At 67.0% G+C, this 115343-nt stretch carries 112 protein-coding genes, 1 tRNA gene and 3 pseudogenes (2 of these 116 only partly in view); 70 read left to right on the top strand and 46 right to left on the bottom strand.

Translation table 11 applies throughout. The features are described from left to right. The 10 genes from ftsH to lysS all read left to right on the top strand — a co-directional run. Positions 1–667, top strand: the final stretch of a protein-coding gene (gene ftsH / locus LL236_RS03925) for an ATP-dependent zinc metalloprotease FtsH (RefSeq protein WP_228177482.1). The gene continues 1340 nt to the left of window position 1, outside the view; only the last 667 of its 2007 coding nucleotides appear in the window; its start codon lies off the left edge, out of view; it ends in the stop codon at positions 665–667. Positions 668–676: 9 nt separating this feature from the next. Next, complete coding sequence (folE, locus tag LL236_RS03920; RefSeq protein ID WP_228177481.1) at positions 677–1261, top strand: GTP cyclohydrolase I; 585 nt, start codon at positions 677–679, stop codon at positions 1259–1261. A 1-nt stretch (position 1262) separates the two neighbouring features. Then, positions 1263–2168: a dihydropteroate synthase gene (folP, locus tag LL236_RS03915; protein WP_228177480.1), complete on the top strand. Its 906-nt coding sequence runs from the start codon at positions 1263–1265 to the stop codon at positions 2166–2168. Further along, positions 2152–2532: a dihydroneopterin aldolase gene (gene folB, locus LL236_RS03910; RefSeq protein ID WP_228177479.1), complete on the top strand. Its 381-nt coding sequence runs from the start codon at positions 2152–2154 to the stop codon at positions 2530–2532. Before folP ends, folB begins: the two co-directional genes overlap by 17 nt. Beyond that, positions 2529–3062: a 2-amino-4-hydroxy-6-hydroxymethyldihydropteridine diphosphokinase gene (gene folK / locus LL236_RS03905; RefSeq protein WP_228177478.1), complete on the top strand. Its 534-nt coding sequence runs from the start codon at positions 2529–2531 to the stop codon at positions 3060–3062. The genes folB and folK overlap by 4 nt, the downstream gene beginning before the upstream one ends. Then, positions 3059–3550: a DUF3180 domain-containing protein gene (locus tag LL236_RS03900; RefSeq protein WP_228177477.1), complete on the top strand. Its 492-nt coding sequence runs from the start codon at positions 3059–3061 to the stop codon at positions 3548–3550. Before folK ends, LL236_RS03900 begins: the two co-directional genes overlap by 4 nt. 205 nt (positions 3551–3755) lie before the next feature. Continuing rightward, a complete protein-coding gene (locus LL236_RS03895; protein WP_374198002.1) occupies positions 3756–4256 on the top strand; it encodes a PH domain-containing protein in 501 nt (166 codons plus the stop codon). Next, a complete protein-coding gene (locus LL236_RS03890; protein ID WP_228177476.1) occupies positions 4253–5821 on the top strand; it encodes a PH domain-containing protein in 1569 nt (522 codons plus the stop codon). Before LL236_RS03895 ends, LL236_RS03890 begins: the two co-directional genes overlap by 4 nt. Further along, positions 5818–6513, top strand: coding sequence for a DUF2520 domain-containing protein (locus LL236_RS03885; RefSeq protein ID WP_308017241.1), 696 nt, complete (start codon positions 5818–5820; stop codon positions 6511–6513). The genes LL236_RS03890 and LL236_RS03885 overlap by 4 nt, the downstream gene beginning before the upstream one ends. A 77-nt stretch (positions 6514–6590) precedes the next feature. Next, positions 6591–8150 carry a lysine--tRNA ligase gene (lysS, locus tag LL236_RS03880; protein ID WP_228177475.1) on the top strand — a complete coding sequence of 520 codons (1560 nt, stop codon included), beginning with the start codon at positions 6591–6593 and terminating at the stop codon, positions 8148–8150. A gap of 15 nt (positions 8151–8165) precedes the next feature. Here lysS and LL236_RS03875 read toward each other — a convergent pair whose 3' ends face one another. Then, the gene (locus LL236_RS03875) at positions 8166–9275 is read right to left on the bottom strand and encodes a DUF4192 domain-containing protein (protein ID WP_228177474.1); all 1110 of its coding nucleotides are present in this window, start codon (positions 9273–9275) and stop codon (positions 8166–8168) included. A gap of 109 nt (positions 9276–9384) precedes the next feature. Between LL236_RS03875 and LL236_RS03870 the strand changes: the two genes are divergently transcribed. From LL236_RS03870 to LL236_RS03855, 4 genes are all read left to right on the top strand, one after another. Further along, positions 9385–9573: a hypothetical protein gene (locus LL236_RS03870; RefSeq protein ID WP_228177473.1), complete on the top strand. Its 189-nt coding sequence runs from the start codon at positions 9385–9387 to the stop codon at positions 9571–9573. 53 nt (positions 9574–9626) lie between these two features. Continuing rightward, entirely contained in the window at positions 9627–11144 is a 1518-nt protein-coding gene (gene cls / locus LL236_RS03865) for a cardiolipin synthase (protein WP_228177472.1), read from the top strand. A gap of 22 nt (positions 11145–11166) precedes the next feature. Next, entirely contained in the window at positions 11167–11862 is a 696-nt protein-coding gene (locus tag LL236_RS03860) for a hypothetical protein (protein ID WP_228177471.1), read from the top strand. A gap of 352 nt (positions 11863–12214) precedes the next feature. After that, a complete protein-coding gene (locus LL236_RS03855; protein ID WP_228177470.1) occupies positions 12215–13105 on the top strand; it encodes a hypothetical protein in 891 nt (296 codons plus the stop codon). Between the two features lie 89 nt (positions 13106–13194). On the opposite strand, the gene LL236_RS03850 is transcribed toward LL236_RS03855, so the two are convergent. Next, entirely contained in the window at positions 13195–13440 is a 246-nt protein-coding gene (locus LL236_RS03850) for a helix-turn-helix domain-containing protein (protein ID WP_228177469.1), read from the bottom strand. Positions 13441–13559: 119 nt separating this feature from the next. Next, positions 13560–14180, bottom strand: coding sequence for a hypothetical protein (locus LL236_RS03845; RefSeq protein WP_228177468.1), 621 nt, complete (start codon positions 14178–14180; stop codon positions 13560–13562). A gap of 291 nt (positions 14181–14471) precedes the next feature. Here LL236_RS03845 and LL236_RS03840 point away from each other — a divergent pair, with 291 nt between their 5' ends. After that, the gene (locus LL236_RS03840; protein ID WP_228177467.1) at positions 14472–17000 is read left to right on the top strand and encodes an ATP-dependent Clp protease ATP-binding subunit; all 2529 of its coding nucleotides are present in this window, start codon (positions 14472–14474) and stop codon (positions 16998–17000) included. 60 nt (positions 17001–17060) lie between these two features. On the opposite strand, the gene LL236_RS03835 is transcribed toward LL236_RS03840, so the two are convergent. Further along, positions 17061–17318, bottom strand: coding sequence for a hypothetical protein (locus tag LL236_RS03835; protein ID WP_228177466.1), 258 nt, complete (start codon positions 17316–17318; stop codon positions 17061–17063). A 185-nt stretch (positions 17319–17503) separates the two neighbouring features. Here LL236_RS03835 and LL236_RS03830 point away from each other — a divergent pair, with 185 nt between their 5' ends. The 4 genes from LL236_RS03830 to LL236_RS03815 are packed head-to-tail and all read left to right on the top strand — an operon-like array spanning position 17504 to position 19997. After that, positions 17504–18010, top strand: coding sequence for an amino-acid N-acetyltransferase (locus LL236_RS03830; RefSeq protein ID WP_228177465.1), 507 nt, complete (start codon positions 17504–17506; stop codon positions 18008–18010). A 48-nt stretch (positions 18011–18058) separates the two neighbouring features. Further along, positions 18059–18859, top strand: coding sequence for a hypothetical protein (locus LL236_RS03825; protein WP_228177464.1), 801 nt, complete (start codon positions 18059–18061; stop codon positions 18857–18859). Further along, positions 18856–19539, top strand: coding sequence for a hypothetical protein (locus tag LL236_RS03820; RefSeq protein WP_228177463.1), 684 nt, complete (start codon positions 18856–18858; stop codon positions 19537–19539). The genes LL236_RS03825 and LL236_RS03820 overlap by 4 nt, the downstream gene beginning before the upstream one ends. Positions 19540–19586: 47 nt before the next feature. Beyond that, the gene (locus tag LL236_RS03815) at positions 19587–19997 is read left to right on the top strand and encodes a dehydrogenase (protein ID WP_228177462.1); all 411 of its coding nucleotides are present in this window, start codon (positions 19587–19589) and stop codon (positions 19995–19997) included. A 9-nt stretch (positions 19998–20006) separates the two neighbouring features. Here LL236_RS03815 and radA read toward each other — a convergent pair whose 3' ends face one another. The 8 genes and pseudogenes from radA to LL236_RS03780 form a co-directional block, all read right to left on the bottom strand. Further along, on the bottom strand, positions 20007–21392 hold the full coding sequence (gene radA / locus LL236_RS03810) for a DNA repair protein RadA (RefSeq protein ID WP_228177461.1): 1386 nt from the start codon (positions 21390–21392) through the stop codon (positions 20007–20009). Positions 21393–21694: 302 nt separating this feature from the next. Then, positions 21695–22102 carry an acyl-CoA dehydrogenase family protein gene (locus tag LL236_RS03805; RefSeq protein WP_228177460.1) on the bottom strand — a complete coding sequence of 136 codons (408 nt, stop codon included), beginning with the start codon at positions 22100–22102 and terminating at the stop codon, positions 21695–21697. Positions 22103–22173: 71 nt separating this feature from the next. Further along, positions 22174–22488 (bottom strand): annotated as a pseudogene (locus LL236_RS15120) (acyl-CoA dehydrogenase family protein); the annotation flags it as partial. After that, positions 22472–23149, bottom strand: a complete 678-nt coding sequence (locus LL236_RS03800) for a GntR family transcriptional regulator (RefSeq protein ID WP_228177459.1) — start codon at positions 23147–23149, stop codon at positions 22472–22474. The pseudogene LL236_RS15120 and the gene LL236_RS03800, both read right to left, overlap by 17 nt. 178 nt (positions 23150–23327) lie before the next feature. Further along, positions 23328–24278 (bottom strand): L-lactate dehydrogenase, encoded by a 951-nt coding sequence (locus tag LL236_RS03795; protein ID WP_228177458.1) that lies wholly within the window; start codon positions 24276–24278, stop codon positions 23328–23330. A 24-nt stretch (positions 24279–24302) separates the two neighbouring features. Next, positions 24303–25688: an MFS transporter gene (locus LL236_RS03790; protein WP_228177516.1), complete on the bottom strand. Its 1386-nt coding sequence runs from the start codon at positions 25686–25688 to the stop codon at positions 24303–24305. A 182-nt stretch (positions 25689–25870) separates the two neighbouring features. Next, complete coding sequence (locus LL236_RS03785; RefSeq protein WP_228177457.1) at positions 25871–26395, bottom strand: ferritin; 525 nt, start codon at positions 26393–26395, stop codon at positions 25871–25873. A 50-nt stretch (positions 26396–26445) separates the two neighbouring features. Then, positions 26446–27816 (bottom strand): amidohydrolase, encoded by a 1371-nt coding sequence (locus LL236_RS03780; protein ID WP_228177456.1) that lies wholly within the window; start codon positions 27814–27816, stop codon positions 26446–26448. 156 nt (positions 27817–27972) lie between these two features. Between LL236_RS03780 and LL236_RS03775 the strand changes: the two genes are divergently transcribed. Together LL236_RS03775 and LL236_RS03770 are read left to right on the top strand one after the other, a co-directional pair. After that, a tRNA-Ser gene (locus LL236_RS03775) sits at positions 27973–28063 on the top strand. Between the two features lie 68 nt (positions 28064–28131). Further along, complete coding sequence (locus LL236_RS03770) at positions 28132–28431, top strand: SDR family NAD(P)-dependent oxidoreductase (protein ID WP_228177455.1); 300 nt, start codon at positions 28132–28134, stop codon at positions 28429–28431. Here LL236_RS03770 and LL236_RS03765 read toward each other — a convergent pair. From LL236_RS03765 to LL236_RS03755, 3 genes are read right to left on the bottom strand one after another with little or no spacing between them, the layout of a single operon-like run. Next, positions 28418–29068 carry a TetR/AcrR family transcriptional regulator gene (locus tag LL236_RS03765; RefSeq protein ID WP_228177454.1) on the bottom strand — a complete coding sequence of 217 codons (651 nt, stop codon included), beginning with the start codon at positions 29066–29068 and terminating at the stop codon, positions 28418–28420. The two genes, LL236_RS03770 and LL236_RS03765, sit on opposite strands and share 14 nt — an antisense overlap. Before the next feature lie 58 nt (positions 29069–29126). After that, entirely contained in the window at positions 29127–30605 is a 1479-nt protein-coding gene (locus LL236_RS03760) for a GH39 family glycosyl hydrolase (RefSeq protein ID WP_228177453.1), read from the bottom strand. A 38-nt stretch (positions 30606–30643) separates the two neighbouring features. Beyond that, complete coding sequence (locus LL236_RS03755; protein ID WP_228177452.1) at positions 30644–31807, bottom strand: FAD-dependent monooxygenase; 1164 nt, start codon at positions 31805–31807, stop codon at positions 30644–30646. Positions 31808–32034: 227 nt separating this feature from the next. On the opposite strand from LL236_RS03755, the gene LL236_RS03750 reads away from it, so the two are divergent. Both LL236_RS03750 and LL236_RS03745 read left to right on the top strand, forming a co-directional pair. Next, a complete protein-coding gene (locus LL236_RS03750; protein ID WP_228177451.1) occupies positions 32035–32772 on the top strand; it encodes a sulfite exporter TauE/SafE family protein in 738 nt (245 codons plus the stop codon). Between the two features lie 107 nt (positions 32773–32879). Continuing rightward, positions 32880–34400, top strand: a complete 1521-nt coding sequence (locus LL236_RS03745; protein ID WP_228177450.1) for a CoA-acylating methylmalonate-semialdehyde dehydrogenase — start codon at positions 32880–32882, stop codon at positions 34398–34400. Positions 34401–34414: 14 nt separating this feature from the next. On the opposite strand, the gene LL236_RS03740 is transcribed toward LL236_RS03745, so the two are convergent. Next, on the bottom strand, positions 34415–35971 hold the full coding sequence (locus LL236_RS03740; RefSeq protein ID WP_228177449.1) for a PucR family transcriptional regulator ligand-binding domain-containing protein: 1557 nt from the start codon (positions 35969–35971) through the stop codon (positions 34415–34417). 42 nt (positions 35972–36013) lie between these two features. Here LL236_RS03740 and LL236_RS03735 point away from each other — a divergent pair, with 42 nt between their 5' ends. The 6 genes from LL236_RS03735 (at position 36014) to LL236_RS03710 (ending at position 40638) form a co-directional block, all read left to right on the top strand. Then, positions 36014–37327, top strand: coding sequence for an aspartate aminotransferase family protein (locus tag LL236_RS03735; RefSeq protein WP_228177448.1), 1314 nt, complete (start codon positions 36014–36016; stop codon positions 37325–37327). 10 nt (positions 37328–37337) lie between these two features. Next, entirely contained in the window at positions 37338–37715 is a 378-nt protein-coding gene (locus LL236_RS03730) for a cupin domain-containing protein (RefSeq protein WP_228177447.1), read from the top strand. Positions 37716–37767: 52 nt separating this feature from the next. Then, on the top strand, positions 37768–39195 hold the full coding sequence (locus LL236_RS03725; protein WP_228177446.1) for an NAD(P)/FAD-dependent oxidoreductase: 1428 nt from the start codon (positions 37768–37770) through the stop codon (positions 39193–39195). 145 nt (positions 39196–39340) lie between these two features. Then, positions 39341–40213: a sugar phosphate isomerase/epimerase family protein gene (locus LL236_RS03720; protein WP_228177445.1), complete on the top strand. Its 873-nt coding sequence runs from the start codon at positions 39341–39343 to the stop codon at positions 40211–40213. Beyond that, positions 40210–40347, top strand: a complete 138-nt coding sequence (locus tag LL236_RS03715; protein ID WP_228177444.1) for a hypothetical protein — start codon at positions 40210–40212, stop codon at positions 40345–40347. Before LL236_RS03720 ends, LL236_RS03715 begins: the two co-directional genes overlap by 4 nt. A 36-nt stretch (positions 40348–40383) precedes the next feature. After that, positions 40384–40638, top strand: coding sequence for a hypothetical protein (locus LL236_RS03710; RefSeq protein WP_228177443.1), 255 nt, complete (start codon positions 40384–40386; stop codon positions 40636–40638). Here LL236_RS03710 and LL236_RS03705 read toward each other — a convergent pair whose 3' ends face one another. Continuing rightward, entirely contained in the window at positions 40639–41181 is a 543-nt protein-coding gene (locus tag LL236_RS03705) for a MarR family winged helix-turn-helix transcriptional regulator (RefSeq protein WP_228177442.1), read from the bottom strand. It lies immediately after the preceding gene. Between the two features lie 432 nt (positions 41182–41613). On the opposite strand from LL236_RS03705, the gene LL236_RS03700 reads away from it, so the two are divergent. After that, positions 41614–41901, top strand: a complete 288-nt coding sequence (locus LL236_RS03700) for a helix-turn-helix transcriptional regulator (RefSeq protein ID WP_228177441.1) — start codon at positions 41614–41616, stop codon at positions 41899–41901. Between the two features lie 140 nt (positions 41902–42041). Here the strand turns inward: LL236_RS03700 and LL236_RS03695 are convergent. Next, positions 42042–42785 (bottom strand): annotated as a pseudogene (locus LL236_RS03695) (aldolase/citrate lyase family protein); the annotation flags it as partial. On the opposite strand from LL236_RS03695, the gene LL236_RS03690 reads away from it, so the two are divergent. Next, on the top strand, positions 42751–43170 hold the full coding sequence (locus LL236_RS03690) for a class II aldolase/adducin family protein (protein ID WP_308017242.1): 420 nt from the start codon (positions 42751–42753) through the stop codon (positions 43168–43170). The pseudogene LL236_RS03695 and the gene LL236_RS03690 sit on opposite strands and share 35 nt — an antisense overlap. A 5-nt stretch (positions 43171–43175) precedes the next feature. On the opposite strand, the gene LL236_RS03685 is transcribed toward LL236_RS03690, so the two are convergent. Continuing rightward, the gene (locus tag LL236_RS03685; protein WP_228177439.1) at positions 43176–43898 is read right to left on the bottom strand and encodes a DUF4386 domain-containing protein; all 723 of its coding nucleotides are present in this window, start codon (positions 43896–43898) and stop codon (positions 43176–43178) included. 98 nt (positions 43899–43996) lie between these two features. On the opposite strand from LL236_RS03685, the gene LL236_RS03680 reads away from it, so the two are divergent. Both LL236_RS03680 and LL236_RS03675 read left to right on the top strand, forming a co-directional pair. Next, entirely contained in the window at positions 43997–44665 is a 669-nt protein-coding gene (locus LL236_RS03680) for a TetR/AcrR family transcriptional regulator (RefSeq protein WP_228177438.1), read from the top strand. A 58-nt stretch (positions 44666–44723) separates the two neighbouring features. Then, positions 44724–45461 carry a sulfite exporter TauE/SafE family protein gene (locus LL236_RS03675; protein WP_228177437.1) on the top strand — a complete coding sequence of 246 codons (738 nt, stop codon included), beginning with the start codon at positions 44724–44726 and terminating at the stop codon, positions 45459–45461. Positions 45462–45532: 71 nt separating this feature from the next. Here the strand turns inward: LL236_RS03675 and LL236_RS03670 are convergent, their stop codons facing one another. After that, positions 45533–46306 (bottom strand): IclR family transcriptional regulator, encoded by a 774-nt coding sequence (locus tag LL236_RS03670; RefSeq protein ID WP_228177436.1) that lies wholly within the window; start codon positions 46304–46306, stop codon positions 45533–45535. A gap of 88 nt (positions 46307–46394) precedes the next feature. After that, a pseudogene (locus LL236_RS03665) lies at positions 46395–47747 on the bottom strand (aldehyde dehydrogenase family protein); the annotation flags it as partial. Between the two features lie 277 nt (positions 47748–48024). Here LL236_RS03665 and LL236_RS03660 point away from each other — a divergent pair. Genes LL236_RS03660 through LL236_RS03630 form a run of 7 tightly spaced genes read left to right on the top strand, consistent with a single transcriptional unit; the run spans position 48025 to position 53473 of the window. Continuing rightward, the gene (locus LL236_RS03660) at positions 48025–49467 is read left to right on the top strand and encodes a Rieske 2Fe-2S domain-containing protein (protein ID WP_228177435.1); all 1443 of its coding nucleotides are present in this window, start codon (positions 48025–48027) and stop codon (positions 49465–49467) included. After that, entirely contained in the window at positions 49464–50054 is a 591-nt protein-coding gene (locus tag LL236_RS03655) for a 3-phenylpropionate/cinnamic acid dioxygenase subunit beta (RefSeq protein ID WP_228177434.1), read from the top strand. Before LL236_RS03660 ends, LL236_RS03655 begins: the two co-directional genes overlap by 4 nt. Continuing rightward, positions 50051–50362 carry a hypothetical protein gene (locus LL236_RS03650; RefSeq protein WP_228177433.1) on the top strand — a complete coding sequence of 104 codons (312 nt, stop codon included), beginning with the start codon at positions 50051–50053 and terminating at the stop codon, positions 50360–50362. The genes LL236_RS03655 and LL236_RS03650 overlap by 4 nt, the downstream gene beginning before the upstream one ends. 28 nt (positions 50363–50390) lie before the next feature. After that, positions 50391–50585 (top strand): ferredoxin, encoded by a 195-nt coding sequence (locus LL236_RS03645; RefSeq protein ID WP_228177432.1) that lies wholly within the window; start codon positions 50391–50393, stop codon positions 50583–50585. A gap of 13 nt (positions 50586–50598) precedes the next feature. Then, positions 50599–51822 (top strand): NAD(P)/FAD-dependent oxidoreductase, encoded by a 1224-nt coding sequence (locus LL236_RS03640; protein WP_228177431.1) that lies wholly within the window; start codon positions 50599–50601, stop codon positions 51820–51822. Between the two features lie 41 nt (positions 51823–51863). Next, positions 51864–52706: an aldo/keto reductase gene (locus LL236_RS03635; protein WP_228177430.1), complete on the top strand. Its 843-nt coding sequence runs from the start codon at positions 51864–51866 to the stop codon at positions 52704–52706. Between the two features lie 38 nt (positions 52707–52744). Next, the gene (locus LL236_RS03630; RefSeq protein ID WP_228177429.1) at positions 52745–53473 is read left to right on the top strand and encodes a class II aldolase/adducin family protein; all 729 of its coding nucleotides are present in this window, start codon (positions 52745–52747) and stop codon (positions 53471–53473) included. Between the two features lie 45 nt (positions 53474–53518). On the opposite strand, the gene LL236_RS03625 is transcribed toward LL236_RS03630, so the two are convergent. Then, entirely contained in the window at positions 53519–54505 is a 987-nt protein-coding gene (locus LL236_RS03625; protein WP_228177428.1) for a zinc-dependent alcohol dehydrogenase, read from the bottom strand. Between the two features lie 115 nt (positions 54506–54620). Here LL236_RS03625 and LL236_RS03620 point away from each other — a divergent pair, with 115 nt between their 5' ends. The 11 genes from LL236_RS03620 (at position 54621) to LL236_RS03570 (ending at position 64056) form a co-directional block, all read left to right on the top strand. Continuing rightward, the gene (locus LL236_RS03620) at positions 54621–55454 is read left to right on the top strand and encodes a hypothetical protein (RefSeq protein ID WP_228177427.1); all 834 of its coding nucleotides are present in this window, start codon (positions 54621–54623) and stop codon (positions 55452–55454) included. Beyond that, complete coding sequence (locus tag LL236_RS03615; RefSeq protein WP_228177426.1) at positions 55451–55738, top strand: hypothetical protein; 288 nt, start codon at positions 55451–55453, stop codon at positions 55736–55738. Before LL236_RS03620 ends, LL236_RS03615 begins: the two co-directional genes overlap by 4 nt. Continuing rightward, positions 55735–56412: a thiamine pyrophosphate-binding protein gene (locus LL236_RS03610; RefSeq protein ID WP_228177425.1), complete on the top strand. Its 678-nt coding sequence runs from the start codon at positions 55735–55737 to the stop codon at positions 56410–56412. The genes LL236_RS03615 and LL236_RS03610 overlap by 4 nt, the downstream gene beginning before the upstream one ends. After that, a complete protein-coding gene (locus LL236_RS03605) occupies positions 56331–57506 on the top strand; it encodes a thiamine pyrophosphate-dependent enzyme (RefSeq protein WP_228177514.1) in 1176 nt (391 codons plus the stop codon). The genes LL236_RS03610 and LL236_RS03605 overlap by 82 nt, the downstream gene beginning before the upstream one ends. 54 nt (positions 57507–57560) lie before the next feature. Continuing rightward, a complete protein-coding gene (locus LL236_RS03600; protein WP_228177424.1) occupies positions 57561–58448 on the top strand; it encodes a MarR family winged helix-turn-helix transcriptional regulator in 888 nt (295 codons plus the stop codon). Positions 58449–58642: 194 nt separating this feature from the next. After that, the gene (locus LL236_RS03595) at positions 58643–59800 is read left to right on the top strand and encodes a sugar ABC transporter substrate-binding protein (protein WP_228177423.1); all 1158 of its coding nucleotides are present in this window, start codon (positions 58643–58645) and stop codon (positions 59798–59800) included. Further along, complete coding sequence (locus LL236_RS03590; protein WP_228177422.1) at positions 59797–61350, top strand: sugar ABC transporter ATP-binding protein; 1554 nt, start codon at positions 59797–59799, stop codon at positions 61348–61350. The genes LL236_RS03595 and LL236_RS03590 overlap by 4 nt, the downstream gene beginning before the upstream one ends. 5 nt (positions 61351–61355) lie before the next feature. Beyond that, on the top strand, positions 61356–62393 hold the full coding sequence (locus LL236_RS03585; protein WP_228177421.1) for an ABC transporter permease: 1038 nt from the start codon (positions 61356–61358) through the stop codon (positions 62391–62393). Then, positions 62390–62947: a VOC family protein gene (locus tag LL236_RS03580; RefSeq protein WP_228177420.1), complete on the top strand. Its 558-nt coding sequence runs from the start codon at positions 62390–62392 to the stop codon at positions 62945–62947. Before LL236_RS03585 ends, LL236_RS03580 begins: the two co-directional genes overlap by 4 nt. Further along, on the top strand, positions 62944–63729 hold the full coding sequence (locus LL236_RS03575; RefSeq protein WP_228177419.1) for an SDR family NAD(P)-dependent oxidoreductase: 786 nt from the start codon (positions 62944–62946) through the stop codon (positions 63727–63729). The genes LL236_RS03580 and LL236_RS03575 overlap by 4 nt, the downstream gene beginning before the upstream one ends. A gap of 18 nt (positions 63730–63747) precedes the next feature. Continuing rightward, entirely contained in the window at positions 63748–64056 is a 309-nt protein-coding gene (locus tag LL236_RS03570) for a putative quinol monooxygenase (RefSeq protein WP_228177418.1), read from the top strand. Between the two features lie 99 nt (positions 64057–64155). On the opposite strand, the gene LL236_RS03565 is transcribed toward LL236_RS03570, so the two are convergent. After that, positions 64156–64770, bottom strand: a complete 615-nt coding sequence (locus LL236_RS03565; protein WP_267189483.1) for an IclR family transcriptional regulator — start codon at positions 64768–64770, stop codon at positions 64156–64158. 39 nt (positions 64771–64809) lie between these two features. Between LL236_RS03565 and LL236_RS03560 the strand changes: the two genes are divergently transcribed. Next, positions 64810–65613: an SDR family NAD(P)-dependent oxidoreductase gene (locus LL236_RS03560; RefSeq protein ID WP_228177417.1), complete on the top strand. Its 804-nt coding sequence runs from the start codon at positions 64810–64812 to the stop codon at positions 65611–65613. After that, entirely contained in the window at positions 65603–66406 is an 804-nt protein-coding gene (locus tag LL236_RS03555; RefSeq protein ID WP_228177416.1) for an SDR family NAD(P)-dependent oxidoreductase, read from the top strand. Before LL236_RS03560 ends, LL236_RS03555 begins: the two co-directional genes overlap by 11 nt. A gap of 181 nt (positions 66407–66587) precedes the next feature. Here the strand turns inward: LL236_RS03555 and LL236_RS03550 are convergent, their stop codons facing one another. Then, a complete protein-coding gene (locus LL236_RS03550; protein ID WP_228177512.1) occupies positions 66588–67394 on the bottom strand; it encodes an ABC transporter permease in 807 nt (268 codons plus the stop codon). A gap of 50 nt (positions 67395–67444) precedes the next feature. Further along, positions 67445–68422, bottom strand: a complete 978-nt coding sequence (locus LL236_RS03545) for an ATP-binding cassette domain-containing protein (protein WP_228177415.1) — start codon at positions 68420–68422, stop codon at positions 67445–67447. A gap of 83 nt (positions 68423–68505) precedes the next feature. On the opposite strand from LL236_RS03545, the gene LL236_RS03540 reads away from it, so the two are divergent. Both LL236_RS03540 and LL236_RS03535 read left to right on the top strand, forming a co-directional pair. Next, the gene (locus tag LL236_RS03540) at positions 68506–69378 is read left to right on the top strand and encodes a GTP-binding protein LepA (protein ID WP_228177414.1); all 873 of its coding nucleotides are present in this window, start codon (positions 68506–68508) and stop codon (positions 69376–69378) included. Between the two features lie 205 nt (positions 69379–69583). Then, positions 69584–70435 (top strand): LLM class F420-dependent oxidoreductase, encoded by an 852-nt coding sequence (locus tag LL236_RS03535; RefSeq protein ID WP_228177413.1) that lies wholly within the window; start codon positions 69584–69586, stop codon positions 70433–70435. 276 nt (positions 70436–70711) lie between these two features. On the opposite strand, the gene LL236_RS03530 is transcribed toward LL236_RS03535, so the two are convergent. From LL236_RS03530 to rhaI, 6 genes are all read right to left on the bottom strand, one after another. Beyond that, positions 70712–71737, bottom strand: a complete 1026-nt coding sequence (locus LL236_RS03530; protein WP_228177412.1) for a methionine synthase — start codon at positions 71735–71737, stop codon at positions 70712–70714. Then, positions 71734–72753: a DUF1852 domain-containing protein gene (locus LL236_RS03525; protein ID WP_228177511.1), complete on the bottom strand. Its 1020-nt coding sequence runs from the start codon at positions 72751–72753 to the stop codon at positions 71734–71736. Before LL236_RS03525 ends, LL236_RS03530 begins: the two co-directional genes overlap by 4 nt. A gap of 184 nt (positions 72754–72937) precedes the next feature. Continuing rightward, positions 72938–74200, bottom strand: a complete 1263-nt coding sequence (locus LL236_RS03520) for an alpha-hydroxy acid oxidase (RefSeq protein WP_228177411.1) — start codon at positions 74198–74200, stop codon at positions 72938–72940. Between the two features lie 17 nt (positions 74201–74217). Continuing rightward, positions 74218–75654, bottom strand: coding sequence for a rhamnulokinase (locus tag LL236_RS03515; protein WP_228177410.1), 1437 nt, complete (start codon positions 75652–75654; stop codon positions 74218–74220). Next, positions 75651–77687, bottom strand: coding sequence for a bifunctional aldolase/short-chain dehydrogenase (locus LL236_RS03510; RefSeq protein WP_228177409.1), 2037 nt, complete (start codon positions 77685–77687; stop codon positions 75651–75653). The genes LL236_RS03515 and LL236_RS03510 overlap by 4 nt, the downstream gene beginning before the upstream one ends. A gap of 123 nt (positions 77688–77810) precedes the next feature. After that, positions 77811–78977 (bottom strand): L-rhamnose isomerase, encoded by a 1167-nt coding sequence (gene rhaI, locus LL236_RS03505; protein WP_228177408.1) that lies wholly within the window; start codon positions 78975–78977, stop codon positions 77811–77813. A gap of 65 nt (positions 78978–79042) precedes the next feature. Between rhaI and LL236_RS03500 the strand changes: the two genes are divergently transcribed. The 4 genes from LL236_RS03500 to LL236_RS03485 all read left to right on the top strand — a co-directional run bounded on the left by LL236_RS03500 (position 79043) and on the right by LL236_RS03485 (position 82859). Next, the gene (locus LL236_RS03500) at positions 79043–80077 is read left to right on the top strand and encodes a LacI family DNA-binding transcriptional regulator (protein WP_228177407.1); all 1035 of its coding nucleotides are present in this window, start codon (positions 79043–79045) and stop codon (positions 80075–80077) included. A gap of 90 nt (positions 80078–80167) precedes the next feature. Next, positions 80168–81478, top strand: coding sequence for an APC family permease (locus LL236_RS03495; protein WP_228177406.1), 1311 nt, complete (start codon positions 80168–80170; stop codon positions 81476–81478). A gap of 30 nt (positions 81479–81508) precedes the next feature. Continuing rightward, a complete protein-coding gene (locus LL236_RS03490) occupies positions 81509–82552 on the top strand; it encodes an FUSC family protein (protein ID WP_228177405.1) in 1044 nt (347 codons plus the stop codon). 82 nt (positions 82553–82634) lie between these two features. Continuing rightward, positions 82635–82859, top strand: coding sequence for a three-helix bundle dimerization domain-containing protein (locus tag LL236_RS03485; RefSeq protein ID WP_228177404.1), 225 nt, complete (start codon positions 82635–82637; stop codon positions 82857–82859). Positions 82860–82992: 133 nt separating this feature from the next. Here the strand turns inward: LL236_RS03485 and LL236_RS03480 are convergent, their stop codons facing one another. The 6 genes from LL236_RS03480 to LL236_RS03455 form a co-directional block, all read right to left on the bottom strand. Then, positions 82993–83310, bottom strand: a complete 318-nt coding sequence (locus tag LL236_RS03480) for a YbjQ family protein (RefSeq protein ID WP_228177403.1) — start codon at positions 83308–83310, stop codon at positions 82993–82995. Positions 83311–83356: 46 nt separating this feature from the next. After that, positions 83357–83998: a hypothetical protein gene (locus tag LL236_RS03475; protein ID WP_228177402.1), complete on the bottom strand. Its 642-nt coding sequence runs from the start codon at positions 83996–83998 to the stop codon at positions 83357–83359. Between the two features lie 128 nt (positions 83999–84126). Beyond that, entirely contained in the window at positions 84127–86457 is a 2331-nt protein-coding gene (locus LL236_RS03470) for a beta-xylosidase/alpha-l-arabinosidase (protein ID WP_445241959.1), read from the bottom strand. Between the two features lie 52 nt (positions 86458–86509). Next, the gene (locus LL236_RS03465) at positions 86510–87394 is read right to left on the bottom strand and encodes a carbohydrate ABC transporter permease (RefSeq protein WP_228177401.1); all 885 of its coding nucleotides are present in this window, start codon (positions 87392–87394) and stop codon (positions 86510–86512) included. Continuing rightward, positions 87394–88404 (bottom strand): carbohydrate ABC transporter permease, encoded by a 1011-nt coding sequence (locus LL236_RS03460; RefSeq protein ID WP_228177400.1) that lies wholly within the window; start codon positions 88402–88404, stop codon positions 87394–87396. Before LL236_RS03460 ends, LL236_RS03465 begins: the two co-directional genes overlap by 1 nt. A gap of 9 nt (positions 88405–88413) precedes the next feature. Next, complete coding sequence (locus LL236_RS03455; protein ID WP_228177399.1) at positions 88414–89694, bottom strand: extracellular solute-binding protein; 1281 nt, start codon at positions 89692–89694, stop codon at positions 88414–88416. A 196-nt stretch (positions 89695–89890) separates the two neighbouring features. On the opposite strand from LL236_RS03455, the gene LL236_RS03450 reads away from it, so the two are divergent. After that, positions 89891–90907: a LacI family DNA-binding transcriptional regulator gene (locus LL236_RS03450; protein ID WP_228177398.1), complete on the top strand. Its 1017-nt coding sequence runs from the start codon at positions 89891–89893 to the stop codon at positions 90905–90907. Here the strand turns inward: LL236_RS03450 and LL236_RS03445 are convergent. The 4 genes from LL236_RS03445 to LL236_RS03430 all read right to left on the bottom strand — a co-directional run bounded on the left by LL236_RS03445 (position 90893) and on the right by LL236_RS03430 (position 94233). After that, positions 90893–91237 (bottom strand): DUF202 domain-containing protein, encoded by a 345-nt coding sequence (locus tag LL236_RS03445; protein ID WP_228177397.1) that lies wholly within the window; start codon positions 91235–91237, stop codon positions 90893–90895. The two genes, LL236_RS03450 and LL236_RS03445, sit on opposite strands and share 15 nt — an antisense overlap. A gap of 12 nt (positions 91238–91249) precedes the next feature. Continuing rightward, positions 91250–91609 (bottom strand): YidH family protein, encoded by a 360-nt coding sequence (locus tag LL236_RS03440; RefSeq protein ID WP_228177396.1) that lies wholly within the window; start codon positions 91607–91609, stop codon positions 91250–91252. Positions 91610–91682: 73 nt separating this feature from the next. After that, positions 91683–92084, bottom strand: coding sequence for a DUF4259 domain-containing protein (locus tag LL236_RS03435; protein WP_228177395.1), 402 nt, complete (start codon positions 92082–92084; stop codon positions 91683–91685). Between the two features lie 121 nt (positions 92085–92205). After that, positions 92206–94233: a sensor histidine kinase gene (locus LL236_RS03430; RefSeq protein WP_228177394.1), complete on the bottom strand. Its 2028-nt coding sequence runs from the start codon at positions 94231–94233 to the stop codon at positions 92206–92208. A 99-nt stretch (positions 94234–94332) separates the two neighbouring features. Here LL236_RS03430 and LL236_RS03425 point away from each other — a divergent pair, with 99 nt between their 5' ends. Then, the gene (locus LL236_RS03425) at positions 94333–94722 is read left to right on the top strand and encodes a response regulator transcription factor (RefSeq protein ID WP_228177393.1); all 390 of its coding nucleotides are present in this window, start codon (positions 94333–94335) and stop codon (positions 94720–94722) included. On the opposite strand, the gene LL236_RS03420 is transcribed toward LL236_RS03425, so the two are convergent. Further along, complete coding sequence (locus LL236_RS03420) at positions 94676–95872, bottom strand: ROK family transcriptional regulator (RefSeq protein WP_228177392.1); 1197 nt, start codon at positions 95870–95872, stop codon at positions 94676–94678. The genes LL236_RS03425 and LL236_RS03420 overlap by 47 nt on opposite strands. 91 nt (positions 95873–95963) lie before the next feature. Here LL236_RS03420 and xylA point away from each other — a divergent pair, with 91 nt between their 5' ends. The 8 genes from xylA to LL236_RS03380 all read left to right on the top strand — a co-directional run bounded on the left by xylA (position 95964) and on the right by LL236_RS03380 (position 107917). Beyond that, positions 95964–97151: a xylose isomerase gene (gene xylA / locus LL236_RS03415; protein WP_228177391.1), complete on the top strand. Its 1188-nt coding sequence runs from the start codon at positions 95964–95966 to the stop codon at positions 97149–97151. A gap of 159 nt (positions 97152–97310) precedes the next feature. Beyond that, complete coding sequence (gene xylB / locus LL236_RS03410) at positions 97311–98645, top strand: xylulokinase (protein ID WP_228177390.1); 1335 nt, start codon at positions 97311–97313, stop codon at positions 98643–98645. 121 nt (positions 98646–98766) lie between these two features. After that, on the top strand, positions 98767–99489 hold the full coding sequence (locus LL236_RS03405; RefSeq protein ID WP_228177389.1) for a GTP pyrophosphokinase: 723 nt from the start codon (positions 98767–98769) through the stop codon (positions 99487–99489). A gap of 97 nt (positions 99490–99586) precedes the next feature. Then, positions 99587–101797, top strand: coding sequence for a glycogen debranching protein GlgX (gene glgX / locus LL236_RS03400; protein WP_228177388.1), 2211 nt, complete (start codon positions 99587–99589; stop codon positions 101795–101797). A gap of 2 nt (positions 101798–101799) precedes the next feature. Beyond that, positions 101800–104268, top strand: a complete 2469-nt coding sequence (gene treY / locus LL236_RS03395; protein WP_228177387.1) for a malto-oligosyltrehalose synthase — start codon at positions 101800–101802, stop codon at positions 104266–104268. Then, a complete protein-coding gene (treZ, locus tag LL236_RS03390; protein ID WP_228177386.1) occupies positions 104265–106067 on the top strand; it encodes a malto-oligosyltrehalose trehalohydrolase in 1803 nt (600 codons plus the stop codon). The genes treY and treZ overlap by 4 nt, the downstream gene beginning before the upstream one ends. Before the next feature lie 154 nt (positions 106068–106221). Continuing rightward, positions 106222–107412 carry a cation:proton antiporter gene (locus tag LL236_RS03385; protein ID WP_228177385.1) on the top strand — a complete coding sequence of 397 codons (1191 nt, stop codon included), beginning with the start codon at positions 106222–106224 and terminating at the stop codon, positions 107410–107412. Further along, positions 107399–107917 carry a glutaminase gene (locus LL236_RS03380; RefSeq protein WP_228177384.1) on the top strand — a complete coding sequence of 173 codons (519 nt, stop codon included), beginning with the start codon at positions 107399–107401 and terminating at the stop codon, positions 107915–107917. Before LL236_RS03385 ends, LL236_RS03380 begins: the two co-directional genes overlap by 14 nt. Positions 107918–108037: 120 nt before the next feature. On the opposite strand, the gene LL236_RS03375 is transcribed toward LL236_RS03380, so the two are convergent. Both LL236_RS03375 and LL236_RS03370 read right to left on the bottom strand, forming a co-directional pair. Beyond that, complete coding sequence (locus LL236_RS03375) at positions 108038–108607, bottom strand: LysR family substrate-binding domain-containing protein (RefSeq protein ID WP_374198001.1); 570 nt, start codon at positions 108605–108607, stop codon at positions 108038–108040. A 131-nt stretch (positions 108608–108738) separates the two neighbouring features. After that, complete coding sequence (locus tag LL236_RS03370) at positions 108739–109146, bottom strand: transferase (protein ID WP_374198000.1); 408 nt, start codon at positions 109144–109146, stop codon at positions 108739–108741. 189 nt (positions 109147–109335) lie between these two features. Between LL236_RS03370 and LL236_RS03365 the strand changes: the two genes are divergently transcribed. Then, positions 109336–110037 carry a YitT family protein gene (locus LL236_RS03365; RefSeq protein WP_228177381.1) on the top strand — a complete coding sequence of 234 codons (702 nt, stop codon included), beginning with the start codon at positions 109336–109338 and terminating at the stop codon, positions 110035–110037. A gap of 31 nt (positions 110038–110068) precedes the next feature. On the opposite strand, the gene LL236_RS03360 is transcribed toward LL236_RS03365, so the two are convergent. Together LL236_RS03360 and LL236_RS03355 are read right to left on the bottom strand one after the other, a co-directional pair. After that, positions 110069–110842, bottom strand: coding sequence for a DNA-formamidopyrimidine glycosylase family protein (locus tag LL236_RS03360; RefSeq protein WP_228177380.1), 774 nt, complete (start codon positions 110840–110842; stop codon positions 110069–110071). Continuing rightward, positions 110835–115343, bottom strand: partial view of an Lhr family ATP-dependent helicase gene (locus LL236_RS03355; RefSeq protein ID WP_228177379.1) — the 3' portion only. It continues 249 nt past the right edge of the window; only the last 4509 of its 4758 coding nucleotides appear in the window; its start codon lies off the right edge, out of view; the stop codon is at positions 110835–110837. The genes LL236_RS03360 and LL236_RS03355 overlap by 8 nt, the downstream gene beginning before the upstream one ends.

The following is a 115343-nucleotide window of genomic DNA, read 5'->3' as shown; positions in this document are numbered from 1 at the left end:
GATCCTCCCGCGCGGCCGGGCCCTCGGCTACACGATGGTCATGCCGATCGATGACAAGTACTCGGTCACCCGCAACGAACTGCAAGACCAGCTCGCGTACGCGATGGGCGGCCGCGTGGCCGAAGAGATCGTCTTCCACGACCCCACCACGGGCGCCTCCAACGACATCGAGAAGGCGACCGGCATCGCCCGCAAGATGGTCACCGAGTACGGCATGACCACGGATGTCGGACCCGTCAAGCTCGGTCAGGGCTCGGGTGAGGTCTTCATGGGCCGCGACATGGGTCACGGTCGTGACTACAGCGAGCGGATCGCCGAGCGAGTGGATGCCGAAGTGCGGGCGCTCATCGAGCAAGCCCACAACGAGGCCTACCAGGTCATCAACGACAACCGCGACATCCTCGACAAGCTTGCTCTCGAGCTGCTCGAGAAGGAGACGCTCGACCACCTCGAGATCGAAGAGATCTTCAAGGACGTCAAGAAGCTGCCCGAGCGCCCGCAGTGGCTTTCGAGCGAGCAGCGTCCGGTCTCGGTGCTGCCCCCGGTCGAGGTTCCGCGTCGTCCCGCGCCGGCCGGCGTTGCCGCCTCGACGGAGGCTGACGCGGGGTCTGCCGAGAAGGCGCCGCGACGGCGGCCGACCGGACAGGCGCGTCCCGCAACCGCGTAGGCTCGCCTGGTGGCCGTTGATCGTGAACGCGTCGCCGCACTGGTGCGCGAACTGCTCGAGGCGATCGGGGAAGACCCTGATCGCCCCGGATTGAAGCTGACCCCCGAACGGGTGGCGGATGCCTACTCTGAGTTCTTCAGCGGCATCGGCGAGGACCCGGCTGCGCCGCTTGCCCACACGATCTCGATTTCGCGCGGCCCGGCACCAGAGACGCTGCCCTCGGGTGCGGTGATGCTGCGCGACATCCTGTTCCGCTCCGTCTGCGAACACCACCTGCTCCCCTTCCGCGGGCACGCCCACATCGCGTACCTTCCCGGCGAGAAGGTCGTGGGACTCGGTGCGCTTCCCAAGGTCGTCGACGTGCTCGCGGCCCGGCCGCAGGTGCAGGAGCGCCTTGCCGAGCAGATCGCCGACACCATCTCTGACGCGCTCGATGCGCGTGGGGTGCTCGTCGTGCTGGATGCCACCCACGAGTGCGTCACGATGCGCGGCGGCCGGCAGACCGACGCATCCACCGTGACGATCGCCGCCCGCGGGGCCTACGAAGAGCCGGTCGCTCGCGCCGAGCTGATCGCACTCATCGGAGCGAACTGAGATGTCGACGCTCGTAATGGGGGTCGTGAACGTCACGACCGATTCGTTCAGCGACGGCGGGCGCTACCTCGACACGGGAGCTGCGATCTCGCACGGCCTGGCGCTGTGGGCTGCCGGTGCCGACATCCTCGACGTCGGCGGCGAATCGACCCGCCCGGGTGCCGAACGGGTTGACCCCTCGATCGAACGCGACAGGGTGGTGCCCGTCATCCGTGCCCTCGCGCAGCGCGGCGCTTGGATCAGCATCGACACGATGAACGCATCGACGGCACTTGCCGCTGTCGACTCGGGCGCGCGGATCGTCAACGACGTCTCGGGTGGGCTCGCGGATGCCGCGATGCTCCCTGCCGTCGCCGAGACCGACGCCGAGATCATCCTCGGGCACTGGCGCGGGCCCTCGCGGGAGATGTACGCGCCGGCGCAGTACGCCGACGTGGCAGCCGAGGTGACAGCCGAACTCGCCGAGCGGGTCGCGGCTGCCCGGGATGCCGGCATCGGCGCGGATCGGATCATCGTCGATCCCGGCATCGGGTTTGGCAAGCGCCCGGAGCAGAACTGGGAAGTTCTCCGGGCGCTTCCGCAGCTTGTCGCGGCGGGCCAGCGGGTGCTGCTCGGCACGAGCCGCAAGCGCTTCCTGGCTGAGGCGCTGGCCGAGGCATCCGTCGACGCCGAGCGTCGCTTCACACAGCGGACCGGAGCCGCGGCAACGCGAGCCGGCGGCGAGGACCCGTCAGGCGACACGGTAGGCGCGGTCACCGAAGGCCGGCGCGATGGCGCCACGGCTGTCACGAGTGCCCTCGCCGCGCGCGCCGGCGTATGGGGCGTGCGGGTGCACGACGTGGCCGCCACGCGCGACGCTCTGCGGGTTGTGGAGCTGTGGGGAGGTTCGGATGCCGCAGCTCGATGAGATCCGGCTCGAGGGGCTTCGCGTCTTCGGCCACCATGGCGTCTTCGATCATGAGCGCGAGAACGGCCAGGACTTCGTCATCGACCTCGTCCTGAGCGTGAGCGCCGAGCGGGCCGCCCAGACGGACGACGTCGCCGATACTGTCCACTACGGCGAGGTAGCTGACGCTGTTGCGCAGATCGTCGCCGGCGATCCGGTGAACCTCATCGAGACGCTCGCCGAGCACATCGCCGATCGCGTGCTCGCCTTCCCCGGTGTCTTCGTGGTGCGGGTGACGGTGCACAAGCCGCAGGCTCCGATCCAGCAGCAGTTCACTGACGTCTCGGTGACGATCACCCGCGAACGCGCGGAGGCCGGCGAATGAGTCGACGCCTGGCCGAGGGCATGCAGGGCGGCACACACACGGATGCCGCTCCTGCCGTCGACGCGGTGGTGGCGCTGGGTGCGAACCTCGGTGACCGGCACGAGACGCTGGCAGCTGCAGCAGCCGCACTCGAGCACCTGCCGCTGGTGTCGGCGGTGAGGATGTCGGAGCCGATCGAGTCGGTCGCGGTCACTCTCGACGGGCCCGATCCCGACGCACCCGGATACCTCAACGCCGTCGCCATCGTCACGACGCGCCTCGCACCGACCGTCCTGCTGAGCTACCTGCACACCATCGAGGACTGGCACGGACGGGTGCGCCGCGAACGCTGGGGAGACCGCACCCTGGATCTGGATCTCATCGCCTACGGCGACGTGGTCTGCGACACCCCGACACTGACGCTTCCCCATCCGCGCGCTGCCGAGCGCGACTTCGTGCTCGCACCGTGGCTCAGCATTGATCCGGATGCTTCCCTCGTCGGTGCCGGGCGGGTTGCCGACCTCCTCGAGCGACTCGGGGCTTCGTCGTGAGGCGCACCGGTGCCGGCATCCTGATCGTCACCGCCGCTATCGCGCTCGCCGGCGGGTTCCTTGTGAACCAACTGCTCACGGCAACGGGCCGTGCAACCTTCACGCCGCTGATCACGCTTCCCGTTCTGCTGATCGCGTTGGGGGCCATCGTGGTAGCTTTCGCGATCCCGGTGTGGCGCGCATCCCGCGGGCACACGCGCGCCGCGATCAACCCGTTCCGGGCGCTGCGCATCGCGATGCTTGCGAAGGCATCGAGCCTGCTCGGCGCGGCATCCGTGGGCTTCTCGGGAGGACTGGTGGTTTTCCTCCTGACGCGACCCGTCGTGCCGCCGTTAGGCTCGATGGCGACCCAGTTGGCAACGCTCGTCGCCGGGCTCCTGCTGGTGGCGGCGGGGCTTGTGGCCGAGTATCTGTGCACGATCCGGAAGGATGACGATGACGAACAGCCCGGAGGCGTCGACCCCGGATTCGGAGCCCACAGTCACTGACGGCACAGGCACTGAGGGTCCAGCCACTGAGGGTCCAGCCACTGAGGGTCCAGCCACTGACGGCAGAGGCGCTGACGCCACAGCCACTGAGGACACGAAGACTTCGGCGGTGGCAGATGGTGAGACCGTCGAGTCGGCGATCGCCCACGACCGCTCGGCTCACGTCACGCGCGACGTGATCGACGATGAAGGCACGTTCACGCAGATCCTCGAGCCGCGCTCCGAGAACCGGCTCCCGCTCGGCGACGGAACCTGGCACCAACTCGCCCGGCAGTACGTCTGGGTGCAGCTGATCTCGTCGGGCATCGTGTTTCTCCTCGTGCTCGGCGCAGCGCTCGCGATCTCGTTGATCGTCGGGGCGTGGTGGGTCTGGATTCCGGCCGGCATCCTGCTGGTGATCCTCGCGTTCACGCTCGCGATCACGCCGCGGCAGGCCCGCGCCTACGGCTACCAGTTGCGCGAGGACGACCTGGTCTTTCGCAAGGGCATCCTCTGGCAGCGGGTTGTCGCCGTGCCCTACGGACGGATGCAGCTGGTCGACATCACGCACGGTCCGCTCGATCGGGGGTTCGGAATCGCGCAGCTCAAGCTCGTGACCGCGGCAGCCACCACCGGGGTCGCCATTCCCGGCATCCGTCAAGACGCCGCCGAGCAGCTGCGCGACACCCTCATCGCGGTAGCAGAGACCCGCCGGACCGGCCTGTGACCGACCCCACCCCCGCCTCGCCTGCCACCCCGCCTCCCGCTGCGGAGGTGCGTTCGCCGCTCAGCGACGGCGAGTGGCATCGGATGCACCCCCTCACCCCGCTGTTCCGGGGTGGACTGGTGTTGGTGATCGTCGCGGGCGTGATCATCGCGAACATGCGCGACCGGCTGATCGCGATCTTCCTGCCGTGGCTGGCTCCCGGCTTCGAGGGAGAGCAGATCCCCGGAGACCCCGTCGACTACGTCGTCTCGCACAACCTGATCCTGGTTGCGACCCTCGTGGTGCTCGGAGTCGTGATCGTGCTGGTCGGGCTCTTCTATCTCGGCTGGCGCTTCCACAGCTTCCGCATCACGGATGACGACGTCGAGGTGCGCTCGGGTGTGGTCTTCCGGTCGCACCGGCGCGCACCGCTCGACCGGGTGCAGGGCGTGAACCTGACCCGCCCGACGATCGCGCGCCTGTTCGGCCTGGCCAAACTCGAGGTTGTGGGAGCGGGCCTCGACGCGAACGTCAAGCTGGAGTACCTGTCGACCGCGAATGCCGAGGCGATTCGTGGCGACATCCTGCGGTTGGCGTCGGGCCGCCAGTTGGGCGCGCGCGGTGAGGCCGGGCGGCGCGCGACGGCATCCGAAACCGTGTCGGCAGGAATCACCGGGCTGATCGCGGGAGCGGAGGCGCCCGTTGCCGAACCGGAGTCGGTAGTTTCGATTCCGGTCGGACGACTGGTCGCCTCGCAGACCCTGTCGGGTACGACGATCTTTCTGGTGGCGGCGATCGCCGCGATCGTCACCGGGGCGGTCACGACGACCGGGTGGGTGCTGTTCGGCGTGGTCCCGGCAGTCCTCGGTTTCGGTGCCTACTGGATCCGCTCGATCACCCGCTCGCTCCGATACTCGATCGCCCCGACGCCCAGCGGTGTTCGAATCACCTACGGGCTGCTGACGACGATCACCGAGATCATTCCGCCGGGACGCATCCACGCCGTCGAGGTCACCCAGCCGCTCATGTGGCGCCCGTTCGGCTGGTGGGCGATCCGCATCAACCGGCTGTCGGGCCGCAGCATGAGCGATGGGGCCAACGACCAGTTCGGCACCGTGCTGCCGGTGGGTAACCGCGCCGATGTCGAGCGGGTCCTGCGGCTCATCCTGCCGACGATCGCCGAAGATGACTGGCCGATGATCGTCGACAACGGCGCCCTCGGTCCCGTCGCCGACGACCCCTATACGACCACGCCGAAGCGGGCACGGCTGCTTCGACCCCTCTCGTGGCGCCGCAACGGATTCTGGCTCGGAACTGACGCGCTGTTCCTGCGGCGGGGTCGGATCTGGCGGACCCTCGCGGTCGTGCCGCTGGCTCGGATGCAGAGCCTTGAGGTGAGCCAGGGCCCGGTCGACCGCGCGCTGCGGGTGGCGAACATCCGCGCCCACACGGTCGCCGGTCGCGTGTCGGGGAGCCTCGGCATCCTCGACCGAGACGATGCGCTGCGCCTGTTCGATGACGGTGAGCGAGCCGCTATCGGCGCTGTCGCGACCGACCGCTCGCACCGCTGGGCGGGGGACGAGTGAGCGACCGGCTGCGCGTCGGGATCGTGGGTGCCGGCAGAGTCGGACCCGTGATCGGTGCCGCGCTGGCTGGCGCCGGGCACGCGATCGTCTCGATCACGAGCGGATCGGATGACGACCGTGTCGCCGCGATCCTTCCGGGAGTTCCCATCAGGGACCCGCAGGACGTTGTGCGCGAGAGCCAGCTCGTCGTTATCGCCGTTCCCCACGATCAGATCGACGGACTCGTGACCGGACTCGCGGAGCTCGACGCCTGGCAGGCCGGCCAACTCGTGGTGCACACCGATCCGGCGTTCGGCACCGGAGTGCTCGCACCGGCGATGGCGCGCGGCGCGATTCCGCTGGCGATCCATCCGGCTATCGCGTTCACGGGCACCTCGATAGACCTGCGGACACTGATCGGGGCGTATGCCGCGGTCACGGCCCCCGCCCCCGTGCTGCCGATCGCACAGGCGCTCGCGGTCGAGCTGGGCTGCGAGCCTGTGATCATCGCCGAGGCTGACCGACCCGCCTATGCCGAGGGGATCGCGACCGCTACCGACTTCTCGAGATCCATCATCCGCCAGGCCACCGACCTGCTGCATGCGGCCGGCGTCACCGAGCCGGGCCGCTACCTCGCGGCGCTCATGCACACGACAGTCGACCACGCGCTCGTGGAGGCGGGGGTCGACGACATCCGCCCGCCCGCGGACTGAGTCCAGAGCTTCCGCGCCCGCGGAGTCACGATGGCCTCGCGGATAGACTGGGCGACGATTTTCAAGGAGCTCCCCTCATGACCGACACCTCTGCCGCCGTGCCCGCGGACGCCGCCCCCGAAGCATCCGACGAGGACGTCTTCGAGCAGAAGGCGGTGCGGCTGGCCAAGCGCGAGCGGCTGCTGGCAGAGCGAACGGATGCCGCGGGCGGCGCCTATCCGGTGAGTGTCCCGGTCACCGCCTCGATCGCTGAGGTTCGCGAACGCTTCGCCCACCTCGAGGCCGGCGACGAGACGGGAGAGACAGTCTCGGTTGCGGGACGGGTCGTCTTCAGCCGCAACACCGGCAAGCTGTGTTTCGCCGCGCTGCAGGCGGGGGACGGCAGTCGCATCCAGGCCATGGTGTCGCTTGCCGCGGTGGGCGAGGAGTCTCTGCAGCGCTGGAAGGAACTCGTCGACCTCGGCGACCACGTCGCGGTGACCGGCGAGGTGATCTCGAGCCGGCGGGGTGAACTGTCGATCATGGTGGCCGAGTGGACGATCGCCGCCAAGGCGCTGCTGCCCCTGCCGAACCTCTATGCGGAACTGAGCGAGGAGAGCCGCGTCCGCAGCCGGTTCCTCGATCTCATCGCCCGCGATCAGGCGCGCCAGACCGTGCTCGCCCGCGCCGGGGTCAACCGGAGCCTGCGCGACACGTTCGCCGCCCACGGTTTCGTCGAGGTCGAGACGCCCATGCTGCAGGTGCAGCACGGCGGGGCATCAGCCCGTCCCTTCATCACCCACTCCAACGCATTCGACACCGAGCTCTATCTGCGCATTGCGCCCGAGCTGTTCCTCAAGCGCGCCGTGGTCGGTGGCATCGACCGCGTCTTCGAAATCAACCGCAACTTCCGCAACGAGGGCGCCGACTCGACCCACAGCCCCGAGTTCGCGATGCTCGAGGCCTACCAGGCCTACAGCGATTACAACGGCATCGCCGACCTCACGCAGGAGCTCATCCAGAACGCCGCGATCGCCGTGACCGGCTCGACCGAGGTGACCTGGGCCGACGGCACGGTCTATGACCTCGGCGGCGAGTGGGAGCGGATGTCGATGTACGACTCGCTCAACGACGCTCTTGCCGACGCGTGGGAGGGCGCGGATGCCGCTCCCCGCATCGACGCCGCAACACCGCTCGCCGACCTGACGACGATCGCGGAGCGCTTCGGCGTCGATGTGCCTGCGCACCCGATTCCCGGAAAGCTCGTCGAAGAGCTGTGGGAGCACTTCGTCAAGCCGACGCTCGTGCGTCCCACGTTCGTCATGGACTTCCCCCTCGACACGAGCCCGCTCGTGCGTGAGCACCGGTCCATTCCCGGTGTCGTGGAGAAGTGGGACCTCTACGTCCGGGGCTTCGAGCTGGCGACCGGCTACTCCGAGCTCGTGGACCCGGTCATCCAGCGCCAGCGCTTCGAAGAGCAGGCCAAGCTCGCGGCCCGCGGTGACGACGAGGCCATGCGGATCGACGAGGAGTTCCTGCGTGCCCTCGAGCACGGGATGCCGCCCACCGGTGGCATGGGGATGGGAATCGACCGGCTCCTCATGGCGATCACGGGTCTCGGCATCCGTGAAACCATTCTCTTCCCGCTCGTGAAGTAGGGCGGCCGCCGCCGGTCACTGTTCCGGCTCGTCGAGCCGGAACGCCCAATCGGGCAGGTGACCCGCGCCCACGAACGAGCGCACGATCTCGGCGAGGCCGTGTTCGGGCTCTATCGCTGTCGCCTGTTGGGCGAAGAGGTCAGCGTGGGTTGACCGGCCGAGTGCCCACGAGAACCACGCCGCGACCGCCAGCGGTCCCGGGCGCCTGGAGGCAGGGACGGCGCTGGCGATGTGTCGCGCCAGCAGTAGCGCACGTCCGAGCCGTTCGGGTGAGGGCCTCGGGCCCTCGCCCCACAGGCGCATCGCGATCTCGCTCGGATACTCTGCGCCGTCTTCCCAGCAAGCCTGCGCCTGCGCGGCTTCGTCTCCCGCGTCGATCCCGTCGACCCAGCAGATGAGGGCGATGTCGCGCAGTGACGGCCTTCCGAGCGCCCACGCGGCGGCGGCGATCTCGAACGGATCGAGTGCTGCGGCATCCGAACCCAGGAGCCGCTCCACGAATGCCGGAAGGTCATCGAGCAGACACGCGGCCGCGAAGGCGCGGGGATCGATGCGTGCGGGGTCGGTTGTCGGATGATCTGCGTCGGCGAGCACGAGCCCGCGGATGGCGGCGTCGAGCGCCTCACAGGCGGCCTCGACCGCGGTCGACCTACTCGCATCGAGGGGGAGCAGATCTGCGCCAGCGTACTGATTCGCCTCCGGTGCTGCGACGTCCTCGATGCCTGGCGGGAGGTCATCGGCAGTCGGCACCGAACCCGAGTCAGACCGCGCGTAGGACCCCCACCGCCGTCCTGCGACCCACAATGCCTCCACGATCAGCACCCCGCAGGCCTCGGCTCGACGCTCGATTCCCTCGACAAGGGTGCGAGCAGGAGCATCAGTGTCGCCGTAGACGACGATCGCGCAGCCGTCGGCCTCGGGCACCCGGCACACCAGCCCGATCATGGTCGCGGCGATCTCGTCGGCGCGGTCGTCATCGGGTGGGAGGTCCAGGCGCATGGCGCCGCGGCTTCGACCACGCCGGAACGGCACCAATACGACACTGCGTTGCGGAACGAATCCGAGGAGGCGCGGGACGACGGTCAGGAACTCGGCGGGTGAGGTCGCATGAATGATCGGAGTCATGCATCCGAGCATGCGAGTGGCGCCACGCTGCGCGGCAGGATCACCGGCGGGACGGGGATAGGTGACTCTCGAGGCGACCTGGGGAGATGGCGCCGCGTATCCTGGATGAGTGGACAGCTTCTGGGTGGCAGCGCTATGGGCGATCCTGCCTACCATCGTGGTGCTGACTCTGTTCTTCTGGGTCCTGCGCAGCATCATCCGTGCCGACCGCAACGAGCGCCGCGAGTACGCGCGCATCGAAGCCGAGGAACGCGCGGCACGCGGGCTTCCTCCGGCGCCCGCCGCAACCGAGCAGTGACGCCACTTCCCACTACGCTGGCGTGAGAACGCCACCGTGGAGGGAGCTGACGCATGGTGCTTGCCGGACTTGTGCCGTCGACGTCCGGCGGAGACGTCGATGTGACGCTAGACCTCCCCGACATCGCGTTCTGGTGGCTGCTCGCCCTCTTCCTGTTCGATCTCAGCATCCGCATCGCGGCGATCATCATCATCCCGCGCAACCGCCGCCCCACCTCGGCGATGGCGTGGTTGCTCGCCATCTACTTCATCCCGATCGTCGGCGTGCTGCTGTTCCTGCTGATCGGAAACCCGCGACTGCCGCGCAAGAAGCGTCAGCAGCAGGAGCAGATCAACACCGCGCTGCGCGAGAACGGCGAGAACGTCTCGGTCGGAACGCTCCGGCCCGGAGCGCCAGCCTGGTTCACGGGGCTCGTCGACTTGAACACCAACCTGGGCGCGATGCCGCTCACCGGCGACAATCAGGCCACCCTCATCTCCGAGTATCAGGTGAGCCTGGACGCCATGGCCGAGGCCATTCGCGGCGCCCGGAGCTACGTGCACGTCGAGTTCTACATCCTGCAAACTGACGCATCGACCGACAACTTCTTCGCAGCCCTCGAAGAGGTCGCCGCACGCGGCGTTACGGTCCGTGTGTTGCTGGACCACTGGGCCAACCGCGGCAAGCCGTTCTACAAGAAGACGCTGCAACGGCTCGATCGCATGGGTGCGGCCTGGCACCTGATGCTGCCCGTGCAGCCGCTGAAGGGTAAGTGGCAGCGACCCGATCTGCGCAACCACCGTAAGCTGCTGGTCGTCGACGGCGAGGTAGCCTTCGTCGGTTCGCAGAACGTTACTGACTCGACCTACAACCTGAAGAAGAACATCAAGCGAGGCCTGCACTGGGTCGACCTCATGGCCCGCGTCGAAGGGCCGGTGGTCTCGTCGATCGACGTCGTGTTCCTCTCTGACTGGTACAGCGAGACCGGCGAAATCCTCACCGACCAGGTCGATCTGGCCTCGGTTGCCAGCTCAGACGGGAATCTCGACTGCCAGATCGTCCCGTCCGGTCCCGGGTTCGAATACCAGAACAATCTGAAGCTCTTCATGGGTCTGCTGTTCGCGGCACGCGAGAAGATCATCATCGTCAGCCCCTACTTCGTTCCCGAAGAGTCGCTGCTGCTCTCGCTCGTCACCGCCTGCCAACGCGGCATCCACGTCGAACTGTTCGTTTCCGAAGAGGGCGACCAGGCGATGGTCTACCACGCCCAGCGCAGCTACTACGAAGCCCTTCTTCGCGCCGGGGTCACGATCTGGATGTACAAGAGACCCTTCATCCTGCACTCGAAGAGCCTCACGATCGATGACGAGGTCGCCGTCATCGGCTCGAGCAACATGGACATGCGCTCCTTCGGCCTCAACATGGAGATCTCGATGATGGTGCGTGGCGAGGAGTTCGTCGCCGACATGCGCCGCGTCGAGGCCGAGTACCGATCCCTCAGCCGCGAACTCACGCTTGAGGAGTGGCTCAAGCAACCACTCAGGTCCACGGTGTTGGATAACCTCGCCCGACTCACCTCTGCACTCCAGTAGCAGCGTTGCCCCAAGGAGCCTCATGAAGCGCCGCATCCTTGCATCAGTTGTTCTCGGCTCCGCCGCCGCGCTCAGCCTCACCGGGTGCCTCAGTGGCTCCGATGCACCCGCGGGCCAGGAGACCGACGTGAACGCCGCCTGGCTTGACGACGGTCGAATCATCGCGCTCGTGACCACCGGATCAAGCAGTTGCGTGCCGGTTGCCGACAGCGCCGAGATCAACCAGGACGGCGCACTCGCTGTCGAGCTCTCGTTGCCGGATGCCGACCAGCCCTGCACCGCGGACCTTGCGCCGCGCGCGACGCTCGTGCCGGTACCCGAGGGCGTCGATCCGTCTCAGGACCTCGTGATATGGGCGACCGGCGAGGGCTACTACGGCGATGTGACGCTTCCTGGAGTCTCGGGCCTCGCCGGCCCGGGTGGATCGACCGACTACGAGCCGACCGCGGGTTGGACTCAGCAGCAGGGCCAGTTCGTCATCCTCACCTGGGGGTCGTCGAGCTGCGTGCCGGTCGTCGAGACGAGCGAGGTCACCGCGGATGCCGAGGTGACAGTCACGTTCCAGGAGCCGCCGGCTAACCAGGCGTGCACGATGGACATGGCGCCGCGCACGAACTTCGGTTTCGCCGACGGGCTGTCGGGCGTCGCGGACGTGCAGCTCGTGCTGAGCGGCGACTCGTTCGACCAGACGATCCCGATCTACGGCACCAGCGACTGACCCATCGCGCCGCGCTCCGCGCGCATTCATTTGCCGCAACACGCCGTGCGCCAACCCGGCACCATGCGGTTTGCGGCAAACGAACCTGTGCTCGCTGGCTGAGGCATCCGTTCACTTGCCGCAACACGCCGTGGGCGACGGCCCCGAGGCTCGGTTTGCGGCAAACGAAGGCGTTAGCCGCGCCCTGACAGTGGTCCTCCCCACTCAGTAACCCGCGCGACTTCTCCCCGGTCGAGTTTCTTACACGCTGGGGCAGGCGGGCGCGAGGAATCGTGAACGGATGCCGCAGGCGACACCGCTTCCCGATGGGCTCGTGCCTCCGTTTTCTGTCGCTACCGCACGGCATTTCGGCATGTCAGATTCCCGCCTGCGACGGAAGGACCTCTCCCGTCCGTTCCACGGTGTGCGTTCGGTCGACCACGTCGAAGCGGATGACGGCGAAGAGTCGATCGTGCGGCGCGCCATCGAGTACTCCCGGCGGATGCGCGAGGAGGAGTTCTTCAGTCACGTCACCGCCGCCGTCCTGTGGGGGCTGCCACTGCCGCCGCAGAGCCTGCTCGCGCGAAGCCGCGGTGATGCTGCGATGGCGCGCCCCCTGGATGTTGCGGTCAGGCTCCCGGCGCGGGCGGGACGAGCTCGCGGCATCCGGGGCCGGTCGATCTCGCCGCATCTGGCTGAGGTGAGCATCCATCCCCTGACCGGCCTGAGGGTATCGACGCCCGCGGCGGTGTGGGCAGAACTTGCCACTGAGCTCGCGCTGGAAGATCTCGTCGCTGTCGGCGACGCCGCGGTGCGCGAGCCGATGTGGGAGACGGATGCCGCAGCTCTGGCATCCGTTGCGGATCTGGACCGCGCTCTGGGGGCGGGCCGCCGGCTCGGGGTGGACCGGTTGCGAGCAGCGCGCCCGCTGGTTCGTACGCGCTCGAGATCTCGGCCCGAGACACACCTCAGGCTCGCGTTCGTTGAGGCGGGGTTGCTGGAGCCTGAGTGCAACTGGCCGGTCTTGGACGGGGATCGACTGCTCGCACTTCTCGACCTCGCTTACCCCGGCGCAGGTGTGTGCTTCGAATACGAGGGAGAGCATCACCTCCGCGACCCGGAGCAGTGGGCGCGGGACATTCGGCGCCACGAGATGCTCGTCGAACGGGGTTGGCGGATCGTGAGGGTCACGAAGGACGATCTCTACCGCCACCGCGAGGAGCTGTTCACCCGTATCCGTCTCGCCCTCGCTGCCCGAGACTGACCATGTTCACTTGCCGCAACACGCCGTGAGCGACGGCGCCCGCGCACGGTTTGGGGCAAACGAACGGATACTAGCGCGCGGGCGGATGCCTAGTCCGATCCGTCGGCACGGACGAGGAGGTCGCCGACTTCGCAATCCAGCGCGTGGCAGATCGCCGACAGAGTCGAGTAGCGGATGGCGCGAGCGCGATCGTTCTTGAGGATCGAGAGATTCACCACCGAGACGCCGACAAGCTCGGACAGTCGGGTGAGCGTCATCCCGCGTTCGGCGAGCAACTCGTCGAGACGACAGTGGATCCCGCTCGCTCCGTCGTCCTCGGCTTCGGCGGGGCTCACACCAGTCCCTCGGTGTCGCGCTGCATGCGTGAACCGTAGCGGAAGATCACGGCCAGAGCCGCGAGCCCAGGTCGGTCCACGCAACGGTCACGAGAAACGTCCTTCGGTTGCGTCACGACTCATACGAGGCCCTCGGTGTCGCGCTGCATCCTGCGCATCGCCTGGAAGACGTAGCCGAGAGCCAGGACGGCGAACCCGACGAGGGGGACGGCGAACCCCCAACCGTCGACCCCGAACCCGACAAGCAGGATGCCGCCGAGGGCATCGTTGGTCGCACGGGCAGCCTCCATCGAGCCGAAGCCCTGCGCGGCGGTGCCGATCAGTGGTCCCAGCACGAGAGCGAATCCGGCCGCAAACGTGAACCGGTGCAGCGCGACCGGAAAGCGCATCTCCGAGGAGATGGACCAGAGGAGCCATGTCACCGCCAGCGCCACGATGATCGCCGTGAGGGCGAGCATGATCGCACCGACGGCGAAGAGAACCCGTGAAGATGCAACGAGGTCTGTCGTAACCGCTACCGTGTCGATGGATGCTGACACGGCAGCATCGCTGGCAACTGGGGTGGCCCCGTTGGCCAGGAGGTTCACCGTGACCTCGGGTGAGGTGAGCATCCACACCGCGCGAGAAACCTGTGCGGTTGCGAGGGCAACGCCCAGTAGCGCGGTGATGACGGCGATCACGCGAATAGTGATGCGATCAGGCCGCGCGGGCATGACTACTGCATCCGGAGAGACTGCCATGCTCGACTCCTTATCGAATATCGTTGTTATCGGTAAACGATAAGACGGGTCGCGCCAGCCGTCAACTGCGGTGCGGGATAGGCACGTAGGCGACTCGCTTGCCGCAATCTGCGGTGTGACTGCGGTGGCCGCGGCGTGTTGCGGCAAACGAGCGAGAGGTTCCGTCAAAGGTCCGCCCCGGTATGCCCCCAGCGAACAGCGGCATACCCTGCGCGCCCGATCGTTACTCTCGATGTACGACGCCAGCAGTGGGTCAGCATCCAGCGACTCACCGGCCGAAGGAGTAAGCGGATGTTCGAGAGATTCACCGACCGTGCCCGTCGCGTGGTTGTGCTCGCCCAAGAAGAGGCGAAGATGCTCAACCACAACTACATCGGCACCGAGCACATCCTCCTGGGTCTGATCCATGAGGGTGAGGGCGTTGCTGCCAAGGCGCTCGAGTCGCTCGGCATTTCGCTCGATGCCGTGCGCGAGCAGGTGCAAGACATCATCGGCCAGGGCCAACAGCAGCCGACGGGACACATTCCGTTCACACCGCGCGCCAAGAAGGTGCTTGAGCTGTCGCTGCGCGAGGCGCTGCAGCTCGGCCACAACTACATCGGCACCGAGCACATCCTGCTCGGCCTCATCCGTGAGGGCGAGGGCGTTGCCGCTCAGGTGCTCGTCAAGCTCGGCGCCGACCTCAACAAGGTGCGCCAGCAGGTCATCCAGTTGCTCTCGGGCTACCAGGGCAAGGAGCCCGCGGGTGTCGCCACAGGCGCCGGCGAGCAGGCCCAGGGCACAGCTCAGGGCGGATCGCAGGTGCTCGACCAGTTCGGTCGCAACCTCACCCAGGCTGCTCGCGACAACAAGCTCGACCCCGTCATCGGGCGCGAGAAGGAAATCGAGCGGGTCATGCAGATCCTCTCGCGTCGCTCCAAGAACAACCCCGTGCTGATCGGTGAGCCCGGCGTCGGCAAGACCGCCGTCGTCGAGGGTCTCGCGCAGGCGATCGTGAAGGGTGACGTTCCCGAGACGCTGAAGGACAAGCAGCTCTACTCGCTCGACCTCGGTTCGCTCATCGCCGGGTCCCGCTACCGCGGCGACTTCGAAGAGCGCCTGAAGAAGGTCACCAAGGAGATCCGCACCCGCGGCGACATCATCGTGTTCATCGACGAGATCCACACCCTCGTCGGTGCCGGTGCCGCCGAAGGTGCGATCGACGCGGCATCCATTCTGAAGCCGCTGCTCGCGCGTGGCGAGCTCCAGACCATCGGTGCCACGACCCTGGACGAGTACCGCAAGCACTTCGAGAAGGATGCTGCGCTCGAGCGCCGCTTCCAGCCGATCCAGGTCGCCGAGCCGAGCCTGCCCCACGCGATCAACATCCTGAAGGGGCTGCGCGACCGGTACGAGGCTCACCACAAGGTGCAGATCACGGATGGCGCGATCGTCGCCGCCGCGAACCTCGCCGACCGCTACGTCAGCGACCGCTTCCTGCCCGACAAGGCGATCGACCTGATCGATGAGGCCGGCGCGCGCCTGCGCCTGAGCATCCTGTCGAGCCCGCCCGAGCTTCGCGAGTTCGACGAGAAGATCGCCAAGGTTCGGGAGCAGAAGGAAGCTGCGTCGGAAGACCAGGACTTCGAGAAGGCAGCGGCGCTGCGCGACGAGGAGAAGAGCCTGCTCGCCGAGCGGCTGCGCCTCGAGAAGCAGTGGCGTTCGGGCGAGGTCTCATCGCCCGCGGTGGTCGACGAGGGTCTGATCGCCGAGGTGCTCGCCCAGGCCACCGGCATCCCGGTGTTCAAGCTCACCGAGGAGGAATCCAGCCGCCTGGTCTTCATGGAGAAGGCGCTGCACCAGCGCGTCATCGGCCAGGAAGAGGCGATCGCCGCGCTGTCCAAGACGATCCGCCGCACGCGTGCGGGTCTGAAGGACCCCAAGCGCCCCTCCGGTTCGTTCATCTTCGCCGGTCCGACCGGTGTCGGAAAGACCGAGCTTGCCAAGGCGCTCGCCGAGTTCCTGTTCGACGACGAGGGCGCCCTGATCTCGCTCGACATGAGCGAGTTCGGTGAGAAGCACACGGTTTCGCGACTGTTCGGTGCCCCTCCCGGATTCGTCGGGTTCGAAGAGGGCGGCCAGCTCACCGAGAAGGTGCGCCGCAAGCCGTTCTCGGTCGTACTGTTCGACGAGATCGAGAAGGCTCACCCCGACATCTTCAACTCGCTCCTGCAGATCCTCGAAGAGGGCCGCTTGACCGACGGTCAGGGCCGCATCGTGGACTTCAAGAACACGGTCATCATCATGACCACGAACCTCGGTTCGCAGGCTATCGCCGGCGGCCCGGTCGGGTTCCAGGTCGAGGGTGACACCGCGACGTCCTACGACCGGATGAAGGGCAAGGTGAACGAGGAGCTCAAGCGCCACTTCAAGCCCGAGTTCCTGAACCGTGTCGACGACATCATCGTGTTCCCGCAGCTCGACAAGGATGAACTGCGCCAGATTGTGGACCTGTTCACGAAGCGGCTGGGCGAGCGCCTGCTGGATCGCGATATGACGATCGAGCTGTCGCTGGCCGCAAAGGATCGCCTTATCGAGGTCGGCTTCGACCCGGCACTGGGTGCTCGGCCGCTGCGCCGCGCGATGCAGCACGAGATCGAGGACCAGCTTTCCGAGAAGATCCTGCACGGCGAACTGAACCCCGGCGATCACGTCAAGGTGGATGCCGAGAACGGCCAGTTCCTGTTCGAGCACGGTCCGCGCGGCGAGAAGGTCGCGGTCGGTGTGGTCTCCGGTGGCGACATCACGATCACCCCTGACCTGGCGATCACCTCGGACTGATCCCGGCACAGGCTGAGAGGGGGACGGATGCTTCGGCATCCGTCCCCTTCCTCGTTACGCTCAGGCCGCCGCGGCAGGAACGACGAGCGCCGCAACGGCAATGTCGAGCACGATCGACTGCCGCACTTCGACTGCATGGTCGTAGCGGGCTCCGGCGAGGGCGACATAGACCCCGCCGACGATGTCGATGTAGCCCACGACCTCATCTGCCCGGTGCACTTCGTACGTGGTCGGGCCGATGAGGACTACCGACTCGGGTGGGGGCGCGGTGGCGCGTGGCGCGGCTGCCGGTGTGGTGCTCGATGTCGTGGGGACCATGGTGGCTCCTCCCGTAAGAGGGATGGATCTGCTCCTGAAGGGTCCACCCTCACCGGGCGAAACGATGGGGGCTTGACATCACCGCGCGATCGGTGGTGTTGCCTCGATCATCTGCCGCGCGGGCGATTCAGGGAAGGGGCCTGCCTGGCAGAGTCCTCGGAGTGTTCGCGCTCTAGGCTGGGAGGATGACCGGTTTCAGCGTCCGCCCCGCCCGCACGGGGGACGTGCGCGGCATCCAGGCCCTTCTGGAGCCCTGGGTGCAGCGGCGAGTGCTCCTCGGCAAGGACCTCGTGGTGCTGTTCGAGTCGGTGCAGCAGTTCACCGTCGCAGAGGATGCCGAGGGCAACCTGATCGGCTGTGGTGCGCTGCACGTCATGTGGGACGACCTCGGTGAGATCCGTACGCTCATCGTCGCCGATGAGTGGCTGCATCACGGTGTGGGTCGCGCGATCGTCGACCGTCTAGAGGAGAACGCCCGCGCCCTGGGGCTGCGCCGGCTGTTCTGCCTGACCTTCGAGGTGGAGTTCTTCTCGGCCCGCGGTTTTGAGGTGATCGGCGAGCAGGTCGTCGACCCGGATGTCTACTCCCAGCTCATCCGCTCCCCCGATGAGGGCGTCGCCGAATTCCTGGATCTCGCGCATGTGAAGCCGAACACGCTCGGCAACACCCGGATGCTGAAAACCTTCGGGTAGGGCGCATCGACCCTTGCGCGCACCCGGCGTGCGTGGGACTGTGCCGTCATGGCACGTTTCTCGCAGCCTGACCCCAGCCGCGCAACGCGACGGACTGTCCTCACTGCCCTCGTCGCGGTGATCGTCATCTCGTTCGCGATCGCCGCCGTGGCCGGGATCACCGTGCTGCTGATCGGGCCGGAGGGCGATCTGATGAGCCGCGTCCTCGTGACGACGCTGATCGTCGGGGGGTTTAGCATCGGCGCCCTATCGTGTCTGGCCCTGTGGGGACGCCCCGCGCATTCGTTCGGCGTCGCCGGCGCTGGCGTGAACGCTGCTTCTGCCGTCGTTGCCCTGATCAGCGCGTGGGCCGAGCAGGGCTCGGACGACTTCTGGAGGATACTCAATCGGCTCCTCGTGAGCGGGCTGATCATCTCCGCAGTCTGGGCGCTGGCCGCACTGATGCTCCTGCTCTCGCAACGGCATCGTCCCATCATCCGAATCGGACTCGCAGCCACGCTGGTCGCCCTGGGGGTCACAACGGCGCTCGCGGTAGCCGGGGTGTGGTGGGATGCCATCGCGGATGCCGATATCTATCCGCGAGCGCTCGGCACGCTCGGCATCCTCAGTGCGCTGGGCGTCGTGGTCGTTCCCGTGCTCGCGCTCCTGCTGCGGGACAGCCCGGCCACAAGCGTGCCGCGGGACTTTCCCGCCGATGTCGCGAACCACCTTCTCGAAACGGCTCGCCGCCGTGGCGTGAGCGTCGCGGAGCTTGTCGCGCCCGTACTCGACGAGCCCACCGGCTCCTCGAGTGACCACGGGCGCGCCGATCAGGGGTCGAACGGCACCACGCCTACCCTGGAGGCATGAGCACTCAGCCCCCGCGCCGTCGCCCGTCGCCGGGTGTGTACCGGCGCCGCCGGCTCATCGTGCTCCTCGCACTGATAGCGATCATCGCCGCGATTGTCTGGTTGTTCGTGGCTCAACCGTGGTCGAGTGCAGCGCAGCCGGATGCCGACCCAAAGTCGACACGCACGTCATCCGCCGCTCCGAGCCCGAGCATGTCGACGCCCGCCCCGACCGACTCGCCGACACCCGATGCTGCGGCGACCACCGAACCCGGGCCGCTCGAGACAGCGCCCCCGACGTGTACGCGTGGCGACGTGATTGTCGAGGCCCTCACGGATCAGGATGAATACGGCTCGGGTCAGAACCCGCAACTGTCGATTCGGCTGACGAACACCTCGGATTCGTCGTGCACGATGAACGTGGGAACCACCACGCAGTCGTTCACGATTACCAGCGGCAGCGACACGTGGTGGCGCTCGACCGACTGCCAGACGGAACCGAGTGACATGATCGTCACGCTTGAGGCGGGCCAGACTGTCGACAGTTCGACACCGCTGACGTGGGACCGCACTCGTTCCTCTGTGAGTACCTGCGACTCCGAGTCTCGGCCCACGGCAGGCGGGGGCGGTGCGTCGTACCATCTCGCCGTCGAGATCGGCGGCGTCGCATCGAGTCAGACGAAGCAGTTCTTCCTCTACTGAGCTGACCGGATTCCGGGAGGCGTCGGCTGCTCATCTACCCTGGAAGGATGGCTGGGAAGAAAGGCGCGAAGCCGCTGGAGTTCCGCAATACGCAGCTGGCTGACGCGCTCCAGACGCAGGACATGGCAGCAGTGGCGTTCGCGCTGCGGCATGGTCCGACCGTGGTTCCGCTGATGAAGCCTGGCCAGCGCGACAACCCGCTCGACGTCGGCGAGGTGTGGACCTTCCGTGACCCGAACACCGGCCAGGTGGCGCTCCTCCTCTTCAGCGACGCGGTGAACAAGCCCGCGACCCTCCCGCCAGCTGTCGCGCTCATGCCGCCGGCGAGTCTCAAGACCTTCCTCGAGGTGCACCGTGACGAGATCACGACGGTCTTCTTCGATCTGGCGGGACCTCACCCGATGCAGGCGAGCCCGGCGGACGTGCTTGTCGCTCTGGAGGTCAACCCCGAGGACTGACGCGGTCGTCTAGAAGCCCGGCTCGTCGTCGGGGCCTCCGGCAGCGGGCCGTCGTCCCGGACGCACGGTGTGCAGACTCAGGTCGCCGAGGGCGCCCCGCAGGTTCTTGGATGCGGCATCGACGACGGTCCGGTACCCGAGGCGTTCGGCCTCGGCCCGCCGCTGGGCTGCCTGCATCACGGGTCGAATCTCGCCCGCGAGGCTCAGCTCACCGATCGCTGCAGTCCCCTTGGCGAGGGCGGTCTCGCTCACGGCGTTGGCAACGGCAACGGCAATGGCGAGATCCGCGGCCGGCTCGGCCAGGCGCACCCCACCGACGGTGGAGACGTACACGTCGTGGTCGCTGACGACGATGCCCGCTCGGCGTTCGAGCACGGCGAGCACCATGGCAACCCGTGAGGCCTCGACGCCGTTGACGATGCGGCGGGGGTTCGGGGCCGAGGTTTTGATCGTGAGCGCCTGCACCTCGACAGGTAGGGCCCGGCGACCTTCCATCGCGATCGTGACACACGTCCCGGCGACCGGGTCGCCGTGACCGAGGAACAGCGCGCTCGGGTCTGCCACTTCCTGGATGCCGTCGCCGGCCATGTCGAAGCATCCGACTTCATCTGTCGGACCGAACCGGTTCTTCAGGGCTCGAACGAAGCGCAGCGAGCTTTGGCGGTCGCCCTCGAAGTGGCAGACGACATCGACGAGGTGTTCGAGGATGCGGGGGCCGGCGATCGAGCCGTCCTTGGTCACATGCCCCACGATGATGACCGGCAGGCCGCGTTCCTTGGCAACGCGGATGAGGGTCGAGGCCACCTCGCGCACCTGCGACGGGTGACCTGCCGCGCCCTCGTGCATCGCCGACGAGACGGTTTGCACCGAGTCGACGATCAGCAGGCTCGGCTGTACTTCGTCGACGTTGCCGAGAATCGTCGCAAGGTCGGTCTCACTCGCAAGGTAGAGCTCGTCGTGCAGGGCGCCCGTGCGCGATGCCCGCAGTCTCACCTGCGCGACGGACTCCTCGGCGCTTGCGTAAAGAACACGGTGACCGGATGCTGCGGAGTGCGCCGCGACATCCAGCAGCAGCGTTGACTTTCCGACCCCCGGTTCGCCGGAGAGCAGGATCGCCGCACCGGGGACGAGGCCGCCGCCGAGCACGCGGTCGAACTCACCGATACCCGTCGTGCGACGGGGCGCGTCGGATGCCGACACCCGCGTGATCGGTTGCGCTGCCCGATCCGAACTCGGCGCCGTCGGGGCGAGCGTGCGCACGATGCCGGTCTGCTCGGCTGCCTCGACGACAGTTCCCCACTGCTGGCATTCGCCGCAGCGGCCGACCCATTTGACCGTCGTCCATCCGCACTCGGTGCACCGGTACGGGGCGGCGGTCGTTGGGCGTTTGGCCATGCGATCAGGCTAGCCGCGGCATCCGACACCGCCGCCCGGCGCGCCCTCGCCTGTGGCTAACTCCTCACATCCGACCGGCACGGGCCCAAGCCGGCATGACCGAAGCCGGAGATGTGGCGTTCTTGAGGAGTTGGCGACGCCGGCCCGCGCTGGTGCGCGCCGGGTGGCTCTGTCGCTGCCCCGGACGGGGCGGCCACCCCGCCCGGAGCCAACTCCTCACACCCGCTGCGGCCAAGCCCGGGAACCAGCGCCCTGGGCGGGAGGGCCGCCAGGATTGAGGAGTTCGTGACGCATGCCGCGGGTCAGTCGGCGGTGAGGACGGCCTCGCCGACGACCTGCTGGGCCAGGGGCACCGAGTACGCCATGAGGGCTCCGGCCTGGGCGTCGCGGAAGATCCGCTGAATCGGCGAGCTCAGCAGGAAACTCCCGCCACCGCCGACCCGGAGTGCCTCCGCTGCAGCCTGCTTGGCGACCTCGTTCGCGAGCATCGTCGATTCGGCGGCGGCGGGCATGGCCTCCTCGGAACGCTCGTCGGCGAGCCACGCGACGCGCTCCGCGAACAGGCGTGCTGCCTGCAGCTGCGTCCACAGCATGCCGGTCTCCATCTGCACCCACTGGTTCTCGGACTGTGACGGGGCGCCGCCTTTGCTCTTTCGGGCGGCGGCAGCGTAGGCATCCATCGCAGACTCGGCGATGCCGATCGAGAGCATCGCGAATCCGACGGTGATGAGGTTCGCATAGTCGGCGGGCGGGATGCCAGCAGCGGCGTGTTCTCGAAAAGGACAGTGCGGCTGCGCGTTGCGCGCATCCCGACGGTCTCGTCGATGGGCGGGAAGCTGATGCTGTCATCGACCGTCACCCCGAAGAAGGCCGGGGTCCCGTCGATGCTCGTGTTGACGAGCATGTGGTCTGCGGCCTCCGAGCCCGAGACGAACACCTTGCGGCCGGTGAGCACCCAGTTCTCGCCGGCGGGAGTCGCGTTCTGCTGGGGTGCGAGGAAGAACCTGCCGCCCGCGGGTTCGGAGAGGGCGTTGACGAAGCGCTCGCCGGCGCGCAGTTTGGCTGCGAAGAAGGCAGCCTCATCGGGAGCGGACATCGTCACGAGCGCGTGCGCTGCGCCGATGTGCATGAGCCAGACCGTGGCGACGGCGGGGTGGTGGGAGGCGAGGATGCGGACGGTGTGCGCCAGCGTCACATAGGACAGGCCCTGGCCGCCATGCTCCGGTGGAAGGAAGGCGGCATCCAGCCCCGATGCGGACAGGGTCGAACTCCGCGGGCAGTTCGTCCGGAATCGGCACCGTGTCGTCGGCGATCATCGCGACGGCGCCATCCGCCCGCCACCGCTTGCGAACGGCCAGTCGAGTCGTGTCTGCAGGCCGTTCCATCACGGCGCCGATCTCAGCGCCCAGGGGCAGGGTGCGGGACTCGAGCACCTCCACCTCGGCGTGGTAGCCGAGTCGGTCGAGGAGCTCGGTGTGTTCGAACTGCTCCTCCAGGCGGACGCTCAACCGCAGCGCGATCGGATCCACCGTGGTCACCGTGCCCTGTCGCCGCCGCACGATCCCCTGCGCCTCGAGCTGGGCCATCGCGTTGCGCAGTTGCTGGCGACTGCACTCCAGGCGCGCCGTCAACTCCAGTTCCCCGGGCAACGGGGCCCCGAGCGCCGCCGCCTCGCGCACGTAGCGCAGGAGCCCATGCTGGACGCGCATCGTGTCCGCGTCGCCACCCGGGCGTGGCAGCGGGAGGTAGGTGGTCACGGGTTCTCCTCACACGGACGCGTTCGCAGTGGGGCTGACCACACGCTATCGGTCCGCCACGGCATCCGTCGCCAACTCAGCAGGACCGGCGCCATCGGCCCGCTCCTGCTGTGCCGAGTCGCCGAAGTTCCGCCGATCGTGAGGAGTTAGCGACGCCTGCGGGAGCGCCCGATCCAGGTCAGCGCAGGGAGGTCGCCACCTCGCGCAGGGCGTCGGCGGAGCGGCGCAGCAGGGCGAGTTCATTCAGAGAGAACGGTGTCTCGCGGATCGGGAACGCGCCGCGGGAGTTCACGATCGAGGGCACGGAGAGAGCGACGCCATCGATCCCGTGGAAGTCCTTCAGTACGGTGCTCACCGGCAGGACCGCGTGCTCATCGCTCAGGATCGCCTCGATGATCCGAGCCGACGACAGCCCGATCGCGTAGTTGGTCGCGCCCTTGCCCTGGATGACCTTGTAGGCGGCATCCCGAACATCGACGGTGATCGCGTCGAGCTCATCGACCGTCATGCGGGGGTGGCCCTCCGACTCCCAGTCGAGGATCGGAACCGTCCCGATCATCGCGTGGGACCACAGCGCGAACTCGGTATCCCCATGTTCGCCGATGATGTGCGCGTGAACGCTCGAGGTCGCCACCCCAGCGCGCTGAGCGAGCTTCCAGCGCAGCCGGGACGTGTCGAGCACGGTTCCCGACGCGAACAGTCGCTCCGGAGGAAGCCCGGTCTCCTCCTGTGCGAGCACCGTCAGCACATCGCACGGGTTGGTCACGATCACGTAGACCGCGTCGGGGGCGACTTCCAGCAGCTGAGGCAGCATCTTTCGCAGGATGCCGGCATTCACGCCCGCAAGCTCGATGCGGCTCTGCCCCGGGTTCTGCTTCGCGCCGGCGGTGATCACGACGACGTGCGAACCCGCGGCTACCGAGATGTCGCTGCCGCCGGTGATGTCGCTCGTGCCGGTGAACAGGGTGCCGTGAGCGAGATCGAGAACCTCGGCATCCACCTTCGCGGTATTGATGTCGTAGAGGGCGACATGGCGGGCTGAGCCGCGGATGAGGGCGGCGTAGGCGACGCTTGATCCGACGCTGCCGGCGCCGACGACGGTGACTTTCGAGTTCTCGATCACACTCATGAGGGACAGTCTTACAGGTCGGTGTTACGCGCCGGTAGCCGGCTCCGCCCGATTCTCGACTGGTGCGACGTCGGAGTTCCGGATGCCGAGGAACGACACGATCCCGCCAGCCACCATGAGTCCGGCGGTGACGATCGCGGCGCGGCGGAATCCGTCAAGATCGAGGCTGCCGGCGACGATCGTCGCGAGCGTCGCGATGATGAGAAGCCCGGCGATGCGCGCGATGGCGTTGTTCACGGCGGAGGCGATGCCGGAGCGGGCCGGATCCACCGCGCCGAGGATCGCCGCGGTGAGGGGCGAGACCGTGATGGCAAGCCCAAGTCCGAAGAGGATGAGCCCCGGAAGGAGTTGGAGCCAGTAGTTGACGGGGTCGGTGACCGTGAGAAGCAGCAGCGATCCGCCGGCCATCACGAGCGGTCCGACGGTCATGAAGATCCGCGGCCCGAAGCGGTCGGACAGGGACCCCATCGATGCGCTCAGCAGCACCATCATGACGGTGGTCGGCAGGCTCGCAAGCCCCGCGAGAGTCGCCGAGAACCCAGCCTCCTGCTGCAGGTAGACCGTGACGACGAAGCCGTTGAGCGAGAGCGCTGCGTACACGAACAGGGTCGCGATGTTCCCGGTCCAGAAGTTGCGGATGCGGAAGAGGTCAAGCGGCAACATCGGCGCCGTCGCCGACCGCTGACGCCAGAGGAAGAGCGCGAACAGAAGGATGCCGGCCGCGAACGTCCCCCAGATCACGGGCGATCCCCATCCGAGGTTCGGTTGTTCGATCAGCGCGAAGACCGCCCCGCCGAGTCCGAAGGTGCACAGGGCGGCGCCGATCCAGTCGATGCGAGCGTCGGGGCGGCGCTCGTCGCGCTCGCCGAGGGTGTGGAGGAGCCACAGGGTGATGCCGATCGGTACGACGTTGATGACGAACGCGAACCGCCACGACAGGTAGTCGACGAAGACGCCGCCGATGAGGGGCCCGACGATCATGGCGCCGGTGGTCATGGCCGTCCAGATGCCGATCGCCCGGCCGCGCATCGCGCCGTCGAAGCGCGAGGTGATGAGCGCCAGCGAGCTGGGAACGAGGAACGCGCCCGCCGCACCCTGCACGGCGCGGGCGATGATCAGGATGACGGGGTCTGGCGCGATCGCGATCACGACGGATGCCGCGGCGAATCCGTAGAGGCCGATGCGCAGCACGAGCAGCCTGCCGAAGGCATCCGAGATCGAACCGGCGAGCAGGATGAGTGATCCGAGGGTGATGAGGTAGGCGTCCACCACCCACTGCTGGGTCGTGAGTCCGCCGCCGAGCTCGGTCTCGATCGCGGGAAGGGCGACGTTGATGAGCGTGCCGTCGAGGAACGCGACGAACGATGCCAGGATCGCAATCGTGAGGATGAGTCGCTGCGATCGACTCATGCGAGATGCCACACCGTCACGCTACGCGCTTCGCGCGGCGGTGGGGTCGCTCAGATCGGCCCGCGATCCGATCAGCCCGCGCTCGCCGAGCCCACACCTCGCGCGTCGAACCCACACCTTTTCGCGGCCGGATCCTGTGGGTTGGCGGCCGAAGGTGTGGGTTCGACGGATGGAAGGTCGGGCTAGAGCGCGCCGCCGGCAGCGGGCGGGGCGTCGGCTTCGGTCGAGTCGCCGTTGGGCATGTCGCGCGCGACGAAGTTCTCGATGTCGAAGAGGTTCGTGGTGCGCTCCGCGATGTTGAGGAGCGTGGTCATCGACGCGACCTCCTCGACCTGCTCCTTCAGGAACCACAGCATCGCCTGCTCGCCCAGTCCGTCGCTCTCGGCGCGGGCCGCGGCGAAGAGCGCCTCGATCTGTGACGAAACGCGCTTCTCCTGCTCGAGTGCCAGGCGGATCGGCTCGGCGTGGTCGGCGAAGTCGGTGCGCACAGCTGGAACGCCGGGGATGGTCACGCCCATGTCGCGGTCGAGGCGGTACTGGATGAGCATCATCGCGTGGTTGCGCTCTTCGACGGACTGGCGGTAGAAGTGGCGCGCGAGCTGCGGCAGGTCGTGGTCGTCGTACCAAACGGCGATGGCGATGTACTGCTGGCTGGCGGCGAACTCGTGGCCGATCTGCTCTGACAGCAGTTGGTCGAACGTGGTCATGACACTCCGATCGGGTCGCGAAACTCTCCCTCCCATCCTGGCAGAGTGCGCTACTGCGAGAACAGTCCGGCGGGGTCGCCGACCGATGCGAGGTAGGCGGCGCGGCGCGCGAACAGTGCGGGGACGCGGTCGCGGACCTCCGCGATGAGTTCGCCGAGATCGGCGGTGGTGAGGATGCCGTCGGCGACGACAGTGCGACCGGCGACGACCACCCGATCGACGTCGCTGCCGCGGACGGCGTGCACGAGGTTGTGGTGGATGTTGGCGTGCGATCCGGCCGGCAACAGGGGAGTCATCCGTGGTGTATCGGTCCGCACCGCGATCAGATCGGCCTGCTTGCCGGGTTCGAGGGAGCCGAGCCGGTCCCCCTGACCGATGGCCCGCGCCCCGCCGATCGTGGCCATTTCGAGGACCTGCCACGAGTCCATGGCTGCGGCATCCATCTTTCGCAGTTTGCCGAGCAGGGAGGCGACTTTCATCTCCTCGAACATGTCGAGGTTGTTGTTCTCTTTCTCGCCATCGGTGCCGATGGCGACGTTCACCCCGGCCTCGAGCATCTCGGCGATCGGCGCGATGCCGCTGGCGAGCTTCATGTTGCTGACGGGGTTGTGGGAGACGCCGACTCCGCGCTCAGCGACCAGCTCGATCTCGTCGGCGTCCAGCCAGACGGCGTGAGCGATCATGGCGCGGGGCGTGTCGAAGAAGCCCATGCGCTCGAGGGCATGCATCGGTCGCAGGCCGGTGCGCTCGGCGAAGATCCCCACATCCAACTCGGACTCGCTGCAGTGGGTGTAGATGCCGGCTCCATAGTCGCGGGCCATCGCGACGGCGCGGGCGCGGCCGGCGTCGTCGGCGTAGAACGGATGCTCCAGCCCGACCCAGGGCATGATGCGCCCGCCGCCGGCGCCCGTCCAATCGCGCAGCATCCGCTCGTTGTCGTCGAGGGTGTCGAAGTAGTCGAAATCCGGGTGCTCGCCGACATAGTTGACGGTCACGAGCCGGTTGCCGAGTTCGACCGCGGCGCTCGCAGCTCGATCCATGTACCGCCACATGTCCACGACCGTCGTCGTGCCCGAAAGCAGACCCTCGGCGTAGCAAAGCCACGCGGCAGCCGCGGCGTCGGCCGGCTCAAGCACCCGGTGCATCGGATCGATGTGCACGCGCAGCCACTCGTACACCGGCAGGTGCTCGGCGGTGCCGCGCAAGAGACCTGAATGGTGGTGGCCGTTGATCAGGCCCGGCATCAGCACCCGGTCGGCGAGGTGCGTGTGCGCGGCATCCGGATGCAGCTGCAGCAGTTTCTCGCGAACCCCGACGCTGACGATGGCGTCGCCGTCAATCGCCACGCCCGCATCTGTGAGGACGCTGCGAGAGGCATCCATCGGAACGAGGATGTCGGCGGTGAGGAGGTGCACGCTCATGGCTTCCGTTCTGGCGCCGCAACCGATGGCGACGCTCGCTGCCCGCGACGCTATCGCCGGTTCATGTCGGCGCGGTTTCGACGGGGTGTACCGCGTGCCGGATGCCGCCGCGACCAGGATTTCTGCGGGGCCGCGGCGTGTCGTAAGCTGGACGACGGTGACGTGTCCGAGCGGCCGAAGGTGCAACTCTCGAAAAGTTGTGTAGGGTAACCCCCTACCGTGGGTTCAAATCCCACCGTCACCGCCATGTGCAAGGCCCCGAGATCCGCGGAATAACGCGGGAATCGGGGCCTTCGTCATTCGCCAATCGGCTCGGTGACGGGCGCGCCCGAGACCGTCGACAGATTCGGCCGCCTCGACGTGCTGGTGAACAACGCGGCAGCGCCGCAGGGCGATGATCGGGCAGACATCGAAGAGGTGCCGGTGTCGACATTCGACCGGATCGTTGCCATCAACCTTCGCGGGACATACCTCATGTGTCTAGCTGCGGTCCCCGTGATGCGTCGACAGCGCTATGGGCGGATCATCAACATTGCGTCGATGGCCGGCGTCGAAGGCGGGGCTCCCGCTGACTCCGCGCCCGAGACGAAGGGCGTGGCCGTCAGCTCGATGTGAGGATCAGGTGGACGGTGTCGGCGAGACGCCCCAGGACGTCGTTCCAGTCATAGTCGCTTTCGGGACTGACCGTCGCCGCGACGCCGAGGCCGAGATACCGCACGCTCAGGCTGTAGAAGACCTCGAACGCCCACTCCGCGCGCTCTGCGGGAAGCTCGATGCGGTGCTCAGCGGCCGCGGTCGTCAGGGCTCGGACGAAGACTGCCTGCCCCGCGTCGCCGGACTGTCGCCCCCGATCGCGGATAGCCCGATCTTCGACGCCGAGCAGGAAGAACGGTGACAGCAGTTCGCGATTCTCCCGCAGGATCTCGGCATAGGCGGTCACGATCGCGGTCGTCGCGTGCTCGAAGGTCTGCGCGCCCACGCCGGCGTTGCTGACGCGACCCTCAGTTTCGGTATCGAGGCGATCGAACTCTTCGCTCTGCACGACGCGCAGCAGGTCGGCTTTGCTCGCGACCCGGCCGTAGATGGAACCGATCGAGAGCCCAGCAGCGGCGCTCACTTCGGCGATGGAGAACTGCCCGTTGCCTCGCTCCTGCAGAAGCTGAAGCACAGCGGAGCGCACTTTGGCGAAGGAGTCGCGGCTACGTCGCTGCTTCGGCTCCGCCACGCCGTTGACGGTCGATCGTGTCGCCATCGTCGCTCCGTTCGCGAGTCGTCTTCTCTCGTCGGGAGTGTAACCACCCGCCCTGGCTCTACCGCGCCTCCACCTCGACGAGGAACACCGATTGAGGCGCGAGGTCGAGGTCTAGCTGGATGCCTCCAGCGTCGGAGACCGCGGCATCGTGTGGCCCCTCGACCGCTCCTGCCGACGAGGTGCGCGTGACGCTCACGGTGCGCCCAGCCCAGGGGAGGTTGGTGATCTCGACGCGGGCGGACCCCACTCCTGCCGACGCCACGTCAGGGCGTTGCGGCGGGAGCGTGAGGCCGAGTTCGATACGGTGCTCGCCGATCGGGATGCGGAAGGTGAACCGGTCCTCCGCGCGCTCGGCCAGTGCCGTGTCGGGGGCGACGTAGTTGGCAACCAGCACGCGCACCACGTCTCCATCGCGACTTGCCGCACAGGCGAGACCGGACTCGTCGCCGCCGGTGACGGCAAGTCGGCGCCCCGTCAATGCGCGCCCAGCCATCGCGAGCGCGCGGGACCGCTCGTCGGGACTGCCGTCCGCCGCGCCGACTCCTGCGGGATCGACGAAACCGTAGTGCGGGTCCAGCCCGCTATCGGCGCGGAAAAAAAAGGCATGGTCGATGACCGTGTCCTGGAGGTAGATCGCCGTCGCCGCCTGGAACGCGCCCTTTTCGGCAGCCGGGGCGGTGGAGCTGGGGACGGCGAGGTAGTTCCAGTAGCTGAGCGTCAGGTCGGTGTCGGTGAATCCGTGCCGGTCGAGTAGTGCGCGCATCTGCTCGGCCACGTATCGATAGTCGAGAGGGTCGCGGCTTGCATCGGTGAACCAGAGGAACGAGAAGAAATCCAGGGGCAGGTCCTTGCTGCGCACGAACTCGAGGAAGCCCTCGCGATAGGGTGCGTCGACCTCGAGGGGGAAGGCGGTGGCCGGGCCCCCGACGGTCAGCGAAGGGTCGACACGGTGCACGGCCTCGCAGAATGCGCGGTACATGTCGTAGAACTCCTCGGGGCGTCCCGCGAAGTGCAGTGGTCCGAAGTCGGGCTGGTCGCCGAACTCGTAGATGCGGATGGGCTTGGCGGGACCGCCTGCCCACCCTTGTGAGTAGTGGCGCACGATGTGCTCGACGACGCGCCCGTACACCTCGAGATCCTCTGCCGGCAGCTTGTTCGAGGGGATGGAGCTGGCGATCGTGAACATGACGTCGGCGCCGAGGGAATGCACCGCCTCCACCCACTGGTCGGTCGGCGCGAAGTTGTAGCTCGCCGGATCGTCGACGTCGGCGCTCCAGTCCGGGAAGAGGCTCGTCGGATTGTTGCGCGTGTCCAGGCGGGAGACCCAGTCGAACGAGCGCACCACGGTCACTCCCGCGTCACGCCACAGGGGTGTCATGTCCGGGAACTGGGGGTAGCCGTCCACGGGCCCGGGGATGCCGCCCACGCCGTTCAGCGGCCGGAACGCGCGCTCGTCTCCCGCGTCGATGACGATCGTTCGGGGTGAAGAATCCGCCGCCGGAGTGACGGCAGGGGATGAGTCATCAGGGTGCGACACGAGTATCTCCTCGACGGTGAAGGGGCGGGGTGGGCCGCTCAGTACGGCATCCGCAACAGGCGGTTGGCGTACTCGTTTGCGATCGGTTCGTCGTGGCGGAGGTACTCGATGCGGGCGCGGTATGCCTCTGGTGTCACCGAGTCGAACTCCTCGAGCATCGACTCGATTGAGCGATCGTGGACAGCGCGCACGCGCGGCAGGCGCCGCTTCATGACGTTCAGCTGCGCATCCACGAGCGACTGATCCTTCGCGAGCTCCTGGGCGAGCACGACCCCGTCCTCGATGCTCATCGCTGCGCCGGATCCGAGGTACGGCGTCATGGCGTGCGCGGCGTCGCCCATGATCATCACGCGGCCTCGGAACCACGGGTACGGCACCCACACGGTCGAATACGGTGTGTACGCGACGTTCTCGGAGTGACGGACGTCCTCGAGAGCATCGGCCAGAAACTCGGAGCCTCCCGTCAGAGCGACGGCTCGATCGTGCATGATTCCGGCCATCTTGGTCGTGTCGTAGCGAGGACGCCCCTCCTCGGCGACGGTGAGAACCATGTACATGGTCTCCGCCGACAGCGGTGTGAGCATGATCTTGCCCCCATAGCCCTGGCAGATGATCGGCTGCATGAGTGTGCGCCGATTCGGAAGGGCCGCACGCCACGCCACGCCACCCACCGGGCGGGGAGCGTACTTCTCGCCGAAGTGATCGTGGCGCATCTGCGAGTTGATGCCATCGAAGCCGAGAACCAGGTCGTAGTCACCGTGGTCTCCGGTACTGAAGGTGACCGAGACCTTGCTGTCGTCCTGCACCAGATCGGTCACGGTCGTGCTCATCCGGATGGTGCAGCCGTTGTCGGTAGCGTGCTGAGCCGCCATCTCGAGGAAGGCCACTCGCGCCATGGTCACGCAGCCCGGGAGACCTTCGTCCTGCGTGCCGTAGCTCATGTTGCTGAGGAAGTTGCCCTCGGAGTCGTAGTTGTCGATCCCCGGGGCGGGATGCCCGAGCTCGAGAAACTTCTCCAGCAGACCGACCTCGCGCAGCGCGCGCAGCCCGTTGATGCGCAGCCCGAAGCCGACGCCGGCGACGCTGTTGTCGGGCTTGATGTCGATGACCTCGACCTGCGCGCCGATTCGGGCCAGGGCCGAGGCGGTTGTCAAGCCGCCGATACCGGCACCGACGATCAGGATCTTCATCGGCTCTGCCATGGCAGTCCTCTCTGAGCAGCCGTCGGGTGCGCACCGGTGCGCAGCGCGAATATTCGAATCCGAGCTATGGTTCGTATTTAGACCGTACCGGTATCGGCGATGGCACGCAAGAGGGTGATGGGGTGGGGAGAGATAGACGTGGTGTGCAGCCTTGCTCCGACAGCCGGTGCGAAGCGGAGAGGGCAAGCCTCCGGTAGCGTGCCGATGGTGACTGTCGAAGACGTGCCGTGCCCGAGCTAAGTGCTCTCGCGTGGGTCGTGCTCGCGGCGGGCGCGCTCGTCATCGGGCTGTCCAAAGCAGCACTGCCGGGCGCGGGAACGATCGCCGTCGTGCTGTTCGCCGCCGCGCTTCCTGCCAAGCAGTCGACGGGAACGATCCTCCTGCTGTTGATCGTCGGCGACGCGCTGGCGCTGCTTCTGTATCGGCGGCACGCGGATGTTCGCACGTTGCTGCGGTTGATCCCGACGGTGATCGCGGGCATCCTCGTCGGCACTCTGTTTCTTGCGGTCTCATCCGACGAGTGGGTCCGGCGGACGATCGGCATCATCCTGCTGGTGGTTATCGCGTTCACGCTCTGGCGGCGTAGATCCCGCGCGGATGCCGACGCGGTTCCGGGCACGGTGGCGGCGGGTTTCTACGGGGTGATGGGCGGATTCACGACGATGGTCGCCAACGCCGCTGGACCCGTGATGTCGATGTACTTCCTCGCCGCTCGGCTTCCGGTTCACGTGTTTCTCGGCACTGCGGCGTGGTTTTTTGCGGCCGTGAATGTCGCGAAGGTTCCGTTCTCGATCGGCCTCGGGCTCATCACACCGCAAGGCCTGCTGATCGATCTGATCCTCGTGCCCGCGGTCGTCCTCGGTGCGCTCGTGGGCCGCCAGATCGCATCCGCCATCAGCCAACGCGTGTTCGAGTACCTGGTGATCGCCCTCACGATCATCGGAGCCGTATACCTGCTCATCTGATGCATAGTCATGGACGGGGAACATGCCGTGCCGGTGTGGCATCCGCGTCGAACTCGCGTGACAGATTGTCGATCGATCGAGCGTGGCAGGTGACCTAACCTGACGACATGGCTGAACTCGACATCCCGACCATCCCTCACTGGATCGACGGCGCACCGACGGCGTCGCCATCGGGGCGCACGGCACCGGTCTTCAACCCCGCTACCGGTGTGGTCGCGGCCACCGTCGCGCTGGCCGACCAGGCGGAAACCGATGCTGCCATTGCCTCGGCGCGACGCGGGTTCGAGGAGTGGTCGTCGTGGTCGATCGCCAAGCGCCAGGGCGTGCTCTTCGCCTTCCGCGAGTTGCTCAACGCGCGAAAGCCGGAGCTGGCGGCGATCATCACCGCCGAGCACGGCAAGGTGCTCTCCGACGCAATGGGTGAGATCCTGCGCGGCCAGGAAGTGGTGGAACTTGCCACCGGTTTCCCGCACCTGATCAAGGGCGCATACTCCGAGAACGCCTCGAGCGGGATCGATGTCTACTCTCTCAAGCAGCCGCTCGGCGTCGTGGGTGTCATCAGCCCCTTCAACTTCCCCGCGATGGTGCCGCTGTGGTTCGCCCCCATCGCCATCGCAGCTGGCAACGCCGTCGTTCTCAAGCCCAGCGAAAAGGACCCGTCGGCCGCGCTCTGGCTCGCGGGGTTGTGGAAGGAAGCGGGCCTTCCCGACGGCGCCTTCACCGTCCTGCAGGGCGACAAGCTGGCTGTGGATGGGCTGCTGAACTCGCCCACCGTCGAGTCCATCAGCTTCGTCGGTTCCACCCCGATCGCGCAGTATATCTACGAGACCGCTGCCCGCAACGGGAAGCGGGTTCAGGCGCTCGGTGGGGCCAAGAACCACATGCTCGTGCTGCCGGATGCCGACCTTGACCTCGTCGCCGACCAGGCAGTCAATGCCGGCTACGGGGCGGCGGGTGAGCGGTGTATGGCGATCAGTGTGGTGCTCGCAGTGGAGCCCGTCGCCGATGAGCTGATCGCAAAGATCACGGACCGCATCGCGCGGCTCACCGTCGGCAACGGAGCGCAGACCGGCGATGCCGAACCCGACATGGGGCCGCTCATCACCGACCAGCACCGCCAGAAGGTGGCCGGATACGTCGATATCGCCGAGGCTGATGGCGCGACGATCGTCGTCGACGGTCGCTCGCTCGTCGTCGAGGGGCACGAGGACGGATTCTTCTTCGGGCCGACGCTCATCGATGGCCTTCCGACCACCAGCCGTGCTTACACCGAAGAGATCTTTGGTCCCGTCCTCTCGGTCGTGCGGGTCGGGAGCTTCGAAGAGGGAGTCGCGCTGATCAACTCGGGCGAGTTCGGCAACGGAACTGCCATTTTCACGAACGACGGGGGTGCAGCCCGACGATTCCAGAACGAGGTGCAGGTCGGCATGATCGGTATCAACGTGCCGATCCCGGTTCCCGTCGCGTACCACTCTTTCGGCGGATGGAAGAAGTCACTGTTCGGCGACGCCAAGGCCTACGGCGTTCACGGGTTCGACTTCTTCACCCGCGAGAAGGCGGTGACCGCGCGCTGGCTCGACCCGGCAACGCACGGCGGAATCAACCTCGGCTTCCCGCAGAACACCTGAGGACGCGTCGCGTCTCAGTCTCCGGCGGAGGACAGTTCCATCGCTGCCCACAGCTGAGCGCGACCGTCGAAGGTCGACAGATCCAGGCCGAGGAGTTCTCCCAGCTCATCGATGCGGGCGCGCAGGGTGTGTCGATGGATGTCGAGGGTGCGGGCAGCCGGGTCCCACGCGGTATTGGCGGCGAACCAGGCAGTCGCCGCGGCAAGCAGACGTTCACGGTGCGCGGGAGCCAGCTGATCCAGCGGCGCGAGCATGCGGCGGGCGACGAGTGGACCGCCGTTGTTTCGCAGCATTCCGATCACGCCGCGGTCGGCGATGGCGGAGAACTCGATGACCCCGGGCTCGCTCGACTGCCCGGCGGCGTGGGCTGCCTCGGCCAGCGCGCGGCTGAGATCTTCCCATCGATGGAGCTCGGCGAAGCCCGCGGCCGCGTCATGCTTCTGCAGCAGCTCAGCGACCCCCGCGAGTCCCTCGCGAGCGACCAGGATCAGCAGATCCTCCTCGCGTTCGGCGAAGAAGAGGATGCCTGGTTCCGCCGTTGCGGATAGTTCAAGCTCGTCGAGAAGCGACTGACTGCCGGTGAACCCGACGACCTGACCCGCCAGCAGCGGCGGCGTCGGCATCCGTCCCCACAGCGCCGTCGCTGACCGGGAAGCTTCTTCTGCGCGGCCAGCCAGCAACAGCTCGATGACCCCGGTCCGCACTCGCAGGCGCGCGTCCGAGACTGCTCGCTGTTGCTCCAGCGAGATGCTCGCCAGGGCGATGACCGACTCGACCAGATCACTGTGGGCGGAGTCCAGCGGGGTGTCGGCTCCCACGGCGAGGACGCCCCCGAGTCGCCCGCTCTGACCTATCGTCTGCAGCGTCGCAGCATGGGGCTCGGCGACGCGGATGCTTGCCGGTGTCGACTTGCGCAGCAGCATCCGGGCCCGCTCGACGACTGCGGGCTCGACGGATGCCGGGACCTCAGCGATTCCCGGAAGGCTGAGGGGTCGTCCTGCAGCATCGAAAAGTGCCACCCAGGTGCCAAGCCGGGAGGAGAGGGTTCGCAAAATCGCACGCAGGCCGTCTTGGCGCACGGCTGCCCGGGCCAGTGCTCGCTGCGACTCCAGCGTCCACGACAGCCGTGCGCTGCGATCGGCGGCTTCGGCATCCGCGACGTGCCGGATGATGCCGATGAACGGCGTCGTGCCGGGCACCTCGATCAGGGGGATCTCGAGGCGGCGGCACGCATCGATGAGCTCGGTGGGAACCTCCGGGTGAATGACGTCCGTCGCGAACCCCAATCCAGCCACCCCGCGCTGGCGGAGTCGGAGGCAGTAGGCCTCGGGAGAGGTGGGAGTCTGTCCGGCGAACTGCCCGCCGTCGGTCAACAGCAGCTGACCGGCTTCGAGCCACGGCGTGGGATCGGGCAGGTCGGAGTTGTGAACCCACGAGATGGTTCGGTCGAGGTGATCGGCATCGAGCTCGCCCACGGCACGCAGGCTGAACGCCCGAACGGCCAGAAGGGAGCGCAGGGTCGTCGGAATCGTCGTGCCAATCTGTCGATCGAAGAGTTCGCGGTACGACAATTGTGAACTATGCGAGCCGGTTCGGCGGAGCACACTAGGGGCATGGCTCTCACACCTGACGACACGAACGCGAGCATCAGCGAACGCGACCGATCGAGCGTCTTCCACTCCTGGTCCGCCCAGCGCTCCCTTGCTCCTCTGCCCCTTGCCGGTGGCAGCGGGAGCGAGGTCTGGGACGTCGACGGTCGCCGCTACCTCGACTTCTCGAGCCAGCTCGTCAACGTGAACATCGGGCACCAGCATCCGCGGGTCGTCGAAGCCATCCAGAAGCAGGCGGCGCAGCTCACGACAGTCGCACCCGCTCACGCGAACGCCACTCGTGCGCGCGCCGCCGAGTTGATCCTGGAGCGCGCGCCGGAGGGCTTCACCAAGGTCTTCTTCACCAATGGTGGGGCTGATGCCAACGAGAACGCGATCCGCATGGCGCGGCTTTTCACGGGACGCGACAAGGTCATCTCGACCTACCGCTCGTACCACGGCAACACGGGTGCGGCGATCGTGGCTACCGGCGACTGGCGTCGTATCCCCAACGAATTCTCGCGTGGACACGTGCACGTGTTCGGCCCCTACCTCTACCGCACAGAGTTCTGGGCGACCACTCCCGAACAGGAGAGCGAGCGAGCGCTGCGGCACCTCGAACGAACCATCCAGGCAGAGGGCCCCGACTCCGTTGCCGCGATTCTGCTTGAGACGATCCCCGGAACCGCCGGCGTGCTGGTTCCGCCCCCCGGATACCTCGCCGGAGTCCGAGAGATCGCCGACCGGTACGGCATCGTCTTCATCCTCGATGAGGTGATGGCAGGCTTCGCGCGCGCCGGGGAGTGGTTCGCCTTCGACGCCTTCGACGTGACGCCCGACCTCATCACGTTCGCAAAGGGTGTGAACTCCGGCTACGTGCCGCTGGGGGGAGTGGTCATCTCGGATGAGATCGCGCGCACCTTCGATGACCGGGTCTTCCCCGGCGGCCTCACCTATTCCGGTCATCCGCTTGCCGCTGCCTCAGCCGTCGCGACGATCGAGGCGATGGCCGACGAGAAGATCGTCGAACACGCGGCGCGCATGGGTACCGACATCTTGGGTCCGCGCCTGCGCGAGATCGCCGAGCGCCATGCTGTGGTGGGCGAGGTCCGAGGGCGCGGTGTCTTCTGGGCCGTTGAACTCGTTGCCGACCGCGAGACGCGCGAACCCCTTGCAGCCGAGCGCATGGCAGCGCTCAAGAAAGATCTCCTCGACCAAGGGCTCCTCGGGTTCTTCGCCGAGAACCGCCTCCACGTCGTGCCACCGGCTGTCGTCACCGAATCGGAACTTGACCGAGGGCTCACGATCATCGATGCGGCGCTGGGTCGCCTCGGCTGAGGATGCCGCGATGACCACCCTCGAACCCTTCCAGCCGCTCGATGTGGCGGATCTGGGCGTTGTGGGGACTTCGGTTCCCGACGACCTTCGACTCGAGGGAGAGCCCAGCACGGGCTTCATCGATGTTGCCGTGGTCGGCGGCGCGACGGTCGGAATCTGGGAGATGACTGCCGGTTCGATGCGCGACATCGAGGCTGACGAGGTATTCGTCGTCCTTTCGGGTGAGGCGACCGTGGAACTCATCGGGGAGGACGGACGGGTCGCGCGAACGATCGAGCTGCGCGCTGGTTCTCTGTGTCGACTCGAGTCAGGGATGCTGACGAGGTGGCATGTGCCCACGGCGCTGCGAAAGATCTACGTCGTGCCAGATCCCGAACCGGAACCATGATCCGCCTCCCGACTGCGGGTGGGTCCCCGACCACCATCGAAAGAGGATGCCCATGAGCGCGACCACGGCCTACGGCCACGAGATACGCACTGACCTCGGCACCATTCGTGGCGCGTTGGCGGAGGCATCCACCACCCCGTTTTGGCTCGACAACCCCGATCGTCCCGCCCCGCGCGGTGCAGTCTCGGGGCGGGTGTCCACCGATCTGCTCGTGGTGGGCGGGGGGTTCGCCGGGCTCTGGACAGCACTGATCGCCAAGGAGCGCGACCCGAAGCGGCGCGTCGTCCTCGTCGAGGGAAACCGCGTCGGCTGGGCCGCGAGTGGCCGAAACGGGGGCTTCTGCGAAGCGAGCCTCACTCACGGATGGGAGAACGGGGAACTGCATTTCGCCGACGAGATGCCGGTGCTGAATCGCCTCGCCGACGAGAACTTCGTTGCCATCCGTGCGGCGATCGAGCGGTACGGGATCGACGCAGAGTGGGAGGAGACCGGCGTCCTGACGGTGGCCACCGAGCCGCACCAGATCAGCTGGCTCCGGGAGGCTGCGGAGCGCTCCCCGAGCGAGACGTTCCTCGAGGGCGAGAGCCTTCGCGAGAAGGGGAACTCCCCGCTCTACCGCGCGGGACTGTTCGGAACCGACGGTGTCGCCTATGTGAACCCCGCCAAGCTCGCGTGGGGGCTCGCTGCGGCTGCCGAGCGTCTTGGCGTCGAGATCTACGAGCACACGCGGGTGACCCGCCTGCGCACCGACGGCGATGTCATGGTCGCGCAGACGGCGCACGGCGAGATCCGCGCGAGCCGGGTGGCCCTTGCTACGAACGTGTTCGCGTCGCTGCTGCCCGAACTGCGCCTGTTCACGGTGCCGATCTACGACTATGTGCTCATGACGGAGCCGCTGAGCGCCGACCAGCTCGCCGCCATCGGCTGGACCGAGCGTCACGGAATCACCGACTCGTCGCGCGAGTTCCACTACTACCGAAAGTCGTCTGACAACAGGATTCTGTTCGGCGGGTATGACGCGGTCTACCACCGCGGCAGGCGTGTGAAGGCGGCGCAGGACCAACGCCCCGAGACCTTCGAGCGGCTCGCCGATCACTTCTACAGCACGTTTCCGCAACTGTCCGGCATCCGGTTCTCGCACAAGTGGGGCGGCGCGATCGACATGTCCACCCAGCTCGTCGCATTCCACGGGTCGGCTCGCGGCGGGCGCGTCGCCTATAGCGCGGGATACACCGGGCTCGGCGTCGGAGCAACGCGGTTCGGAGCTGATGTCATGCTCGACCTGCTCGAGTGCCGCGATACCGAGCGCACGAGGCTGAAGATGTCGCGCCGGCTCCCGATCCCGATTCCGCCGGAGCCCTTGGCCTACCCCCTCATCCAAATGATGCGCAGAGCCGTAGCAAAGTCGGACCGTAACGGCGGGAAAGACGGGATTCTGCTGAAGCTCGCAGGACTGTTTGGCGTGGGATTCGATTCGTAGTCGGGTAGCAGGAGGGACCGCGAGCAGCGCGGCGCACCCGCTGGCATCGACGGCATGAGTCCGCGGATGCCGCGACCGTTCGTATGTAAACTCTGGAAGGTCGCCCCCTCGACCCGGAGCGGCGACGGGCGAGGAGGCCCTGATCGTGAATGTGCTGAGCTGCCACATCAACACCCTGGTCGCCGACGTGGAGCATCCCGAGCGGGATGCCGCGCTCGGGGTGATCGCGGACGCGGGATTCGACACCGTCGGGCTCCCGCCGGGGGTTTCGCGGGAGCAGGCGCGCGCGCTGCGGGAGGCGCTGCGGCAGCGCGGGTTGCAGGCCATCGTCTTCGTCGTCCAGCGTCCTGGGGCAGATGTCTCGAGTGCCGATGCCGACGAGCGACGCGCGGGTCGCGCACTGCTCGATTCCGCGCTGCAGGCAGCCGACGTGCTCGGCGCGAATCACATCACGGGTGTGCCCTACGCAGCGTACGGACTGTCATCGGTCTGGAGTTCCGACGCGCGAGCGTGGGCAGCCGAGGCCGTCGGCGAGTTCGCGGCCCGCTCGGCTGCCGGGGGTATCGAGGTCAGCGTCGAGGTTCTCAACCGCTACGAGTGCTCAGCGCTCAACACGGTCACCCAGGCTCTCGCGTTCCGTGACCTGTGTGCCCCGGAGAAGCCGAGTCTGCACCTGGACGGATTTCACGTCATGATCGAGGAGGCCTCGCCGCACGACGCGGTTATCCGCGCGGGCGACGGTCTTGGCATCCTCGAGTTCGGGCAGGCAGGTCGCGGAGCTCTGGATGCCGGGAGCCTCGATGTGGCAGCGCTCGTGCGTTCCGCCGTCGCGGCGGGATTCGACGGACCGATTGCGTTCGAAGCCTTCTCCCGCTCATGGTTCCCCCCCGCCGTGGCGGATCGGCTCCGGACCTGGACGGATCTGGACGTCAGCCGCACCGACCTGGTTCGCGAGAGTGCACACTTTCTGCGCCGCGCCGTCGGCGAAGGACGAGCCGAGAGAGGGGGCCTGCGATGACCGAGTCTGTCGTGATCCGCTGGCAGCTCAGGGATTCGCTCGTGGGCTATATGCTCCGGGATCCTGGTTTCGAGGTCGTCGCGACCGGGGGTGCGTCCTTCGACCCGGCGGTCGGAGTCACGCTTCCCGCGTAGCGACAGTCCTCGGGCGAGTTGCGGGCCAGCGGCTCCGTGGTGTTGCGCGCCCACGACGGTGCGCTGACGGTTCCGCTCGTGGGCGTGCGAATCCACGAGCAGACGCTGTGGATCGCAGCGCCGGGAGGCGGGGAAGAAGCACCCGAGCAGGCGTTCGTCACGCTGTCCGGGCAGCAGGAGGCCGGCGTGTTCCAGACGCAGCTGGCCGCCGAGTCCGATGCGCTGTTCCTGTACAACTATGTCCCCGGTGCCGACTTCGGCAGGCTCGAGGTGCGCGTCGTCGCCGAGTGATCAGCGCTCCGGAGGCGGGGCTGAGAGGATGCGGCGCTCGTATTCCTGCAGCGACGATTCGGCGTCCAGCATGCGGACCAGGAGTGCATTGAGCTGGCGCACCTCGTCGACGCTCAGCGATTCGTGCAGAATCGCCTGGCGCTCGAGCGCGACGGGCATGAAGTCATCGTGCACGATCGCGCCCTCGGGGGTCAGGTAGAGAAAGCGCGAGCCCCGCGGGCCGTTGCTCTGCTCGATCATTCCGCGATCGAGCAGAGCGTTCACGCTCTTGGATGCGACGGACTTGTTGATTCCGAGAATGCCGCACAACTCGGCAGCTGTCGCCCCCGGGTGGTTGCCCAACGCGCTGATGAGGCGCCATTCGTTGGTCCCCACGCCGTGCAGGTGGTGGAAGACCCGGGAACCGCCCCAGACGAGGAGGTTGCTGAGTAATCCGAGCAGAGCGGGGGTGTAGGTGTCGCGGTCGATCGTGGCCGGCAAAGGGTCCACGATCAACCCCTTCGCCGCCGCCCGCGCTGTGATCTCGGCGGATCGGTCTGTCATCAGCAGTGATCCTCTCGGCCCCGGTTCGTGGGGGCAAGTCTATGCGGATCGCCGCAAAAACTGAGCGTTTGCAGTTAAACCGGTTCGTATATAACCTATCGTCACGATCACCGGCATTTCGCAGATGCCGACGGGAACAACGGAGTCTCATGACCGCGACACTGACCCGCGACGACGTCATCGTCGACGTGGACCCCTTCTCGAGCGACGCTGCGGCCAGGGCGAAGGCAAACCAGGTGGCTGCGACACCGGCCGACCGCGCCCGTCGCGATCGGCGACCCGCGATGGCCATGACGAGGGCTCCGATGAGGACGAGCGCGGTAGCTGCGAGGAGGAACGGGTTCACGCGAGGCAGATTACAGGCAATAAATTACCGGAAGCAAATTACCTGGGTTGTGTCGCGTGTTTTGTAGGTCAGGTATCATTTCGAAGGTGGGCACTTGGACGTTCCTCACCAATCACGCGCACGTGTTGATCACGGTGGCGCGGGATCCGGGCATCCGCCTGCGCGACATCGCGTCAGCCGTCGGCATCACCGAACGCACGGCCCAGCAGATCGTCAGCGATCTCGTCGAGGGCGGCTATCTGCGCAGGGAGAAGGACGGGCGGCGCAACACCTATCAGTGCGTGAGCGACCTCCCTCTTCGGCACCCCGTCGAAAGCGACCACGCCGTCGGAGAGCTGCTCGCAGCCCTGGGCGACACCCCGGACCGCCGTTGAGGGTCAGCCGGGCTCAGTCCGCGACGACAGAAGCGCGGACTGTCGGTGAGCTCGGCGCAAAAAGTCCCATGGCAGTGATCGAACTCGACGATGGGTGCACCGTTGCGGCGCACCCGCGACGCTGGCAGCAACGAGCGAGATCAGTAGCTGGCGCGTTCTGAAGACTCGGGCTCCGTCGCGGCGCAGTAGCGAGCCGCCAATGCTTCCGAGCCTCGGGCAAGGAGTGCGACGTCGGCGCCGACGAGCATGAACGCCGCCCCGCAGTCGAGGTATCCGCGGGCCGCGTCAGGGTCGAACGCGTTCACGCCCACCGGCTTGCCGGCGGCGGTCACGGCGGCGAACGCCGCGCGCACCGCCGCCACGACCTCGGGATGGGTCTGGGCGCCGAGGAGGCCCATGGACGCCGAGAGGTCACTGGGTCCGACAAAGACGCCGTCGATGCCGTCGACTGCCGCAATCTCACCTGCCGCTCGCACGGCATCCACCGTCTCGACCTGCACGAACAGCGAGACGTGCTCGTCCGCGTCCGCGAGGTAGTCGTCCACGCGGTTCCACCGTGCCGAGCGACCGAGCGCGGAGCCCACGCCGCGGCGGCCGCGGGGCGGGTAGCGCACCGCGGCGACAGCGGCGGCGGCATCCGCGGCGGAATTGACCATCGGCACCAGGATGTTCTGCGCTCCCAGATCGAGGACCTGCTTGATGATGACGGCATCGTTCGCGGGGATGCGGACCACGGCGGTGACGGGGTAGGCGGCTGCAGCCTGCAGCTGAGCGAGCACGGACTCGACACCGTTGGGTGCGTGCTCCACGCACATCGCGGTCCACGACGACCAGGTCGCGACGCGGAACGTGGAGTTCCAGGCGGTGGTGCACGCCCAGCCCCCTCATCTGACCTTCCTGTCCCACATTCCCGCGTACCGCGACGATGCCACGATGAACGCGCGGCTGCTGCGCTGGGAGCCGGAGTCGATCGTCGCGCTTTCCCAGGGCATCCGCGTGCTTCCGTTCCTAGTGCCCGGTTCTCCCGAGATGATGGCGGCGAACGTGGCGGCGCTGCGGGAAACCGACATCTCCCTGTGGGGAAAGCACGGCGTCATGGCCCGCTCCGATCTTTCTGTCACGCGAGCGGTCGACCGCGTCGAGTACGCCGAGACCGGGGCGAAGTACGAGTACATGAACCTCGCAGCCGGCGGGATCGGAGAGGGCCTGACCCGGGACGAGATCCGTAGCGTCGCCGACGCCTTCGCGGTCAGTTCGCCCTGGATCTGACGCTCTCACGCGGCGACGGGGATCTTCGCCTCATCGTCGGTGGCCGGGCTGGAGCGCCGTCCCGCGAGCAGCAACCAGATCGTGAAGACGAGTTCGCTCACGATCGACGTCGTCGCCACGACGGCGAGCATCACCCCGCCGACCGGCTCATAGTCGGATAGGACGATGTGCAGAAGGGTGTCGAGTCCGTACGCGGCGCCGGCGATCATCAGGATGGCGCCGATGGCGCGGGGAGCGATCCGTGAGCGGATGATCAGCGCGCCGATCAGGATCAGATGCACACCGAAGGCGATCAACCCGACGAGCCAGGCGAAGTCGAACGCCGCGAACATGAGCAGCGCCACATCCGGGCCGAGGTCTGCCGCGCCGAGGCTGACCTCGAGGCCGACGAACAGGAAGACGGACGCAGCTCCGAGCATCACCGTGTAGACGATGCGAAACCATGCTGCGACCAGGGAGCGGGTCCGCCCGGCGGGGAGGAACAGCACGTACAGACCCCACGCCACGGCCACGTCGATGAGGAAGATCAGAACGAACGACGCCAATCCAAGGCGGAACAGGCCCTCCTGCTCCCTGATGGCAGCGGTCGTGGCGAGGGCGTCGGTCGGGTCGATCATCCCCTGCTTCACGACGAAGTTGGCGAAGATCGCAAGAACGAAGAGGGCGACGTAACCGAACGCGGCAACACGTGCGGCGGTGCGGCGGCGGATGTCAGTGTCAAGGGGCATGTCGATTCTCCTGGGTCGTGTCGTACTTAGTACGCTTCTGAGGGCACTGTATTCTTACTAAGTACGAGTCGTCAAGTCGACGGCGGAGGGGTGGAACGATGGTCGGCAAGCCGGGGGTCGTGCGCGGCTCGCTCGATCGTGGACGGATCATCGGTGGTGCCGTGGAGCTCGCTGACGATGTCGGCCTCGAGCCGTTGACCATCCGACGGCTCGCCGACCATCTCGGTGTGAAGCCGATGAGTCTGTACCACTACGTCAGTAGCAAGGACGACATCGTCGACGGGATGGTAGGGCGCGTCTTCGACGAAGTGGGCATGCCCGATCCCAGGGCCTCGTGGGATGCAGCGGTCCGAGAACGGGCGCGCTCGTTGCGCGCGGCATTGCGCCGGCATCCCTGGGCGATCCCGATCATGGAGTCGCGCCGGACTCCGGGGGTCGACATCTTGAAACACCACGACGCGATGCTTGCCACCTGGATGCGCTCAGGAATGCCTCTCTGGGCCGTGGCCCACGGGGTCGCGGTCATCGATGCGTTCGTCTACGGATTCGCGATGCAGGAGGCGGCGCTGCCCCTTGGCGGCACTGGAGGCGATCTGAGCGAGGCTGGGGAGCAGATCGTCGCACCGCTCTCGCCCGACGAGTATCCCGCGCTCCTGACCTTCACGGTCGAGCACGTGATGAAGCCCGGGTATGACTTCGGGGATTCTTTCGAGGTGGGACTGGATGTCATCCTGAGCGGGGTCACGCGCCTCGCTTCGGCGCAGTGACGGGAACGCGCCCGGTGCGACTCGGGTAGCGTGCTCAGCGTGAGTCGAGTGACCGTCCGTGCCTGAGCTCAGCGTCATCGCGTGGCTCGCTCTCGCGGCGGGCGCGGTCGTCATCGGGCTCTCGAAGGCGGCGCTTCCCGGCGCCGGCACGATCGCGGTCGCCCTGTTCGCGGCGGCACTACCCGCCGAGCAGTCGACGGGGACGATCCTGCTGTTGCTCATCGTCGGCGACCTGTTCGCGGTCCTCGCCTATCGGCGCCACGCCGACATTCGGGCCCTGCTGCGCTTGATCCCGACCGTCGTGGCGGGGATCCTCGCCGGGACGCTGTTCCTGGCCTACTCCTCCGACGAAGGGGTGCGCCGCACGATCGGTATCATCCTCCTCCTGGTCGTTGCGATCACGCTGTGGCGACGGCGAGCCCAGACCGATACCGTGACCGCGCCGAGCGCGGCAGCCGCGGGCGTGTACGGAGTGCTCGGCGGGTTCACGACGATGGTCGCGAACGCCGCGGGCCCGGTCATGTCGATGTACTTCCTTTCGGCCCGGCTGCCCGTTCACGTCTTCCTCGGCACCGCTGCATGGTTCTTCGCCGTCGTCAACGTCGCCAAGGTCCCCTTTTCGATCGCCTTCGGGCTCATCACGGTGCCGGGACTCGTCGTCGATCTGATCCTGGTCCCCGCCGTACTCCTCGGCGCACTCGTCGGGAGGCGCATCGCCGGCGTCATCAGTCAGCGTCTGTTCGAGCAGATCGTCATCGTCCTCACCGTCGTCGGTGCGGTCTACCTCGTCATCTGACCGTCCTACGCGGCCTGGCTGGCGTCAGCCCAGGGCGATGGATGCGCCTCCTGTGAGCGGTGAGGCGGCATCTACCCCAGAAGATCGGCGAGTGTGAGTGCTGCTTCCCGGAGTTTCCGCGAGATACTGCGCGACTTGCTTTGGGGCAGGCGGAACACGGGGGCCGAGATGTTGAGTGCGAGCTTCAGGCCGGAAGAAACCCCGACGGCGACCGCGACCGACGCGACCCCCATCTCGCTTTCCTCGCGGTTGGTGGCGTATCCGTCGCTTCGCACCCGCTCCAGCTCTTCCTTGAGTTGAGACAGGCTCGCTATCGACTTCGGTGTGACAGTCTCGAGATGTTCGTCCGGGTACAGGCGATCGAGGCTGTCGTCGCTGAGTTCGGCGAGCAGCGCCTTTCCCGTCGAGGTGCAGTGCGCAGGCATCGACAGGCCGAGTCGTGAAGCCACCCGAACTGCCGAGGCGGGCTCGGCGACGGCGAGGAACCGGACACGATCTCCCTCGAGGGTGCCCAAGTGCGCGGTCTCCCCGATCTCTGCCGCGAGGTTCTCGAGCAGGGGCTGAGCGATTCGCGGCAAATCGAGTCTGCGGAGGACGGAGAAGGCGACGGTGGTGAGTGCCGGACCTGGCTCGTACGCCTTGGTCGCGGTGTCCTGCCGCGCGAAACCTCGCCACGTGAGCATGGCCAGTATCCGATGCGCGGTTGACGTCGCCACGCCGAGGTGGGCGCTCGCCTCGGTGAGACGCACATCACCTCTTTCCCCGAGCAGGAGAATCAACCGCAACGCGTTGTCGATCGACTCGATGGGGTACTGGGGCGCCGCGGTGGTAGTCGATCTCTGCACAGGGGAATCGTAGCCCTTCGCCTGTGACGGCGCAGCGACCTCGAGAGCCGACACTTGGGGGCGCATTCCGTCGAGTGCGGTACAGGCTCTACGTCAGCATGATCGTCGTGGTCTTCGTCTCGGCATAAGAGAGGAGCTCTTCGAGAGACTCTTCCCGACCGATACCTGAGGCCTTCACTCCTCCGAACGGAAGCCCCCAGAAGTGCCGGCTGCCGCTGTTGACCAGAACGTACCCCGCCTCAACGCGCTGTGCGACGACGTGGGCGCGTGTGATGTCGCGGGTCCAGATGCTCGAGGTGAGTCCGTACTCGACGCCGTTCGCGATCGCGATCGCCTCCTCGTCGGAGTCGAACGTGATCACAGAAAGTACCGGGCCGAAGATCTCGTTCTGCTCGACGAACGACCCGGGAGCCACCCCGGACAGAAGTGTGGGTGCGACGAACCACCCGTCGGGGGTTCCGTCCGGCCGATGTCCACCGGTCTCGACAGTCGCGCCTGCGCTGAGAGCCTCGGATATCGCGTGCAGGGACTTCTCCATCTGAGCTCTCGACACCAGGGGACCCATCTCAGTGGAAGGGTCCAGGGGGTCTCCGACGCGGATCGATGCCATACGTTCCGCGACGAGGCGGATCATCTGCTCGGCCACCGAAGAGTGGACCAGCAGTCGGCTCGTCGAGCCGCAACTCTGCCCGGCAACCCAGGTGAAGTTCATCCCGGCGACGGCGCCGGCAGCGGCGGCTTCGAGGTCGGCGTCTTCGAAGACGATCTGAGCGTTCTTCCCACCCAACTCGAGGGTCACGTGCTTGACTCCCGTCTCCGCAGCATCCCGTTGGATCGACTGGCCGGTCGTGGTGGACCCGATGAACCCGATTCGGCGGACATCCGGATGCCGAACCAGGGCACGCCCGGCTACGGCCCCGCGACCGCTCACGACAAGCAGGAGGTTGGTGGGAAGGACACCCGTGGCCAGCTCGGCCAAGCGCAGGGATGAAAGGGGCGTCTGGTCGGGTGCCTTGAGCACGACAGCGTTGCCGGCCATCAGTGGAGCGGCGATCTTCGATGCCGCGAAGAAGAAGGGGTGGTTGAACGCGCCGATGCGAGCGACGACCCCGTACGGGATCTGCGTTGTGTAGTGCAGGTTCGCGCTGACCGGGATCGTCCGGCCGCCGAGCTCGAGCGCCATGTCGGCGAAGATGTCGATGAGCTCCGCAGCCGCATCCACGTCGTTTCGCATCATGGACAGGGTGAACCCGCCGTCCAGCGCGTCCAGCTCGGCGAGCTCTTCCTTGTGGTCCCGGATCGTGGCTGCCAGGCGGCGCAGCACGGCCGCGCGGGCGCGAGGCGGGAGAGCCGCCCACTCCGGTTGTGCGGCGTGGGCAGCTCGGACCATCCGATCCACCTCGCTCGCATCCAGGTCGGGGACCGACGCGAGCGGCTCGGCGCTGGTCGGGTTCTAGACCTCGTAGCGTGACGAAGTTTCCCACGCAACGCCGTCGAGGACGGCGTTCCAGGTGCGGGTGGCGGCGTTGGGGGACGGGCTCATCTCGACTCCAGGATCGGCAGACACTAATTCTGTTGGTCAGAAGCATAGCGACGAGGGTGGGTGTATTGCTTGACAAAATGTCCCTGTCGAGCAGAATAAGATTCTGAAGGACAGAGACAACAGCTGCGCTCCGAGCTCTGAGTGCAGAAGCGCGGAGACAGAGGACTGGGTACGTATGGGCAATCCGACGACGACCATCTACGACGAGATCCGTCGTGGGATGATTCCGGCATTCATCTACAACGACGGCGAGATCCTCGACCGCGAACGCAAGAACCTCTTCAGCAGAGCCTGGCTGTTCGTCGGCCATGAGTCGGAGATCCCACAGGCGGGTGACTATGTCGTCCGACGCGTCCTCGATGACTCCTTCATCATCGTCCGCGACGAAACCGGCACGATCCACGCGCACTTCAACATGTGCCTCCACCGCGGTATGCAGGTGTGTCGTGCCGAGATCGGAAACGCATCCCACTTCCGTTGCCCGTATCACGGCTGGTCCTATCGGAACGACGGACGTATCGTCGGTCTGCCGTTCCACCAGGAGGCCTACGGCGGCGAAGCAGGATTCAGCCGAAAGGGCGCGCGGCTGCTGCCCGCCCCGAACCTTGACATGTACAACGGTCTGATCTTCATCAGCATGGACCCCGAGGCTCCGCCGTTGCTCGACTACATCGGCGACTTCCGCTTCTACCTCGACTACTACACGAAGCAGAGCCCGAGTGGGATCGAACTCAAGGGGCCGCAACGTTGGCGCGTGAAGACGAACTGGAAGATCGGTGCCGAGAACTTCGCCGGCGACATGTACCACACGCCGCAGACGCACACCTCGGTCGTCGAGATCGGCCTGTTCCGTGAGCCCAAGGCTGAGAAGCGCAAGGACGGCAACACCTACTGGGCCGGGAACGGCGGAGGCACGACGTACAAGCTCCCACCGGGCGACCTCGACGAGCGTTTGCGCTACGTCGGCTACCCGGAAGAGATGATCGCCCGGATGAAGGAGACCTGGTCGCAGGCTCAGCTGGATGTCGTGGGACGCGACGGCTTCATGATCTCGGCCGCGTCGATGTTCCCCAACATGAGCCTCGTCCACAACTGGCCGAAGGTCGAAGAGGGCTCGGACGAGGACGTGCTCCCGTTCATCTCACTGCGCACGTGGGTGCCGATCAGCGAGAACGAGACCGAGGTCTACTCCTGGTTCGCCGTCGACGCCGAGGCGCCCGAAGAGTTCAAGGCACTGTCGTACAAGGCCTATCTGATGTGCTTCGGTTCGAGCGGCATGTTCGAACAGGACGACGTCGAGAACTGGGTATCGCTGACGAACACGGCCAAGGGGTCTATGGCTCGTCGACTCCTCCTCAACGGACGGATGGGCATGTTGAAGGACGGCTCGCCCGTCGTCGCGCCGCTCACCGAGGACGAGTTCGCAGGGCCCGGCGTCGCGCACGTCGGCTACGGCGAGTACAACCAGCGGCATCTGCTCGACCGTTGGGCCGACTACATGGAGCCGGAGTACGAGGGAGTGGACTTCCACGCGCTCACCATCGGTGGCGAGATCTCATCGGATGCGACTCCCCGCCCGAAGGGAATCACCAATAACGGGCAGGAGGTGACCCGATGATCGAGGAGACGGGAACCGCGATCTCGCAGGCATCACGACTTCGAAAGGACTCGACGCTCGCATCTCGTGTGGGAGCATCGCTCCCTTTCACGAGCGAGATCCACAACACCATCAACCGGTGGCTGGTGGAGGAGGCCTACACCCTTGATCAGCAGCGCTACGAGGAATGGCTCGAACTGCTGACCGAGGACATCCACTACATCATGCCGGTGCGCGCGACGACCGCCCTCGGCACACCGTTCACGACCTCTCCCGGGATGGCGCACTGGGACGAGAACAAATACTCGCTGAGCCGCCGTGTCGCGCGCTTCCTCACTGAGCATGCCTGGACCGAAGACCCCCCGTCTCGTCTGCGCCACTTCATCACGAACGTGCGGGTGTTCGAGAGCGACGTCGCCGGCGAGGTCGTCGCAGATTCCGCCGTGTTGCTGTTTCGCAGTCGCGGAGATGTGAACGAGCCGTCGTTGATCTCGGCACACCGCGAAGACGTCTTCCGTGAAGTCGATGGCCAGTACAGACTCGCCCGTCGCGTGATCATGGTGGATGAGTCGGTGCTGCGGACCCAGAACCTGGCGATCTTCCTATGACGATCGAGTGGGAAGGCGCCGACCTCGACCGCGCGGCCGCGAGCGCTGCCGCCGAAGAGCGTGCGCGGCTCCTCGAACGTCGGGTGGGTGAGCCGCTGCAGATCGCGAACGAGTTCTCTGAGATCACCGTCTCGCGCGTCGAGACCCGAAACGGAACACGACTTCTGATCGATTCGTCGAAGACAGGCCAATGGATCGCCCTCGATCCGCTCGAGCTGGAGGCTCTCACCTGGCAGACGGTGCGGACGTTCTCCGAGATGATCGGGACCCCCGACGCGCCACTGTTCCCAGACTCACCTGACCAGTAACCCCCAACCGACCAAGAAGGAAAGCCAGATGGCCACCGTGAAGGCTGATCTCTCGCTCTGCCAGGGATATGCAAACTGCGTCGTCGCCGCAGACGACTACTTCGACATCGATGATGAGGGACTCGTCGTCCTCCTGAAGACCGAGGTTCCCGATTCCGAGCGGACACGCGTCGAGGAGGCGGCCCGCAGCTGCCCGGTATCGGCGCTGTGGGTCGAAGACTGACGGAGCCCCACCTGTGTCTCACGTCGTGATCGTCGGTGGCTCCGTCGCCGGCATGAAACTTGCACAGAACCTCCACTCGGAAGGCTTCGGTGGCGCCATCACGCTCGTCGATGCGGAGCCCAACCCGCTCTACGACAAGCCTCCGCTGTCGAAGGACTATCTGAGCGGTGCATCGTCTGGTGATCGGATCCAGCTGACTTCTCCTGAAGCGCTCGCTGACGCTGGCGTCACGACGAAGTTCGGTACGCGGGCAACAGCTCTGGACCCCGCGAGCACGAGCGTCTCCCTCAGCGACGGTACGACCCTCACGTACGACAAGCTGGTCATCGCGACGGGGGCTCGCGCGCGCCGTACCCCTTGGGCCGACCTCCCCGGCGTGCATGTTCTGCGGTCTCGGGCGGACGCAGATGCCCTCCGGGCCGATCTCGTTGCAGGGCGGCACCTCGCCGTCATCGGGGCGGGCTTCATCGGTGCGGAGGTTGCCGCGACAGCAGTGAAGGCGGGTCTGAGGGTCAGCATCATCGAGCCCCTGGAGGCTCCGATGGGGCGAGCCATGAACGCCCAGATCGGCAAGATATTCGCGGACAAGCACTCGCGTGAGGGGGTCGGGTTCCGGTTCGGTGTGTCAGTTGAGCGCGTTGACCGACTGCATGAGCAATGTCATCTGCTGCTGACGGACGGCTCGACTCTGAGCGTCGACGCGGTCCTGCTGGGCATCGGCGCGATTCCCAATACGGAATGGCTCGCCGGATCTGGCGTCAGCGTCGACAACGGCGTCATCTGCGATGCGACACTCTCGGCGGTCGGTGTCCCCGGCGTGTACGCCATCGGTGACGTCGCACGATTCACGAATGACCGTCATCCCGACTCTGTCCGCCTCGAGCATTGGACCAGTGCCGCCGACCAGGCGCAACTGGTGGCGCACAACATCGTGCACCCGGAGGATCTTCGTGCGTACGATCCGACCGAGTACGTATGGAGCGACCAGTACGACTGGAAGATCCAGATCGTCGGACGGACCGGCTCGGAACACTCCAGGCTGGTCGGAGAGCCCGCCGCGGGACGATTCGGCGTGGTCTACGGCGTGGACGGTGAAGCCGTCGATGGTGCTGTGATCGTCAACTGGCCGCGCGCACTCATCGACGCACGACGATCTGTGGCATCCCGGGCTCGCACCCAGGATCTCGTCGCGCGGCTGCAGGCTGCGATTCAGTCGACATCGCCCGCGACGCGCTGACCAGCCTCGGCGACGCCGCCCACCTCCAGAGGAGCCAGACCGTGACAGCACACGAGCAGACGACGCGTCCGCTTCTTCGGGGCGCCCGCATCCCTCGCGTGGGGATGGGGACCTGGCCGCTGGTGGGCGATGAATGCGCCGCCATGGTCGAAAAAGCCGTCGACCTCGGATACCGCTTGTTCGACACGGCGGAGAAGTACGGGAACGAGGATGCCGTCGGGGCCGGTCTTCGCGCATCCGGGATTCCTCGCTCGGAGGTCTTCATCACGAGCAAGTTCAACAAGGAGAACCACAGTGTCGACGGTGTGAAGCGCGCCTACGACAGCGCGCTCGAAGCGATCGGTGTGGACTACCTCGACCTGTACCTGATCCACTGGCCGGTCCCCGCGCTGGATCGCTACGTCGATGCGTGGCGTGGGCTCGTCCAGCTGCAGGAGCAGGGGCTCGTGAAAGCGATCGGTGTCTCCAACTTCACGGTTCACCACATCGATCGAATCGTCGAGGCGACCGGCGTGTTCCCCGATGTCGATCAGATTCAGCTCAGTGTCGATATCGCGCGCGTCGAACAGCGCGAGTACCACCGGGCGCACGGAATCCAAACGGAGGCGTGGAGCCCTCTCGGGCGTGGCGGCCCGCTTCTGTCAGACCCCGTCGTGGGCCGGATCGCCGCTGGTCACGGCAAGTCACCGGCCCAGGTGCTGCTGCGCTGGCATCTCGATGAGGAGATCGTGCCCGTCCCGCGGGCGATGACTCACGAGCAGCTCGCGCAGAACATCGACATCTTCGACTTCACCTTGACCCCGGAAGAACTCGCCCTCCTGGGCTCTTTCGATCGGGGCGAACGCGCAGCGCGTGATCCGGACGACCCCGCCAATGGGCACTGAGGCCGCAGCGCCTCGGGATGACCAGCAGAGGAAAGACGATGACGGAGCAAGACGAAGAACGGCCTGAGCGTGTCCTCGAAGACCTCGTGGACGCCAACCACGTTTTGGTGGACAAAGGCATTCTGGATGCCTTCGGACATGTGAGTGTCCGGCACCCCTTCCGCGCCGACAGATTCCTGATCTCACGGAACCTTGCGCCGGGACTGGTGACGACCGATGACATCCAAGAGATGTCGTTCGACGGCGAGACATCCGATCGGCGACCGAGCTATCTCGAGCGTTTTCTGCACGGGCGGATCTACGCGACGCGGCCGGATGTGGTCTCGATCGTCCACAGTCACTCGCCGTCGATGGTGCCCTTCAGTATCTCTGCGGTGCCGCTGCGAGCGGTGTGGCACATGGCGGGATTCCTGGGTGAGGAGGTGCCGGTGTTCGAGATCCGCGACAGCGTCGGTCATGCCAGCGATCTCTTGATCCGCGACACAGCACTGGGTGGGGATCTGGCCGCGGCGCTGGGGGATGCTCCCGTCATCCTGATGCGTGGTCACGGTTTCGTCGCCGTCGGCGCATCGCTGGAGCAGGCTGTGGCCCGTGCGGTATACGCGGACCTCAACGCGCGAGCGCAGACCGCGGCGATCGGACTGCGCGGCGAGTACACGGCACTCACCGCTGAAGAGGCGGCTGCGGCCGCAGCCGCAAACGACGGGCAGTTGCAGCGCGCGTGGTCCGTCTGGCGTGATGAGGTCCGTCGCGCCCCCAGAAGGTGAGGAAGCCCCGAGACCGACGCGTCGGTCTCGGGGCCCCTGCCCCTACTAGGGGTGGATCAGGACCTTGAGTGTGCTCGATGCGTCACGTGACCGATCGAACGCCTCCGCGGCCTCATCGAAGGAGAACTCGTCGGTGGCCAGAGGGGTGAGGTCGATGCCCGTCCGCTCGATGAACCGAATCGCCCGAGGCCACACGCCCGACGACCCTGTGATCCCCTTGATCGTGAGGTCCTTCGCTTGGATGAGAGCCAGCGGCGCGGACACTTCGGCCGCGGCGGTGATCCCGATCTGCACAATCGTGCCGTTGTGGCTGACGATGCGATAGGCGCTCGCCATCCCGTGGGGATTGCCGGAGGCTTCGATGACCACGCGCACGCCCAGTGGCCCGGCGACTGCAGCGATCGTGGCTTCCGCATCGGGCGCGGACGGATCCACCGTCGCGTCCACCCCCAGTCGTGTCGCCATCTCGCGGCGCTGTGCCGACGGTTCGACGAGCACGGTCAGTGCGCCCTTCGCGTGCGCAGCCAGCGCCGCGCACTGTCCGATCATGCCTCCGCCGATGACCACGACCGTGTCGCTCGCATCGATCGAGCCCGCTTCCTCGAGAGCGCGGTACGCGACAGTGAACGGCTCGATCATCGCCGCGCTGCGGTCGCTGATGCGCTCGGGAACGTCATGTAGCAGTCGCTCGAGAACCACGAACTCTTCGCTGCCGGCGCCGTCATAGGTCAAACCGAACCACGACATGTGGCCTGTCACGCACTCGCCGACGACCCGGTCGCCGATGGAGAAGCGGTCTGAGCCGGGTCCGACGGCCGTCACGACGCCGACCCATTCATGTCCGGGCACGATCGGGTAGTTCACGGGAGCCCAGGAGTCGAAGTCTCCGTCGAGGAGCTCCGTGTCGGATCTGCAGATCCCGAACCAGAGCGGTCGGACGTGGACGGACCCGGATGGCGGCTCGGTGGCCATGGGGACATCTCGCAACGCCACCGCGTGCGTGCCCTGGTCGATCACTATTGCCTTCGGCATCGTATGCTCCCTTGCTGTTCGCGCCGGCCGCATCGCCGGGCTATGAATTCGCTGCTGTACAAACTAAACGGAGAAACGTACTCTTACAACCGGAAACTTTACGAAGGGAGTACACGTGGCAGCGCTGACAGGGGTCTTCGGGGTTCCACACACCCCTGCCTTTCCCAAGTTGGTCGACGATGGCGTCGGCCCAGCGGCAGAGATCCGCGAGATGTACGCGCGGGTGCGTGCTCGCGTCGAGGCGGCGGAACCGGATGTGGTGATAGTGGTCGCCGACGACCACCTGAACACCTTCTTCCTGGACAACTTCCCCTCGATCGGGATAGGCATCGGAGCCGAAACCTGGGGGCCCAATGACGGCACCGATGGGCTACCTCCCCGCAGCATTCCATCCGACCCCGACTTCGCGAGCCACCTCCTCGCCGAGCTCATCGGACGTGGTTTCGAGCCGTCCGTCGTGCAAGACTTCGCGATCGATCACGCCATGGTGGTGCCGATTCACTTCCTTCTCGGCGATCCGACGATTCCGGTCGTCCCGCTGTGGATCAACGAGCTTGTCCCGCCGATCCCCACATCTGAGCGTGCCTACGAGCTCGGACGCTGCCTTCGTGCCGCGATCGAGAGCTACGACCATGAGCGAAACGTCGTCGTGATCGGCTCGGGCAGCTTCTCGCTGGAGGTCGGAGGGGTGCACATCGCACCGGATCAGAACTACGGCGTACCCGATCCGGAATGGACCGAGACGGTTGTCGATCACATGAAGACGGCGCGTGCGGCCGAACTCGTCGCCCGCGCGACGCCGGAGCGACTCCACCGCGCCGGCAACGTCGGAGGAGAGCTGCTCGCCTGGCTCGTGGCATGGGCCGCCGCCGGCGGGGGAGCACCCGAATCGATCACTGTCCAACCGCAGTTCGGCCACGCCTACGCCTCGTGGGAGGTGCTCTCATGAGCGCGTACGAAGGCTCGCGATTCCTCCACGAACTCTCGGTCGACCCGAGTCTTCGGGAGCTTGCGCGAGTGTCACCGCGACGGGCGCTGGCCGGGTACGGGCTCACCGATCGCGAGACGGATCTCTTCCTCGCGGGAGAGGTGGGCGAGCTCTACCGGCTAGGCGTCAATGACTTCCTGCTCCACAACGCGCAACGTTTCGGTCTGTTCGGGCTCGATATGTCATCGTTCTCTGCGCGGATGCGTGCCGTCGCCACGTCCGCTGCGGACGGAGGGAACGCGTGAGTGAACTCGGCGCCCTGCCCTCGCCCGAGTGGGGCAGCGATGCGATCGCCGCGTTCCTGCGAGAGACCGGAGTCGAGTACATCGCACTGAATCCGGGTGCGAGCTATCGCGGGCTCCACGATTCGCTCGTGAACTATCTCGGTGACAGTGGCCCGACGATGCTCATGACGCTCCACGAAGAGCACGCCGTTGCCATCGCGCACGGATATGCGAAGCTCAGTGGACGTCCGCTCGCGGTCGCGCTCCATAGCAATGTCGGGCTCATGCATGCCGCGATGGCGATCTACAACGCGTACGCGGACCGTGTTCCGATGCTCATTCTCGGGGCGGCGGGCCCGGCCGACGCCGACCGGCGGCGGCCCTGGATCGACTGGCTCCACACAACCGCTGACCAGCCGGCGATCGTTCGGAACTACGTGAAATGGGACGACTCGCCGCTATCCGTGGCGGCAACGCTCTCGTCGCTGTCGAGGGCGTGGGAACTGACATCGGCACCACCGCAGGCTCCGACGTATGTCGTGCTCGATGTGTCGGTTCAAGAAGAGCGGATCACGGAGCAGCCGAAGCAACCGAGGGTGTTCGAACGCGCGGGCTGGGCCCGACCCGTGGCGGCGCAAGACGCTGTGAAGGAGGCGATGGGCCTGCTTCGCGGGGCGCAGCGCCCGGTCATCTGAGCGGCCGCTCGGGGGCGGGTGCCCAAGAGTATGCCGATCGCGTGCGGCTGGCTGAGATGCTGGGCGCGCGGGTGGTCACCGACCTGAAGGCGAACTCCAGTTTCCCCACCCGACACCCGCTTCATGTCAACGGCGCAGGGTTCTTCCTTTCTCCGGAGGCGATCGAGGCCCTCGGCGAAGCCGACGTCGTGGTGGCGCTCGACTGGATCGATCTCGCAGGCGCGTTGCGGCAGGCTCCGGCCCGAGCGGCGCGGGCCGTAGTTGCCGTCACGCTGGACCCATATCTCCACAACGGGTGGTCCAAGGACCATGGTGATTGGCCGGTGGTTGATGTCTGGCTCCCTGCGGTCGCTGAGGACGGTGTGCGTCAGCTGATCGAAGCGGCCGAGGATGACCCCGTCTCGTCCGGGGCGGTGATCGGTCCCCGTCTGCCTCAGGAGACGAGCGGGGGAGCAGAGTCGCGTCCTCCACACGACCAGATACCGCTTGCCGAGTTGGCGGACGCGCTGCGCTCAACGCTCGCCGCCGACGGGGTCGTCCTCGCCCGACTCCCTTTGGGGTGGGACAGTGCATGGTGGGACTTCTCCTCACCCACCGACTACCTGGGCTACGACGGCGGGGGTGGAATCGGCTCCGGTCCGGGAATGGCCGTCGGTGCCGCGCTGGCGGCTCGAGATGACGAACGGATGGTGGTCGCCGTGCTGGGCGACGGCGACTTCCTGATGGGAGCCACAGCCGTCTGGACAGGTGTGAAGTACGGCGCAGCAGCACTTGTCGTCGTCGCGAACAACCGCTCCTACTTCAACGATGAGGTCCACCAGGAGAAGGTCGCGCATCATCGAGATCGCGACCCGTCGCGAAAGTGGGTGGGACAGCGGATCGACGATCCAGCGCCGGATATCGCGATGATAGCCCGGGCGCAGGGAGCGATCGGGCTCGGGCCGGTGATCGACCCCGCACAGCTTCGGCCAGTTCTCGAGGAGGCTGCCGCCCTCGTGAGAAATGGGGCGCTCGTCGTCGTCGATGTGCGTGTGGGCGCGGGCTACTCCGAGCTCATGGCGGGAGGTTTGGTGCGCGAGGTCACACCCGGGTAGCGTGTGTCGGGCCCGTGCAGTGGCGGGCATCCGAGAGGAGCGGCTGGAGGTTCCGTGAGCTTCGGTGGTCGGCCCCTCCCCGTCGAGCAGGCGCCGGGGTTCGCCCTGCGAGTGGCGGAGCAGTTCCGTATCGCCACGTGGAAGAGCATCGTCGGCGATTTTCCCACCACGCCTCAGCTCGCGTTGTTGTTGGCCATCTCGGAGAGTGGTTCCTCGCACCAGCAGGAGCTGGGTGATCGGATCGGGGTCGACAAGGCCACGTTGACGTCCCTCATGGTGATGCTCGATGAGCGCGGACTGATTCGCCGGGGCACGGATCCGCGGGACGGTCGGCGTCGTCTGGTCGAGTTCACGGTCGACCTTCAGCACCTGATCGACGGCGCGATGCTCGGCGCCGCACGAGTCGACGAGGAACTCCTCCGTCCTCTCTCCGAGTCCGAGTCGGACGAAGTCGCTGAGATCTGGGGCGCGGTTGCTGCGGGCAACGAGCTGGAGGGGACGGCACTCGCGAGCGACTCACCCGATTCGAAGCTCCAGTCGACCCCGGGCTGGCGGCTGCGGCGGGTTCGGCAGATCCATTCCCGCCTGTGGTCGGCATTCGTTCCCGCGCTGACGCCTCCGCAGTACGCAGCCCTCGATGTTCTGTACTACTCCGGGCCGCTCGAGGTGCTGGCGACAGCGCGGCTGGCCGGTCTCGAGGTGTCCAACGGTGCGCGAATCCTGCACCGCGCTGCTCGGAAGAATCTCGTTTCCCGCTCCCGGGTCCGGGGCGACGCCCGTCGTATCCAGCTTGAGCTGACGGATGAGGGACGCCGCGTGCTTCTGGATGCGACAGCCGGTGTGCGTCTCGTGCAGGAGACGCTGATGCGACCCATCCCCGACGCCGGAGCGCGACGTTTTCATGAGCTCACAGCGCGCGTGGCGCGGCTGGATCCCCAATGACAATCCTTTCTTCGCGGTTCACGTAGACGGACCGAGCGGGCTGTGCCAGCTTCACAGCACGGGTGCGACTGACTATCCACCATGCAGAGCAATTTTCTTTTCGCCAGATGATTGCATCCCGAACGAATTGCAGCTGCAGGGAACTTCCGGACAGATAGTTGCATCCCGAACGAATCGATTACGAAGGAGTAATGATGCACACAGCACGACCTCGTCGGATGGTCGCCCTCGTGGCGGCCGGCGTCGCCGGCGCCCTCATCCTCGGCGGATGTGCCTCGAGCACGGACGACGGCGGCGAATCCAACACTGCCGATCGAGCGGCCGGGCTTGCCCATGCCCAAGAGCAGATCGCGCCCTATCTCGAACGGGCCGTGAGCATGCCCGACCTCGAGCCGCCGATCCCGGTGGACCAGCCGCTGGCAGAGCTGCCCACGGGCAAGAAGTTCGCGTACGTCGAGTGCAACGTGCCCGAGTGCGCGGTGGTCGGGGCGCAGATGAAGGTCGTCATCGAGGAGCTCGGCGGCGAGTTCATCTCGTTCAAGCAGGGGACGGATACCCAGAGCACCGCCGAGGCATTCCAGGCCGCGTTCGACTCGCGTCCCGACGTCCTCATCCAGGATGCGATCGAGCCGCAGACCTGGAACGCGCAGCTCACGCAGTTCAAGGACGCGGGGATCCCCGTCGTCTCATGGACGATCCCCAACGACCCTCCCGCAGAGGGCATCTCGGCGGTGTTCAACGGCGGAGACACCTTCCGTCTCGTGGGCCGGATCATGGCCGACTATGTCATCGCCGAGTCCGACGGTGAGGCCAACGCCGTGATTTTCTTCCCGCCGGAGTACACCGTCTTCAGCGGGCTTGCGGAGGACTTCGTCGACGAGATCCAGACCCAGTGCCCGGACTGCACCGTCGAGGCGGTGTCGGCTCCCGCGTCGGAGATCGGTTCTCAGCTGCCGAACCGCGTCGTGAGCTACGTCCAGGCGAACCCCGACACTGATTGGGTCGTCGGAGCGTTCGGCTCGGTCCTCATCGGGGTTCCGCAGGCGCTTGCTGCGGCGGGAATCGAGGGGATCGACACGCTGTCGCAGGCCGGTGGGCAGGTCAACTTCCAGTACATCGCGGACGGACTTCAGACCGCTGATCTGTCGAACGATCTGAACCAGGAGGCATGGATCGCCGCCGACATCGCAGCCAAGCTCGCCACGGGCCAGGCGGTCGACGAGGTGACGATCAACTCGCGGTCTGCGCAGAAGTTCATCACGCGCGAGAACCTCGACTTCGCGCCCGAAGACGGTTTCGCCTCGTACCCCGGATACCAGGAGTACTTCCTCGGCCTCTGGGGGCTCGAGTGAGGGGAAACCACCAGGGAGCGGACGTCCTGCTGGACGTCCGCTCCCTCTCCAAGACTTTCACGGCGACCAAGGCGCTCGACGACATCGACATCTCGATCCGCCCGGGTGAGATCGTCGCCCTGTGCGGGCAGAACGGCTCGGGAAAGTCGACGCTCATCAAGATCCTCGCGGGCTTCCATGACCCGGACCCTGGGTCGACGATCACTATCCAGGGTCAGCCGTTCGACCCGAGGCGCAGCACGACGGGCAGGATCCACTTCATCCATCAGGATCTTGCGCTGGTCGACACGCTCTCGGCCATCGAGAACCTCGCGCTCTCCCGCCACGTCTCTCGGCCCTTGCTCCTCCCGAGCCAGGTTCGCGCCGAGACCGAGCGCACTGAGCGTGTGCTGCGCCGCCTCGATGTCGATGTGCCGCTCAACGTTCCCGTCGCACAGCTGACCCAGGCGGAGCGGACCATGATCGCGATCGCCCGGGCGATCGACGGGTGGGAGCGCGACGACAACATCCTTGTGCTGGACGAGCCGACGGCGTCCCTCCACGAGGGCGAGGCGCGGGCGCTCTTCCGCGCCGTGCGCTCGCTCGCAGACAAGGGGGCCGGTGTCCTCTTCGTCTCGCACCGGCTCGACGAAGTGATCGCGCTCGCCGACCGCGCGGTGATCTTCCGAGACGGACGCGTCGTCGCGGCTCTCGAGAGCGATGAGCTGGAGCCGGACGCGATCGTCTCCGCCATGATCGGTGAGCGACCCCAGCCGCTCGAGCGAACGCGCGAGCGCTCGGGCGAGGTGGTGCTCTCGCTGCGCGAGCTTGCGGGAGAGCGGGTGAACGGCGTCTCGCTGGAGGTCAAGGCGGGAGAGATCCTCGGCGTGAGTGGGCTCATAGGTTCGGGCGTCGAAACGCTCGGCGCGATCGCTTCGGGCGCTCGACATCGGTCACGGGGAGAGGTCGTCCTCAACGGCAAGCCGCTCCCCTCCGGCGACATCTCCGTGAGCATCCGACGCGGTTACGCGTGGGCACCGGCGGAGCGTCAGCGTATCGGTGCGGTGATGACCCAGACGATCCGCGAGAACGTCTCTCTGCCCAAGCTTTCCCCCATCACAGGTCCGTTCGCCGACGTGCGGGTGCGAGAAGAACGCGCCGACGTCGACCGATGGATCGGGAAGCTTCAGGTCACCCCTGCCGACGCTGAGCTCTACATGACGCAGCTCAGCGGGGGGAACCAGCAGAAGGTCGTGCTCGCGAAGTGGTTGCGTACCGATCCATCTGTTCTCTGGCTCGACGAACCGACCCAGGGTGTCGACGTGGGTGCGAAGGCAGCGATCCATCAACTCGTGGCGGATGCCGCATCCGAGGGCAAGGCGATCGTGGTCGCCTCCACCGACAACTCCGAGCTCGTCGCGCTCTGCGACCGCGTCCTGGTCATGGACGCCGGTCGGGTCGTGGCGGAGCTCTCCGGAGAGCAGCTCACCGAGGAGCAGCTGCTCACAGAGTCCATCCGGCAGCACGGCGCATCGGCTGGTCCGGCCGCAAGAGGGGAAAAGACAGCATGATCGACATGGACACGACGGCCAAGACGGAAGAGTCCGCGTCGCCGAGGGAGCGGCCGCAACGGCGGTGGCTGGAGGCGATCTCGTTCCAAAACGCCAGCGCGGTCTACATCGCCGTGATCCTGGTGATCGTCTTCGCCTTGTGGGTACCCGACACCTTTCTGACGGCGACCACCTGGAAGAGCCTGCTCGACACCCAAGTGATCACCGCCCTGGTCGCGATCGGCCTCTGCGTTCCGCTCGCCACAGGCGTCTTCGACCTTTCTATCGGCATGACGCTGGGCGTCGGGTCGGTCGTCTCCGCGTTCATGCTCGTGAAGGCGGGTCTGCCGACGCCGGTCGCGATCCTTATCGCGCTCGCCGTCGGGGCTCTCATCGGTCTGGCCAACGGTCTGATCGTCACGCTCCTCAACGTCGACAGCTTCATCACCACCCTCGGAATGACGGCGCTCCTCACCGCATTCGTCCAATGGATCACCAGTGGTCAGCAGATCCTCGGGCTGCCGTCGGACTTCCAGGCCCTCGCGGCCGGACAGCTCTTCGGTGTCACCTATCCCGTGTACATCCTCCTGGCCGTGGCGTTTCTGCTCTGGTATGTGCTGGAGCGCACGCCGCTCGGTCGGCAGTTCTATGCGACGGGAGGAAATGCGGAGGCCGCGCGTCTCGCGGGGGTCAAGACCAAACGCCGGATCGTGATGTCGTTCATGATCGGCTCGACTGTTGCGGCCGGAGCGGGTGTCCTGCTCGCGGGACGGCTCGGGACCGGTGACCCGACGATCGGCGGCGACTACCTTCTCCCCGCGTTCACCGCGGTCTTCCTGGGAGCCACCCAGTTCAAGCGGGGACGATTCAACATCTGGGGAACGCTCGTCGCGGTCTACATCGTTGCACTCGGCGTGAAGGGAATTCTGCTTGCAGGCGCCCCGACGTGGATGCCGTACCTGTTCAACGGCGCGGTGCTGATCATCGCGGTCGCGCTGAGCAAGGTTCAGACCAGTCGGCGCCTCCGGGGCCGAAAGCGCGCCGGGACGGAGGTGCAGGCATGAGCGAGTCACCGATCCCCGGCCTTCGCGCTGTCGACCACGTAGCCGTCACGGTGCCCGACCTCGAACAGGCGATCGATTTCTTCACCGAGGTCGTCGGTGGAGAGCACGTCTACACGACCGGCGAATTCGCAGACGACGCCGGCGACTGGATGTACACCAACATCAACGTGCATCCTCGCAGCAGGCTCCGCATCGGAATGGTGCGGCTCGGCGCCCACACCAACCTCGAGCTCATGGAGTATCGCGCTCCAGACCAGGAGAAGGATGATCCGCGTAACTCCGACATCGGCGCGAGCCACCTCTGCTTCTACGTCGACGACGTCGATGCGGCGGTGGAGTACTTCCAGGGAATCGAGGGTGTGCGTGTCCTCGGTGCTCCGACCGATGTCGGCGAAGGACAGCCGAATCACGGAGCCCGCTTCGTGTACGTGATCACACCGTGGGGGTACCAACTCGAACTGATCAGCGTGCCGCACGGCATGGCGTACGAGAAGCCTGGTGCGGCGCGGCTCGCACAACCGGGAATGTGGAACAACAGAGAGGAGACCTCATGACGGGGTACGGATTGAAGGACAAGGTCGTTCTGATCACGGGCGGCGGCTCGGGAATCGGCTTGGCGACAGCGACAGCCTTCGCCGAGCAGGGAGCACGCGTCGCTGTCGCAGATCGGAATCCGGCGGCTGCTGCTGCGATCGCCGGCGACCACGCGGTCGACACGACAGAGCTCGATGTCACCGCCGACGGTGCGATCGCAGGGTGGGTCGACGCCGTTGCAGACAGGCTCGGTGGTGTCGATGTGCTCGTCAACAATGTGGGCCTTGCGCCTTTCCGCGAGAGCTTCCTTTCGGTGACGGACGAGGACTGGCGTTCGCTGCTCGATGTCAACTTCTTCGCCGCCGTCCGCGCATCCCGCGCCGCGATCCCGCACATGATCGAGCGCGGCGGTGGCGCGATCGTCAGCTTGGCAAGCGACGCAGCCACACAGCCGGATCCGTTCTTCGTCGACTACGCTGTCTCGAAGGCAGCCGTGCTGAGTCTGTCCAAGTCCCTCTCGATGGAGTTCGGCCCGCGTGGCATCCGCTCGAACTGCGTCGCACCGGGGCCGACAGCGACTCCCGCGATGGACAGCTTCATATCGAGCCTGTCGACAGAGCTCGGCAAGGGGTTCGAGGAGACGAAGGAATACTTCGCCAAAGACATGCGGAAGCTTCCGCTGGGAAGGATGAACGACCCCGCTGACGTCGCCGCAGTCATCGTCTTCCTCGCGTCCGACCTCGCCCGGCAGGTCACCGGCGCGTCATACCGGGTCGATGCAGGCTCGCACGTCTATCTGTAGGAACGAAGGGAACACGACATGACGAAGGTTGCGAAGTACGTCGAGCTTCCGTTGCGCGCGGACAAGGTCGAGGAGTTCCGCGTCCTCCTGGAGGCGAACCGGCAACACACCAAGATCGAACCGGGAACTCTTGAGTGGGCCATCTACGCCGTCGACGGCAAGCCCTCCAGCGTCGCGATGTTCGAGGTATATGAGGATGAGTCAGCCTCTGCCGAGCACGACACATCGCCCGCGTTGGCGCCCATCCTGGAACGGCTCGGCGAGTTCCTCGACGGAGATCCCGTGATCGTCAACCTGCGCTACGAGCGAGGCAAGCACGACGACTGACCTGTATCTCGGGCGTTGCGTCGCCGGAGCGAGGGGCCCTCGTACACACGCGAGGTCCCCTCGGTCCGTGCATGACGGCAGTGGCCTGGGCGGCGGTGCCTACCGCAACGTCTCGGACAGCCGTCCCGCTGCGTCCATCAACTCGCCGGCGATGGACTTCGTAAGCGAGGTCGGCATCCGGTAGGACGGTGCCGAGACGTTTATCGCTATCCGCAGGCCCAGCTCGTTGGGCACCATGACAGCGACGCCGGCCACACCCTCGTCGCCGCTCTCGCCTCTGCTCACGGCGTAGCCAACTCGGCGAACGCGGTCGAGCTGTGCGGCGAGCTGGGTCCGAGTTGCGACCGTCGCCGGTGTCAGTGCCTCCAGGGCTTCTCGGGGGTAGAGCGTTCGGAGCTGTTCCGTCGTCAGGCCGGCAAGGAGGGCCTTGCCGACGGCCGTCGCGTGGGCGGGATAGTCCTTGCCGACACGGGAGACCACACGCACCGGGGCCGCCGATTCCGTGGCGATGAGGTACCGAACGCGGGTACCCTCCAACGCTCCCAAGTGCGACGTTTCGCCGAGGGTCTCGCTCAGCTCGTCGACGATCGGCTGTGCCGATGCGACCAGATCATTGCGTCGCCGCGCCGAGTAGGCCACCCGGGCAAGACTCGGGCCCGGCATGTAGGCCTTCGTGTGCGAGTCCTGGCGGATGAAGCCGCGCCATGCCAGCATCGCAAGAAGCCGGTGGGCGGTTGAACTCGCAACACCGAGATGACTGCTCACTTCGGTCGGTCGCACCTCGCCCAGCTCCTCGAGGAGGAGGAGGATCCGCTCGTCACCGGTGCGGCCTCAGGCATAGGCGCGGCAGTCACCGACCTGCTGCTGGCGAAGGGGCTGCGGGTCGTCGGTGCAGACATCACACCGCACGAAGCTCTCGGCGAGAATCACCTTCCCGTCAGCGTCGATCTGAGCACGGAGCGTGGTGCGGAGGACTTCGTCAACGCCGCCGCCGAGCGCTTCCAGGGAATCGACGCGCTCGTGAACTGTGTCGGAGTGCAGCTCAACCGGGAGGACGGATTCGAGACGATCGACGATGACGACTGGGCGAGATCCTACGAAATCAACTTCGCAACAGCGATGCGCTGCATCCGGGCGGTTCTTCCCGAGATGAAACGGCGCGGGGGAGGTGCGATCGTATCCATCAGCTCCCTCGCCGCGTCGGAGCCCCAGCCGCCCAACATCGACTACGCCGCCTTCAAGGCGGCCCTCACGACGGCGAGCAAGGCGCTCTCGCGCGAGGTGGCTCTCTCGGGCATCCGAGTGAACACGGTCTCCCCTGGGCCCGTCGACACACCACAGTTCCGTCGGTGGTTCGAAGGCAGTCACCCCGGCACTCCCGCAGATCTCGACGAGCGGATGCGGCGATACGCCGTGGACGAGCGGGGACTTCCCTTTGGCCGGCTCGGCACGGCGAGGGAGGTCGCCGCGGTGATCGCGTTCCTGCTCGGTGACGACGCGTCGAATGTGACAGGAGCGGACATCCGAGTCGATGGAGGAGCATCTCGTGGCCTATGAACGGCTGGAGGGCGGCGGAGCCCCACCCTCTGCCGCTCTGGTGACCGGTGGCGCTTCGGGAATCGGCGCGGCCACCGTCGCCGCGCTGAGAGCCGACGGGACCCGTGTGGCGGTGCTCGACCGGACGCAGCCGTCGCACGAGACCGACGGCGTGCGGTCGTTCATCGCGGACCTCGCAGACCCCGATGCGGCACGCGACGTCGTCGACACGATAGCTGCCGAGTGGGGGCGCCTTGATGTCCTCGTCAACTGTGCGGGCATCTCGGGTGCGATGCCCGTGCATGAGACAACGGACGATGCGTGGGCCCGGATGATCGATGTCAATCTGTCTGCGGCGTTTCGGACGAGTCGGGCCGCCCTCCCGCATCTCGCACGCACACGCGGCTGCATCATCAACGTCGTGTCCACGATCGCCCTTCGCGGCTATCCCGCCCAGGCGGCCTACGCCGCATCGAAGGCGGGTCTTGTGGGGCTCACCCGGCAGATGGCGGCGGATTACGGCGCGGACGGTGTGCGTGTCAACGCGGTCGCTCCGGGCGTCACCGATACGCCGTTGACGAGTTCCCGGTTCCTTTCCGATCCCGAATGGGTCGCCGACGTCGTCGGTCCGGTACCCCTCCAACGCGCCGCGCGAGTCGAGGACATCGCGGGCGCCATCCGCTTCCTCGCCAGCTCAGAGGCGGCCTACATCACCGGTCAAGTGCTCGCCGTCGACGGGGGAGTCTCCACGTCGTCGCTCTCTGCGGTGCCCCGTCGTCCGCAGTTCGCATCGTCTCTCACGGTGTCGCCGTAAGAGTGCTCGTCCTTGGGTGCGGTGATGCCAGTGATCATGTGCGCGTCAACCGCATCGCTTGTCTTCGTTGCCCGAGCAGGGCTCGCCGTCGCTGGTGGGACGCTGTCAGCGCGATCGACGGCTGGATCTGGGGGACTGACGACCAGCCACCGGGCCGCCATCGCGCGGTGGGAGCTGTGCGCTACCGGCTGAGAGTTGCGAAGCGGCGGATCGAGAGCGGCACGAACACGACGAGCATCGCCACAGCGAACAGCAGGACGTAGACGACTGGATGCTGAAGGGGCCAGGCATCCGTCGCGGCACTTCCCGCGGGAGCATTGCCGAACAGCTCTCGTGCCGCCTGGACGAGCGCAGACACCGGGTTCCACTCTGCGACCGCACGCAGTGGCCCGGGCAGGTTCTCGCTCGGGACGAACGCATTGGAGATGAAGGTCAGGGGGAAGAGGATCAGGAACGAGGCGTTGTTGATGACTTCGGGGCTGCGCACCACGAGCCCGAGGAACGCCATGACCCACGAGAACGCGTACGAGAACACCAGCAGCAGGGCGACCCCCGCGATGAAGTCCAGCGCCGATGACTCGACGCGCCAGCCGACGATGAGTCCCGTCAGCATCATCACGACCAGCGACAGCACGTTGATCACGAGGTCGCCGACCGTCCGTCCGATCAGCACCGCGGATCCGTTCATCGGGAGCGTGCGGAACCGGTCGATGATCCCGTCCTTGAGGTCTTGCGCCATCGCCGAGCCCGAGTATGTGGAACCGAACACGATGGTCTGAGCGAAGATCCCGGCCATCAGGAACGAGGTGTAGTTCTCGCCGGGCACGGTGATCGACGAACCGAACACGAACGTGAACAGCAGCACGAACATGATCGGTTGGATCAGCGTGAAGATCAGGATGTCGGGGACCCGAGTGATCTTCTTCAGGTTGCGCCAGGTCGCGATCGACCCATCCGAGACAAACCGGGTGAGCGGCGTTCCCGGCATCGGTGCCAGGGTCTCGCCGGGCCGTGCGGTCGCGGGGGTCACGTCAGCGTTCATGCTGCGTCCTCCTCGGCATCTGCCTGTTCGGCGGCATGACCCGTGAGCTGCAGGAACACGTCGTCCAGGGTGGGCCGGCGCATGCCGGCATCGTGCAGGTCGACACCTGCGGCGGCAGTGTCCGCCATGATCCGCGACAGGGCATCGGCACCGTCGGAGACGGGGACCACGAGGCTGCGCGCCCCGTCGGAGGCGACGGGGCCAGTGCCGTAGCGGGAGAGGATTTCGCTCATCGCGGCAGCGTCGGCCTCGGAGACGAGACTGACCGCGATGCGCTGCCCACCGACGGAGGACTTCAACTCGTCAGCGGTGCCCTTCGCGATCACGCGTCCGTTGTCGATGATCGAGATCGAGTCGGCGAGGCGGTCCGCCTCCTCGAGGTACTGGGTGGTCAGGAGCACCGTCGTGCCGCCTGCGACGAGCGACTCGATCACATCCCACAGGGCGAGTCGACTGCGCGGGTCGAGTCCCGTCGTCGGCTCGTCGAGGAAGAGGACCGGCGGGTTGATGACGAGTGCGCCGGCCAGATCGATGCGGCGCCGCATCCCGCCCGAGAATCCCTTCACCGGGCGGTTCTGGGCATCCACGAGGTCGAACAGCTCGATGAGTTCCCGCGCGCGCTGCGTCGACCGCCGTCGCCCGAGGTGGTAGAGCATCCCGACCATGAAGAGGTTCTCGAACCCGGTGAGGTTCTCGTCGACCGCGGCGTACTGACCGCTCGCGCCGCTCATCCGGCGGATCTGCTGCGGTTCGGCGAGCACGTCGACACCGTCAATGCTCGCGGAACCGGCATCCGGTCGGATGAGGGTCGTCAGCACCTTGACCGTCGTCGTCTTCCCGGCGCCGTTCGGCCCGAGCAGTGCTGCGACGGTTCCCTCCGGCACCGACAGGTCGAGCCCGTCGAGCGCGCGGACGACCGGCGCGCCCCGCGGATGGTAGGTCTTGACGAGCCCTGTCGCCTCGATGAAAGCCATGGCAGGGATGGTAGCGGTCTCCGGCGACATCCGGGTGCCTGGCCGCGGCCCCATGGCTGGGGACTGTCCCGCATGATGGATGCATGGCTGAGCCGGTGACGTCCCAGCGGATTCTCGAGCACGTCCAGAGGCTCGGCGAGGAGCATCCGCCCATCGAGTTGGACTCCGTCGACCGCGGCATCCGTGACCCGCGTGCCGTCGCCGACCGGTACGGGCATGTGATCGACTACCTCGCTCGTGTCGAACTCGAAGTCGACCGCAACGTGCTCGAGCTTCTCGTCCTGCTGCCAGACGTCAGCGAGGTCGACCGGATGTTCTACGCCGACGTGTGGCAACCGCAGGAGATCCAGCACGGCCTGATCCTTGATCGACTGCAGCAGGATCTCGGGCGCCCGGCGGCTGAGCCCGTGCTCGAGGTGTCGCACAAGATGCGGATCATGGGCGTGCTCGCGCACTTCTCCGGGATCCAAGACATCGCGCGGCTGCTGTATTACCTGACCGGCGCCAGCACCGAGCGGCAGGCGGTGCTCGCCTACAACACGATCCACAGCGGGATGACAGGGCTCGGTGAGACCGCGATCGCCGAGACGATCATCGCGCCCATCCGTCGGCAAGAACCCGGCCATTTCGCCTTCTATCGGATGAGCGCGACCGAGCTCGTGCACTCCGGGGCGCTGCGACCCTGGCAGCTCTACCTCGCCCGCGTCCTGCGCGAGAAGACCTACAACCTCGTCGGCACGAACGGACAGGACCGCTACCGCGCGCAGATGGGCGGCGTCGTCACAAGCCTCGGGTTCGACACCGACCTCGACAAGTACGCGCGCGAAGTCGGCCGCATCGAAGCGCAGCTACTGTGGGCGAACGAGCAGGGCATGGAGTTTCCGCCCTACGTCCTGCGGGCCCTCCGCGAGAGCATCGACCTCTTCCGCGAGCGGGGCTTCGGCGACGCCGCGTGATGCGGCATCCGCTGCGGCATCCGCTGCCCCGACCGACCTCTCGTGGGTAGGAATTCTCGCCGAGGTAGGGCGACGTGCACGCTCATCGTCCTGCCTCGGTGATCTCTCCTACCTCCGTGAGGCATCGCATAAGACCACGGATGCCGATGGCGGCGTAACCTGACAGCGCGGCCGGATACGGCATCCGACCCGGGACGGAGCTGACATGCACTTCGGGCTGCACATCGCGGACTTCACCTTCGACTCGGGGCCGGCCGAGCTCGGCCAGACCCTCGCGCGGCACGTTAGGCACGCTGAGGATGCCGGCATCCAGCGGATCACCGTCATGGACCACTTCTGGCAGCTGCCCGGCATCGGCCCCGTCGAGCACGAGATGCTTGAGGCTTACGCGACCCTCGGGTTCCTTGCCGCGCACACGCAGAAAGCGATGCTGCACGTCCTGGTCACGGGCGTCATCTATCGGCATCCCGCCCTGCTTGCCAAGCAGGTGAGCACGCTCAATGTGCTCTCGGGTGGCCGGGTCGGACTCGGCATCGGCGCAGGCTGGAACGAGCAGGAGTGTGTCGGCCTCGGATTCCCGTTCTCGCCCGTCGCGCAGCGTTTCCGCGAACTCGAGGAGACGATCCAGATCTGCCAGCAGATGTGGTCGGACTCCGACGAGCCGTATGACGGGGCGATCTGGCAGCTCGGGCGCACGCTGAACTCGCCGCAGAACGTCACGAAGCCGATGCTCATGATCGGCGGCGGGGGAGAGAAGAAGACCCTCAAGCTCGTGGCTCAGTACGCGGATGCCTGCAACCTCAGCGCCCTCGCTGGAGTACCCACGGGCAAGCTCGACGTGCTGCGGGCCCACTGCGACGATGTCGGGCGCGACTACGACACCGTCGAGAAGACCGCCATGATCGGCGTGAATCCCGAATCCACGGCGGACGGCGTCGCCGACCAGGTGCGGGCGCTGGGGGAGGCGGGCTTCACGACGACGTACGTCTTCTCTGTCGGCATCCGTCAGCCCGAGAAGGTCGTCGATCTGATCGCCGGGGTCGCCGCGCGGGTGTAGCGGGCCGAGTCCACCGCACGCCCACCGCACGAAGGTAGGTGTTCTCGCCGAGGTAGGACGTTTCTGGTGCACATGGTCCTACCTCGGCGATTTCTCCTACGTCGGTGCGTGCCGAAGACGGATGCTGAGCCGGTGGCCGCACTGACAGTTCGCCGCACGGAGGCAGGTGCTCTCGCCGAGGTAGGACGTTTCTGGTGCACATCGTCCTACCGCGGCGATTTCTCCTACCCCGGTGCGGTGCGGTTTCGACGGATGCCGGAGCTCGGCTGCCTGAGTTCAGCCGCCGAGTTCCGATCGCACGATCGCCGCGCCCGCGGTGAGGGCGGCGAGCTTCCCGCGGGCGAGCGCGCGGGGAAGCGGTGCCATGCCGCAGTTCGTGGACGGATAGAGGTTCTCGGCATCCACGAACTGCAGCGCCCGCCGCAGCGTGTCGGCCACCTCATCCGGGGTCTCCACGAGCGTGCTCGCCACGTCGATCGCCCCGACCATGACCTTCTTGCCGCGGATGAGCTCAATGAGGTCCATCGGCACGTGGGAATGGTGGCACTCAAGCGAGACGATGTCGATGCTCGACTCGCGGATGCGGGGGAAGATGCGCTCGTACTGGCGCCACTCCGACCCGAGGGAGGCCTTCCAGTCGGTGTTGGCCTTGATGCCATAGCCGTAGCAGACGTGCACCGCGGTCTCGCTGGTCACCCCCTCGGCGGCTCGCTCGAGCGCCGCAATCCCCCAGTCGTTGACATCGTCGAAGAAGACGTTGAACGCGGGCTCATCGAACTGGATGATGTCGACCCCCGCCGCTGCCAGTTCCTTCGCCTCCTGATTGAGGATGCCCGCAAACTCCCACGCGAGCTCTTCGCGGCTGCCGTAGTGGGCGTCGTAAAGCGTGTCGATCATCGTCATCGGCCCGGGAAGCGCCCACTTGACGGGTCGGTCGGTGTGGGCGCGCACGAAGGCTGCATCCTCGACGAACACCGGCGCCTTGCGCGCGACGGCGCCGACGACTGTGGGCACTGACGCGTCATAACGGTCACGGATACGCACCGTCTCGCGGCGTTCGAAATCGACGCCTTCGAGGTGTTCGATGAAGGTCGTCACGAAGTGCTGGCGGCTCTGCTCGCCATCGCTCACGATGTCGATTCCCGCGTGCTGTTGGTCCGAGAGCGCCAGCAGCAGCGCGTCCCGCTTTCCCTCGGCGAGGATGTCGTCATCCAGCTTCCAGGGCGACCAGAGCGTCTCGGGTTCGGCGAGCCACGCCGGCTTCGGCAGGCTGCCCGCGGTGGAGGTGGGAAGGAGCGTCATGCGCGTGCCTCCTCCAGCTCGCGGGCGGAGAACTGCGCCGACCACAGCTCCAGCGACTCCCGGTGCGGCTCGATGAAGTGCTCCTGGGCGAAGCGGCCCTGTTCGACCGCAAGGCGGCTGCGCTCTTCGCGGTCGTACTCGATGCGCGTGAGCGAATAGTCGGGCTGGCTCAGGCTCGGCTGGAACCGCGCGGGAGCCGAAGAGTTGGCGTTGTAGATCTCGGGACGGTAGATCTTCTGAAAGCTCTCCATGGTTGCGATCGTGGCGGCGAGTTCGAGGTCCGAGTAGTCGGTGAGCAGATCCCCGACGTGGTAGAACGCCAGGGGGGCGGCGCCGCGGGGTGGCATGAAGTAGCGGACCTTCATCCCCATCTTCGCGAAGTAGTCATCGGTCAGCGAGTACTCGTCCTGGCGGTATTCGACGCCCAGAACCGGATGCCGCGTGTCGGTGCGCTGGTAGGTCTTGGTGCTCGAGACGCTCAGGCAGATGACGGGAGCCTTCGCGAAGTGCCGCGTGTAGGCATCCGACGCCACGAAGCTGCGGAACAGGTTGCCGTGCAGCACTCCGAAGTCATCGGGGACGCTGAACCCGGATCCGGCGGCGTTGTGTGCGGGGAGCACGACGCTGAAGTCGTAGTCCCGCACATACGACGAGAAGTTGTTGCCGGCGATGCCCGGGATGCGGCTACCGGTGCGGTGGTCGACGATCGTCGTCTCCAGTACCTCGATGATCGGGAAGCGCTCGCCGTCGCCGCCCTCGTCGAGGTCGACCGATACCGAGACGATATCGAGATCGACCGAGTAGTGGTCTGCGGTCTCGTTGTCGCTAGCTGCGAGCTCGTTGAACCGGTTGTCGATCATCCGGATCGCGTTGCGGAGGTTCTCCTTGCGGTTCTCGCCGCGTGCGAGGTTCGCGAAGTTGGTGGTGATGCGCGTGTTGTCGAGAGGACGGTAGTCCTCGTCGAATCGGACACGCTCGAGAGTGAAGACAGGGACGGGCGGAGACGTCAGACGCATGACAGACCGTTCGAGTTCGGGCGAGCCGGGGCGGCCCGCTGAGTTGTCAGGGAGCCGCAGCGCGTGCCCGATGACGTGCTCGGGCGCGAGGCTTCGCGTCATGCTGCGATGTGTTCGAGCATCTCGGCTACGCGCCCGAGGTGCAACTCGCCGCGTAACACAGTGACGAATTGGTGGGCGGCGGTCAGGCCTCGAGGGGAACGGATGCTGCGCCCGAACCGACCGGCACGAGGCGCGTCAGCTGCGTGACGTGGCGCGGTTCGAGCTCGGCAAGGCTTGACACCCCGAGCAGGCGCATCGTGCGCTCGATCTCGGCGCGGAGGATCTCGATCGTGCGATCCACGCCCTGGCGGCCCCCGGCCATGAGGCCGTACAGGTACGCGCGGCCGATGAGCGTGAACTTCGCGCCGAGGGCGACGGATGCCACGATGTCGGCGCCGTTCATGATGCCGGTGTCGATCATGACCGTGGCGTCCTTTCCGACCTCCCGCACGACCTGCGGCAGCAGGTGGAAGGGGATGGGCGCGCGGTCGAGCTGCCGACCGCCATGGTTGGAGAGGATGATGCCGTCGACACCGTGGTCGATCAGGCGCACCGAGTCGGCAACGTTCTGAACGCCCTTGACGACGATCTTGCCGGGCCACAGGTCGCGGATGACGGCGAGATCCTCGTAACTGATCGTGGGGTCCATCGCGGCATCCAGCAGCTCGCCGACGGTGCCGCCAGTGGATGAGAGCGACGCGAACTCGAGCTTTGGAGTCGTGAGGAAGTCGTACCACCACCAGGGCCGCGGAATGGCGTTGACGATCGTGCCGAGGGTCAGCTGCGGCGGGATCGAGAAGCCGTTGCGCTTGTCGCGCAGGCGCGCACCGGCGACCGGGGTGTCGACGGTGAACATGAGGGTGTCGAACCCTGCGGCGGCAGCGCGGCGCGCAAGACCGTACGAGATCTCACGGTCGCGCATGACATACAGCTGGAACCAATTGCGACCGTCGGGATTTGCGGCCTTCACGTCCTCGATCGAGGTCGTACCGAGCGTCGAGAGGGTGAACGGGATCCCCGCGGCGCCGGCTGCCGAAGCGCCGGCGATCTCGCCCTCGGTCTGCATCAGGCGGGTGAACCCCGTCGGCGCGATACCGAACGGCAGCGCTGACGGACCACCGAGGATCTCGACCGAGGTGTCGATGTCGGGCGCGGGGGTCAGGATGTCGGGATGGAACTCGATGTCCTCGAATGCGCGGCGGGCGCGAGTGAGTGACAGCTCGCCCTCGGCCGCGCCATCCGTGTAGTCGAAAGCCGCCTTCGGCGTGCGGCGCTTGGCGATCGTGCGCAGGTCGGAGATCGTGAGCGCGGACTGCAGGCGTCGGGTGCGTCCGTCGAACTCGGGCTTTTTGAACTTCATGAGCTCGAACAGCTCGGCGGGTTGGGGAAGCTGACGTTTCACCATGACGGTGTCCTTCCGTGTCATCGGATGCGTGACGCCTGTGGGTCGTAACGCCGAGGGCTGTGTGTCCTGACCACACGGTAGCGCAGGTCTTCGAGTGTTCCCTCAATCAATCCAACGGCGCGAGCCTGCACGAGGATGTTGCCGAGCGCTGTCGCCTCCACCGGTCCCGCCAGCACCGGAAGACCCGATCGGTCCGCCGTCCGCTGGCACAGCAGCTCATTCAGAGCGCCGCCCCCGACGATATGGATCGTGCGCACGGGCACGCCACCGATGCGGCCGGCGGTGAGCGCGGCATCCGCGAAGGCCTGTGCAAGGGACTCCACGATGCACCTCACGTATTCGGCGGATGTCGACGGTCCACGGATGCCGCGCGCGGCGAACCACGCGTCGATGCGCGCCGGCATGTCGCCGGGCGGGAGGAAGCTCGGGTCGTTGACGTTGAAGACCGGCCCATCCGCGGGAGCAGCGGCCGCCGCGGCCAGGAGTGTGCTGAGATCGGCGGGCTTGCCCGCCCGCTCCCAGCCGCGGATGGTTTCGGTGAGAACCCACAGTCCCATGACGTTGTGGAGCAGGCGGATGCGTCCGTCAACACCTCCCTCGTTCGTGAACCCGGCTTCCCGCGCCTGGTCAGTGAGCACCGGATGCTCGACCTCGACTCCGACCAGGCCCCAGGTGCCGCAGGAGATGTAGGCGGCGGCATCCGCCTGCATGGGGACGGCGACGACCGCCGACGCCGTATCGTGCGAGCCGACAGCGTGCACCGGGATGCTGCGCGTTGTGCTGAGTTCGGCGAGGGCCCCGGGGCTGAGTTCTCCGATGCGCTCGCCGGGGGAAACGAGCTCAGGGAATATTCGTCGCGGCAGATGCAGCGCTTCGATCAGCTCGTCGTCCCACCTGTCGTCGTCGACGCGCAGCAGCCCCGTGGTCGACGCGTTCGTCAGTTCAGCGCGGACGGCTCCCGTGAGCCAGTAGGCGACAAGGTCGGGAATGAGCAGCGCCGTGTCGGCGAAGGCGAGGATGTCGGGGTCCTCGGCCGCCAGCTGATAGACGGTGTTGAACGGCAGAAACTGCAGGCCATTGCGCGAGTACAGCGACGGATGCGGAAACATGCCGCTGACGGCATCCACCCCCCGGCCTGTTCGGTCGTCGCGGTAATGGTACGGCTCGCCGAGCATCCTGCCATCCCGCAGGAGGGCATAATCCACAGCCCAGGAGTCGATGCCGATACTCGCGAGGTCCGGCGCCCGCCGAACCGCATCGCGCAGGCCCGCGGTGATCGAGCCGTACAGGGTCGTGACCGACCAGTGCAGGCCATCGCGAGTGCGCACCGGCGTGTTCGGGAAACGGGCGACGGCCTGGGCCTCCAGAACATCGGGGCCGACGTGGCCGAGCATCACCCGGCCGCTCGTGGCCCCCAGGTCGATCGCGGCAACGGTTCCCGATGCGGCAGTCATCGCAGGAACGCCGCCGCGACGCCGGAGTCGACCGGAATGTGAAGGCCTGTCGTGCGGCTGAGCTCAGGCCCTGTGAGCACAGAGACCGCGTCGGCGACGTTCTCGGGAACGACCTCGCGCTTGAGGATCGTGCGGTTCGCATAGAACTGGCCGAGGTCCTCTTCCTTGACGCCGTAGGTGGCGGCGCGGTTGGCGCCCCAGCCCGACGCGAAGATGCCGGAGCCGCGCACGACGCCGTCGGGGTTGATGCCATTGACCCGGATGCCGAACTCGCCGAGTTCGACGGCGAGCAGTCGCACCTGGTGAGCCTGGTCTGCCTTCGTCGCCGAGTAGGCGATGTTGTTGGGGCCCGCGAACACGGAGTTCTTCGAGGAGATGTAGACGACGTCGCCGCCCATGCCCTGCGCGATCATGGCGCGGGCCGCGGCCTTCGAGACCAGGAACGACCCCTTGGCCATCACGTCGTGCTGAAGGTCCCAGTCCTTTTCGGTGGTCTCCAGCAGCGGCTTCGACAGCGACAGTCCCGCGTTGTTGACCACGAGGTCGATGCCGCCGAACGCGAGGACCGTCGCATCGATCGCCGCCTGCACCGCCGTCTCGTCGGCGACGTTCGCAGCGATGCCGATCGCGACATCCGTGCCGCCGAGCTCCGCCGCAGCAGCCTGCGCCTTCTCGAGATCGAGGTCGGCCACGACGACGCACGCGCCCTCGGCGGCGAGGCGCGTCGCGATCGCTTTGCCGATGCCCGATGCGGCCCCGGTGACGAAGGCTACCCGCCCCTGGTGGGACTTCGGTTTCGGCATCCGTTGCAGCTTCGCCTCTTCGAGCGCCCAGTACTCGATGCGGAACTTCTCGGCATCCGAGATCGGAGAATACGTCGAGAGCGCCTCGGCGCCACGAATGACGTTGATGGCATTGACGTAGAACTCGCCGGCGACCCGTGCGGTCTGCTTGTTGGCGCCGAAGCTGAACATCCCCACGCCCGGCACGAGGACGATCAGAGGGTCGGCGCCGCGGATCGCGGGGCTGTTCTCGTCAGCGTGAGCGTCGTAATACGCCTGGTAGTCGGCGCGATACGCCGCGTGCAGCTCGCGCAGGCGCGCCAGCTGCTCCTCGACGGATGCCGTGGCCGGAAGATCCAGCAGCATCGGCTTGACCTTCGTGCGCAGGAAGTGGTCGGGGCAACTCGTGCCGAGCTCCGCGAGTGCCGGCGCCTTCTCGGAAGCGAGGAACTCAAGCACGGCGTCAGTGTCGGTGAAGTGGCCGATCATCGGCTTGTCGGTGGAGGCGAGCCCCCGGATGGTCGGGGCCAGGGCGGCGGCCCGCGCGCGACGCTCGGGTTCGGGGAGCGCCTCGAATCCGTGGCGAACTCCTCCGAACGGGTCAGACTTCCCGTGCTTTTCGATGTAGTCGGTGGCCGTGGCGATGATCCAGGAGGAGTTGGCTTCGGCTTCGTCCGAGGTCTCACCCCAGGCGGTGATGCCGTGGCCACCGAGGATCGTTCCGATCGCTTGCGGGTTCTGTGCCTTGATCTCGGCGATGTCGAGCCCCAGCTGGAAGCCCGGACGCCGCCACGGCACCCACACGACCTTCTCGCCGAAGATCTCGGGGGTGAGTCGCTCGCCGTCGGCCGCGGTAGCGATAGCGATGCCGGCATCCGGATGTAGGTGGTCGACGTGTGCGGCATCCACCAGCGCATGCATCGCGGTGTCGATAGAGGGAGCGGCGCCGCCCTTGCCGTGCAGGCAGTAGTCGAACGCGGCGACCATCTCGTCTTCGCGGCCGAGCCCCGGGTAGATGTCGACGAGCGCGCGCACACGGTCAAGGCGCAGTACCGCGAGGCCCTTTTCGGTCAGGGTGCCGAGGTCTCCGCCCGAACCTTTCACCCACAGGAGCTCGACGGGTTCGCCCGTGACCGGGTCGATATCGGTGCCTTTCGCGGAGGTGTTTCCCCCCGCGTAGTTGGTCACCTTCGGGTCGGCGCCGAGGCGGTTGCTGCGCGCAATGAGGGCGGCAACTGTCTGGTTCGTCATGTCGTGTCCTTCGTCAGTGCGATGCGGATCTCACGCTGTTCCGCTGTCACAGATTGCTATTGCTGGGCTGTTCTGGGTGCGTTCTGTGACAGTCGAGCGGGGGTGGGTGGGTGGGGAAGGGGGTCAGGCACCCCAGCCGGCCTGCGTGCCGCCGACGCGCTCAGCGGCGATGTGTTGTTGGTAGCCGGATGCCGCGTAGGCGGCCATCGGGTCGGCGGGCAGCCCTCGCGACTCGCGCCACTGGGCGAGCGTCGGACGCACGTCGGTGTAGAAGGCGTCCATGAAGATGGCGTTCGCGGCCAGCACGTCGTTCCGGGACTGCGCGGCATCCAGCGCCTCTCGGTCGACGAGGAGCGCCCGGGCCGTCATCTCCTGGACGTTGAGCACCGATCGGATCTGCCCGGGGATCTTGTCTTCGATGTTGTGGCACTGGTCGAGCATGAACGCGACCTCGGGGTTGTTCAGCCCGCCGCCGCGGATGACTTCGAACAGGATGCGGAACAGCTGGAAGGGATCGGCGGCTCCGACGATGAGGTCGTCGTCGGCATAGAAACGGCTGTTGAAGTCGAACGAGCCGAGCTTTCCGAGGCGCAGCAACTGCATCACGATGAACTCGATGTTCGTGCCGGGCGCATGGTGCCCGGTGTCCAGGCACACCATCGCCTTCTCGCCCAGGGAGGCTACCTGCGCGTAGGAGGTTCCCCAGTCGGGAACGTCCGTGTGATAGAACGCCGGCTCGAAGAACTTGTACTCCAGCACCAGGCGCTGTTCATCGCCGAGGCGTGCGTAGATCTGCCGCAACGAATCATGGAGTCGGTCCTGGCGCGCGCGCATGTCGTTCTGACCGGGGTAGTTCGAGCCTTCCGCGAGCCAGATCTTGAGGTCGCGGGATCCGGTCGCGTGCATGATGTCGATGCACTCGAAGTGGTGATCGATCGCCTTCTGGCGGATGCTGTCGTCGTGGTGCGTGAGCGCTCCGAACTTGTAGTCCTCGTCCTGGAACGTGTTCGAGTTGATCGTGCCGAGGCTCACGCCGAGATCGTCGGCGTGAGCGCGCAGGTCGTCATAGGACTTGACCTTGTCCCACGGGATGTGCAGCGCGACGCTCGGAGCAAGGGCCGTGTACCGGTTGACCTGCGCGGCATCCGCCACCTTCTCGTACGGATCGCGGGGAGTCCCCGGGGTGCCGAAGACACGGAACCGGGTGCCCGAGTTGCCGAAGGCCCACGATGGCAGCTCAATGGCCTGGTTTTCGAGGTTCATGAGGATGGATGAAGACAGCGTCGTCATGGCGCACTCCCGCGCTTGGATGAATGAATCGTTTCAAGACTAGCGGTCGATGTATCGTTTCAGCAATGTCGAGAGAAACTCCCACCGCGTCGGTCAGCGTCAAAGATGTTGCCGCGGCAGCGGGCGTCTCCCTCGGCACCGTCTCGAACGTCCTCAATCAACCCGAAAGGGTGTCGCCGACCACGGTTGCCCGCGTGCGTGCGGCCATCGCCGAGCTCGGCTACGTGCGCAACGACGCTGCCCGCCAGCTTCGCGCGGGCCGAAGCTCGACGATCGGGCTGATCGCGCTGGATCTTGCCAACCCGTTTTTCGCGGCGGTGGCCAAGGGTGCCCAGGAACGGGCTGCCGAGGCTGGGCTGTTCGTGCTTGTGGCTGCCAGCGAAGACACGCGCGACCGCGAGATCGCGTACCTCGATCACTTCAGCCAGCAGCGCGTGGTGGGTGTGCTGGTCACGCCGGCATCCGGTGACCCTGCGGCGCTGGAGCGCCTCGAGGGCGCCGGTACGCGGATCGTCCTCGTCGACCGGGATGCCGGCGACGCGCGGTTGGACTCGGTTACGGTGGCTGACGAGGAGGGCGGATACCTTGCCGTCTCTCACCTTGCGAGCACCGGCCGCAGGCGCATCATGTTCGTGGGTGGCCCCGCGACGCTCCCGCAGGTGCTCGACCGCTTCGCCGGCGCGCGTCGTGCTGTAGCGGAGGTGCCTGATGCTTCGCTGGAGCCCCTGGAGACTGCAGAACTCACTGTGCTCGCCGGGCGTGACGCGGCAGCCCGGATCCTCGAACGAGATGCCGCTGAGCGCCCGGATGCGGTGTTCTGTGCCAACGACCTCGTGGCCGTCGGCATGTTGCAGGGGCTTGCGATCCTCGGCGGCGTGCGCGTTCCCGACGACATTGCGCTGGTCGGCTACGACGACATCGATTTCGCCACAGCCACCGTGGTGCCGCTCACGTCGGTTCGCCAGCCCGCCGTCGAAATCGGACGCGCAGCGGTGGACCTGCTGCTCGACCAGGACGGCGAGCATCCGGGGCCCCGGCAGGTGAAATTCACCCCCGAGCTCGTCATCCGGGAGTCGAGTCGGGCTGCGGCGGATACCTGACCCGCCGCATCACGGTGCCGGCGTCACCCGCGCTGACGCACCATGTCAAGGTGCTCGCCGCCCGGCGCACCCTTGCCTACCGTGGCGTCGATGACGGGCAACGGATCTTCAAACGGAAGCGACCAGCGGATCTCGCTGGCCGGCTCGGTGGCGCTCGGCACCGGCGTGATGATCGGGGCGGGGATCTTTGCGCTGGTCGGGCAGGTGGCCGGGTTAGCGGGAGCGTGGTTTCCGGTCTCGTTCGCGGCCGGTGCCGCGGTGGTGGCGGTGAGTGCGTACGCGTACGCCCGCTATTCGAGCGCGAATCCGAGCTCGGGCGGCATCGCGATGCTCCTCAAGGATGCCTACGGACCGGGGGTGGCCGCAGGCACATTCTCGCTCTTCATGTACGTCTCGATGGTCGTGGCCGAGAGCCTGCTGGCGCGCACCTTCGGCACCTACCTCCTCACCCCGTTCGGTTTGCAGGATTCGGTCGTCCTTGTTCCGCTGCTTGGCATCGTCGCGATCGTGCTGGCCACTGTCGCCAACCTCGTGGGTAACCATCTCGTCGAGGGATCCGCACTCGCGACAGCGATCATCAAGATCGTCGGCATCGCGTTACTCGCCATTGCCGGACTCGTGGCCGCGGCCCTCTCGGGCGACGGAATGCTCTCGGATGTCGGTGGTGGGTCGCCGCCCGTTCTCGGTCTGCTTGCCTCGGTAGCGCTCTGCGTCATCGCCTATAAGGGCTTCACGACGATCACGAACCAGGGAGATGACATCCGTGACCCGGAGCGCAACCTCCCGCGTTCGATCGGCATCGCCATTGCCCTCTGCGCCGTTCTCTATCTGCTCATCGCCGTGTCGGTTGACACGAGCATCGGTGCTGACGGAGCAGCTGACGCCCGGGACTATGCGCTGGCGCAGGCAGCTGAGCCGCTCTTCGGAGGATGGGGAGTGGGGATCACGGTGGCCGTCGCTGTCGTGGCGACGCTCTCTGGTCTGCTCGCGAGTCTCTACTCGGTGTCGCGACTGTACGCGATGCTGCAAGAGATGGGCCAAGCCCCAACCCTGCCGGTGAGGATGTCTCGCCAGCCGCTGCTGATCACGGCTGGAGCGGCGATCATCGTGACCGCGGCGCTCGATCTGACGCAGATCGCCTCGATGGGCGTGTTCCTCTACCTGAGCATGGATGTCGCGGTGCAGTGGGGTGTGCTCCGCCGACTGCGGAGCAAGCTCAACGCGCGGCGGTGGCCGCTGGTTCTCACGATCCTGCTTGACCTCGCCATCCTCATCCCGTTCACGATCGTGAAGATCCGCGACGATCCGCTCACCGTGATGGTCGCAGCCGCTGTCGCCGCGGCGATTCTCGTCGCCCAGGTCGTCACCGTCAGGCTGCGCGACAAGAGCTCGCCGGGCTGACGCCCTCTCACCTCCCCTAACGTGGGCCGCATGAGCATGTCAGCCGCCCTTCGCACCGCCCAGCGCTCGTCGTTGCTTCAGGTCGCCAAGTCCGCCGTCGCCACCGTGCTCGCGTGGTTCCTCGCCGGCTGGCTCATTCCTGCGCAGCCCCCGGTGTTCGCCGCGATCGCCGCGCTCCTGGTCGTCCAACCGAGCCTGAACCAGTCGTTCGGGAAGGCGCTCGAGCGCAGTGTCGGGGTCATCGTGGGTGTCGTGGTCGCCTCGGCCCTCGGCATCCTGCTCGGGACATCCACCGGGGTCGTTGCGGTCGCCGTGGTCGTGTCACTCGTGCTCGCGTGGGCCCTGCGGATGACGCCTGGCACCGGAAACCAGGTAGCCATCAGCGCGCTCCTCGTGCTCGCCCTGGGGACCGCAACGCCGGACTACGCACTCGATCGCATCATCGAGACGGTCATCGGTGCCGCGATCGGCTTCGTCATCAACGTCCTCATCGTTCCGCCGCTCCCTGTCGAGCCGGCCCGCCGCGCCGTTCGCGCGCTCGCCGACGACCTCGCCGGCACCCTCGACCGCTTGGCCGATGCCCTGCAGCACTCGCAGAGCCGGTTGCAGCTGGACGATCTTCTCGCGCGGGCGCGAGAGACGCGAGCGAGTCGGGATGCCGCGGGTGCCGCGATCGCCGCGGCACGAGACTCGCTGACCTTGAACCCTCGCGCGCCACGCCATCGCGCCGAGCTCGCTGCGCTCGACACTCTCGTCACGACGTTCACGCCGATCGTGACGCAGGCCGTGGGAATGACTCGCGCGTTCAACGAGCGCTATGACGACACTCTCCTCGACGAGCCCGCAATCGGCGCGATCGCCGAACAGTTGCGGCGAGCGGCACACGATGTGCGATTCGCCCCCGATCGCGGAGCTGCTCCTCCGACCGCTGGCGTGGTCGAGCCTGCTGCGCTGACCAGGCCTCTCGCGCTGGCCGCTCCGTCGTCGGACCACTGGATCCTCGTGGGCTCGATGATGGTCGACCTTCTCCGCATCCATCACGCGCTAGTCGAGATCGTGACCGAGACCGAGTGAGGCCGCTGAACTCCGCGCCGAACAGGGCGTTCTCACTCACCTCAGGGTGGGATTTCGAGGCGAGAGTGCGCATCCTAGAAGCGTGAGCGCGACGAACCCCCACGACGAGTACGAGGCGCTGAACCACGCCGTCGACCGTCTCGTGCGCCGCATCCCCTGGGCCGACGAGGAGAGCGTCAGACTCATGGTCGCCGAGGAGGTGGCAGCTCTCGGCGATGCGCGGCTGCGGCACTTCATCCCCGCGATGGTGGAGACTCGAGTGCTCCGGAGGCTCCGTGCGCCCGGACCGTTGGATATCGCCGTCTAGGTGACGACAGCTTTCAGTGTCACTGAAGGATTGCTAGCATCACGTCATGCTCGTTGCAGCCATCGTCATCTGGCTGGTGTCCTATGTTCTGGGCGCCGCTGGCGCGATGATCGGCGGCTCAGCGTCCTGACGCTCAGGAGATGGTGACGGCGGTGCCGTAGGCACACACCTCGACGCCGCCGCTGTCGCCGTAGTCGTTTGTCTCGAACCGGAAGGCCACGACGGCGTTCGCGCCCTTTCCTTCCGCCTCAGCCGACAACCGCGAGAGCGCCTCGATGCGGGTCTCGTGAAGCAACTCGGTGATGCCCTTGAGCTCGCCCCCCGCGAGGGCTTTGAACGATGCGCCGATGTTCGCGCCGATGTGCCGCGAGCGCACGGTAAGTCCAAAGACTTCCCCGTGGACTGCGGTGATGGTGTGGCCGGGCACGTCGTTGGTTGTGACGATCAGCATGCCGTCAGTCTGCCAGCGGGGTTGCCCCGGCGGAAGAGCGCTCAGGTCAGTATTCGTGCCTGTCAGCGGGTTGGCGCTGAAGGAATCGGTCAACCTCGTCGGCAGGCAGGTCAATGCCCGCCTGACACAGACGCTCCTGGTACACCTCGCGCAGCCGGCGGCGATCGGCATTGGGCAGATCCGCTCGCGTCTGGAGGAGGATGCCCCACATCACGTCGTCGACGGATGCGACGTGCTGCGCCATCTTCGGACGGGTCTGCAGATCGGGGTCCACTGCCGCCCGGGCAGCATCTGGGCCGGCGTCCCGACGCAGGCGCTGCTTCAACGAACGCTCGACGCGCGGGTCCTCGCGGTCATCGTGCATATCGGGGATCATGTCGTCTTCGCCCTGTTCAATGCTGCGGGTTCCCGGAGTCTCGACCCTCTCGGAGTCACCGGCGCCGCGCGTCCCCACTCCCGGGGCGTCGTTACCCCGGGAGCGGTCGGGAACCTCCGCGGTATCGCCCGGTTCGATGTCGACGGCTTCGGCTGCCCCGGAATCCGCGCCGCGCCCGCCGGCAGGCACGGACTCCACGTCGGGGCCGCGGCCGGTAACAGTATCGTCGTCCAACGACTCGGCGTTGTGTGCGGCATCCGTTCCGGTTGCGTTGCGGGGGGACTCGATTGTCCTGTGGCTGGGGTTCGTCATGGCGAGCTCCCTTCCTTGCGGTCTGGCACTCACTCTCTCTTCCCGCGCGTGTCTGGACTACCCGGTTGACAGATGGCCGATCGGGCGATCTACGCCACGAGCCCGCGCCACGCAGGACAGGACGATGCCTACGCCGTGGCCGATAGCTCTGGGCTTGGATACGCGGGCGCGGGCAACGGCAGTGACCGGGCTGCGGTGACGCGCCGGTCGCTGAGAGCGACCTCGTGCGGTTCCCCGACCAGCGCGCATCGGGCAGACACCTGCCGCGCGGCGGCGTTTCCGACCCACAGTTCGACCTCGCCGGGCTCTACCCTGCGGATTAGGTCCAATCCGGCGGCCGCAAACCGTCCGCTCGGGACGTCGAAAGTGACGATGGCGCTCTGCCCGGGTTCCAGTGTGACGCGCTCGAACCCAATGAGCTGTGCAACCGGCCGCGTCGTCGACCGATACGGGGTGTGGGCGTAGAGCTGCACGACATCCGTGGCCGCGCGCCTCCCGGTGTTCGTGACCGTGACGCTGACGCCGAGCTCGCCGCTCGTCGGGGCAGTCGCCGGAGCCGATAGATCGGTGTAGGTAAAGCTCGTGTACGTGAGCCCGAACCCGAACGGGCGAAGGGGAGTGCTGTCGGCAGTGGTGATTTCCGAAGGCCCCCCCAACAACGGATGCAGGTAGCTGTACGGCTGGGCGCCGGCGGACCGCGGCAGCGACACCGGGAGCCGCCCCGAGGGCGCGACGTCACCGGCGAGGATACGGGCCAGAGCACGTCCGCCTTCCTCGCCAGGGAAGAAGGACTGCACAACCGCGCCGACGGCGTCCGGTCCATCCAATGCCCAGTCCAGGGAGTAGGGACGCCCGCTCAACACGACCAGCGCGACAGGGGTGCCGGTCGCGGCGATGGCGGCGACGAGGTCACGCTGGACGCCGGGAAGCTCCAGGCTCGAGACGTCGTTTCCCTCTCCCACCGTGCCGCGGCCGAACAGGCCAGCACTGTCTCCGACCACGATCACTGCGACGTCGGCATCCTCGGCATCGGCGACAGCCGCTGCAAATCCCGATCGGTCATCTCCCTCGACCGCGCACCCGGCTGAGAAGGTGATCTCCGCGGCGGCGAAGCGCTCGCGGAGGGCGTCGATCACACTCGGCGCGTCGAATCCGAGTGGGGTCTCTGGATGGTGGGCGAGCACGTGGTTCGCGAAGGAATAGCACCCCATCAGTGCGGCATGGCCTGCGGCGTTGGGCCCGCTGACCGCAACCCGCAGCCCGGGAGCCGCGCCCAGTGGCAGCAGGGCTTCGTTGCGCAGCAGCACAACAGACTCCTCGGCAAGGCGCCGGGCGATGTCCCGGTGGACGGGGGAGTCGAGGTCCACGGTGGTCGGGGGAGTCTCGAACTGCTCGTCAAGGAGACCCAGCTCCTCTTTCTGTGAGAGCACGCGCAGGACGGCGCGGTCGACGAGGGCGACAAGCTCCGGATGCTGCGCGATCAGCTCGCGCAGCGGTTCCGTGTACGCGTCGCCCGTGGGCAGTTCGACGTCCACACCGGCTCGCAGTGCGAGAGCTGCGGCCTCACCGCGGCCTGCGGCGAGCTGGTGCATCGTGTGGAGGAAGGCCACCGAGAAGTAGTCGGCAACCGTCACACCGTCGAACCCCCAGCGACCCCGCAAGATGTCGGTGAGGTAGGTGGGCGTGGCAGCCGCCGGCAGCCCGTCGATCTCGGCGTAGGAGTTCATGACCGACCGCGCTCTGCCCTCGATGACCGCCATCTCGAACGGCGGCAGGTAGACATCCGCCAGCTCGCGCGGCCCCGCGTGCACGGGCGCGTGATTCCGGCCGGCCTGCGAGCCCGAGTAGCCGACGAAGTGCTTGAGTGTGGCGTGCACTCCCTGTGACTGCAGACCGCGCACGTAGGCAGTGCCGAGAACCCCGACGACGTACGGATCTTCCGAGATGCACTCGTCGACTCGACCCCACCGGGGATCCCGCACGACATCGAGCACCGGCGCAAGTCCCTGGTGGATGCCCAGCTCCCGCATCGACTGACCGATCACCGCCGCCATCTCAGCGACCAGGTCCGGGTCGAAGGCGGCGCCCCAGGCGAGCGGCGTCGGGAACGTCGCTGCCTGCCAGGCAGCGAGTCCTGTCAGACACTCCTCGTGGACGATCGCCGGAATCCCCAGCCGCGAGTTCTCGCGCAGGCGTTTCTGCTCGCTCCACAGCCACTGCGCCCGCTCGATCGGATCGACCGGACGGGTCCCGTACACGCGCGTGAGGTGGCCCAGCCCGTGAGCCGACGCATCGGCATAAAGCGTCGAGGTAGCCATCTCGCCCTGCAACGGCGCGACGATGTCGTCGCCCTGGTCGACCCAGAATCCGACGAGTTGCGCGAGCTTCTCATCGAGGGTCATCTCACCGTGCAGCGATCGCACGCGATCGCTGACGGCGGGAGTGGGTTCATCGAACACGAGCACAGTTCCTTCGGTACAGCGGATGCCGCGGGCGCGGCATCCGGGTGGGTCAGCCCTTGACGGCGCCGGTGAGACCGCCGACGATGCGGCGTTCGAAGAGGCTGAAGAACACGAGAGCGGGAATCATCGACAGCGACGTGAAGGCGAGGACCTTCGCGGTATCGACCGAATACTGGGACGCGAAAGCCTGGACGCCCAGCGGCAGCGTGAAGCTCGCCTCGTTGTTGAGGATGAACAGCGGCAGCATGTAGCTGTTCCAGCTGGCGATGAACGCGAGGATCCCGACGGTGATGACACCGGGCATCGACAGTGGAATGACCATGCGCCAGAAAAAGCCCAGTCTGCTGCATCCGTCGATGAACGCCGCCTCTTCGATCTCCCGGGGCAGCGCCTGCAGGAACGGCACCAGGATGATGATCGTCATCGGCAGGGCGAACGCTACCTGCGGGATGATGACGCCCGCGAGGGAGTTCATGAGACCGAGGTTTCGCACCAGGATGTACAGCGGTGTGATCGCGACGGTCATCGGGAACATCAGCCCCGCCGCGAACACGGCGTAGAGCACACCGCGCATCCGGAAGCGGTACCGTGCGAGCACATACGCCGCCATGAGCCCGAGCGTGACCACGAACAGTGTGGTCGCGATCGCGGCGATCGACGAGTTGAGCACCTCGCGCCAGAAGACGTCGCTGGTCAGCACGTTGAGGTAGTTCTCGAACTGCCAGGTGGCGGGCAGGCCCGCCGGGTCTTGCGTGATCTCGGAGTTCGTGCGGAAGCCGCCGATGATGATGTAGGCGACGGGAACGAGGATCAGAACGACGAGCGACCACGCCAGGAAATAGATGAAGAAGTTCCCGGTCCGTTGGCCTGCAGTGCGCTGCGGGCGGCGTCGATCGGTTCGGCCGCCGGGGACTGTCAGTGTTGCGGTGGCCATCAGTTGGCTCCTCCCGTGACGGCTCCCTCGGTGTCCCGTCGCAGCACGAAGCGCTGATAGAGCAGGGCGACAGTGAGGGAGATGAGGAAGATGACGACGGCAACAGCGCTGCCGTAGCCGAAGCTGCCTGCGTTGCGGCCGGTCACGACCATGTAGGTGGCCATCGTCGAGGTGCCGGCGGTGGATGCCACGTACTGCCCCCAGATGATGTAGACGAGATCGAACAGTTGGAGCGATCCGATGATCGAGAGGAATGCCCAGATGCGCAGGGTCGGCCCGAGGAGGGGAAGGGTGATGCTCCGCTGGATCTGCCAGTACGAGGCGCCGTCGATGGCGGCTGCCTCATAGAGTTCTTCGGGTATGCCCTGGAGCCCCGCGAGCATCAGGATGACGGCGAAGCCGATGTACTTCCAGGTGATGATGCCCATCAGCGTCCAGATCGCCAGATCCGGGTTGGACAGCCAATCCTGGGCGAGAGCGCCGAGGCCGATCTTCTCGAGGAAATCGTTGAGCGCGCCATTGGTGGCAAGCATCAGACTCCACCCGGTGCCCACGACGACTTCGGCGATGACGTACGGCACGAAGATGAGGACACGGATGAGCGACTGCCCCCGCATCTTGCGGTTCAGCAGGAGCGCAAGTCCGATCGCGATCGGGCCCTGGATCACGAGTGAGAGCACGACGATGATCGCGTTGTGCCAGAGCGCGGCCTGGAAGGCCGGGTCGCTGAGGATGACGAAGTAGTTGTTGAGACCGACGAAGTCAGTGGCGGGGCCGAAACCGCTCCAGCTGAAGAAGCCGTAGTAGGCGGCCATCACGACGGGGAAGATCACGAAGGCCAAGAAGACGATCAGGGCGGGGCCGATCAGGATGCCGATCTCGGCGCGTGTGCGCCACGACCGGCGCCGCCGAGGGCGCCGGGAGGGGGACGACGCCGAGGCGTCGCCCCCCTCTTCCGTGACGCTCACGACCGCATCCGTGACCGGATAGGTTCGTTCGCTGACGGACATGACGACCGATCAGCCTCGCGCTGCTGCGTCGTTGACCGCCTGGACGATGGCTTCGGGGGAACCGTTGCCAGCGAGAAGGTCGACGACAGCGACGTTGAGGGCGTTTCCGACGTTCTGTCCGTAGAGGGTGTCGAGCCACAGCACCACGTACGGTGCCTCGCTGTACGCCTCGAGCACCGACTGCAGAGCCGGCGTGGTCACGACATCCTGCGCCTCATTGCTGGCGGGCAGCGTCTGGAAGGCCTCGGCGTATGCCTCCTGCTGGTCCTTCGTGGCAAGGAAGTTCAGGAAGTCGACGCACTCCTCGGGGGCGTTGACCCAGCAGGAGTACCCGTCGGCCCCACCCATCATGGCGCCGGGGGTGCCGTCGCCACCGTCGATCTCGGGGAAGGGGAACCAGCCGAGGTCAGGCAGCGGCTGCTCGTCCGGGGTGAGCGACGCGATGACGCCCGGGTTCCACGCGCCCATGAGTTCCATCGCTGCCTGGCGGTTGGCCAGCAGACCCGCCGACGATCCTGCACCCTGCTGCGCGGGGGTCGTGAGGAAGCCGTCGTTGAAGGGCTCCGTGGCGATGAACTCCTGGAGGTCCTCACCTGCGCGCAGCCAGCACTCGTTGTCGAACGAGCGGGTCTTGGCCGCCTCGTCCATCGCTTCCTGCGAGCACTCGCGCAGTGCGAAGTTGTAGTACCAGTGAGCTGCCGGCCAGGCATCCTTCGCCCCGACGGCGATCGGTGTGATGCCGGCGGCCTTCAGGGTGTCATTGACCTCGACGAGCTCGTCGATCGTGCCAGCGGGCTCGACTCCTGCCTCGTCGAAGAGGTTCTCGCTGTAGAAGATTCCCTCGGGGAGCACGGCGAGCGGCATGCCGAAGACCTTGCCGTCCAGGGTGAAGGCGCTCAGCGACGATGCCATAGCCGACTCGGCTTCGGCGGAGATCTTGCCTGTCAGGTCCATCACCTGGCCGGCATCGACGACGTCGGCGAGTTTTCCGCCACCGCGAGCCATGAACACGTCGGGGGCGTCTCCCGCGTTCAACGCGGTCTGAAGCTTGCCGTCCATGTCTTCGTTCTGGATGGACTGCACCTCGACGGTGACGTCGGGGTTCTCGGCCATGAAGGCCGCTGCGGCGTCTTCCCAGTACTGCATGCCATCGCCGGTCGTCGAGTTCTGCCAGACGGTCAGGGTGACCTGGCCATCTGAGGACTCGCCGCCGGAGCCGCTGCATCCGCTGAGCGCGAGTGCGCCGACGGCCAGTGCGGCCGACGCCGTGAGTACTTTGCTGTACTTCATGTGATTCTCACCTGTTCTCTTCATTGAGGAGCGGCTCGGGCGTCGAGCCGCCGCTGCGTGGACACGGTGCATGTGGGGCGAGCGTGCCGTGTCTCGCGGCCCGTGGGGGGGCGACGTGGGAACAGTGTCGTCAGGTCTATCGAGACATGTCAAACGTTTTCGAAAACCTTTTCAAAATCCGCTAGGGTGACCATTCATGGCGAGACGTCCGACGATCACCGATATCGCAACCGCAGCGGGCGTGTCGGTGGCCACCGTGTCGAAGGCGGTCAACGGTCGCTACGGTGTGGCGCCCGAGACCGTCGACAAGGTCATGCGGGTGGTCGCCGAGATGGGTTACGAATCAAGTCTCGTTGCCAGCCGGATGCGCGGTGTGCGAACCGGCGTCGTTGGGGTTCTCCTCGCCGAGTTCGAACCGTTCAGTGCCGAAGTCCTCAAGGGCGTCGGGGCTGCTGCAGAGTCGCTCGAGCTGGATGTGCTCGCCTACAGCACACCGCGACGGGTGCACGGCGCAGGATGGGAGAACACCTCTCTTGCGCGGCTGGCGGGGAGCCTCATCGACGGGGCGATCATTGTGACTCCGACCGTGGAGGCGATCGTCGCCGACATCCCGGTCGTCGCTATCGACCCGCACGTCGGGCCGGGGGACGGCGTGCCCACCGTCGAGGCCGATAGTTTCGGGGGAGCGGTCTCGGCCGTCAAGTATCTGATCGAGCTCGGTCACCGCCGCATCGGGTTCGTCGCGGGGCGACCAGACCTCCGATCATCCCGCGCGAGAGACGCCGGTTATCGCCGGGCGTTGGCCGATTCAGGAATCCCCTACGACGCCGAGATCGTGCGAGTCGGCTTCTACGAGCAGGATGCTGCGCGCACCGCGGCGCTGTCGCTGCTCGAGTCGCCGCGCCGCCCGACCGCCGTCTTCGCCGCCAACGACCTCTCCGCCATCGGGATCATCGAAGTCGCGCGGGAGATCGGCCTCGAGGTCCCACGCGATCTGTCGGTGATCGGATTCGACGATGTGCTCGAAGCATCCCGGATGTCGCCGCCACTGACGACGATTCGCCAGCCCATGCGGCGGCTCGGGGCGGCAGCCATGTCGCTGTTGACGACTCTCATGAACGGTGAGGAACCGCCCGAACGCCATCTGCGCCTAGCCACGCAGCTCATCCCACGCGCCACGACCGCCCCGCCGAGGTCGTCAGGTCAGCGGTAGTGCGACCAGCACGAGGATGCTGAGGGCTCCGACAAGTCCCACGAACACCGCCAGGGTCAGTAGAAGCGCCCCGTCCGGGACGATCGTGTGATCCCGGGCGGTGACTGTCGCGAATGACACGCGTTCGTAGCGCCGGCGCGACCATCCCCACAGGACTGCCGAGAAGATCACCCCGACGATGCCGGGCAGGATCCACCATCCGCTTCCGAGAGCCGCCGGCAGTAGTCGCATCGCCACGACGGATCCGACGGCGATGCTCAGCCCGGTCCGCCGCCATGCCAGCTCTGTCCGCTCGGGCTGGAGACCCGGATCGTACAGCTCGTCACTCACGCGGATGTCGCCTTAGGCGAAGATGACGGCGAGCAGGATCAGCGCCGCTGAGACGGTGACCGCGACGCCGGTGATCGCGCCCAGCAGCGACCCCGGAAGGGGGGTGGCAAGCCGAAGGGCACGCTCGCTGCGCTGCCATCCGAGCCACGCCAAAGCGGGGGTGATCATGCCCATGACGATGAGCACGAGACTGGCTGCCAGACGCAGGCCGGGGTGGAGCGCGAGCCCGAGCACCTCGAGGGCGACGCCACCGGCGATCAGCGCGAGCGCAGTGCGGATCCAGGCAAGGAAGGTGCGTTCATTTGCCAGTGTGAAGCGGACGTCCGGTTCGGAGCCATGGCGGTAGACGGACTGCGGAAACCGCGATCTCATCGGCCCTCCCTGCTCGCTGACGAGTCACACCCTAGCGTGACCCACGCCGCTCACTCGGGGCGGTCGCGTGCGCTCAGGTGCTCAGCGCGGAGCGAAGATCCTCGATGGCCTCACACCAGCCCGGATCCCCGGCCCCCGCCCACTCGGTAGCCAGCTCGCTGCCCTCGCCGCACGCCGCGGTCAGTGCGGCGATCGCGAGGGCCACCGTGTCGAGCGTCGGTCGCCCGGCGCGCACGATGAAGGCCTCGACCTCCTCGGTGTATGCATCCCGCTGCGTCGCGTGTCCGAGACCGTGCGCGACCACCTCGGCTGCGGCGACGGCGATGATCGCCGTGTCGCGTTCGACGTCCTCGATGTCCTCGAGCGCGTCCGCCAGGGCGTCGTCGACGACTCCCCAGTCCGACTCGTCCTCGAGCTCCCATGCCCAGTCGGCCGCGACATCGTTGCCGAACGGCTCAACGCTCCATGCACCCATGGCCCACACGGTATATGTCGCGGATGAACGGTTCACGCTCCTCGGGTGGCCCCGGTGTGACTCCCCGGCAAAACCTCTTCATGCGCCGCTGTGCGCTCCGACGCGCGTACTCGGGTCGGGGTCAGGGGGTGGGTGCGCCGGTGGATTCGACCGGCTCGATATCGGCGATCGGAAGAGTGATCTGCGCGCAGGTTCCGACGGGCTCGGCCCGCGCGAGCTCGATCCTGCCGTCCATCGACGACAACAGCTCCTTGACGATAGCGAGTCCGAGACCGGTCCCCGGCACCCCGCGGCTCGTGCTCGAGGAGCTGCGATAGAACCGATCGAAGATGTGGGTCAGGTCCTCGTCGGCGATTCCCTCGCCCTCATCCGAGATCGTGACGACCACCTGGTGGTCGGTGCGGTAGGCAACGACAGAGATCGTGCCGCGATCGGGCGAGAACTTGATCGCGTTGGTGAGGATGTTGGTGAAAACGCGCGTGAGATCGATCTCGCGACCGTGAACGGGCAGATCCGGCTCGATCTCGGCGGCGACCCGAAGGTGGCGTTGCTGGATGCTGTGCTTCGCGTCTTCGATGCTGCGCTGCAGCGCCAGCCCGGCATCGGTGACGGGCAGAGCGTCAGCTGCGGCCGGTCCGCGGCTGAGCTTTGACACCAGCAGAACGTCGTCGATCACCCCGCGTAGCCGCGTCGCGTTGCGAAGGATGACCTCCACCTGCTCGCGGACGTTCGGGTCGTCGGTCGATTCGCTGAGTTCCTCAGCGAATCCCAGGATCGAGGTGATCGGGGTCCGCAGCTCGTGCGTGACGCTCGCGACGAAGTCGACTTTTTGCTGGGTGAGGGCTTGGAACGTCCTGCTCACCTGGCGTTCGCGCTCCAGCCGCCACTCCATTTCTCGCTCGGCTTCTCGGAGCGGCCGCAGATCCTGGACCGATACCAGGAGTACGCGGTTCAGGCCGGAGCGGTTGACGGCGTCAATCGTGATCGTGGCTGGCGGGTTCCCGGGTGCCACGTCCTCCCAATCGACGGTCACCGACACGTCGTATGTCGCCTCGGCCAGCGACGGTCGCAGGAGTGCGTCCTCGCGAAGTCGCCAGCGTCCCGTATCCGAGCGCTCGAACTCGCTGCGCAGCATCACGACCGCGGAAGCGTTGACTTCGAGAACGGAGTACTTGCCGGGGCCGTCCTCTTGGAGGATGGCGAACCCGCTCTTGGACTGCCGGAATGCGTCATGCAAGAGATGCGATACCGCCATCTGCCGGCTCTCCAGTGCCCGTCTGTCGTTCTGCGATGCCGAGATCGCGAGAGTCGTCGCGCCGAAACAGATCGTGAAGACCTGGAGTGCTGTTGCGGTAGGAAGTTCCGAGCCGGCAGCCGCGTACGCTCCGCCACCGATGACGGTGAGTCCCGAGGCGGTGCCGACGACCGCGAGCAGCTGCACGGCGACGAAGAACATCGGCTCGGCGACCGCGGCCCACGCCATGAGCGGCATGGCGAGGATCGGAACCGCGACCGGTGTGCCGGGGAAGAACGCGATCACCGTGGCGGCGAGCATCGCGACGGTGAGCACGACGCTGCGCCACCAGCGCACCGACGCTGCGCGGGGGATCGCGATGAGTCCCAACGGGGCGATGAGGACCATCGCAGACAGGTGCGACGCGCCGATCGTCCAGAAGGCATCCACGAAGTCGCCGCCGCTGAACTCCCGGGCAACTCCCACGAGTGCTCCGACGATTGCCGCGCCGCTGATCGCCCCGATTGCGAAACGACCGACGTCCATCAGGGTTGTCAGCCGGGGTCGATCCTGTTCCCGCGAGACCGCTGTCGCAACCAACCACGCCTCGACCGCGACGCCGAGGGACCCCAGGATCACCACCAAGAGGGGGCGGTCGGCGACTGCCGATCCCAGGCCCGACGCTAGACCTACCGCGATTGCGGTCAACCACCGCCAGCGGAGCGGGGATGCCGCCGCCGCGATGGCCCCCACAGCCGCTGCAGGCCACCACCACGCCAGGTTCATCACGCCGCGTTGCTCGAGCGCGAAGACAACCGAGAGCGCCCCGCCGAGTGTGACCAGCCCGGCGACGAAGACGGCTCGCCATAGTGGCGCGGCCTGACCGATTGTCGCCGCAACGCTTGGCCGCGTCATGCCCGATCCCTTCTGACCTGCCCACCCCTTCGGACTAGCATGGCTCACAGCAGGGGCTTTCGCAGGCCTGAAGCAGACTTTTGCCGAAGGGAGGGTCGCGTGGCGCGCATCATCGTCATCGATGACGACGCGGACATCGTCCGGCTCGTCGCGATCCGTCTCGCTCGTGCTGGCCACGATGTTGACGAATACTACGACGGCACCTCCGGACTCGGGGCGATCCAATCGTCGAAGCCGGACCTTGCCGTTGTCGACTGGATGATGCCGGGTCTCGACGGCATCGGCGTCGCGCAGGCGGTGCGGGCGGATGCCGCACTCGCCGCGATGCCCCTGCTGCTGCTCACGGCCCGCTCAGACCCCGCCGAACACGATTACGCATGCGCGCAAGGTTTCTCTGCTGTCGTGACCAAACCCTTCACGAAGGCGGAGTTGCTGAGCGCGGTCAGCGCGCTTCTTCCAGAGGACCAGGCCGCTCCGGAAGCCGGCTGAGCGGATCTGCCAGCAGGCCAGCGAACGCCGCCTCGGCGGCGCCGATCAGCAGCCTGTCATCGGCCAGGACCGCGGCGCGGATGTCGACGTCCTCGGCGTTCGCGGGCATCGACTGCGCGCGTACGAGATCGGTGAGCTGATCCGTGGCCCCCTCCGTGAGCATCGCGAGGAAGCCGCCGAGCACGATCGCGCGAGGGTTCAGGACGTTGACGGCGTTCGCCAGCGCTGTCGCGAGAATCCGTCGTTGCCTGTCGGTCTCGGCGGCGACGCTGGGGTCATCGGATGTCGACAGCGCAGCAGCCAACGTCGGGTCGTCGGCGCTCGTCAGGCCGACTGCCCGCAGAAGCCGTGAGCGGCTGACTTCGTCCTCGAGGACGCCCTCGGGAGCTTGCTGATCGGCCGTGCTGGCGATGCCGGGACGGTTCTGACCGAACTCACCGGCGTAGCCGGAAACCCCTCGCACCGGCATCCCGTGAACGATCAGACCGCCACCGATGCCGCTGGCGCCACCGTTGAGATAGACGACGTGGTCGAGTCCCCGCGCCGCGCCGTAGAGGTGCTCGGCGACGGCTCCGAGGGTCGCGTCGTTGTCGACGGCCGTGGGCAGCCCGGTCGCGTCGGCGACGAGTTCCCGGATCGGTGCATCGTGCCATTCGAGGTGGGGGGCGGTGCGCACCAGGCCGTCCCGCGCGCGGACGAGCCCGGGAACCGCGATCCCGATGCCGACGATGCGGCGCCCTGCGAGTGCGGTCTCCTGCCACGCAGCGACCGTGTCGGCCACGAGAGCCGCAGTCTCGCCGGGAGTGACGAGTTCGGTGCGCTCGATCCGGAGCCGGGCGGCGATCGATTGGTCGAGGGCTACCGCCGCGATCGTCACGGCATCCACCTCGGGGTTCACGGCGACCGCGACGATCCGGGGATCGGCGGCGACGATCGGCGACGGGCGGCCGACGCGCCGAGAGGGATCGGGGGCGGTCTCTGTCACAAGGCCCGCCGTGCACAGTTCGGCAACGAGATCGGCGATCGTCGAACGGTTGAGTCCCGTCGCGAGGGTCAGAGCTGCCCGCGACCGGGGGCCTTCGAGGTGGACCTGCCCGAGAACGCGAGCGAGATTGCGGGTCCTGACGCTGTCGGTTCCCGGCTCGAGCATGCGTTCACTGTAGGGGATAGCGGAGGCATCCGTCGTGGTATAGGTTGTTGCTCGCAACAATTATCCGCGTGCCTCGTGCAAAGGAGCAGTCATGCCCACCCCCACCCCCGCCGACAAGTTCTCTTTCGGCCTCTGGACCATCGGCTACAACGGGGCAGATCCGTTCGGTGGACCCACCCGGCCAGCGCTTGACGTCGTCCACGCCGTCGAGAAGCTCGCCGAGCTCGGCGCCTACGGTCTCACTTTCCACGACGACGACCTGTTCGCCTTCGGATCGACCGATGCCGAGCGCCAGACTCAGATCGACCGCCTCAAGGGCGCCCTGGCCGACACCGGCCTCATCATCCCGATGGTGACGACCAACCTGTTCTCGGCCCCCGTCTTCAAGGACGGCGGATTCACCTCCAACGACCGGCAGGTGCGCCGCTTCGCCCTGCGCAAGGTGCTGCGCAACCTCGACCTCGCGGCCGAGCTCGGCGCCAAGACCTTCGTCATGTGGGGCGGGCGTGAAGGCGCCGAGTACGACGCCGCCAAAGACATCCGCGCCGCCCTCGAGCGCTACCGCGAGGCAGTCAACCTGCTCGGTGACTACGTGACCGACAAGGGTTACGACATCCGCTTCGCTATCGAGCCCAAGCCCAACGAGCCCCGCGGTGACATCCTGCTGCCGACCGTCGGTCACGCCCTCGCATTCATCGAGTCGCTCGAGCGTCCCGAGCTCGTGGGCCTGAACCCTGAGGTCGGTCACGAGCAGATGGCGGGCCTGAACTTCGCCGCCGGAATCGCGCAAGCGCTCTACCACGGCAAGCTCTACCACATCGATCTCAACGGCCAGCGGGGCATCAAGTACGACCAGGACCTCGTCTTCGGTCACGGCGACCTGCACAACGCGTTCGCCCTCGTGGACCTGCTCGAAAACGGCGGCCCGAACGGCGGACCCGCATACGAGGGCCCTCGCCACTTCGACTACAAGCCGAGCCGCACCGAGGACGAGTGCGGCGTGTGGGATTCCGCTGCGGCCAACATGCGCACCTACCTGCTCCTCAAGGAACGGGCGCAGGCCTTCCGCGCCGACCCCGAGGTGCAGGAGGCGCTGGCTGCCGCACGCGTGCCCGAGCTGTCGGTGACCACGCTCGGCGAGGGTGAGTCCTACGACGACCTGCTCGCTGACCGCTCGGCGTACGAGGAGTTCGACCCGGCGCAGTACTTCGGTGGCAAGGGATTCGGCTTCGTGCGTCTGCAGCAGCTGGCCACCGAGCACCTGATGGGCGCCCGCTAGTCAGTCCAACCGCCGCTTCGGCCCCGACGCCGGTGGTGGCTAACTCCTCAATCCTCGCGGATCGGGCCCGAATCGGCATGTCGATCGGGCCCGATCCGCGTCGAGAATGAGGAGTTGCCGACGCCGAACGCGCCCGACAAGACCTGAGGAGAACCTGACGTGACACTGGTGATGGGGGTCGATTCGTCGACCCAGTCGTGCAAGGTCGTCATGACGGATGCCGAGACCGGCGCGGTCATCCGGGAAGGCCGCGCCGCCCATCCGGCGGGTACCGAGGTGGACCCCGCCGCGTGGTGGTCAGCGCTGCAGGAGGCGGTCTCGGCAGCCGGCGGCCTCGATGATGTGGCTGCCTGGTCGATCGGGGGTCAGCAGCACGGCATGGTGGTGCTGGATGCCGATGGTCGCGTCATCCGTCCCGCGCTGCTGTGGAACGACACCCGGTCCGCCGGGGCGGCGACCGATCTCATCGCCGAATTCGGTGCTGAGGACCTTGCTCGGCGCACGGGTCTCGTGCCGGTCGCCTCGTTCACCATCACGAAGCTCCGGTGGCTGCGCGATCACGAACCCGAGAACGCAGCCCGAGTGGCGGCAGTCGCACTCCCGCACGATTGGCTGACGTGGCGGCTGCGAGGCTACGGTCCTCGCGGCGAATCTGCTCGCGGTCCCGTGCTCGAAGAACTCGTCACGGACCGGTCGGACGCCTCGGGCACCGGGTACTGGTCGCCGGATGCCTGGCGTGCGGACGCGGCAGGGAAGGTCGTGGCCGACGGCTACGACCGCGATCTGCTGGCCGCCGCGCTCGGCCATGACGCCGCGCTCCCCCGGGTGCTCGGTCCGCGGGAGTGGGTGGCAGGTCGCGACGGCAGGCGTGTCGCGCCCGGCGCTGGGGATAACGCCGGCGCCGCGCTCGGGGTCGGTGCCGGCCCCGGCGATGTCGTCATCTCGATCGGAACGAGCGGAACCGTCTTCGCCGTGAGTGAGCATCGGACGATCGACCCCACCGGGACTGTTGCCGGGTTCGCGGATGCCGACGGGCATTTCCTGCCGCTTGTCGCGACCCTCAACGCGGCGCGGGTGCTCGACACGATCGCGGCGTTGCTCTCCGTCGACCACGATGGCCTCAGCCGGCTAGCGCTGGCCGCCGAGCCGGGAGCCGCGGGCCTGACCCTCCTCCCGTACTTCGAGGGGGAGCGCACGCCCAATCTGCCGGATGCGACAGCTGCCCTCACCGGCATGACCCTCGCCTCGACAACACGCGAAAACCTGGCCCGCGCCGCCGTCGAAGGCATGCTGTCTGGGCTCGGCGCTGGCCTGGACGCCCTGCGCGCTCTCGATGTGCCGCTTCGCCGCGCGGTACTGATCGGTGGCGGCGCTCAGTCCGACGCAGTTCGCGAGATCGCCCCGGCGGTGTTCGGGATGCCCGTGGAGGTTCCGTCGCCCGGTGAGTACGTGGCGCTCGGCGCCGCTCGTCAGGCTGCGTCCGTCCTGGACTGATCTCCCCCTCCCGTCCGTGCCCGCGAGACTGCACGGTGCAGCCTCGTGCGGGCGGGGAGGGGGTCGCGCTCGGCTGTCGGACTCACAGCGATCTCGTACCCGCGGTCCGTAGGTTGGCGGCATGAGTCACGCGTCGGCCATGCACCCCGCGACCTCGCAGCTTTCGCACCCGGCTTCCGATGAGGTGACTGTCTCGCTCTCGCAGTTGAGGGCCGCCCGCGACGAGGTGCAGCGCTTCTTGTTGCCCTACCAGTTCGGCCTGAAGGAAATCGAGACGAAGGTCGAGATCCTGCGCGACGAGTTTCTGCAACTGCACGATTACAACCCGATCGAGCACATCTCCAGCCGCGTGAAATCCGCCGACAGTCTCGTCGCCAAGGTCGGTCGTAAGGGCATCGACGGGGACTTCGACTCGATCCGAGCGCACATCACCGATATCGCGGGCATCCGGGTCACCTGCAGTTTCGTGGCAGATACGTACCGCCTGTTCGACCTGCTGACCCAGCAGGACGACATCGAGGTGCATTCGGTGAAGGATTACATCGCCGATCCGAAACCCAATGGCTACAAGAGCCTGCACGCGATCGTGCGGGTTCCCGTATTCCTCTCGACCGGCCGCCTCGACGTGCCGGTCGAAGTCCAGTTCCGCACGATCGCGATGGATTTCTGGGCGAGCCTCGAGCACAAGATCTACTACAAGTTCGACCGCCAGGTACCCGAGACTCTGCTTGCGGAGCTGAAGGATGCCGCGGCAAGCGCCGCAGAACTCGACGAACGGATGCAGCGCCTGCACCGTCAGGTGCACGGCATCCGTCCGGCTCCACCGCGAACTCTCGAGGTCTGATCTTCCGCCGCTCTAGCAGGGCTGAGCTCCCGGTAGCAACCACCCCCACCGGGAAACCCTGCTCGACTAGGGTGGAATCCCACCAGGAAGGGGTGCCGTGCAGACATGGCCAGGGTCGGCGTATCCGTTGGGTGCGACCTTCGATGGGAACGGAACCAACTTCGCCCTCTTCAGTGAGGGCGCTGACCGAGTCGAGCTGTGCCTGTTCGGCGAGCGCGGTCGGGAGACACGCGTCGACATGCTCGAGGTCGATGCGTACGTGTGGCACGCGTACCTCCCCAACATCGCACCGGGGCAGCGCTACGGGTACCGCGTCCACGGCGAGTACGACCCGACATCCGGCAAGCGGTTCAACCCCAACAAGCTGCTCCTTGACCCCTACGCGAAAGCTGTCGACGGGCAGGTGAACTGGGGCCAGTCGGTGTTCGGTTATACCTTCGGCGACCCCGACTCGCGCAACGACGACGACTCCGCCGCCGACATGATGAAGGGCGTTGTCATCAATCCCTTCTTCGACTGGGGCGGTGACCGGCCGCCGCGAATCCCGTACTCGGAATCCTTCATCTACGAGGCCCACGTCAAGGGGCTGACGATGCGGCATCCTGACATTCCGGATGAGATCCGCGGCACCTACAGCGCCATCGCGCACCCGCTGATCATCGAGCACCTCAAGCGGCTCGGGGTCACGGCGATCGAGCTGCTGCCGGTGCACCAGTTCATCAACGACTCGATGCTGGAAGAGAAGGGCCTCTCCAACTACTGGGGTTACAACACGATCGCCTTCCTCGCGCCGCAGAACACCTACTCCTCGTCGGGGCAGCGGGGGCAGCAGGTGCAGGAGTTCAAGGGCATGGTGCGCGCCCTGCACGAGGCCGGTATCGAGGTCATCCTGGATGTCGTCTACAACCACACCGCAGAGGGCAACCACCTGGGTCCCACACTCTCCTTCCGCGGCATCGATAACGAGGCCTACTACCGCCTCGAGAATGACGACAAGCGGTACTACACCGACTACACCGGCACGGGCAACAGCCTGAACGTCGGCAACCCGCACGCACTGCAGCTGATCATGGACTCGCTGCGGTACTGGGTGCTCGAGATGCACGTCGACGGCTTCCGCTTCGACCTCGCTGCGACCCTCGCCCGAGAGTTCTACGACGTCGATCGACTCGCCACGTTCTTCGAACTCGTCCAGCAAGATCCCGTGGTCAGTCAGGTCAAGCTCATCGCCGAGCCCTGGGATGTCGGTCCCGGCGGCTATCAGGTCGGGAACTTCCCGCCGCAATGGACGGAGTGGAACGGTAAGTACCGCGACACCGTCCGCGATTTCTGGCGGGGTGAGCCGCAGGCCCTCGGAGAGTTCGCCTCGCGGCTGACCGGATCCAGCGACCTGTACGCGCACTCCGGGCGCTGGCCGGTGGCATCCATCAACTTCGTCACAGCTCACGACGGGTTCACGCTGCGCGACCTCGTCTCGTATGAGCAGAAGCACAACGAGGCCAACGGTGAGGACGGGCGCGACGGCGCTGATGACAACCGGTCGATGAACTTCGGGGTCGAAGGTCCCACCGACGACCCGCAGGTCAACGAACTGCGGGAGCGGATGCAGCGCAACTTCATTGCGACGCTGCTGCTGTCGCAGGGTGTGCCCATGCTGCTGCACGGCGACGAGCTCGGGCGCACGCAGGGCGGCAACAACAACGGTTACGCCCAGGACAACGAGATCACCTGGATCGACTGGGAGAACGTCGACGCGAGTCTGATCGATTTCACGTCGGCACTGGCCCGCCTGCGCCGCGATCACCCCACGTTCCGGCGTCGCCGCTTCTTCGACGGGCGTCCCGTCCGCCGCGAAGAAGTGGAGCGCATCCCCGACATCGTGTGGCTGCGGCCGGACGGCACGCAGATGCAGCCGGAAGACTGGGACTCCGGATTCGGACGCTCGATCGGCGTGTTCCTCAACGGGAACGGCATCCGTGAGCGCGACCGCCGTGGCGAGCCGATCACCGATCTGCACTTCCTCGTGCTCTTCAACGCCGGCGACGAGCCGGTCGAGTTCACGCTCCCGGATGTCGAATTCAGCCCCAACTGGGACGTTCTGGTCGACACCGCCGGGACGCTCGCCAACACCGAGCCGGTCCATCCGGGCGCGGCAGTGGACCTCGCTGCCAAGTCGGTGGTCGTGCTGTGTGAACACGTCGAGGAAGAGGCCGAGGTCGAAAGGTTCGTCGCAGCCTCCCTGGCCACCGGAACTGTCTCGATCGACGAGGTCCCGGGAGCGGCCCCCAAGGAAGAACTGTCGAGGTAGCGATGCATCCTGAGTCGACCTACCGCCTGCAGATCCGCGCCGCGTTCGACCTGGATGCCGCAGCCGCCGTCACCGGGTACCTGCGCGACCTCGGCGTCGGTTGGGCCTATCTTTCCCCGCTGTTGCAGTCGACTTCCGGCTCCGATCACGGATACGACGTCGTCGACCCGACCCGCGTAGACCCCGCCCGCGGCGGGGCGGAGGGACTCGAACGCTTCGCCGCTGCCGCGCGCGCCGCGGGCCTCGGCATTCTCATCGACACGGTTCCCAACCACATGGGGATCGCGGTGCCCGCCGAGAACCCGTGGTGGTGGGACGTGCTGCTGCGTGGTCGCGACTCGCGGTACGCCGCAGCGTTCGACATCGATTGGGAGTTCGGCGGCGGAAAGGTGCGAGTGCCGGTCCTCGGGTCGGACGCCGACGAGATCATCGATGCGATGGAGATCCGGGTGGATCCGGCGCCGACGGCGCTCGCGCCCCACGGCACGGTGCGCTACTTCGACCACGAGTTCCCGCTCGCGGAGGGGACCGCGCCGGCGGAAGCGACGTCGTACCCGGATGCCGTCCGCCAGGTGCTCGCTCGACAGCACTTCGAGCTGATGTTCTGGCAGCTCGAGGCATCCGAGCTGAACTACCGGCGCTTTTTCGCGGTCTCGACCCTGGCGGGAGTGCGCGTCGAAGACCCGGTGGTCTTCGACGAGGCCCACGAAGAGGTGGCGCGGTGGTTCCGGGAGGGGCTGGCCGATGGCCTGCGCATCGATCACCCCGACGGGCTTGTCGACCCCGGCGGCTATCTCGAACGGCTCGGCTCGCTCACCGGCCGCCGGTACACGCTGGTCGAGAAGATCCTCGAGCACAGCGCGACGGAGCATCCTGAGTTGCTGCCGGCCTGGTGGGACACCGACGGCACGACCGGGTACGACGCCATGGCCGAGATCGACCGCGTCCTCATCGACCCTGACGGTGAGGGTGCCCTTGACGCCCTCGACGAGCGGCTGCGCCGCGCGACCGGCCTGCGGCCGGCGCAACCCTGGCCCGATCTCATCCACGACACCAAGCGGATGATCGCAGACACGATCCAGGGCAGCGAGATCGCCCGACTCGTGCGATGTCTGCCCGAGCACGTGGCGCTCGCTGCTCCGGATGCCGCCGATGCCCTGGCTGAGATCCTCGCCTGCTTCCCCGTCTACCGCTCCTACCTCCCCGCGGGGCGGGAGGCACTCGATGAAGCCCTGGCCGAGGCATCCGCTCGCCGCCCCGACCTGGCCGCGGCGATCGATACGCTCTCGCCGTTCGTGGCCGACCCGGCGCTCGAGGTGGCCCGCCGCTTCCAGCAGACGACGGGCCCGGTCATGGCCAAGGGCGTCGAAGACACCGCGTTCTACCGGGCCACGCGCCTGGGCACCCTCACCGAGGTCGGCGGGGATCCGTCGGTGTTCTCGCTATCGGTCGCGGGGCTCCACGAGGCGTTTGCCCGCAGGCAGGCACAGCGGCCGACATCGATGACGTCCCTGTCGACGCACGACACGAAGCGCGGGGAGGACGTGCGGGCGCGCCTCTCGGTGCTCGCCGAGATCCCGCATCGCTGGGCGAACGTGCTCGAACAGTTGCGAGGAATCGCCTCGACGGGACACGGGCCGTTCGACGCCCTGCTGTGGCAGGCGATCATCGGATCGTGGCCCGCCACTCCTGAGCGCCTGCACGCCTACGCCGAGAAGGCAGCACGGGAAGCGGCAGAGGCAACGACCTGGTGGAATCCCGATGCCGACTTCGAGCGCCGGATGCACGCCGTCGTCGACGCTGCGTACGGTGAAGCCAGGGAACTGGTCGAGGCTTTCGTCGCCGAGATCGCGCAGCCGGGGTGGAGTAACTCGCTGTCTGCGAAGCTCGTGCAGGTGGCTGGGCCCGGAGTTCCCGACGTTTACCAGGGGTCGGAGTTGTGGGAGACCTCTCTGGTGGACCCCGACAACCGTCGCGCTGTCGACTTCGCGAAGCGCGCGGCGATGCTCGCCGAGCTCGACCGTGGCGAGTCCGAGGGGAACGTTCCCGCCATCGACGCTTCGGGGGCAGCGAAGCTGCTGGTCACCTCGCGCGCGCTGCGGTTGCGGCGCGACCGGCCCGAGCTGTTCACGCGCTATCTGCCCGTCGAGGTGCTGGGTTCGGCGTCCGGGCACGCCATAGCTTTCGACCGGGGTGGGGCGATCGCCGTCGCCACCCGGCTGCCCGTGGGCCTGGTGGCGGGGGGCGGCTGGGGCGACACCCGGATGCTGATTCCGGGCGGAACCTGGACCGATGCGCTCACGGGCCGGGCCTATCCCGGCGGAGACGTGCCCCTGGGCGAGGTGCTGAGCGCGCTTCCTGTCGCGCTCCTGACACGTCAGACACCCGAGAAGCGTCGAGACACCGCACGTGACGGGGTTTCTCACACAGGCTCCGGTGTCTCGGGTTCCAGAGAAGCGGAGGAAGCATGATCGAGGTCTGGGCTCCCCGAGCGGAGCGGGTACGGATGCGTCGACCCGGCCATGCCGACGCGGAGATGACCGTGCGTGAGCGCGGATGGTGGACGGCAGACGTTGAGCTTGCTGATGGTGACGAGTACGGGTTCGTCCTCGGGGACGGCGACGCGCTGCGCCCCGATCCGCGGTCGCGGCGTCAGCCCCGGGGAGTGCACGAAGCATCGGCGTTCTTCGACGCCGAAGCCTTCGCGTGGACCGACGGCTCGTGGACCGGACGTCAGTTGGCCGGCGGCCTGATCTACGAGATGCACGTCGGAACCTTCACTCCCGAAGGCACCCTGGATGCCGCCATCGAGCGGTTCGATCACCTGATCTCGCTCGGGGTCACGCACGTCGAGCTGCTGCCGGTCAACGGGTTCAACGGCGTCTGGAACTGGGGCTACGACGGCGTGCTCTGGTACACGGTCCATGAGGCCTACGGCGGCCCCGCCGCCTATCAGCGGTTCGTGGATGCCGCGCACGCCGCGGGGCTGGCCGTCATCCAGGACGTCGTCTATAACCACCTCGGCCCCAGCGGGAACTATCTGCCCGAGTTCGGCCCGTACCTGCGTGATGCGGCGCGCAACACGTGGGGACTGTCGGTCAACCTCGACGCGCGCGAGGTGCGCGAGTTCATCATCCAGAACTCCCTCATGTGGCTGCGCGATTACCACGTCGACGGGCTGCGGCTGGATGCCGTGCATGCCCTCCGTGATGAGAGCCCGACCCACATCCTGCAGGAGCTCGCCGAGGCCGCCGATGCCCTCTCGGCGCACCAGGGTCGGCCGCTGACGCTCATCGCGGAGTCCGATCTGAACGACCCGACTCTGATCCTGCCGCGGGAAGCCGGCGGGTACGGTCTCACCGCACAGTGGAGCGATGACTACCACCACGCGCTCCATGTCGCAGTCAGCGGCGAGACCGTGGGGTACTACGAGGACTTCGGCGCGCTGGGCGCCTTCCCCAAGGTCTGGACCGAAGGGTTCTTCCACAACGGCACCTACTCGTCGTTCCGGGGGCGGGACCACGGCTTCCCGATCCCACCGACGGTTCCCACCTGGCGGCTGGTGACCTTCGGCCAAGACCATGATCAGATCGGTAATCGCGCCGCCGGCGACAGGCTCAGCCAGTCCCTCTCCACCGACCGGCTTGCCGTCGCAGCGGTCTTGACACTGACTACGCCCGGAACGCCGATGCTGTTCATGGGCGAGGAATGGGGAGCATCCACGCCGTGGCAGTTCTTCACCTCGCACCCGGAGCCCGAGCTGAGGGAAGCTACCGCAAAGGGTCGCATCGAGGAGTTCGAGAAAATGGGCTGGGACCCGGCGATCGTCCCCGACCCGCAGGATCCCGAGACCTTCCACCGCTCGAAGCTGGACTGGGCAGAGGCAGCCACCTCACCGGAGGTGGGGGTCGACCACGCGCGGCTGCTGCAGCTGTATCGCGACCTCGCCGCGGTGCGTCGCGCGCGGCCCGAGCTGACAGATCCCGCCTTCGCGGACTGCGATGCGCTTTCGGGGAGTGGTGCCGACAGCGATGATCCGCGGGCGCGGTGGTTCGTGCTCCAGCGCGGTGAGCTATCGGTCCTCGTGAATCTCACCGGGTCGTCGCACACCTTCGCCGTGGCGCCGGATGCCGTCATCCTGCTGAGCGCGGGAGGGGGTGAGGTCGAGCCCGTCATCACCGCGGCGTCCGGCCCCGACCCGTCGGGCGCGGCATCCGTAATCACCCTCGCCCCCGACTCCGCCGCGATCGTCGCCCCCGCTCGCCCCTGACCCGAGCCCCGAACCGAGCGCCGAACCCACAGGTTTGGGTGCGAGCCCACACGTTTCTGCGTGCGGATCGTGTGGGTTCGCGCAGAAGAGTGTGGGTTCGTGCCGGTGGTTGCCCCTGACCCGAGCCCGGGCTGGTGCTCGCTATCGTGAAGGGATGTCCGCGAATCTCCTGATCATCCCGCTGCTGGCAGCGCTCGCACCGCTGCTGACCCGGGTGATCGGGCGGTGGTTCGCGGTTCCGATCGTCGTGTTCGAACTCGTGCTCGGCATCCTGGTCGGGCCGTCCGTGCTCGCCTGGGTGGAGCCGGTCGACTTCTTCGCGGCCCTCGCTCAGTTCGGACTCGCGATGCTGTTCTTCGTCGCAGGATCCGAACTCGACTTCACGGCCTTCCGCGGGCGAACCGGCCGCAACGCCGCGGTCGGATGGCTGCTCTCGCTCGGGATCGGCATCCTGATCGGCCTGCTCGTCGGCCCGCTGGGCGCGGCGATCATCATCGGCATCGCGCTGTCGTCGACGGCCCTCGGGACGATCCTTCCCATCCTTCGCGACGCCGGCGAACTGAAGACTCCGTTCGGCAAGGCGGTTGCGGCAGTCGGCGCGGTGGGCGAGTTCGGTCCGCTGGTCGCGATCTCCGTCTTCCTCGGCGGGCGAGACCCGGGCGTCGCCTCGATCGTGCTCGCTGCCTTCCTCGTGATCGCGGGGCTTGCGATCTGGCTCGCCTTCCGGATCCCGCACGGGATGATGCACCGCGTGGTCAGCGCGACGTTGCACACGTCGGGACAGTACGCGATCCGTGTCGTGTTCCTGATCCTCGGGGCGCTGCTCGCCCTGAGTATTGCGCTCGATCTCGACATCCTGCTCGGGGCGTTCACCGCAGGAATCGTGTGGCAGCTCATGATGCGCGACGCATCCGAGGAGAACCGTGAGGCTGTCGAGAGCAAGATCGAGGGGATCGCCTTCGGATTCCTCGTGCCGATCTTCTTCATCTACACCGGCGTCACCTTCGACCTCGCGGCACTGCTGGCAAACCCCGCGCTGCTGCTGTTCGTGCCCGTCGTCCTCGTGGCGTTGCTGATCGTGCGCGGTGTGCCGTCGATGCTCGTCGCACCGCCGGGGTCGCGCGTGCGCGATCGGATCGCTCTTGGTCTCTTGGGTGCGACGGGCCTGCCGATCATCGTCGCCGTCACCGCGATCGGCGTGGACGAGAATCTCCTCACCTCGGCGCAGGCAGCCCTGTTCGTGACCGCGGGAATGCTGTCGGTGCTGATCTATCCGCTCATTGGAATGCTGTTGCGAGGCGAGCGCGTCAGCCGCGTTCCCGCCGAGCTGGATGACGCGGTCTAGCGCGGTGAAACCAGCTGATCTGCCCGGTCTGCTCGCGTGGGCCAGAGCTGAACTCGCCGCGGCGCCGCGGGAGCTGCTCGGCGAGGTAGTGACACCACGGATGCTGGGCATTCCGCGCGCACCGAGGGTCGTCCTCCGCGATGAGGCATGGCATCTCGGCGTGCTCCTGCTCGGCCCCGTCGACCTCTACGCGACCGGCGAGATCGTGAGGTCGCGGGAGCCGGCGCGCCGCGGATACACCGCGGAGTCCCAGCGTGCGCGGGCTGGGCTCGCCGAGGCGGCGTTTCGTGGCGGCATCCTGCCCGGCACCCCGGTCCACCTCGGGTGGCGGCGCATCGACACCTCGACCCTCGGTGAGCAGCCATCAACACAGATAGCGCCGCTCGCAGTGAGCGACGGGCAGCTTCGCGTGCGCTGGAGTATGGCCGGCGGCTACGCGGATGCCGAGACCTACGTTCGCGAGCGGGTCGAGCTGGTTCGGCATCCGCCCCAGGGCGCCACCTGATCCGGTTGCGGCTCTCCCCGAGGTAGGAGAAATCACGCAGGTAGGTGGGTTCTGGGGCTAAACGTCCTACGCCGCGGATTCTTCCTACCGTCGCGAATAGCCGAGGCGCCTGATCCGCCGCTAGGAGCGGGAGGAACGGGTGCTGCGGCCGCGCACGATGCCGACGAAGGCCTCGACCTCGGGTGTGGTGCGCTCAGCTACCCATGCCAGCGCGATGCTCGAGGTGGGACCGCCCGCGAGGGTCCGATACGTGACGTCCTTGCGGTGATGCAGCCGCGCGAGCGACATCGGGACGATCAGGATGCCGACACCCGCCGCCGCCAGTTCGACAGCCGCCTTCGTGTCCGTCGGGGTCACGAAACGCGGCTCGAGGGTTCCCGGGGCTGTCACCCGAAGGACGTCATCCTCCGGGACGATGAGGACCTCGCCCGCCAGGTCCTCGGGGGTAAGCTCCTCGGCCACCGACAGTGCCGAGTCGCTTGAGAAGACCACCACCGGGACCTCGTCATAGAGCGGGATGGCATGGAGGTCGGTCTTGTCGATGGGCAGTCGGACCAGCGCCGCATCGACGCTCCCGGCCACCAACTGGTCACGCTGCGAGGCCGGGCTGATCTCCACCAGCTCCAGGCGCGTGCGCGGCATCCGTTCTCGCCACAGCGAAATCCACCTTCCCGGCGTCGCCCCGGGCACAGCTCCCAACCGGAATAGCTCAGCCGGAGGCGTGTCAGGTGGCACAGGCGCATCACGTGATCGGGGAGATCGGTCGCGCCTGGCCATCCCGTCAGGCTACCGCCACGACAATGGCGACGAGGTTGCCCAGCTCAGGCGGCGAGCCGGAGGCCGCGACGATCTGTCGCTACCCGCTCGTTCTCACCGACGGTCTCGTCGTCGCCGAGAAGCGAGCCGACCGCTACGCGCGCGTGAGCGCCGATGACGGTGCGGATGCCGATCTTGGAGCCGGCGCCGATCGCCGCTCCCGGGCCGATGTGCGCGTGCGGCGCAACGACGACCTCCGGACCGATGAGTGCGTCAGACTCGATCCACACGCCGCGGCCGATTCGGGCGCCAGCAGCGATCTGAACTCCCGGCTCGACATACGCCCCAGCCTCGACGATCGCCGTCGGGTGCACCTTGGCCCCGTGCGCGATCAGCCCTCGCCCGTTGGCGTGCTTGCGATACCGCAGCGTCTCGCCGTGGTCGTTTTCGATGTCGACGTAGTTCTTGCCCACGATCTCCTCCACGGGGCCGTTCGTCCCCAGTACCTTCCCCAACGCCGTGGTACGGAGATTCATTCCCCTGCATCCGTTTGCCGCTGATTGCTTCGTAGCGGCAATGGTGCCGGATCTCGGGTTCGTCGTCTCCCGGCTTGACAATTCTTCGGAACGGGTTCGATTTCGGATTGGCAGAGAATGGGAGGCATGCCAACCGACGATCTCGGCGACGCGCAGCAGGCTGATCCGGCGACCCCGAATCAGCCTTCGACCCCGTCTCCGGAGGCCACCCGCACCCTCGTATTCGATGAGCGAGCTACCGCGCACTCGCCGGCCGAGGACATCCTCGGCATCCTCACCGGAACCTTCACCGCATCACTGGGGCTCTATCTGCTGCAGTCCTCGGAAGCGGTCACCGGCGGCACGGCGGGACTCGCGCTGCTGATCCAGTACGCGTCCGGGTTGCCGTTTTGGATGCTGTTCCTGATCATCAACCTTCCGTTCGCCGTGCTCGCGGTGTGGCAGCGCGGCTGGAGCTTCACGATCCGGACCGTCATCGCGATCGCAATGGTCTCGGGGTGGTCGGTAGTGCACCACGCCCTCTTCGCTATCGATGGCCTCAACCCGATCTACGGCACCCTCGGCGGGAACCTCCTGGCCGGGGTGGGTCTGCTGATCTTGTTCCGGCACCGGGCGAGCCTCGGCGGGATCAACATCATTGCACTCATCGTGCAGGATCGCTGGGGATTCCGGGCAGGCTGGACCCAGATGATCTTCGACGTCATCATCGTTGCCGCGGCACTGCTGGTGGTGCCGTGGCCCAACGTGGTGCTGAGCGCCCTCGGCGCCGTCGTGCTCAACCTCGTGCTGGCGATGAACCACCGCCCGGGCCGCTACATCGGTCACTGATCCCGCGGTCGCTGCCGGCTGCCCGCCACCGTCAGGTCTGGCAGCGCGGGCACCAGAACACGTTCCGTTCCCGCGTGGCGTCGGCACCGAGTGCGCCGGCGAGAATCGGCGTTCCGCATCGACGGCATGGCCTTTTCTCCCGGCCGTAGACCCACATCCGCTCGCCCCTCCGATCGACGCCCGTGAACGTGCGCTCGACGCGATCGCGATTCGCGCGGATCATTCGCGTTCCGACCTCGAGCAGGGCACGCGCGTCGACCTGAGTTCCCGGTGTTTCGGGATGGATGCCGCGCACGAACAGCATCTCGTTCGCGTACACGTTTCCGAACCCCGCAACGTTGCGCTGGTCGAGCACCGCGACGTGGATCTCTCGCGGGTCCGCGCCCACGCGCCTGGCCGCTTCGTCGAGATCCCAGCTGTCGCTGAGGGGGTCGGGCCCGAGGTAACCGACAAGCTCGTCCTCGCGATCGGTCGGGACAAGGGCGATCTCGGCGAGGTCAAATCCGACAGTTTCGGCATCCGTCGTTCCGACGATTGCCCGAGCTCGAAACGCCGGCGCCCGCCAGCGCTCCCCGGGACGGTAGACGTGCCATTCGCCCTCCATCTTGAGGTGCGAGTGCAGCGTCCACGGCCCGATGCGCGTGAGGAGGTGCTTGCCGCGCGGCAGCACCCCGTGGACCTGTTCACCGGTGAGGTCCGCGGTAGCCAGCTGCGGCACGCGCAGATCGAAACGGGTCACCGTGTCGCCCGCGAGCGCCGCGTTCAGCATCCGCGCCGCACGAAACACGGTGTCACCCTCAGGCACGCGGCGACCCCGAGGTCTTGCGCAGAGTGAGGCCGCGCGGGGTTTCGACGAAGCCTGCCTCGCGCAGGGCGCGGGCGAAGGCCGTCCCGAAGATCGGGTCACCGTTCACCTGCTCGACAGTGAGCGTGTCGAGGTGCCGTGCCCGGGCGGTCTCGGCGAGGTTGGCTGTGGCCGCGGCAACTATCGCGTCATCGGAACTGAAGATGAGCGCTGACTTGCCACCGCGCTCGAGATACAGCGCGAGCTCGCCGTCGACGAGCGTCACGAGGGCTCCAGCCTTGCGGCCAGGGCGATGACCGACACCCTCGAGGGTCGGCCAGGCGAGCGCAGCACCGTATGCGGTCGCGGGGTCGGTGGCAGCCAGGGTTATCGCGGCCAGCGGAGCGGGGTCGGCAACCGCGGAGAACTCGCGCAAGCGATCGACGGTAGCGGATGCCGCGAACTGTGCCCCGCCGAGCTTTTCGACGAGGTATCCGCGGCGACAGTGGCCGGCACGTTCGGCATCCGCGAGCGTGCGATACACCTGCGCGAACCCGCCCGGGACCGCCTCGCTCTGGACAGAGCCGCGGGTGACGACCCCGTAGCGGTCGAGCAGGATGCCGGCAGTCGCGGCGGCCCGCACCGTGGGCTCCGGCTCCGGGTCGGGAAGAAGCGACCAGCGACCGCCAGCTCCCGCGCTCACACCGCCGACGCTCGCGCGCGCGCCGCTTGTGATGGAACGGGGGAGGGTGGCCGCGATGGATGACCCGCGGAACATTCGCGCACGGGGAGCGCGCCTGGCGCTGCGGTGCGCCTGGGACCCGCCCGACAGCAGACCGCGCACGGGAGCGAACGTGTCATTTGTGACCCGGCCCGCCCACGTCAGGGCCCAGAGCGCCTCGATCACCGACTGCTCGTTAGCGGCGTCAGTGAGACTCCGAAGCTGCCCCGCGAAGTACGCCCCGCCGCTGGCGAGCGCGTCGAGGATGCGTGCCTCGAGGGACTCAGCTGCGATGTCGTCGTCGGGTCGGGTCGGGAGGCTCAGGGCGATGGCGTCGGCCGGATGCAGCGCGATCCACCCGTCGCGTCCTGGGAGGGTTCCGTGCCCCGACCAGATGACCTCCCCCGTAGCGGTGAGTTCGTCAAGCAGCGCGGGGCGATAGTCGCGAACGCGACTCGGCAGAACGAGTGACTCCCATGCGCTGGCGGGAATCGGCACGCCGGCCAGTTGCTCGATCACGGCGAGTACGCCGTCGACGCCTTCGAGCGGGCGGGTCAGGTGCTGCCACGCGGGCAGGAACCGGGCGAGTGCCTCCTGCGGCACGGGCTCGATGCTTCCTCGGATCGCCGCGAGCGAGCGCATCCGCAGCCGACGCAGTACTTCCGAGTCGCACCACTCGTTCTCGCCGCCGTCGAGTGCCGACGAGGCCGGGAGAAAGTAGCCGCTCGTGACGCGACCTTGCGCTTCGAGTCGCTGCAGCGTGAGTCGCGCGACGGCGGTCCCGATGCCCAGTCGCTCGGCGACGGCATCCGTGGTGAAGGGTCCGTGGGTGCGGGCGTGCCGGGCTATCAGGTCGCCGAGCGGGTCTGCGACCGGTTCGAGGAACGCGACAGGGATGCCGACGGGCAGCGGAATGCCGAGGGCGTCGCGCAGGCGTCCGGCATCTTCGATGGCCGCTACCCGATCGACACCGCCGATCGTGACCTCGATCGCGCGGCGACTGGCCACGAGCGTCTCGAGGTGAGCCGTTGCCTCGGCGACTGTCGCGGCCGTTCCGGTGTGCTCGGGGTCGGCTGCTTCTGTCTCGGCGGCACCGGATACCGCCTGCAGCCGTGCCGCTACTTCTGCACCAGACAGCGGCCCGAGCAGCCGGAGCAAGTCGGCCACGCCCTCGAGCCCGCGGACGCGGCGGTCCGGCGCGACGTGCTGCGCCTCGGATTCGAACTGGGTGATGACGTCGGGGTCGAGAAGCTCGCGCATCTCCACGGTGCCGAGCAGCTCCGACAGCAGTGCAGGGTCGACGGCCAGCGCGGCGGCGCGGCGTTCGGCAAGGGGCGAGTCGCCCTCGTACATGAACGCGCCGACGTAGCCGAACAGCAGGTCTCGCGCGAACGGCGAGGGCTGTGGAGTCTCGACCTCGATGAGGCGGATGCGGCGGTCGGCGATCGACCGGACGATCCGAAGCAGCGCGGGCACGTCGTACACGTCCTGTAGAACTTCGCGCAGCGTTTCGAGGATCACGGGGAATGTCGGATGCCGACGGGCTACCTCGAGCAACTGGGCTGACCGTTGCCGCTGTTGCCACAGCGGGCTACGGCGGTTCGGATTCATCCGGGGCATCAGAAGCGCCCGGGCCGCGCACTCGCGGAAACGGGACGCGAACAGGGCAGACCCGCCGACCTCTTGCGTGATGAGTGGCTCGAGCTCGTCGGCGTCAAAGACGAACAGCTCGGCGCCGGGCGGCTCGCTCGTGGTGTCGGGAACGCGCGCGATGATGCCGTCGTCGCTCGCAACGGCGGATCCCTCGACACCGAGCCGCTCCCGGATCCTCGCGTTGACCGCAAGCGCCCATGGCGCGTGGACTTGCATGCCGTACGGGGAATGCAGGATGACACGCCAATCGCCGACCTCGTCGCGGCCGCGTTCGACAGTGAGGCTTCGATCGGTCGGCAACGTCCCGGTGGCTTCGCGCTGGTCAGCGAGGTACGCGAGCAGATTGGTCTTCGCGTTCGCGTCGAGCCCGGCATCCGTCAGTCGCGCGTCGGCGGCAGGAGGTGGCGCAGTGGAGATCTCACGCGTGAAGGCTCCGAGCGCCTCCCCGAGCTCCGCGGGCCTGCCGATCCCGTCGCCGTGCCAGAACGGCACCCGCCCCGGCTGGCCGTATGCGGGGAGGACGTTGACGCGATCGTGGGTGATCTCGACGATGCGCCAGCTCGTCGTGCCGAGCGTGAAGACGTCGTTCACGCGCGACTCGTAAACCATCTCTTCGTCGAGCTCGCCGACGCGCGCGTTCTGGCTCTCGCCCGCGACGAACACGCCGAACATGCCGCGGTCAGGGATCGTCCCACCGCTCGTGACGGCGATGCGCTGCGCGCCCGGGCGGCCGGTGAGGGTTCCGGCATCCCGATCCCACACGACGCGCGGACGGAGCTCTGCGAACTCGTCTGAGGGAAACCTGCCGGCGAGCAGGTCGAGGGTGGCTTCGAACGCCGAGCGCGGAAGCGAGCGGAACGGGGCGCTGCGTTTGACGGTCTCGAACCACTCCTCGACGTGGAGCGGGGCGAGGGCCGCTGCTGCGACGGTTTGCTGCGCGAGGATGTCGAGCGGATTCTGCGGCACCTGGATCGCCTCGATCTGACCCGCGAGCATCCGCTCCGTGACGATCGCGGTGTGCAGCACGTCGGAGCGGTGCTTGGGAAACAGGGAAGCCCGGCTGATCTCGCCCACCTGGTGACCGGCGCGGCCGATGCGCTGCAGGCCGGATGCCGCGCTCGGCGGCGCTTCGACCTGGATGACGAGGTCGACAGCTCCCATATCGATGCCGAGCTCGAGACTGCTCGTGGCAACGACGCAACGCAGGATGCCGGACTTGAGTTCCTCTTCGACGAGTGCGCGCTGCTCTTTCGAGACGGACCCGTGGTGGGCCTTCGCGAGCACGGCATCAGCCCCAGCCGTCTGGCCGCTTTGCGCGGGCATCGCTGCCGCGATCGTCGGTTCGGGGAGCTCGATACCCAGCCGCTCTGCGTAGATCTCGTTGAGCCTCGCGGTGAGACGCTCCGCGAGCCGCCGCGAGTTGGCGAACACGATCGTCGACCGGTGTTGAAGGACCCGGTCGACAATGGCCTCTTCGACATGAGGCCAGACCGATCCCGTCATCTCCGTGTTCTCGGGGCGTGGGGGTGTTCCGCCGGATGGCGAATACCAGTCTTCGCTTTGTCCGGAGGTCGGTGCCGTCGCATCCGTCGACCGCACGCCTGGCCCACCCGTGGTGGATGCCGCGGCCGGCGGTGGGTTGAGCATGTCTTCGACCGGGACCGTGACCCGCATCTCGAAGGTCTTGGATGCCGGCGGCGCGACGATCTCGACCGGGGCTGCGCCCCCGAGGAACCGGGCAACCTCGTCGATCGGTCGCACCGTCGCCGATAGGCCGATGCGCTGCACGGATGCCGCATCCGGCCTCTCGGCGCGGATCATGGCGTCCAGGCGCTCGAGGCTGAGGGCCAGGTGCGCGCCGCGTTTGGTCGCGGCCACGGCGTGGACCTCGTCGACGATGACCGTGTGAACTCCCGTGAGGGTGCGGCCCGCCTGGCTCGTGAGCATGAGGTAAAGCGACTCGGGGGTCGTGATCAGGATGTCGGGCGGCGTCGCGACGAGCTTGCGGCGCTCCGTCGACGGGGTGTCTCCGGAGCGGACGCCGACCGAGACCCCGGGGAGGCTCAGCCCGCGTCGGCGGGCTGCCTGGTCGATGCCGACGAGCGGCGAGCGGAGGTTGCGCTCCACGTCGACACCGAGAGCCTTGAG

This window comes from Microbacterium schleiferi (genome assembly GCF_020781975.1).
GTDB lineage: Bacteria > Actinomycetota > Actinomycetes > Actinomycetales > Microbacteriaceae > Microbacterium.
This window is presented reverse-complemented; position numbering and strand designations above follow the sequence as displayed.

Bases quoted from the DNA above. Each gene is read 5' to 3' on its own strand.
- folP (WP_228177480.1), top strand. From the start codon at position 1,263: ATGTCGACGCTCGTAATGGGGGTCGTGAACGTCACGACCGATTCGTTC.
- folB (WP_228177479.1), top strand. From the start codon at position 2,152: ATGCCGCAGCTCGATGAGATCCGGCTCGAGGGGCTTCGCGTCTTCGGC.
- folK (WP_228177478.1), top strand. From the start codon at position 2,529: ATGAGTCGACGCCTGGCCGAGGGCATGCAGGGCGGCACACACACGGAT.
- lysS (WP_228177475.1), top strand. From the start codon at position 6,591: ATGACCGACACCTCTGCCGCCGTGCCCGCGGACGCCGCCCCCGAAGCA.
- LL236_RS03875 (WP_228177474.1), bottom strand. From the start codon at position 9,275: ATGACTCCGATCATTCATGCGACCTCACCCGCCGAGTTCCTGACCGTC.
- cls (WP_228177472.1), top strand. From the start codon at position 9,627: ATGGTGCTTGCCGGACTTGTGCCGTCGACGTCCGGCGGAGACGTCGAT.
- LL236_RS03860 (WP_228177471.1), top strand. From the start codon at position 11,167: ATGAAGCGCCGCATCCTTGCATCAGTTGTTCTCGGCTCCGCCGCCGCG.
- LL236_RS03855 (WP_228177470.1), top strand. From the start codon at position 12,215: ATGTCAGATTCCCGCCTGCGACGGAAGGACCTCTCCCGTCCGTTCCAC.
- LL236_RS03845 (WP_228177468.1), bottom strand. From the start codon at position 14,180: ATGGCAGTCTCTCCGGATGCAGTAGTCATGCCCGCGCGGCCTGATCGC.
- LL236_RS03840 (WP_228177467.1), top strand. From the start codon at position 14,472: ATGTTCGAGAGATTCACCGACCGTGCCCGTCGCGTGGTTGTGCTCGCC.
- LL236_RS03835 (WP_228177466.1), bottom strand. From the start codon at position 17,318: ATGGTCCCCACGACATCGAGCACCACACCGGCAGCCGCGCCACGCGCC.
- LL236_RS03830 (WP_228177465.1), top strand. From the start codon at position 17,504: ATGACCGGTTTCAGCGTCCGCCCCGCCCGCACGGGGGACGTGCGCGGC.
- LL236_RS03825 (WP_228177464.1), top strand. From the start codon at position 18,059: ATGGCACGTTTCTCGCAGCCTGACCCCAGCCGCGCAACGCGACGGACT.
- LL236_RS03820 (WP_228177463.1), top strand. From the start codon at position 18,856: ATGAGCACTCAGCCCCCGCGCCGTCGCCCGTCGCCGGGTGTGTACCGG.
- LL236_RS03815 (WP_228177462.1), top strand. From the start codon at position 19,587: ATGGCTGGGAAGAAAGGCGCGAAGCCGCTGGAGTTCCGCAATACGCAG.
- radA (WP_228177461.1), bottom strand. From the start codon at position 21,392: ATGGCCAAACGCCCAACGACCGCCGCCCCGTACCGGTGCACCGAGTGC.
- LL236_RS03805 (WP_228177460.1), bottom strand. From the start codon at position 22,102: ATGCTCTCGATCGGCATCGCCGAGTCTGCGATGGATGCCTACGCTGCC.
- LL236_RS03795 (WP_228177458.1), bottom strand. From the start codon at position 24,278: ATGAGTGTGATCGAGAACTCGAAAGTCACCGTCGTCGGCGCCGGCAGC.
- LL236_RS03790 (WP_228177516.1), bottom strand. From the start codon at position 25,688: ATGAGTCGATCGCAGCGACTCATCCTCACGATTGCGATCCTGGCATCG.
- LL236_RS03785 (WP_228177457.1), bottom strand. From the start codon at position 26,395: ATGACCACGTTCGACCAACTGCTGTCAGAGCAGATCGGCCACGAGTTC.
- LL236_RS03780 (WP_228177456.1), bottom strand. From the start codon at position 27,816: ATGAGCGTGCACCTCCTCACCGCCGACATCCTCGTTCCGATGGATGCC.
- LL236_RS03765 (WP_228177454.1), bottom strand. From the start codon at position 29,068: ATGGCGACACGATCGACCGTCAACGGCGTGGCGGAGCCGAAGCAGCGA.
- LL236_RS03755 (WP_228177452.1), bottom strand. From the start codon at position 31,807: ATGGCAGAGCCGATGAAGATCCTGATCGTCGGTGCCGGTATCGGCGGC.
- LL236_RS03745 (WP_228177450.1), top strand. From the start codon at position 32,880: ATGGCTGAACTCGACATCCCGACCATCCCTCACTGGATCGACGGCGCA.
- LL236_RS03735 (WP_228177448.1), top strand. From the start codon at position 36,014: ATGGCTCTCACACCTGACGACACGAACGCGAGCATCAGCGAACGCGAC.
- LL236_RS03730 (WP_228177447.1), top strand. From the start codon at position 37,338: ATGACCACCCTCGAACCCTTCCAGCCGCTCGATGTGGCGGATCTGGGC.
- LL236_RS03725 (WP_228177446.1), top strand. From the start codon at position 37,768: ATGAGCGCGACCACGGCCTACGGCCACGAGATACGCACTGACCTCGGC.
- LL236_RS03715 (WP_228177444.1), top strand. From the start codon at position 40,210: ATGACCGAGTCTGTCGTGATCCGCTGGCAGCTCAGGGATTCGCTCGTG.
- LL236_RS03705 (WP_228177442.1), bottom strand. From the start codon at position 41,181: ATGACAGACCGATCCGCCGAGATCACAGCGCGGGCGGCGGCGAAGGGG.
- LL236_RS03685 (WP_228177439.1), bottom strand. From the start codon at position 43,898: ATGCCCCTTGACACTGACATCCGCCGCCGCACCGCCGCACGTGTTGCC.
- LL236_RS03680 (WP_228177438.1), top strand. From the start codon at position 43,997: ATGGTCGGCAAGCCGGGGGTCGTGCGCGGCTCGCTCGATCGTGGACGG.
- LL236_RS03660 (WP_228177435.1), top strand. From the start codon at position 48,025: ATGGGCAATCCGACGACGACCATCTACGACGAGATCCGTCGTGGGATG.
- LL236_RS03655 (WP_228177434.1), top strand. From the start codon at position 49,464: ATGATCGAGGAGACGGGAACCGCGATCTCGCAGGCATCACGACTTCGA.
- LL236_RS03650 (WP_228177433.1), top strand. From the start codon at position 50,051: ATGACGATCGAGTGGGAAGGCGCCGACCTCGACCGCGCGGCCGCGAGC.
- LL236_RS03645 (WP_228177432.1), top strand. From the start codon at position 50,391: ATGGCCACCGTGAAGGCTGATCTCTCGCTCTGCCAGGGATATGCAAAC.
- LL236_RS03630 (WP_228177429.1), top strand. From the start codon at position 52,745: ATGACGGAGCAAGACGAAGAACGGCCTGAGCGTGTCCTCGAAGACCTC.
- LL236_RS03625 (WP_228177428.1), bottom strand. From the start codon at position 54,505: ATGCCGAAGGCAATAGTGATCGACCAGGGCACGCACGCGGTGGCGTTG.
- LL236_RS03615 (WP_228177426.1), top strand. From the start codon at position 55,451: ATGAGCGCGTACGAAGGCTCGCGATTCCTCCACGAACTCTCGGTCGAC.
- LL236_RS03595 (WP_228177423.1), top strand. From the start codon at position 58,643: ATGCACACAGCACGACCTCGTCGGATGGTCGCCCTCGTGGCGGCCGGC.
- LL236_RS03585 (WP_228177421.1), top strand. From the start codon at position 61,356: ATGGACACGACGGCCAAGACGGAAGAGTCCGCGTCGCCGAGGGAGCGG.
- LL236_RS03580 (WP_228177420.1), top strand. From the start codon at position 62,390: ATGAGCGAGTCACCGATCCCCGGCCTTCGCGCTGTCGACCACGTAGCC.
- LL236_RS03575 (WP_228177419.1), top strand. From the start codon at position 62,944: ATGACGGGGTACGGATTGAAGGACAAGGTCGTTCTGATCACGGGCGGC.
- LL236_RS03570 (WP_228177418.1), top strand. From the start codon at position 63,748: ATGACGAAGGTTGCGAAGTACGTCGAGCTTCCGTTGCGCGCGGACAAG.
- LL236_RS03565 (WP_267189483.1), bottom strand. From the start codon at position 64,770: ATGCTGGCATGGCGCGGCTTCATCCGCCAGGACTCGCACACGAAGGCC.
- LL236_RS03560 (WP_228177417.1), top strand. From the start codon at position 64,810: ATGACTGCTCACTTCGGTCGGTCGCACCTCGCCCAGCTCCTCGAGGAG.
- LL236_RS03550 (WP_228177512.1), bottom strand. From the start codon at position 67,394: ATGCCGGGAACGCCGCTCACCCGGTTTGTCTCGGATGGGTCGATCGCG.
- LL236_RS03545 (WP_228177415.1), bottom strand. From the start codon at position 68,422: ATGGCTTTCATCGAGGCGACAGGGCTCGTCAAGACCTACCATCCGCGG.
- LL236_RS03540 (WP_228177414.1), top strand. From the start codon at position 68,506: ATGGCTGAGCCGGTGACGTCCCAGCGGATTCTCGAGCACGTCCAGAGG.
- LL236_RS03535 (WP_228177413.1), top strand. From the start codon at position 69,584: ATGCACTTCGGGCTGCACATCGCGGACTTCACCTTCGACTCGGGGCCG.
- LL236_RS03530 (WP_228177412.1), bottom strand. From the start codon at position 71,737: ATGACGCTCCTTCCCACCTCCACCGCGGGCAGCCTGCCGAAGCCGGCG.
- LL236_RS03525 (WP_228177511.1), bottom strand. From the start codon at position 72,753: ATGCGTCTGACGTCTCCGCCCGTCCCTGTCTTCACTCTCGAGCGTGTC.
- LL236_RS03520 (WP_228177411.1), bottom strand. From the start codon at position 74,200: ATGGTGAAACGTCAGCTTCCCCAACCCGCCGAGCTGTTCGAGCTCATG.
- LL236_RS03515 (WP_228177410.1), bottom strand. From the start codon at position 75,654: ATGACTGCCGCATCGGGAACCGTTGCCGCGATCGACCTGGGGGCCACG.
- LL236_RS03510 (WP_228177409.1), bottom strand. From the start codon at position 77,687: ATGACGAACCAGACAGTTGCCGCCCTCATTGCGCGCAGCAACCGCCTC.
- rhaI (WP_228177408.1), bottom strand. From the start codon at position 78,977: ATGACGACGCTGTCTTCATCCATCCTCATGAACCTCGAAAACCAGGCC.
- LL236_RS03500 (WP_228177407.1), top strand. From the start codon at position 79,043: ATGTCGAGAGAAACTCCCACCGCGTCGGTCAGCGTCAAAGATGTTGCC.
- LL236_RS03495 (WP_228177406.1), top strand. From the start codon at position 80,168: ATGACGGGCAACGGATCTTCAAACGGAAGCGACCAGCGGATCTCGCTG.
- LL236_RS03490 (WP_228177405.1), top strand. From the start codon at position 81,509: ATGAGCATGTCAGCCGCCCTTCGCACCGCCCAGCGCTCGTCGTTGCTT.
- LL236_RS03480 (WP_228177403.1), bottom strand. From the start codon at position 83,310: ATGCTGATCGTCACAACCAACGACGTGCCCGGCCACACCATCACCGCA.
- LL236_RS03475 (WP_228177402.1), bottom strand. From the start codon at position 83,998: ATGACGAACCCCAGCCACAGGACAATCGAGTCCCCCCGCAACGCAACC.
- LL236_RS03465 (WP_228177401.1), bottom strand. From the start codon at position 87,394: ATGGCCACCGCAACACTGACAGTCCCCGGCGGCCGAACCGATCGACGC.
- LL236_RS03460 (WP_228177400.1), bottom strand. From the start codon at position 88,404: ATGTCCGTCAGCGAACGAACCTATCCGGTCACGGATGCGGTCGTGAGC.
- LL236_RS03455 (WP_228177399.1), bottom strand. From the start codon at position 89,694: ATGAAGTACAGCAAAGTACTCACGGCGTCGGCCGCACTGGCCGTCGGC.
- LL236_RS03450 (WP_228177398.1), top strand. From the start codon at position 89,891: ATGGCGAGACGTCCGACGATCACCGATATCGCAACCGCAGCGGGCGTG.
- LL236_RS03440 (WP_228177396.1), bottom strand. From the start codon at position 91,609: ATGAGATCGCGGTTTCCGCAGTCCGTCTACCGCCATGGCTCCGAACCG.
- LL236_RS03435 (WP_228177395.1), bottom strand. From the start codon at position 92,084: ATGGGTGCATGGAGCGTTGAGCCGTTCGGCAACGATGTCGCGGCCGAC.
- LL236_RS03430 (WP_228177394.1), bottom strand. From the start codon at position 94,233: ATGACGCGGCCAAGCGTTGCGGCGACAATCGGTCAGGCCGCGCCACTA.
- LL236_RS03420 (WP_228177392.1), bottom strand. From the start codon at position 95,872: ATGCTCGAGCCGGGAACCGACAGCGTCAGGACCCGCAATCTCGCTCGC.
- xylA (WP_228177391.1), top strand. From the start codon at position 95,964: ATGCCCACCCCCACCCCCGCCGACAAGTTCTCTTTCGGCCTCTGGACC.
- LL236_RS03405 (WP_228177389.1), top strand. From the start codon at position 98,767: ATGAGTCACGCGTCGGCCATGCACCCCGCGACCTCGCAGCTTTCGCAC.
- treY (WP_228177387.1), top strand. From the start codon at position 101,800: ATGCATCCTGAGTCGACCTACCGCCTGCAGATCCGCGCCGCGTTCGAC.
- treZ (WP_228177386.1), top strand. From the start codon at position 104,265: ATGATCGAGGTCTGGGCTCCCCGAGCGGAGCGGGTACGGATGCGTCGA.
- LL236_RS03385 (WP_228177385.1), top strand. From the start codon at position 106,222: ATGTCCGCGAATCTCCTGATCATCCCGCTGCTGGCAGCGCTCGCACCG.
- LL236_RS03380 (WP_228177384.1), top strand. From the start codon at position 107,399: ATGACGCGGTCTAGCGCGGTGAAACCAGCTGATCTGCCCGGTCTGCTC.
- LL236_RS03365 (WP_228177381.1), top strand. From the start codon at position 109,336: ATGCCAACCGACGATCTCGGCGACGCGCAGCAGGCTGATCCGGCGACC.